Source organism: Yersinia sp. IP36721 (assembly GCF_003634395.1).
Taxonomy (GTDB): Bacteria; Pseudomonadota; Gammaproteobacteria; order Enterobacterales; family Enterobacteriaceae; genus Yersinia; species Yersinia entomophaga.
The window spans coordinates 1-106,037 of sequence record NZ_QCZL01000014.1 but is presented as its reverse complement, the minus strand read 5'-3'; the positions used below and the strand labels follow the sequence as shown (position 1 = coordinate 106,037).

The following is a 106,037-nucleotide window of genomic DNA, read 5'->3' as shown; positions in this document are numbered from 1 at the left end:
CGTAACGGTTTCGCCGGCAATCGCGCCGATAGCCGCCGTAGCGCTGAGAGCATGGGTAGGTAAGTTGCTGGGATTGGCTTCATTAACCGGCACCGCAGGTAAACATTGCAGTTGAGCCAGCAAGCCATCTAACAGGGTTGGATCTTCTGTAATATCGGTGAGTGTCAGTAGCTCCATCACGTTTAGGTAATGCGGCTGATCTGGATTGAGCTTGTTACGTAATGTCTGCGGATTCATCCCAACACGGTGCGCCAACTCGCTGAGGTTATGAGCCAAAGCAAATCGGCGCATGGCCACATCAAAGCAAGGATGTTTAGAAACCTGGTAATCAAACATAGTCAACCCGCCCAAAGTAACCATAATCAGTGAGAGAACTTAATTTCATGGCTAGAAATTGCATCAATGGTTAAGGCGGCTAGATTGATCAGAACTATTTCGCGCGTCCCGTCCTTTTTTAAACGATGGCGATAAGTAGACAATCGACCATCATCCAACATGCTTTCAATAACGCGAATGGATAGCCCGGTAAGTTCTGAATACCGTTCTTTAGTCACATGTGGGGTTGTTAGAGAGATTGTAATGTTGCTTGGCATAAGGCACGATCCCACGGTTAAGGGTTATGAATATCAGTTAGTACCAACAAAGAGCATTGACTCCCAAATTGAACCTTGGGCAACTTTAAGTTCAATGCTGTAATCATGTCAACATAATTTTGTTCTGGATTGGAATTTATGGACTTTGAGAAAGGCGGTCAAGAAGTCATTAAGCGGATGTTAGAAGCCTACGGATTTAGTACTAGGCAAGCACTCTGCAACCAGCTAGGTGTTTCAAAAAGCACCATGGCTACACGCTTTATGCGAGATATATTTCCTGCTGACTGGGTTATTCAATGTGTTATGGATACAGGAGTGAATATTGAATGGCTAGCCTCTGGCACAGGCGTAATGTTCAATAATGTAATCAACGATGTTGTTAAAGTTTCAAAAATCAAACTCATCAATGGCAATCAACAGCCAGCCAATCATTTATTTTTAGACAAAGTGATGATGAACAGTGCTCTAGCTAAGCCAGCCATAATAGATGATGGTGTTAACTCATACCTTGTTGATCTAGAAACGGAAATCTTATCTGACGGCATTTGGCTAATAGATATCGATGGGAAGTCAAGCATTAGAAAGATCCAACAATTACCCGGACATAAATTACGAGTGTCAAATGAAGAATTAACTTTCGATTGCAAGGTTGATGATGTGCGTTTTATTGCAAAAGTAGATACGATTTTTCAAAAAGTTTAATTAAATCAATTGTTTTTAATGTGATTTTATTTTTAGGAACTTGAACGTGTCAGTAAGAAAGCTAACAACAGGCAAGTGGTTATGCGAATGCTATCCGAGTGGTCGCGATAAACGCAGGATCCGTAAAAGTTTTCCCACAAAGGGCGAAGCTATGGCATATGAGCAATTCATTATGAATGAATCTGCAAATAAGCCTTGGATGGGTGATAAACCAGATACCCGATGCCTAAAAGAATTAACTGATCTATGGTTTGCTTTACATGGACGCTCACTTTCCTCTGGAGATAAGATTCACAGCAAACTGAGATTGGTTGCAGAAGCATTAGGTGATCCAATAGCTGCAAATTTCACGGCAAAGGACTTCGCCCATTACCGCAACAAAAGACTGACAGGCGAAATAAAACTAGATGAGCGCTTTGTAAAAGGCTCTAGCCCTGTGACCATAAATCTAGACCATTCATATCTCAGCGCTATGTTTGAAGAATTGATACGTTTGGAAGAATGGAAATTACCTAATCCGCTTGAAAAATTGCGTAAATTTACGATTAGTGAAAAAGAAATGGCGTGGCTTGACATTGAGCAGATTAATGAGCTTTTGGCGGCTACAAGTCATCATATTGATATGAATCGTGTTATCCGGGTTTGTCTATGTACCGGTGCTCGATGGAGTGAGTCACAGTTTTTAACAAAGAATCAATTAAGCCCAAACAAAATTACCTTTACTAAAACCAAGGGCAAAAAAAATAGAACGGTACCTATTTCTGCTGATTTTTATGAAGAGCTGAAAGAGATTAAAAGTGAGCGGTTATTTGGTGACTGTTACTACCCTTTCTTAACCATTTTGAATAACTCATCAATTGTTTTACCAAAAGGACAGTTAACACATGTTCTCAGACACTCATTTGCTGCTCATTTTATGATGAACGGCGGCAACATTTTGGTACTTCAAAAGATACTCGGACATCATGATATAAACATGACTATGCGTTATGCCCATTTCGCACCTGAGCACTTAGATACAGCAGTAACGTTTAACCCTCTCACCATGGTAAATAATGGCGGCAAAGTGGCGGCAAAAAATGGTACTCACTAGTATTCACTGATATTCACTGATACCACAAGTCATTGAATAAACTACAACCTTATGATTTATAAACCTTATTATGAAAATTGGTCTCTTTTACGGCTCCAGCACCTGTTACACCGAAATTGTGGCAGAAAAAATTCGCGATATTCTCGGTGAAGATTTGATCGATCTGCACAATCTGAAAGACGCAGATCCTGCGCTGATGGAACAGTATTCTGTGCTTATTCTAGGGATTCCTACCTGGGATTTCGGCGAACTACAGGAAGATTGGGAAGCGATCTGGCCACGGTTGAGTCAGTTGAATCTGCGGGGAAAAATTGTCGCCATGTACGGTATGGGCGATCAATTCGGCTATAGCGAATGGTTCCTCGATGCTTTAGGCATGTTGCACGATCATATTGCCCCACTGGGCGTGAAATTTATCGGTTTCTGGCCGACAGAAGGGTTCGAATTTACCAGCCCGAAACCATTAAGTGCTGATGGTAAACATTTCGTCGGCCTGGCTCTCGATGATGTCAATCAATATGAATTAACCGACCAACGCGTTGAACAGTGGTGTGAGCAAATTCTGATTGAAATGGAATCCTTGCTGTAATGCCAGCTGCGGGCACAATAACTGTGCCCGCAGCTTCGAACCTTCTCGCGGTTATTTCCACAGACGGAAATGTTCACTTCCGGCGCAGCCTGGCGGTGGAATTTCATGACGTTCGTCAGCAGGTTTTTTAGCAACCCGTCTCTGCGGATCGGCCAACTGATACCAATCCAGACGCCGAGTGAGCAACATCACTACCGCCAGCACGACAAACAGCAAGCCAGATCCTAATAACAACGCGTTATCCTCTGATTGCAGCAATCCGTAAAGTACCCCATACAGTAATAATAAACTGCCTGCAAACAGTCCGCCTCGCAGCCAACTACCCAGCACCGCGCCTAAATACACCACAATCAACAGACTACAACTTAGGCTGGCCACCAGATAAGCCAAGGCAAAACCGATATGCTCCGACAGTGCTAGTAACATCAGATAGAACAGAATTAACGCTATGCCAACCAGTAAATACTGGATTGGGTGCAAACGCAGTGACGTCAGGCTTTCAAACAGGAAGAAGCTGATAAACGTCAGGCCGATAAACAGAATCGCGTATTTAATGGCTCTTTGAGTTAACTGATAATGATTGACCGGCTCAATCAAGCTGGTGCTGAAAGCGGGTAACGCATCAAAATCAAACGGCACTTCATCTGTAGCAAAAATCACGTTCAGATTATTAGCAAACCAGGTGCTGCTCCAGTGAGCCTGAAAACCATTCGCGCCAACCCGTCGTTGATTCGGCAAGAAATCCCCGAGGAAATTAGGGTGCGGCCAGTTACTTTCCAGCGTGAGTTCACTACTGCGCCCCAAAGGTACCAAGGACAAGCTGCTGGTTCCCATTAGTGTCAGAGTAAAATCAACCGTAGTTTCCCCTTGCTGTAAACGATGCAAATCCAGCATGGCGTGAATCCCCTGACTCCCCGCGCCTAAGTAAGCACCGGGCTGGAAATCCATCGCATCGCCGTTGATTTTCAGCGGAGACAGTTTCTGAATCCCTCGCGCATCGCTCAAACGCACCACTAAAATAGGTTTTCCAAACGTGATTCCGGGTCTGTTGAGGTAATCCAGGTTTTCACTATCAAATTTGGCACTGAAGTGCAGCGGCCCCTGATAGACCTGAGTCCGATAAATGCCAAGTTGACGTACATCTACGTCCGGCGATCCCGTTACGGATAAGGTTTCCGGCAGTAGATAATGGAAACGGCTAACCTTTTCCTCGCGCTTTACGCCTTCTTTTTCAACGGTGACCATTTCGCTGTAAGGCACAACGATCAACGGACCAAGAATTTTTTGCGCGCCACTAGTGCTATCAGTGACTTTGCTAATCACGCTGTAACGGTAGTTGCTTCGTTCGCTAATCACGCTCATCAGCATTTCTTTGGGAATCATCATCAGTAAGATCAATCCCAGCAACGTGGTTATTTTCCAGAACAATACGGATTTAAACATAAGTGAGGCTCCTTAACGGTCATGAAGCCAGAATAAGACGCGGAAGTGAAAGCAGAATGAGCTTGTGTGAAGTGAGTGTGAAGTTATGGGTTTTCTTGCATCAGCGGCAACATCATTTCCACGCGAACACCCTGTAGCAGGCGATTAGCCAGCCGGATGGTGCCTTGATGAATAACGGCTACTTCGCGCACAAAATTCAGCCCCAGACCGGTGCTTTTCGGGCCATCAGGACGCGGAAGAGAATAAAAACGTTCGAAAACCTTTTCCTTAGCGTATTCGGGAATACCACAGCCGCTATCTTCAATAATGATATGGTAGTTATTTGCCCGCTGTTCGCCACACAAGGTAATTTCGCCACCTTTCGGGGTAAAATCCAGTGCATTATCAATCAGATTAGTGAGTGCCTGACTCAACATTAAACCGTCTCCCGCCAGCACGGCGCGATCGCAACGTTGTAAAATCAAAGCTACACCTCGGCTACCTGCCTGAGCTTCTTTACCAGCAATAACCTGTTTAAGTAGCGAATCAATGCTAAGCGGTTCCAACTGTAGGTCTACCCGACTTTCCAGACGTGCCTGTACCAGCATTTTATCCACTAGTTGCTGAATACGAGCGCTTTGCTGTTCGATATTCAATAGGAATCGCTGTGCCGTGGCCGCCGGAGGTGCTTCCCGCAATAACTCTGCTGCGCCGCAAATCGCAGCCAGCGGGCTTTTTAGTTCATGAGTCAACGTGTGAACGTATTGCTCAATATAGGCCTTGCCATCCAACTTTAGCCGCATACTTTCTAGCGCACGTGCCAAGCCGCCCAGCTCGCTGCTGCCCATTTTGGGCAACGGCACGGCTTCGCCCTCCGCAACCCGCTCCGCGTAATTAACCAATCGACCAATTGAGCGGTTGATCCACCATACAAAACCCAGGCCAATCAATAACGCGATACCCAACAGAACCGCACCAGCCAGAAGTATTCTTCGTTCACTGCGTTTAATAACCGGAGCCATAGAGAGGTTTGGTTTCCCCACGCTCAACACGCCAATGATTTGATTATCAACCATTACCGGAGCGGAAACGTACATCACTGAGCTTTGCTCATCGTTTGGATCGCTCAAGGTACTACGTGCGCCGTATTGACCGCGCAGCGTCAGCCAGACATCATTCCATTTAGAATAATCCTGCCCGAGAGCCTGCCCGGTGGAATCAAAAATGACCTTTCCGCGGGCATCAGTAAGATAAACCCGATATTCGTTACGATCTTTGCGAATACCGGCGATATTGGCACCAATCGGCTTCTTATTCAGCGTGGCGAACGCTTCCGCCAACTGCCCATTCGCGGCATTACCTCGCTGCATATCCTGCCGGGCAAACTGCGCTAGCAAAGTAGCAGTATCCACCAGCGTCCCTTCGGTCGCACGCCTCACGCCGGGTTTCACTTCCTGCACAAAAATACTGATCACAAAGTAGCCGGCGATCGCCACTATCAAAAAATACCCGAGCAACAGACGCAGGCCAATTTTCATGGGACATAGCTCAGACTGTAGCCCAGCCCACGGTGAGTACGAATCGGCGGTTCTTCATCCCGAACAGCGCGCAACTTAGCCCGTAACGTTTTCACATGGGTATCTACGGTGCGATCCTGACTTTCTTCGGCCTGAGTCCAGACGATATCCATCAACTGTTGACGGGAAAAAATGCGGTCCGGAGCTAATAACAGGGTTTTAAGCAGTAAATATTCGTAACGGGTTAACCAGAGAATTTGTTGCTGATAGGTAATACGCGCGGCGGCTTCATCCAACGTGAAAGCGCCAAACCGATGAATTAGCGGTACGGGTGCGCTGGACTGCGACTTCTGTAAACGGCGCAAAATGGTACGAACCCGTGCGCTAACCTCGCGCGGAGAAAAAGGTTTGGCTATGTAGTCATCAGCACCGATTTCTAACCCGACTATGCGATCCAGTTCTTCACTGCGCGCAGTAAGAAAGACCACGGGTAAATCCGGAGATAAGGCCAACAGACGGCGACAAAGATCAAAACCGTTAATATCCGGTAGCCCGACGTCGATAATCGCTAACGCTGGCAGGCCGTGATGTAACGCAGCAAGCGCTGGCTCGCCGCGATCAAACCACTTGAGGGTGAACCCTTCACTCTCTAGCGTATAGATCAGCGTGTCGGCAATACTCGGCTCATCTTCCACCAGCCAGATCAATGGTTTCATTACTTACTACCTGCTGCAGAATCAAAAGTGTGTTGAAATATCAGGCACAGCTCGCGCCATTCATCTTCAGACATGCTATCAGAGGCTAGCCAGACGCGCTTTCTACGCTGACTGCCGGCGCCTTGCAGCGATAATAGTACGCCATAACGGGTAATCCACGGCTGTCGAACCAACTTCCATTCCTGACGTTTCCATATCAGCAGATTTCCAGCTTTTAACCGGATTTCTCCCTGGCGGGAGGTAATGCTTTTCTGGCTACGAATACATTCGAAAACGACCAGCGTCAACAGTATCAACCATAAAGGTGTACAGCCATCTGGCCAAGGCGCGACCAGCGTTATCAACACCAAAACGCCATGAATCAATAAGGAAAAAAGTTGGGTGCGCCATGAAACCCGCAGGTCACATCGCCACTGGGCCACGGGCTTTATTTCGCATCTGAATCAGTTGAACCATCCGTTTCAGCTCGCTGTCCTGCGGCTCCCCATGATTCATCAGCCAGTTGAATAAATCAGGATCATCGCTCGTCAGCAAGCGGACAAACACGCGCTTATCGTCATCGCTCAGCGTGTCATATTCATACTCAAAGAACGGCATAATGGAGATATCCAGCTCACGCATACCGCGACGACATGCCCAGTGGATACGAGCTTTATTATCAATTTCCATGTCCTGATTGACCCCTTGCTTAAAATGTTATTTGAATCTGGCCGGATGGCCGCTCTGCCAAAGATTCAACTCGTGAATAGAGTAGCAATTTGCGACGCCTGACGGGAAGGTTATCGCCACTAAAACGCGGACTAAGGCGTGAAATGATAAAGCAATGTGGATTTTTTGACCGCATTAATCCGCGCTCGTTGTTATTTTTGCGCATTGTACCGCAGGATGTATTGTAACAATGGTGTATGCGGATAATTACTCTTTGCAAAGGCTCCCGCCTCTTTTACCATTGGGTCATCAGTCCACGGCACCTTTTGGTAGGATGTAATATGGCATATGCAACTCCGTTCCCTCCGCGTCAACCCTCCGCCTCTTCTGCGTTACCTTTGACTCTGATTTCATTGGATGACTGGGCATTAGTTACGGTAACCGGCGCCGAACGCGTTAAATATCTTCAAGGTCAGCTCACCGCAGACGTTGATGCGCTAGCGGTAGATCAACACGTTTTGACCGCGCACTGTGACGCAAAAGGTAAAATGTGGAGCAATATGCGGCTCTTCCATCGGGGCGAAGGATTGGCCTTTATTGAGCGCCGCAATGTGCTGGAAAACCAGTTGGCCGAGCTGAAGAAATATGCCGTATTCTCGAAAGTGACCTTTGCTATTCCATCTGACAGTGTTTTGCTGGGAATCGCCGGGGCGCAGGCCAGAGAAGCGCTGGCTCAGGTTTTCCCTGAATTACCGACGGCAGAAAAACCGGTAGTCCAATCCGGTGATGCTACATTGCTGCATTTTTCTACGCCCGCAGAACGTTTCCTGTTAGTGACCGATGCAGCTCAGGCCGCCAGTTTAGTAGAGAAATTGGGTGATAATGCCCAGTTAAATGACAGCCAGCAGTGGTTGGCGTTAGAAATAGAAGCTGGATTCCCAATTATTGACGGCCCGAATAGCGCCCAGTTTATTCCACAGGCAACAAACATTCAGGCTCTGGGTGGAATCAGCTTTACCAAAGGCTGCTACACGGGCCAGGAAATGGTTGCCCGAGCAAAATATCGCGGAGCAAATAAACGCGCCTTGTATTGGCTTGTGGGGCAAGGCAGCAGCACGCCTGAAGCCGGTGACAGCTTAGAATGGCAATTGGGTGAAAACTGGCGTCGTACTGGTACAGTGTTGGCCGCGATTCAACTTGAAGATGGCTCGCTTTGGGTTCAAGCAGTTCTAAATAACGATCTGGCCGCCGATAGCGTGTTACGCGTACGGGAAGATGCGGCAGGGACATTGCGTATCCAACCATTACCGTATTCTTTAGAAGAGAATAATTGATCCTCTGCCAAAACAATTTATAGCCCGTATCGTCTTGCCAGGAAAACATAGAGACAAGGCGAGATCAGACCATGCGAGATCTGGCAGTGCAAGATAAAGAGGCCGGTAATCCGGCCTCACAATCTACAGACGGTATCTGTCTTTAGCGAAACTATCGTGATATTCAGGGAAAACTCTGGATTTTCTGGGTAACGCAACAATCTAGTGTTCTGGAATAGATTTACATCTTAAACGTACAGATAAATTGCCATAAAGTGGCACAGGCTACCGCCAAGCACGAAACCGTGCCAAATAGCGTGGCCAAAGCGAATACGCTTCGAAGCGTAAAACACTACTCCCAGCGTATACAGCAAACCGCCAATCGCCAACAGTGCAATACCGCCTATATCTAACTTAATAGCCAACTGATAGATAACGATCAGGGATAGCCATCCCATCGTCAGATAAGTAATGAGCGAAAGCACCTCAAAACGATGAGCAAATGCCAGTTTGAAGATAACGCCAAACAGCGCTAGCCCCCAAATAACCGCCATTAATCCTCTCGCCAAAGTAGAATCCAGCCCAACCAATAAGAAAGGCGTATAAGTGCCAGCGATCAATAAATAGATAGCGCAGTGGTCAAATTTCTTCAGCCAATGCTTAGCCTTTTGATGTGGGATTGCGTGATACAACGTGGATGCAAGGTACAGCAGAATAATGCTGCCACCATATAAACTGTAGCTGGTGAGCGCGGTGGTACTTGCACCGCTGTCTACGGCCTGTACCAGTAATAAAACTAAGCCGATTATGCCTAATACCACGCCAATACCGTGGCTGACGCTGTTGGCTATTTCTTCTGCCCAAGGATAAGGCTGAGCTTCTGATAATGCCGGTTTGACTGATTCATTGTTCAATACTAATGTATCCTGTTGATTCTTATGGGTGCGGGTGATGGACATTCTGTCAGGTTTTGACCTGTTCATTATTATTGGAATCCTCGCAGGTTAATTGTGCAAAAATACCGCTTTAAGGTTATCTGAGAATCATTCCAGTGTACACGTGTAAGCTCAAAATAATCTGTCATTGTTTGTAAACCTTGGCCTGCCCGCCCGAGAAAATCGATAACTGACTAAAACCCCGCTCAGGTTAGCGAAATGCTGCACAGTCTGGCCTACACTCTATCCGCGCCATTGTTGGTATACGCCCTATTTTTCTCGAGGTTTACTATGTCTTTCGTTCGACCAGTTCTGGATTTCGGCCCTTTGACTGATTCAATTCAGTTTTTGATGGAAATTGATAAGCTAAAAAGCATTCAACGCAGAACCAAGCTTATTGCCTGCGAACGTCAGGAAAACTCGGCGGAGCACAGCTGGCATTTCGCCGTCGCCGCTATGACACTAGCACCTTATGCCAGCAAAGATGTGGATATCAATCGAGTGATTCAAATGGCGCTGTTGCACGATATCGTCGAGATCGATGCCGGTGACGTGATCGTCTACGATCTGGCGGCGCGCGCAGCTATCCATGATAAGGAAGTCGCCGCAGCCAAACGCCTGTTTGGAATGCTGCCGCCGGAACAAAATGCAAAATTTAGTGCGCTATGGCAAGAATATGAAGATGAAAAAACGCCTGATGCCCGTTTTGCCACGGTTCTGGATCGCATTTTACCCATGCTGATGAATTTGCATAACGGCGGGCAAAATTGGGTAGAAAACGGCATTCGCCTAGAGCAGGTTGTCGAGCGTAATCAGCTAGTGGCTGAAGATTATCCCGAGCTGTGGAGCTATTTATTTCGTCATTTACAGGATGCACAGGCTAAGGGCTGGTTGGCCTGAGACATGACGAAAATCTCAGCGATAGGTTCAAGAGTAATGCTTCATATTGAGCATTGAGCATTGAGCATTGAGCATTGAGCATTGAGCATTGAGCATTGAGCCCAGAGTTTGAATATCTGTACCTGAATAACTCATATTTAAATCACTAGCGCTGGAATGACGATCATCCTAATAATGAAACCTGCTGCCCGTATTTTGCTCGGGCAGCCTTCTCAATCAAAGTGTTACTTTCCACCTGCCAATTCTAGTGCGCTGCCGGTAACGTAAGAAGCGCTATCCGATAGCAGCCAAACAATGGCTTCAGCGACTTCATCGGGCTGACCACCACGTTTCATGGGTAGCTGGCTCGCCACTCTTTCAACTCTGCCCGGTTCACCGCCGCTGGCATGCATTTCGGTATAGATAAAACCTGGGCGCACGCCGTTGACACGAATACCTTCCCCCGCGACTTCGAGCGATAAGCCAGTGGTCAGAGTATCAATTGCACCTTTCGATGCGGCGTAGTCCAGATATTCGCCGGGAGCCCCTAACCGAGCGGCCGCAGAAGAAACGTTAACTATCGCTCCGCCGCGACCACCGTGTCTTTTTGCCATACGTTTTACCGCTTCTCGGCAACAGAGAAAATAGCCGGTCACGTTGGTACTAAGTACCCGATTAATTCGTTCCGCACTAATCCCTTCAATTCCCGATTGTTGAAACAAAGTACCGGCGTTATTGACCAGCGCAGTAATAGTGCCAAGCTGATTATCTAATTGATTAAACAACTCAATAACTTGTTGTTCGTCGGCGATATCCGCCTGCAAGGCCACCGCCCGGCCGCCCATCGCCACAATCTGATCCACAACCTGTAAAGCGGCTCGATGGTCGTTGACGTAATTGATGCCGACCTGATAACCCTGCTGTGCCAGTAATAATGCGGTGGCTCGCCCTATCCCTCTGCTGCCGCCGGTGACTAATGCAATTTTTTCCATAGCATCATCTCTGCTTTATTTTGTTGTACGGTCTGACGTCAGAAAATTTTCGCCCAAATCAGTACCCCTACCTGCCCGATATTATTCATCGGCATTGTCGGCGTACGTAGGATCAGTCGATCTTTTTCAAACTCATAGTAACGAACCATCTGGGTGCCAACCCAATTAGGAAATAGGCCACCTTCAACAATATGAGTAATACTCTGTTTTTCCTCATTAATCTGATAACGACCAAAGTAGCAAAGCGCGCTCTCGAAAGCCGATTTCATTTCCGCATCACTGCCTTCCAGCCAGTCCAGAGAGGCGAAATCACGGCGCTCAGTGGTATAAAGCTGAGCAGCCATAGTGCCATTTTTTTTGTAATGTATCCGGCCTGATACCTGCTCGCCCATTGGGAAAGAAACACTGCCGTCTTGCAAAATAAAATGCTGTGAAAATTAAGCCCAGCTCCCAAAAATTCTGTCACTAATCATTATAATTACGCTAATATTTGTTTATATGAAAAGTAATCGTAGTCATTGATAGGGTTATATTCCAATCAGGAAATAATGCGCAGAATTAGTAATAACTTTTGATAGTCTGGGCAGATTTTAGATAGAAAAAGGGCCGCTTTCGCGACCCTATAAGCAGGTTACTCTTTAGTGATTACTCGTAATCACCGATAGGAACGCAGGAACAGAATAAATTACGGTCGCCGTACACATCATCCAGACGTTTTACCGTCGGCCAGTATTTATTTTCCATCACGCCAGCAATTGGGAACACGGCCAACTCGCGGCTATACGGATGAGTCCACTCACCCACCAGTTCAGCCTGAATGTGCGGCGCGTTCACCAGCGGGTTATCTTCTAGCGGCCATTCGCCTTTCACCACTTTGTCGATCTCGGCGCGGATAGCCAACATGGCATCAATAAAGCGATCCAGTTCGACCTTGCTTTCTGATTCCGTTGGCTCAACCATCAGCGTCCCGGCTACCGGGAAGGACATGGTCGGCGCATGGAAACCGAAGTCGATCAGACGCTTAGCGATATCCATTTCGCTAATACCGGTTTCTTCTTTCAGTGGACGAATATCCAGAATACATTCGTGAGCTACGCGGCCATCGTGGCCGGTGTACAGCACTGGATAAGCATTTTTTAAACGAGTGGCAATGTAGTTAGCGTTCAAAATCGCCACCTGGCTAGCCTGTTTCAGCCCCTGAGCGCCCATCATGCGAATGTACATCCAACTGATTGGCAGAATAGATGCACTACCGAACGGTGCAGCAGAAACTGCGCCCTGCTGCGTCGTCATACCGTCGATTTGCACAACGCTGTGACCCGGAACGAAAGGTGCCAAATGCGCTTTCACGCCGATTGGCCCCATGCCTGGGCCGCCGCCGCCGTGAGGGATACAGAAGGTTTTGTGCAAATTGAGGTGAGAAACATCTGCCCCGATATAACCAGGAGTTGTGATTCCAACCTGAGCATTCATATTCGCGCCATCCAAATACACCTGACCACCGAACTGATGAACAATCTGGCAGACTTCGCGGATGGTTTCTTCGTACACGCCGTGGGTAGACGGGTAGGTGACCATGATGCAGGAAAGCTCATCACCGGCAACTTCTGCTTTCTGACGCAGATCGTGCAGGTCAATATTGCCTTGTTTATCACAGGCCACCACCACCACCGACATACCGGCCATTTGTGCCGACGCTGGGTTGGTTCCGTGAGCTGAGCTTGGAATCAGACACACATGACGCCCGGCTTCATTGCGGCTTTCATGGTAACGGCGAATAGCCAGCAAACCGGCATATTCACCCTGAGCACCGGAGTTCGGCTGCATGCACACAGCATCATAGCCGGTCAGTTGCACCAGCCATTGTGACAGCTGGCCAATCATTTGTTGATAACCGGCGGCCTGCTCTGGCGGGCAGAATGGATGCAACTCGGCAAATTCCGGCCAAGTGATTGGAATCATCTCGGCGGCAGCGTTCAGCTTCATCGTGCAAGAACCCAGCGGAATCATCGCCTGATTCAGCGCCAGATCTTTTTTCTCCAAACGATGCATATAACGCATCATTTCGGTTTCGCTGTGATAACTATTGAATACTGGATGCGTTAAAATCGGGTCTTTACGCACTAAAGCTTCAGGAATTGAGCGGCTTTCTTTGCTCACTTCCGCATCCAGCTTATCAATATCCAGACCGTGTTCATCACCTGCCAGCAGAGCAAACAGAGTTTGAATATCTTCGCGAGAGGTGGTTTCGTTCAGAGTGATACCCACCGCGCCATGAATATCGGTACGCAGATTGATACCAAAGCTTAGGGCGCGCGCCAATACCGCCGCTTTGTCTTTCACTTCAACGGTCAGGGTATCGAACCAGGTTTTGAAACGCAGAGTCAGACCGGCTTGTTGCAAGCCAGCGGCCAGAATGTCGGTCATGCGATGAATACGACCGGCTATGCGTTGCAGCCCCTGCGGGCCATGATAAACCGCATACAGGCCGGCGATGTTTGCCAGTAATACCTGTGAGGTACAAATGTTGGAGTTAGCTTTCTCGCGGCGAATATGCTGCTCACGAGTTTGCATCGCCATACGCAGCGCAGTGTTACCTGCCGCATCTCGGGAAACACCGATAATACGACCCGGCATTGAGCGTTTGAACTCATCGCGGCAAGCGAAGAAAGCGGCGTGCGGGCCGCCGTACCCCATTGGAACGCCAAAGCGTTGAGCTGAACCGAAGGCGACCTCTGCGCCCTGCTGGCCCGGAGCGGTCAGCAGTACCAGTGCCATCAAATCGGCGGCCATACAGGTAATTATTTTACGTTTTTTCAGCGCTGTCAGCAGTGTGCCGTAGTCGTGCAGCTCGCCGGTGGTGCCCACCTGTTGCAACAGCACGCCAAAGACGCCCTCTAGCTCCAGCACTTTTTCAGCGCGATCGACGATAACGTCAAAACCGAAGGTTTCGGCACGGGTACGAACCACGTCCAGAGTTTGTGGATGAACATCGTCTGCAACGAAGAAACGGTTGGCATCTTTCACTTTGCTGGCGCGTTTACACAGCGCCATAGATTCGGCCGCTGCGGTAGCTTCATCCAGCAAAGAAGCGGAAGCCAGATCCAGACCGGTCAAATCCAGAGTTAATTGCTGGAAGTTCAACAGCGCTTCCAGGCGCCCCTGCGAAACTTCTGGCTGATAAGGGGTATAAGCGGTGTACCAGCCCGGATTTTCCAGCATATTGCGCAGAATAACCGGCGGAGTCAGCACCGGGCTGTAGCCCATCCCGATATAGGATTTATAGCGTTGGTTTTGGCTGGCAATCGCTTTAAGTTCGGCCAGAGCCTGATGTTCAGTGGCTGCGTCACCTACCGGCGGCGGGCCCGGCAATTGAATATCTGCCGGAACAATCTGCTGGATCAATGCACTTAACGAACGGACACCTACAGTAGCCAGCATTTCTTGCTGCTGCTCGGCGTTAGAACCGATGTGGCGCTGGATAAACGCGTCGTTATGTTCAAGTTGGCTGAGAGTCTGAGTCATTTGCTACAAATTCCTGAATCAAGCATGGGACGGGATACGGTCGGTCGATACAAAAAAAAGCCCCGGCTCAGCAACTGAAACGGGGCGATACTCTTATTCGTCCAGCGTGGTGCGATAGGCGTCTGCGTCCAGCAGACTATCCAGCTCTGACTCGTCAGAAGCCTTGATGCTGAACAACCAGCCGTCGGTGTAAGGTGCGCTGTTCACCAGTTCCGGGGAGCTTTCCAGATCGGTGTTAACCGCAACGATTTCGCCGCTGATCGGCGCATAGATGTCTGATGCCGCTTTAACGGATTCAGCCACGGCGCAGTCGCTACCGGCAGAAACATCGCTGCCCACTTCTGGCAGATCAACAAATACCATATCACCCAGTAATTCTTGTGCGTGTTCGGTAATACCGACGCTATAAACACCGTCTCCATCGGCACGAACCCATTCGTGAGAGGATGCATACTTCAATTCTGTTGGCACATTGCTCATGGCTACCTTCTCCTTAGAAGATATTGGTGATTTATTATTAGACGAAAATTACAGCGCGATCGCTTTACCTGCTCGCACAAAACCCGGTTTGGTGACCTTAACCGGCATAGCGCGGTTGCGGATTTGCACCACCGCCTGCTCGCCAATACCCGCAGGTACTCGAGCCAAAGCGATACTAAAGCCTAGCGTAGGAGAGAATGAGCCGCTGGTAATCACACCGGTGTGTACGTTGCCCGCATCGTCGGTGAAATGCACTGGCAGTTCGTTACGCAATACGCCTTTTTCGGTCATGATCAGGCCAACCAGTTTGTCAGTGCCTTTGGCTCGCTGCTGTTCCAGCGCTTCACGGCCAATAAACTGGCGGTCTTCCGGTAGCCAGGCCACGGTCCATCCCATATTGGCTTCCAGAGGGGAAACTCCTTCATCCATTTCCTGACCATATAAATTCATTCCGGCTTCCAGACGCAGGGTATCCCGCGCGCCCAAACCGGCAGGCTTCACGCCAGCGGCTAACAGTTTCTGCCAGAAATCAACTACCTGCTCTTTTGGCAAGGCAATTTCATAGCCCGCTTCGCCGGTGTAGCCGGTCGTGGCAATAAACAGGTCGCCGGTTTGTACGCCAAAGAATGGCTTCATGTCGGCAATAGCCTGTTTTTGCTCTGCGCTGAATAAAGTCGCTACGCGCTCCTGAGCCTGCGGCCCTTGAACGGCAACCAGCGCCAAATCGTCACGCACGGTAATATCGATGCCGTAAGGTTCTGCGTGCTGAGTGATCCAGGCCAGATCTTTGTCGCGAGTCGCGGAGTTAACCACCAGACGGAAATAATCTTCACTGAGGAAGTAAACGATCAAATCATCGATAACGCCACCAGATGCATTCAGCATCCCGGTATAGAGGGCTTTGCCCGGCTGGGTGAGTTTGGCGACATCATTCGCCAACAGATAACGCAGGAATTCACGGGTACGCGCACCGTGCAAATCAACAATGGTCATATGGGAAACATCGAACATACCGGCATCTTGCCGAACGATGTGGTGCTCATCTAACTGGGAGCCATAATGCAGCGGCATCATCCAGCCATGGAAATCTACCATGCGCGCACCGCACGCCACATGCTGGTCGTACAGTGGAGTCTGCTTTGCCATCTTTTCCCTCTTTTCACTCAAACAGTGTTCCGGACACAAGAGAAATTCAGGGCACCAATACGCGATAAAGATAACTCAGACTCATAAATAGATTTATGGCCTTACCGCTGGCACCGGCTGACTTGCTCAACAGAACGTTGCGTCAGACCAAATCATCAGACTTCGGTGAACGGTCGTGAAATTGCGGCTAAACACCGAGACGCAAACGATACCTTTCACCTGACGTTATCACTGAATCGACAAAGGAACCATAAGCTAAATTACAAGGTGAACGGTTCAGCAACCACAAAAGGCAGGGGTATTGTGCAGAGTTTTCAACTGGCAAACTGCGTACAGAGACACAAAATTAACAAATAATTAGTAAAAATACCGATGTTATATAACTAAAATGCCGGATAGCCCTCAGTTTCAACTTTTAGGTATTCGGCACTTCATGAGAAAATGTAATGCGAAAATGGTGCTGGAATTAGATTTTTTCAATCGAGCAGCTAAGGTTGCAACCACTCGGGAATATCATTCAGTCCCATTGCCTGACGAACCAGTTTAGGTTTCACCCCGGGAAGAGAGTCTGCCAACGTTAAGCCAATGTCCCGTAACAGTTTTTGTGCCGGATTATTGCCAGAAAACAGTTCGCGGAAGCCCTGCATTCCCGCCAGCATCAGTGCGGCGCTGTGCTTACGGCGACGTTCATAGCGGCGTAAGTACAGGTGCTGACCGATATCTTTCCCCTGACGCTGTAAGCGACGTAGCTCCGAAACCAGCTCCGCGGCGTCCATAAAGCCCAGGTTCACGCCCTGTCCGGCCAGCGGATGTACCGTGTGAGCGGCATCACCGACCAATGCCAGACGGTGTGCGGCAAAGCTTCGGGCATAACGCCCCATCAGTGGAAATGTTTGTCTATCACTTTCAACCTGACACATGCCTAACTGCATATCAAAGGCAACACCCAGCTCACGGTTAAACTGCTCCGGCGGTAATTCGGCAAGTCGTGCCGCTTTTTCTGGCGCTAATGACCAAACGATCGAACTGAGATTTGGCTCGCTAAACGGAAGAAATGCCAGAATACCGTCACCGTGAAACACCTGTCTCGCCTTAGCCTGATGAGGTTCTTCGGTGCGAATAGTCGCCACCAGTGCATGGTGACCATAATCCCAGAAGGTCAGCGGAATATCCGCATGTTGGCGCAGCCACGAATTCGCGCCGTCGGCACCAACCACCAATCTCGCGCTGAGCAGGCGATCGTCGGTCAGAGTAATAAAAGCCTCGCTTTCCCCCCAGGCTACCTGCTTCAAACTTGCCGGAGCCAGCAGAGTGATATCAGGCAGTTGGCTGGCGCGCTGCCATAATGCTTGCTGAATCACTCGATTTTCAATGATATGGCCCAAATGGCTAAAACCGTACTCATCGGCGCGGAAAGCAATTTTACCGAAGCTGTCCTGATCCCAGACTTCCATTCCGTCATAAGGACTGGCACGCATCACCAGAATGCTGTCCCAGACGCCAATATGCTGAAGCAGCTTTTCACTGGCGGCGTTGATAGCAGAAACCCGCAGTTCCGGTGCGCCCGTCAGCGGAACGGGGAGTTCGTCTTCCGGCTGATGATGCTCCAAAATGGCAATACTTAAGCCACTTCCCTGTAAACCACAGGCCAGCGCCAGTCCTACCATACCGCCGCCGGCGATAACTACGTCAAATGATTGCATGCTACTTTATTTCCTGTCGTGAAAACGGCAAAGAACCTGCCCACCAGCGGCGGCAGGATCTAAATGGGGTGGATTAGCGCTCAACCCACCCCAGAGTGCGTCGTGCAAAAGCATCGCGCATCGTTGGCATCTGTTCCATCGCCATTAGCCCCAAATTACGCCCTGCGGCCAGCGGAGCGTAATTATTTGCGAACAAACGAATCAACCCATCGGTCACGCCAATGGTTGCCTGTTGGTCCTTGTAACGACGATTTTGATAGCGGCTTAATGCGGAGTAAGCGCCTAAATCAGTTCCAGCCTGCGTCGCTTCCGTCAAAGTTTCTGCCAATGACATAACGTCTCGCAGACCAAGGTTAAAGCCCTGACCAGCAATCGGATGCAAGGTTTGCGCCGCGTTGCCGACCAGCGCCAGACGATGGCTAATATGGCGGGAAGCGGTCAATAAACGCAGTGGATAGCTGTGGCGTTTACCGGCTTTCAGCATTTTTCCTAACCGCCAGCCGAAGGCGGTTTGCAGCTCAGCCAGAAATTCCACGTCGTCCCAGGCGTCAACTTTGGCCCTATCTTGCTGCGGATGACACCATACCAGAGAGCTACGCCCACCAGACATTGGCAATAATGCCAGCGGGCCGTGGCGGGTAAAGCGTTCAAACGCGCGGCCTGCGGGCATTTCCGACGTCGTAATATTGGCGATGACGGCAATCTGATGATAATCCTGCTGCTGCCACTGAATATTGCAGGCGGCGGCCAGTTTGGAATGAGAACCGTCGGCAGCAACCAATAGCTCAGCCGTCAGTCGCTCGCCGTTATCCAGTATCACGCTGGCGTGTTCTACCGTTCTCTGTACATCCACAACCTTAGCGGGGCAATGAAGGGTAACGCCCGGAGCCTTAGCCAGCAGCGAAAACAGACGCTCACCGGCGTCGTGCAACTCGATAACGTTACCTAAAGCGGGAACCCGATAGTCATCGGCACGCAGATTAACAAAACCGGCGTGGCCAGTATCGCTGACCTGCACGTGGGTTATCGCAGTGGCACAATCCGCTAGCGCGGGCCAAATGCCGGTTCGCTCCAACTGCTGACAAGTGCCTTGCGACAAAGCAATCGCCCGCCCATCAAAGCCCGGATGGGCGCGATCGCCAGGTGCAGTCGCTTCCACCAAAGCGACTTCGACCTGACCTTTGGTCAATGCCGAAATCGCCAGAGCCAGCGTCGCGCCGGCCATACCACCGCCAACAATAATGATACTCATCGCTTACTTTGCCGCCGCCATTAAAGCTTCAATATCTTCTGCTCGTTTCACTACGCTTGCCGTCAGGTTTTCATTGCCGGTTTCGGTAATTACAATATCGTCTTCGATACGCACGCCGATCCCTCGGTATTTCACAGGCACATCGGCATCTGGCGCGATATACAGACCCGGCTCGATGGTTAATACCATTCCCGGCTTTAGAATACGTCCGCGGTCGCTGGTTTCATAATCGCCCACATCATGCACATCCATCCCCAGCCAATGACTGAGACCATGCATAAAGAACGGACGATGAGCCTGCTCGGCAAACAGCTGCTCTACATCGCCTTTTAGAATACCCAAATCAACCAGTCCGCTGATCATGATTCGCACCACGCTATCGTTCACTTCGCGGATGCTGATGCCCGGTTTGAACAGTTCCAGCGCGGTTTCAATAGACTCTAGTACTATGTCATATATCGCGCGCTGTGGCGGAGAGAACTTGCCGTTGACCGGGAAAGTGCGAGTAATATCACCGGCATAGCCCTGATATTCACAGCCTGCATCAATCAGTACTAAATCCCCGTCCCGCAGCTCACATTCATTTTCGGTGTAGTGGAGAATGCAGGCATTCTCGCCGCCGCCAACAATGGTGTTATAGGCAGGGAAACGCGCGCCGTGGCGGGTGAACTCATGCAGAATTTCCCCTTCCAACTGGTATTCAAATATTCCCGGGCGGCATTTTTGCATCGCACGAGTATGTGCCAAGGCGCTGATTTCGCCGGCGCGTCGCATCACTTGAATTTCTTCCGGCGATTTGAACAAACGCATTTCATGTAGCCACGGGCGCCAATCGGTCAGCGTTGCCGGAGCGCGCAGATTTTTACGGAAACCATTACGCAACTGTTCCAATGCGGCAAAGACGATTTTGTCCGCATAGGCGTATTCGCCCTGAGCGTGATAAATCACATCCAACCCATTGAATAATAGGTGCAGTTGCTCATCAATTTCATCAAATGGCAAGGCGCGATCGACGCCGAGTTTTGCCAGTGCAGCATCCTGCCCCAAGCGACGACCAAACCAGATTTCCGCCGTTAAATCCCGCACCCGATTAAACAACACGCTGTGATTGTGGGTTTCATCGCTTTTCACCAAAATCAGCACCGCTTCAGGTTCGTTAAAACCGGTTAGGTAGCTGAAATCGCTATTCTGACGATAAGGATATTCGGAGTCTGCGCTGCGGGTGGCCTCCGGCGCGGAGAAAATAATTGCTGCACTGGCTGGCGCCATCTTCGCCAACAATGCCTGGCGGCGATTTTGATATTCTTGCTGAGTCATTACCTTCTCCTGAAATCTATTGTATCGAGTTTGAGAAACGATCAATTAATCTGGGAAAACCTCTCAGCCTGTCGCAATAACACACGCCAGGCAGCCCGCAGGGCGAATGGACTGTGCCACGCGCCGCAAATCCGCTGTTAGTGCAGAGTCGGTTTCGGCAACTCGACCGCCGTCGGCTTCTGCTGAGTGAATTCTATATGGCACAGCAATGCCGCAACTCGAACATATTCAGCGACTTCTTCTAAAGACTGAGCCAGTTCTTCCTGATCTTCATCTTCGTCGTAGCCAAGCTGGGCGATATTACGCAGGTCGTCAATGGCTTCGCCCACTTCGTCTTTCACCTGAGCCAGTTTAGGCTGAAGCATACCCAATCCCAGCAAGAAGTGATTAACCCAACCAGATAACGCATCGGCGCGATCGAATACGCTGATTTCATCGCCTTCCGGCAGCATCAACTGGAACATAAAGCCTTCGTTTTCAAGCGCTTCTTGCGTAGATTCATGCAATTGTTGCAGTGGCAGACTTAGCGCCTGCGGGAAAGCCACGCCTTCGTTGGTCAGCTCATGAACTAGCGCTTGCCAGCCATTATCTTGACTGCCGCCACACAGCATCCCGCTGATCAGGCCATGCATTTCGGCAGGAGTAAGGGCGATGGCCTGCTGGTTCAGCGCCTGAGCAAGAGATTGGTAAGTTGGTAATGTATTCTGTATGGACATGCGTATTCATCATCGTTGGCAGGATAAGTTCGTGTTATGCTACCACCAAGATCAGTCGCTATACCAGAAAACCCAACGCTATAAAGGGGTTGTATCTTGGTATCGAGGTATATATAGTGGCGCCCGCTTTGACCACTAAGGGCAATTTGCTTATGGTGTTACAGGGCTAGCGCGGAAATTAGTCAGGAAGGTGGCATGTCTGCACAACCGGTAGATATTCAAATTTTTGGTCGCTCGTTAAGAGTTAATTGTCCGCCAGAACAACAAGATGCGTTGAACATGGCGGCAGAAGATCTTAACCAACGGTTGCAAGATCTTAAAGTTCGCACTAGAGTCACCAATACTGAGCAGTTAGTTTTTATCGCGGCATTGAACGTATGTCACGAACTGGCTCAGGAAAGATTGAAAACGCGTGACTATGCATCCAATATGGAGCAACGTATTAGGATGTTACAACAGACCATTGAACAAGCGTTGCTTGAACAGGGTCGCATCTCTGAACGTCAGGATGCACAATTTGAATAAATCGTTGTTGAATGATAGATTCGACAGTGAGTAAAGAATTTCTCTGAGGTGTTCGCCAGCGGGCCAGTCCCCTGAGCCGATATTTAATACCAACAGAATGTTGTGATCCGTAACCGGTGAGCATGCTCGGTCCGCCGAGAAGCCTTAAGGTAGCGACACTGCGTTCACCTTGAACCAAGGGTTCAAGGGTTACAGCCTGCGGCGGCATCTCGGAGATCCCTTTATCAATCATGATGTTGTGAGATCATGGTTATTCGATAAGTTCGATTCAATACAGGCAGCCTATGCCTTTCGATCCCCAGCACGGTCCTTTACGGCAACAAATCAGAAACGACATCCGCCAACGGCGACGCTTGTTAACTCCGGAACAACAATACAATTCTGCCCGGCTCGCCAGCCAACAAATCCAGCGTCATCCCCGAATTCAGCAAGCTCGCAGCATTGCGCTATTTCTCTCTTTCGACGGTGAACTCAACACCCAACCTATTATTCAGTTGCTCTGGCAGCAGAAAAAACAGGTGTATCTTCCGGTTTTACACCCGTTCAGCCGCGGCAATTTATTGTTTTTACGCTACGCGCCGGAAACGCCGTTAGTACTGAATCGGCTAAAAATTCGTGAGCCACAGTTGGATGTTAGAGAGGTTTTGCCACTTTCTGAGTTGGATATCATCATTACGCCACTGGTGGCGTTTGATCGTCACGGACAACGTTTAGGAATGGGCGGCGGATTTTACGATAGAACTTTACAATACTGGCAACACAATGGCCCCTACCCTATCGGGCTAGCTCATGACTGCCAGTTAGTGGACGATTTACCCGTGGAACACTGGGATATTCCGCTGCCGGAAATTATTACGCCATCTCAGGTATGGCGCTGGTAGTGACTGAATTATTTAAAATTTATCGGCATCTGCTGATACCGATAAATTGAATAAACCGCCATTTCATCCAATAGACTTCGCCTCTACGACGCAAAAGATGAAGGGTATCGATGGTTAGTAGAGCAAACGGGCGCGAATAGTCCCCGGAATCGCCTTCATTAATTGCAGAGCCGTTTCAGCCCTATCGGTGCCCTGAGTTTCCACATCGATCACCACATAACCAATTTCCGAGCTGGTTTGCAGGTACTGCGCTGCAATGTTGATTCCCTGCTCGGCAAAAATCTGGTTAATGCTGGTCAGAATACCCGGACGGTTTTCATGAATATGTAGCAAACGGCTGGCATTGTCACCGTGAGCAGGCAGGGAAACCTCTGGGAAATTAACCGCCGAAAGCGTGGAGCCGTTATCGGAATACTTAGCCAGTTTCCCCGCCACTTCATCGCCGATATTCTCTTGCGCTTCTTGCGTTGAGCCGCCGATATGCGGAGTCAGCAGCACGTTATCAAATTCACACAGCGGTGAATTAAACGGATCGCTGTTGGTTGCAGGTTCGGTCGGGAATACATCTATTGCCGCACCGGCAATATGATTGCTAGCCAAGGCATCACACAGCGCTGGAATATCGACCACGGTGCCGCGAGAAGCGTTGATCAGCAGCGCGCCGGGCTTCATTAGCGCTAATTGCTCTGCGCCCATCATATTGCGGGTCGAGCGAGTTTCCGGCACGTGCAGGCTGACCACATCGCTCATGTTCAGCAAATCAGAAAGATGGCGAACCTGTTGAGCATTGCCCAGCGGCAGCTTGTTTTCGATATCATAGAAAAAGACTTTCATACCCAGGCTTTCGGCCAGAATACCAAGCTGGGTACCGATATGACCGTAACCAATGATACCCAGTTTTTTGCCACGCGCTTCATAGGAGCCAGCGGCCAGTTTGTGCCATTCGCCGCGGTGGGCTTTGGCGTTAGCCGCAGGAATGCCACGGAACATGAGCAACAGCTCGCCTAACACCATTTCAGCGACGGAGCGGGTGTTGGAGAACGGCGCATTGAATACCGGAATGCCGCGTTTGGTCGCCGCGTTTAAATCAACCTGATTAGTGCCGATACAGAAACAGCCAACCGCGACCAATTTCTCTGCCGCAGCAAAAACTTCTTCCGTCAGATGAGTACGCGATCTTAAACCGATAAAGTGAGCATCACGAATCGATTCTTTCAATGATTCTGTGTCTAAGGCACCTTTATGGTATTCGATATTGCTATATCCGGCCGCACGAAGATTATCAACCGTGCTTTGGTGAACCCCTTCTACTAACAGAAACTTAATTCTGTCTTTTTCCAGTGATACTTTTGCCATTTCCCCAACCCTATTTTCAGACTTCAGATGCGGCTGCCTTTGTCTATGAATCTGGCTAGCACCCAGTCAACATAACAAATATTACGGCGGCATCAATACAAACGATTGCCTGGGGTTCAACACAAATTTCACTCAGGCAGGAGTTTTGCGGAAGAAAACACTGTGTAACAGCAAGTTAACGGCAGGTTAATGGAATAGAGAACATCAATGTGACATATGTCACTAAATTTAACCTTTTAAAGAAAAGATGATTAATCGCAAAAAATACTCGGGATAACGCGAAAACGTCATCCCGATGACCTATTTTAACCAGTAAGGCTTATTGAGCAGTGATTGTTTTCACGCCATCTGCGGTACCGACCAAAGCCACGTCTGCACCACGGTTAGCAAACAGACCCACGGTGACCACGCCAGCAATACCGTTGATTTTATTTTCTAACGCAATGGCATCCAGAATATCCAGATTATGTACGTCCAAGATTACGTTGCCATTATCCGTCACAACATTCTGGCGATATTCCGGCAAACCGCCCAGTTTGACCAACTCGCGCGCCACGTAAGAACGAGCCATTGGAATCACTTCAACCGGTAAGGGGAATTTCCCCAACACATCAACCTGTTTAGACGCATCTACGATACAGATAAATTTACGCGCAATAGCTGCAATGATTTTTTCGCGGGTCAGCGCCGCGCCACCGCCTTTAATCATCTGCATATGGCCGTTGATTTCATCCGCACCGTCAACGTAGATGTCCAGGTCGTCAACTTCATTACTATCAAAAACGTGGATGCCCAGACTTTTCAGTTTTGCCGTTGAAGCGTCAGAACTGGAAACTGCACCTTTAATCTGATGTTTAATCGAGCCTAAGGCATCGATAAAATGTGCCGCAGTTGAGCCGGTGCCGACGCCAACGATGGTGTCTGGTTTGACATAATCCAATGCTGCCCAACCCACTGCTTTTTTAAGTTCGTCCTGAGTCATGGTCATTTCACTGCCTATTAATAATATGAAAACCTGTCGCTATTATAGAACATGCGGGAGGGAAATCTCGCCAATTAAGCCTGACTCAGATGGTATTAATCCACTCTGGATCACAGATATGTTCCCGCACAACCGCTGAATTTCCGTTGATTTTTGCCGCAGCAAAATAGATAAACTGTGGCATAGTGCCTTATTAAACTTATTCTGGAGAGATTACTCCGATGAAACGCCCAGACTACCGAACGCTGCAAGCGCTGGACGCGGTGATCCGTGAACGCGGCTTTGAGCGCGCGGCACAAAAACTTTGCATCACCCAATCGGCGGTATCTCAACGTATTAAACAGTTGGAAAACCTGTTCGGTCAGCCATTATTAGTACGTACCGTGCCTCCACGCCCAACGGAGCAGGGGCAGCGTCTGCTGGCGCTCTTGCATCAGGTTGAATTGCTGGAAGAAGAATGGCTGGGTAACGACAACACCGTGGATACGCCGCTGCTACTGTCTCTGGCGGTTAACGCCGACAGCTTGGCAACCTGGTTGCTTCCTGCGCTAAAACCGGTACTGGCGGATTCGCCTATTCGATTGAATTTACAGGTAGAAGATGAAACCCGAACGCAGGAACGTCTGCGTCGCGGCGAAGTCGTTGGCGCTGTGAGTATCCAACCGCAGCCTTTACCAAGCTGTCTGGTGGATCAATTGGGTGCGCTGGATTACCTGTTCGTTGCCTCAAAAAGCTTTGCCGAGCGTTACTTCCCCAACGGCGTGACTCGTCCGGCGTTACTCAAAGCACCAGCGGTCGCCTTTGACCATCTGGACGATATGCATCAGGCATTTTTACAGCAGAATTTTGATTTATCGCCGGGTAGCGTCCCTTGCCACATCGTTAATTCTTCGGAAGCCTTTGTACAACTGGCGCGCCAAGGCACCACCTGTTGTATGATTCCGCACTTGCAGATTGAGAAAGAGCTGGAGTCGGGAGAGCTTATCGATCTGACGCCGGGATTATTACAGCGCCGGATGCTGTACTGGCATCGCTTTGCGCCAGAAAGCCGGACAATGCGAAAAGTGACTGACGCCCTGTTATCACATGGGCGTCAGGTATTACGGCAGGATTAGTTTCGCGGTTTTATTTCGCCGGATTCAGTTGGAATACCACGTCGACCTGATCGTCAAAGTGAATGGTCTGCTGCTCATAAGTTTGGGCAGCATCGCTTGCCATGCCCGCTTCCGGACTTTTATACATGCGCGCTACCGGCATGGGCTGGTAGTTGGCCACGCGATAACGAATACTGTACACCGGCCCCAGAGTAGCTTTAAAGCCCTGAGCTAGAGAACCGGCCTGAGAAATCGCGTTATCGATGGCTTTCTTACGCGCCTGCTCACGGTAAGTCTCTGGATTCGCTACCCCTAATTCAACGGCGCGAATTTCATTCAAACCCGATTTGAGCGCGCCGTCCAGCAACTCGTTCAGTTTATCCAACTGACGTAGAGTAACCTGAACCTGGCGCACCGCCCGGTAACCTTTCAGTACTGCTTCGCCGGTTTTCTTGTAGTCGTATTCCGGCTGAGTACGCAAATTTGCCGCATTGATATCTTTCTTCTCAATACCATTTTTCTTCAGAAAATCAAAATATTGAGCCACACGAGTATCAACCTGTTTCTTCGCTTCTGCGGCGTCTTTGGCGGTTACGCTAACTTCAATCGCCAAATTGGCAATATCCGGCGTAGCGTCAACGCTGGCGGTTCCTGAAGTCACAACGTGCGGCCCTTCCGGCAGCTCAGCGGCCTGCGAAGCCAAAGGTAACGTTCCTAATCCCATCATTGCGGCCAAAGCCAAGGTCTTTAACTTCACGGTGCCTCCTAAAAATATGCCGATACGAAAAATCGCTGCGAAGCACGGTTTATCAGTCAATTACACCTAAGAGCAAGCTTCTTTGCAGTTAATTACTCTTACTGACGACCGGAATCATGCACAATTATTTTGTCGCTTAGTTAATTCAGTAACCTAACAAAGCTAGCACATCTTTTGCCATGAAGAATTCAGAATAGTGATAAAAAATCAAAAACTCAGGCCTTGTTTAGCCAACTGAAAGGCAATAAACCACATCACACCGCCGACTAACAAATTGATCCCTCTTTGCGCCGCTGGGCGATTGAGCCAGGGAGCCAGCCACGCGGCCAGCAACGCCAAGGCAAAAAACCAACTGATAGAGGCACTGACCGCTCCTAAAGCGAACCATGGTCTGACATCTGGCAATAACTGACCGCCCAGACTGCCCAGCACCACAAAGGTATCCAGATAAACATGCGGATTGAGCCAGGTTACGGCCAGCAGAGTAACGATGATTTTCCAGCGATTTTTCACACTGCTGCCTTCAATCGTATCCTGAATATCTCCACGCCATGCAGCGCACAGCGCTCCCCAGCCATACCACAACAGGAAAGCCACGCCGCCCCAAGTTACCAGTGCCAAAAGCAGCGGCGATTGGTTGAGTAAGGCACTACCACCGAAAATACCACCACAAATCAGGATGATATCGCTCAGCGCGCAGAGCGCAGCGCTCATAATGTGGTGCTGGCGCTTAATTCCCTGATTCATCACAAAAGCATTTTGCGGCCCCAGCGGTAAAATCATCGCGGCGCTTAAAGCAAAACCCTGAAGAAAAATGGCTAACATGTTGTTCCCTTTAGATAATATCCGCTAATGTGCGAACCGATTGCGAGCATATTACGGCGAGATAGTCATCAGAGGAAATGGATATTTCTTATCCATGATAAGGCGTACTAATAATCAACGCGGAAATAAATAAGATAATTGACGTTAAGAAGTTAAGAAGTTAAGAAGTTAAGAAGTTAAGAAGTTAAAAATAAGCCGCCCAATAAAAAACGGGCCATTCGGCCCGCTGAGAAGCATTTATTGCCAGAAACCGCACAATTACTCCGCCGCTTTTTTCTCTACCTGATGCAGATGCACATCCATTTGCGGGAAAGGAATACCGATATTATGGGCATCCAAAGCGCGTTTGAAGTTCTCCAGCAGATCCCAATAAACCTCCAATGCATCGCCATTGGTGGTCCAAACGCGAACGGTGAAATTCAGGGAAGAAGCGGCCATTTCGTTTAAACGAACGATCACGCCTTTATCATGCAGGATACGCTTATCCGCAGCGATAATATCGCCCAGCACTTTTTTAACTACGTCGATATCAGCGTCATAAGCCACGCCAACGGTAATATCGGTGCGGCGATTAGGTTCTCGGCTGGTATTAATGATGTTGTTGGCAATAATTTTACCATTCGGTACTACGATGATTTTGTCATCTACGGTACGCAGCGTGGTAGAAAAAATCTGAACCTGCACCACCGTACCGGCGACGCCGCCTAAATCAACGTATTCGCCAGCGCGGAACGGACGGAAGGCAACCAGCAGCACCCCGGCCGCAAAGTTGGACAGCGAGCCTTGCAGCGCCAAACCTACGGCTAAACCGGCGGCACCGATAACGGCAATCACTGAAGCGGTTTGAACGCCCAGACGTCCCAACACGGCAACGATAGTGAAGGCCAGAATACTGTAACGCACCATCGCCGCTAAAAAGTCAGCGACGGTAATATCAATACCACGCAGACGCATTACCCGGTTTACCGCGCCGGAAACCACTTTGGCGATGACCGAACCAACGATCAAAATCAATAATGCCGCAATCAGGTTTACCGCATATTGAATCAGCAAATCTTGATTGTTCGTCAACCAGGTGCTTGCATTATTAATGCCGTCAACGACGTTTAACTCTTCCATTTTTATCATCCTACGAAGTTCTCCCAACCTAGAGAAAATTGCACAAAAACTTCCGCCAGCCATCGACCGGCATCGCATTTAACCCGTTGAGGGTAACGAACTATGGGCGCGGTTGCCAACTTTGACAGAAAAACAACACCAACAGAATCAGACTTATTACCTAAAACTCACCGGATAAACCGCCATGATTACGGTATTTCTCCGTTGGATACGCTAGAAAAGAAAAAGGCTCCTACAGGAGCCTTTAAGCAAATACAAACGGAACGCTATTACAGTACGTCGACCGCGTTCAGTTCTTTGAATGCCAGTTCCAGACGAGTAATCATTGAAGTCTGGGCAGCACGGAGCCATACGCGTGGATCGTAGTATTTCTTGTTAGGTTTGTCTGCGCCTTCTGGGTTACCCAGCTGAGCTTGCAGATAGCCTTCGTTCTTTTTGTAATACTGCAGGATACCGTCCCATGTTGCCCACTGGGTATCGGTATCGATGTTCATTTTCACTACGCCGTAGCTGACCGCTTCTTTGATTTCTTCTGCAGTAGAACCTGAACCGCCGTGGAATACGAAGTCCAGGCTGTTGTGTGGCAGGCCATGTTTTTTAGAAACATAATCCTGAGAATCACGCAGAATAGTTGGGGTCAGTTTAACGTTGCCTGGCTTGTAAACACCGTGAACGTTGCCGAAAGAGGCAGCGATGGTGAAGCGTGGGCTGATTGCGTTCAGTTTTTCGTAAGCGTAATCAACGTCTTCTGGCTGAGTGTACAGAGCAGAAGCATCCATGTGACTGTTGTCCACACCGTCTTCTTCACCGCCGGTACAACCCAGTTCGATTTCCAGAGTCATACCGATTTTCGCCATGCGAGTCAGGTATTTGCTACAGATTTCGATGTTTTCTTCCAGAGACTCTTCAGACAGGTCGATCATATGAGAAGAGAACAGTGGTTTGCCGGTAGCCGCGAAGTGTTTCTCACCCGCGTCCAATAGGCCGTCTAACCATGGCAGCAATTTCTTGGCACAGTGGTCGGTATGCAGAATCACAGGAACGCCGTAATGCTCAGCCATCTGATGTACATGGTGTGCACCAGAGATTGCGCCCAGAATTGCAGCACCTTGTGGAACATCAGTTTTCACGCCTTTACCCGCGATGAACGCAGCGCCGCCGTTAGAGAACTGAACGATAACTGGTGCACGCACTTTCGCCGCTGTTTCCAGCACGGCGTTAATGGAGTCAGTACCCACGCAGTTTACTGCTGGCAGAGCAAAGTTGTTTTCTTTAGCTACTGCGAACACTTTCTGCACGTCATCACCTGTGATGACACCTGGTTTTACGAAATCAAAAATTTTAGACATGTTACGTTGTCCTGTTTCGTCGGCCGAAGATAAATGGAATCGGTTTCGCTGATTAACCTGTCGGCGGCTACCGACAGCAGCGAAATAGCGAAACGGGCGGCTTTCGCCCCCCGTCATCTAAATTACTGCTTAGCGCGCTCTTCCAGCATCACTACTGCTGGCAGTTTTTTGCCCTCCACGAATTCGAGGAATGCACCACCGCCGGTAGAGATGTAAGAGATTTGGTCAGCAATACCGAACAGATCGATTGCTGCCAGAGTGTCGCCACCGCCAGCGATAGAGAATGCTTCGCTCTCAGCGATGGCGCGAGCCACGATCTCGGTTCCTTTACGGAAGTTAGGGAACTCGAACACGCCAACCGGACCATTCCACAGAATGGTTTTGGCGTTTTTCAGAATCTCGGCCAGACGTTCAGCGGACACGTCGCCCAGATCCAGGATTTGTTCATCGTCTTTGATTTCAGTTGCTGGTTTCAGCGTCGCGGTCGCAGTTTCAGAGAACTCGGTCGCTACGCGTACATCGGTAGGAACCGGGATATTGCAGGTTTCCAACAGACGTTTGGCTTCTGGGATCAAATCAGCTTCGTACAGGGATTTACCTACGTTGTTGCCTTGAGCAGCCACGAAGGTGTTCGCGATACCGCCACCCACAATCAGCTGGTCAGCAATTTTAGACAGCGCGCCCAATACAGTCAGTTTGGTAGAAACTTTAGAACCGCCAACGATAGCCACCATCGGACGAGCTGGGTTACCCAGCGCTTTACCCAGTGCTTCCAGTTCAGCTGACAGCAGCGGACCGGCACAGGCGATAGGCGCAAATTTACCAACGCCGTGAGTAGAAGCCTGTGCACGGTGAGCGGTGCCGAAGGCATCCATCACGTAAACGTCACACAGGGCGGCGTATTTTTTAGACAGGGTTTCGTCGTCTTTCTTCTCGCCTTTGTTAAAGCGAACGTTTTCCAGAACCACCAGCTCACCGGCAGCCACTTCAACGCCATCCAGGTAATCTTTAGCCAAACGTACCGGAGAAGACAATTTGTCTTTCAGGTAGTTAACTACCGGCAACAGAGAGAACTCTTCGTTGTACTCGCCTTCGGTCGGACGACCCAGGTGAGAGGTAACCATTACTTTAGCGCCTTGCTTCAGCGCCGCTTCGATAGTCGGCAGGGATGCACGGATACGCGCATCGGAAGTCACTTTGCCATCTTTTACCGGAACATTGAGATCCGCACGGATCAGCACGCGTTTGCCAGCTAGATCCAGATCGGTCATCTTAATTACAGACATGGTGAATCCTCTCGTTGATTCTCTTTAAAGTTGCTTATCAGTAGGTCAACTCAGGGTAATCCCTTGAATTAACCCGCCGTATTAGAAACCGCTGTCGGCCATTGCCAATGTCGTATCCAACATTCTATTGGCAAAGCCCCATTCGTTATCGCACCACACCAGAGTCTTAATCAGGTGCTGCCCACTGACCCGTGTTTGGGTGCCATCAACGATAGCACTGTGCGGATCGTGGTTAAAATCGGTCGACACCAATGGTAATTCCGTATAGTCAACTATACCACGAAATGAACCCATTGCCGCCTTTTGCAAAAGCTGGTTGACCTCAGTCACCTTCACCGAACTGCTCACACTGACGCTCAGATCGATCGCCGTTACGTTGATCGTCGGCACTCGCACCGATATCGCTTCAAACCTGTCGCAGAACTTCGGAAAAATACGGGTAATGCCCGCAGCCAGCTTGGTATCAACCGGAATAATCGATTGACTGGCGGCTCGGGTGCGCCGTAAATCCTGATGATAGGCATCAATAACCGGCTGATCGTTCATCGAAGAATGGATGGTAGTGACAGTGCCGGATTCGATGCCGTAAGCCTCGTCCAACAGTTTAATAACGGGAATGATACAGTTGGTAGTGCAAGACGCGTTGGAAACAATCCGATGCTCTGCGCGCAGATCCTGATGGTTTACACCATAGACCACGGTGGCATCCAAATCATGGCTACCCGGATGAGCAAACAGTACCTTTTTGGCACCAGAGGCCAAATGCGCCTCGCCATCTTCTCGGGAACCGTACACGCCGCTGCAATCCAAAACTACATCGACTCCCAGCTCATGCCAAGGTAACTGCGCTATTTCTGGCTGATGTACCAGCCGGATAACATCGTCCCCAACGTAGAGCTTGTCACATTCCTGACGAACATCCCAAGCGAAACGGCCATGGCTGGAATCATATTTAAGCAGATGAGCCATGCCTTCCGCGTTTGCCAGTTCATTAATGGCAACCACTGAAATTTCTGCCCGACGGCCCGACTCATACAGCGCACGCAATACACTACGACCAATACGCCCAAAGCCATTTATCGCTATGCGGATTGTCATGTTACTCCCTGTTTTATGGTTATCTTCATGCAACCCCATAGAGTACTGTAGCACGTGGCCTGATATTCATCGTTTTATCACATTTCAGATAATCATGCTGTCGGCATTATGCAAATTATTCCCGACAGGCCTTGATAATGAATCACAACTGAAACGCTTCAGCCAGAATAAACCAAACGAGGTACAAAGGGAATATCTTGCTGATAAAGGGCACATATCCCCCCTTTTCTGGCGAAAAACAGGCAAAAAAAAGGCCGCAGAAGCGACCTTTTAACATCGATATTACCGAGGGATACCTTCCCTTTTACACCTTGAGAACAGCGTCTGTTATTTCAACAGCGCCTGAGCTTTCGCTACTACGTTCTCAACGGTGAAGCCGAACTCTTTAAACAGCAGATCTGCTGGAGCAGATTCCCCGAAGCTGGTCATACCAACGACAGCGCCGTTCAGGCCGACGTATTTGTACCAGTAATCCGCAATACCGGCTTCTACCGCAACGCGAGCGCTAACCGCCGCTGGCAGGACAGATTCACGGTAAGCCGCGTCTTGCTTATCAAACGCATCGGTAGATGGCATAGAAACAACGCGAACTTTACGGCCTGCGGCAGTCAGTTGATCCGCTGCGGCAACCGCCAGTTCAACTTCAGAACCGGTCGCGATGAAGATAAGTTCAGGCTGACCAGCGCAGTCTTTCAGGATATAACCACCTTTGGCGATGTTAGCCAACTGTGCTGCATCACGCGGCTGCTGAGCCAGGTTTTGACGGGAGAAGATCAGTGCGCTTGGGCCGTCTTTACGCTCCAGAGCGTACTGCCAGGCTACCGCTGACTCGACCTGATCGCATGGACGCCATGTGCTCATGTTTGGCGTTACGCGCAGGCTTGCCATTTGCTCAACCGGCTGATGGGTCGGGCCGTCTTCACCCAGACCGATAGAGTCATGGGTATAAACGAAGATGCTGCGGATTTTCATCAGAGCAGCCATGCGCACTGCGTTACGTGCGTATTCCACGAACATCAGGAAAGTTGCGCCGTAAGGGATAAAGCCGCCGTGCAGAGCAATACCGTTCATGATGGCGGACATACCGAATTCGCGCACACCGTAATGGATGTAGTTACCGGCGATATCATCGTTCAGAGCCTTAGAGCCAGACCACATGGTCAAGTTACTTGGTGCCAGGTCAGCAGAGCCGCCCAGGAACTCAGGTAACACTTTACCGAAAGCTTCAAGCGCATTTTGTGATGCTTTACGGCTAGCGATATTGGCTGGATTTGCCTGCAATTGCTCGATGAATTTCTTGGATTCAGTTTCCCAGTTAGCTGGCAGCTCACCGCTTACGCGACGTTTGAACTCGGCAGCCAGTTCTGGGTAGGCTTTCTCATAGGCCGCAAACTTCTCGTTCCAGGCAGCCTCTTTCGCTTTGCCCGCCTCTTTAGCATCCCAGGCCGCGTAGATATCTTGTGGAATTTCAAAGGCAGGGTATTTCCAGCCCAGCGCGTCACGAGTTGCAGCCACTTCCGCAGCGCCCAAAGGCGCGCCGTGGGAATCATGGGTGCCCGCTTTGTTTGGTGAACCGAAACCGATAACGGTTTTGCACATCAACAATGAAGGCTTATCGGTAACTTTACGTGCTTCTTCGATTGCCGCTTTGATGGAGTCAGGGTTATGACCGTCTACATGACGAACCACATGCCAGCCGTAAGCTTCGAAACGCGCTGCGGTATCATCGGTGAACCAGCCTTCAACATGACCATCAATGGAGATGCCGTTGTCATCGTAGAATGCAGTCAGTTTGCCCAATTTCATGGTGCCGGCCAGAGAGCACACTTCGTGAGAAATGCCTTCCATCATGCAGCCGTCACCCATAAAGGCGTAGGTGTGGTGGTCAACAATATCGTGACCTGGGCGGTTGAACTGCGCGCCTAGAGTACGTTCGGCAATGGCAAAACCAACGGCGTTAGCAATACCCTGACCCAGAGGGCCGGTCGTGGTTTCTACACCTTCGGTGTAGCCATATTCCGGGTGGCCCGGAGTTTTAGAATGTAACTGACGGAAGTTTTTCAGCTCTTCCATCGGCAAGTCGTAACCGGTGAGGTGCAACAAGCTGTAGATCAACATGGAGCCGTGGCCGTTAGACAGCACAAAGCGGTCGCGGTCAGCCCAGTGTGGGTTAGTTGGATTATGGTTCAGGTAATCACGCCACAGGACTTCGGCAATATCTGCCATACCCATAGGGGCTCCGGGGTGGCCGGAATTCGCTTTCTGCACGGCGTCCATGCTAAGGGCGCGGATCGCGTTGGCAAGCTCTTTACGAGAGGTCATGTTTTACTCCAGGTCGGATTTAAAAAGCGTTCAAGTCTATCATTTTCTCAGACTAGACATTGAAACGGCAATCACTAAAAACAAATGAAGGCAACTTCCATGACGGCACAGCCGAATTTGCTGGATTTTCAGAATAAAGCTATAGCTCTATCGCTGATTGCACGTTACCTTCGCTACCTTCAGGTAGCTATATCAAGCGTCAGTATTGCGAGCTAGGGTAGTGGAAGCCGCACTGATGCAACAGCTATTAATGCAATTGCTGTAATGTAGCAATGAACCCAGATTAATTGAACTGTCTAACTATATTGATTGAAACGTAAAACTATATTGATTGAAACTGAATTGATTAGAACGGATTAAACCTTAAAAATTATTGAACGGCAAAACCATGCTGAACAGCATAATAATGCATAACTACAGGAAATAAGGCGTTATGAACATTCGTACTTCGTTGATGGCTTTGAGTATCACCGCGCTGCTAAGTGGGTGTCAGAATATGAACACCGAAGGCCTGATGCAATCTGGCGCACAGGCGTTTCAGGCTGCAACGCTAAGTGATACCGATGTCAGAACGCTCAGCGATAAATCCTGTGCGGAAATGGATCAAAAGGCGCAAATCGCGCCAGCGGACAGCGAATACAGCAAGCGTCTGGCAAAAATTTCCGCAGCCCTCGGCGACAATATCAATGGAACACCAGCCAACTATAAGGTTTATGTGACCAAAGACGTCAATGCCTGGGCGATGGCGAACGGTTGTATTCGCGTATACAGCGGCCTGATGGATATGATGACTGACAACGAAGTGGAAGGGGTTTTGGGCCACGAAATGGGTCACGTCGCTTTAGGGCATACCCGTAAAGCCATGCAGGTTGCTTATGGCACCACCGCCCTGCGTACCGCAGCGTCTTCCGCTGGCGGTATTGCCACTTCCCTGTCTCAGTCCCAACTTGCGGATATTGGAGAAAAACTGGTTAACGCCCAGTTCTCGCAGAAACAAGAAAGTGAAGCCGATGATTATTCCTTTGAACTGCTGAAAAAACGCGGTATCGATCCGAACGGTTTGGTCACCAGTTTCGAAAAACTGGCAAAAATGGAAGGTGGGCGAGGCAGCAGCCTGTTTGACGATCACCCGGCTTCTCAGGCACGCGCCGATCATATTCGTGAGCGTATTACCAGCGGCCAGTAAGCTAATTGGTATCAATCATTTCTACTACGCCCGTAAATCGCGGGCGTTTTTTCTTCTTTCAATTTTCATCGACTGGTTTATATCAACTAACTTTTATCGATTAATTTTCATCGATTTCCACCTGAATCTGCCCACCGTCAATCCGCACCGGATAAGTTTGTAGATCGCGATCTCCCGGCTCACGTAGACATTTCCCGCTTCTCACGTCAAACACCGCCCCGTGTAACAGGCACTCAATAGTGCCCTCATCAAAAAATCCCGGACTGAGTAACGCATTTGCGTGAGGGCAAATATCATCCATCGCAAAATATTCGCCATCAATAATATAAATCCCAATTCGTTTATCCCCCACGCTGGCGGAGAACGGCGAATCTGGTTTGACGTAAGACACTTTGCACACATTCAGCCAGCTCATGTTATCGCTCCATTTATTCTCAGGAAGCCCATTTCAAGGGGTACAGTTCGGCCTATCGATCTTAGTGTGGTCGATTTTGCGCATAACGGAGGAAAATGGTTGTTCGCAGCAGAGAATAGATATGGAGGGGAAACAATAAGGGCAGACCGAAGTCTGCCCTTAAGATAATGCCTGACAAGCCAGTTAACTGGGACTCACCTTCAAGAATTACTCGTCTTCGAGATAAGTGTAGCCATACAGACCGGATTCAAACTCTTCCAGGAACTGGGCTTGCAGTTCTGGGGCCAAATCGGTTTCTTTGACCTGATCGCGGAAGTGATTCAGCAGTTTTTCCGGGTCTAGCTGCACGTAAGCCAGCATATCTGCCACGGTGTCGCCTTCGTCGGTTTGTTCCACGTTCACGGTGCCATCAGGATAAACATAGACATCAACTGCGGCCGTATCACCGAACAGGTTGTGCATGTTGCCCAGAATTTCCTGATAAGCGCCCACCATAAAGAAGCCCAGTGCTGGCGGGTTTTCCGGATCGTACGGAGGCATTGGCAACGTGGTAGCCACACCGTCGCCGTCCACGTAATGATCGATAGTACCGTCTGAATCACAGGTGATATCCAGCAACACCGCACGACGCTCCGGTGGCTTATCCAAACCTTCCAGCGGCAGAACCGGGAACAGTTGATCAATACCCCAGGCGTCTGGCATCGACTGGAACAGCGAGAAGTTGACGTACAGTTTGTCCGCCATACGTTCTTGCAGCTCGTCGATAATCGGACGGTGTGCGCGATTGCTCGGATCCAACTGTTCCTGAATCATATTGCAGATAGTCAGGTACTGTTGTTCAGCCCAGGCGCGCTGCGTCAGATCCAGCATGCCGTGCGCGTATTGGGTATGCACATCGTGCAAATCCATCTGGCTATCGTGCAGCCATTCACGCAGAGAACGACGGCTTTCTGGTTTCTGCATTTCCTGCCAAGTATCCCACAGGCTTTCCAGTGCGCGTGGCGCATCTTCGGCCGGTGCCTGAGGTTCACTGAATTCATTGCGTTCCACGCCGATAACGTTGGAAACCAGCACGGTATGATGCGCGGTAACCGCACGACCAGACTCAGTAATCACCGTTGGATGCGGCAAACCGTGTTCATTACAGGCATCGCCGATACCCCAAATCACGTTGTTGGCGTATTCGTTCAAACCGTAGTTCACAGAGCAATCGGACTGAGAACGCGTTCCTTCGTAATCCACGCCCAAACCGCCGCCCACATCGAAGCACTGGATGTTTACGCCCAGCTTATGCAGTTCGACGTAGAAGCGAGCAGATTCACGCACGCCGGTTGAGATATCGCGGATATTGGAAAGCTGCGACCCCAAATGGAAGTGCAACAGTTGCAGGCTATCCAGACTGTTGGCTTCACGCAGCATTTCTACCAGTTGCAGAACCTGAGTTGCGGATAAACCGAATTTGGATTTCTCACCGCCGCTGGCCTGCCATTTACCTGACCCCTGAGACGCCAGACGAGCGCGAACACCTAGGCGCGGCACCACGTCCAGACGTGCTGCTTCTTCCAGTACCATTTTGATTTCTGACATCTTTTCGATGACCAGATACACTTTATGGCCCAGTTTTTCGCCGGTCAGTGCCAGACGGATATATTCACGGTCTTTGTAACCATTACAGACAATCACGGAGCGAGTCATGCCCGCGTGAGCCAGTACCGCCATCATTTCTGCTTTGGAGCCGGCTTCCAGACCCAAAGGTTCACCGGAATTCACCAGCGATTCTATCACCCGGCGGTGCTGGTTAACCTTAATCGGGTAAACCAGGAAGTAGTTGCCTTGATAGCCAAATTCGTTACGCGCACGCTCAAACGCTGCGTTAATGGAACGCAGGCGGTGCTGTAAAATCTGTGGGAAACAGAACAAAGCCGGTAAACGCTGCCCGCGCTGTTCTTGCATATCCTTGACCAGTTGCGCCAGATCGACACGTGCCTGGGGGACGTCCGGATCAGGGCAAACGCTGATATGGCCTAATTCATTGACGTCAAAGTAGTTCCCGCCCCAGTAGGCGACGTTATAAGTGCGCAGCATCTTGCTGGCATTACGATCATTCATGGCAACCTCCTGCATGGAGCGTAAAGAAACATGTGCGCCCGCAGTAGACGGACGGCCAATCAAGTTATCATCAGACATAATTCGCCTCTATTGCGATACTGACGATAAAGTCAGTCACTATCGCAGCTACAACCTGCAAGGACAACCCGTGTGCGCACCCTTTAGGAGGAATAATACGCTAATAAAGCGCCGCACGACCGCGAGTTATCACTCAGATAATTGTAAAACACGTTTAAATGTAAAATACGTTTAACGACACATACGTATTGAGATTTCGTGAATCGGATGCAGCCCAAATCTGAAAAACAGACGGCTGGCGAACCGGATTCAGTACTTCAGGCGACCGTTAACCTGCCCGCGAATCCTGAGTGGCACCCATATGGGTGTAACATCGGGTTGATGGTATACAAGAAAGGAAGGTTGCAAGGGGGGATTGAACGTCAGAACGACGCAGCTGTTGATGTGCAGCAACCAGTAGACAACGGATCATTAATCCAACCACCTCCACGCATGTCGTTCACGATTGAACGAACAAGACTTATTAATAAACAAGATAAAGTAACAGTTTGATGACGCCGCTGATAATGCCAATGTCGCTGACAGGATTTTCACCGCCAACTCTCGCCATTAAACAATGAGCCAATGCCATTCTATGCCATCTTCATCATTGCGTATCAAATAAGCTGCGCGCGCAGTTTATACCTAGAACAGAGAGAAAATGCAAAATGAAAATGGCCGAACAACTGTTTCAATAGGTAAAAAATTTGCCGCCAAAGCTCACTAAGCGTTATCTGATGTTAAAAAGGGCTGGTAATGAAGCTGAAAGGTGACCTAAAATAGACGTCCAGATGTTAATCCGTCCATACTACAAATATGGAATAGGATTATAGGCCGCTACAGGCTCTGTTTTTTTAATGACTGCTTGAGGCTTTGCCTAAGGGGGGCGTTACAGGACGCCAGAGTCAGGAAGCGAGCGTATTGATATGCACCACCGACTCGCCCCTCAATGCTATGCAGTGATTTTTCATCCGAATACCAAGGTAAAGAATAAAATGGCTAAACACCTTTTCACATCAGAATCCGTCTCCGAAGGACATCCTGATAAAATTGCCGACCAGATTTCCGACGCCGTACTTGACGCAATTCTGGAGCAAGATCCTAAGGCGCGAGTCGCCTGTGAGACCTATGTCAAAACCGGCATGGTCATGGTTGGCGGTGAAATCACCACCAGCGCATGGGTAGATATTGAAGAAATTACGCGTAATACCATCCGTGAGATTGGTTACGTTAATTCCGAAATGGGTTTTGATGCGAACTCTTGTGCCGTTCTGAGCGCTATCGGTAAGCAATCCCCTGATATCAATCAGGGCGTTGACCGTGCCGATCCGTTGGAGCAAGGCGCTGGCGATCAGGGCCTGATGTTTGGCTACGCCAGTAACGAAACCGATGTACTGATGCCAGCACCTATTACTTACGCGCACCGTTTGGTTCAGCGTCAGTCTGAAGTGCGTAAAAACGGTACGCTGCCTTGGCTGCGTCCAGATGCAAAAAGCCAGGTGACTTTCCAATACGAAGACAACAAAATTGTCGGAATTGATGCGGTTGTCCTGTCTACTCAGCATTCTGAAGACATCGCGCAAAAAGACCTGCAAGAAGCGGTTATGGAAGAAATCATCAAGCCGGTTCTCCCTGCTGAATGGCTTTCTGCGAATACCAAATTCTTCATCAACCCAACCGGCCGTTTTGTCATCGGTGGCCCAATGGGCGACTGCGGTCTGACCGGTCGTAAAATTATCGTTGATACTTACGGCGGCATGGCTCGTCACGGTGGCGGTGCATTCTCTGGTAAAGATCCGTCCAAAGTTGACCGTTCAGCGGCATACGCTGCGCGTTATGTAGCGAAAAACATCGTTGCTGCCGGCCTGGCCGATCGCTGCGAAATTCAGGTTTCTTACGCTATCGGCGTAGCAGAACCGACTTCCATCATGGTGGAAACCTTTGGTACAGAGAAAGTGGCTCCAGAGCAACTGATTCTGCTGGTTCGCGAGTTCTTCGACCTGCGTCCATACGGCCTGATTAAGATGCTGGATCTGCTGAAACCAATCTACCGTGAAACCGCATCCTATGGTCACTTTGGCCGTGAGCACTTCCCTTGGGAAGCGACCGACAAAGCCGAACTGCTGCGTGATGCGGCTGGCCTGAAATAAGTTTCAGACCTTTCGCGCATCAAGTTAAAACCCCGGTTTCCGGGGTTTTTTATGCCTGACGATGGGCTCTGACTCGTTCAGTCAGGCTAAAAATCATCATTCCCACCACCATCGCCAATGCGAAGATCATGCCCTTTCCCACACCGGCACCGACTAATACCAGCGCAGGGCCAGGGCAAATACCCGCTAATCCCCAACCAACCCCAAATAGCAGGCTGCCACCAATCAAGCGCCGATCGATTTGCGTTGCCGTCGGCAACTGCATCGGGAGCCCCAACAGACTTACAGAGCGCTTACGAGTCAGGAAAAAGGCTAATGTGCCTACCAGAATGGCTCCGGCCATCACCAGCCCTAAAGACGGATCCCACAGGCCGCTAATATCGAGAAAACCAAGCACTTTAGCCGGATTTGCCATACCTGCGACAATCAGTCCCAGCCCAAAAATCAGTCCGGCCAATAGAGAAAAGAACTGTTTCATTTTCCTGCCTTATCTATACCAATACGTGGCGAATTAGCCACACCGTGAAAAAACCGCCCAGCATGAAACTCAAGGTCGCCGCCAGCGAACGCAGGGAAAAACGCGATAAGCCACAGACGCCATGGCCGCTGGTGCAGCCCGAACCATAGCGGGTGCCGATACCAACCAATAACCCCGCGGCTACCAGTGTTCCGATATCGGCATCAATCCGAATCGCTGGCAAAGGTAAAAACAAGGCATAAACTAACGGGGAAGCAATCAGGCCAATCAGGAACGCCAATCGCCAACTGATATCCCCCTTTTTCCCTGCTAATAAGCCGCCAAAAATACCACTGATCCCCGTAATTTTTCCGTTGAATACCCAAAATAACGCCACGGAGCAGCCTAATATTATTCCTCCCGCCGCAGCCGAATACGGTGTAAAATTCATCCAATCAATGTTCATGAATCCCCTCTCCTTCTTTTGGACAGTAAAGCTCATATAGCGTGTGTAAAATCGCCAGAATCCGTCGATCTGCGATGGAGTAATAAATACGTTTCCCTTCCCTTCGCGTCGTCACCAGCCCTTCGTTTCTCAAAGCCCCAAGCTGCTGGGAAAGGGTCGGTTGATGAATATTCAGCAAGGTTTCCAGCTCACCGACGGATTTTTCCCCCTGACTGATTTGGCACAGCAATAACAAACGGTCTTCATTTGCCAGCATACGCAAGGTACCGCAGGCTTCAGCCGCTCCCATGCTCATCAGATTCAGACTCAATGTGTCTTTGCTACTCATGTTACGCCCTGCAATTTCGCCATTCATTATATAAAAACATATAATATAATTATATAATGTGTAATTCGTGCGCTCAAGGCTGAACGGGTCGCTTGCATCTGCGTTTCCGTCACACTATTCTTCCGCTCTATGAGCTCACAAAGAATTCCTATCGCCCTGCAACAAGGGGTTATGCAGTGTCTACGCCAGAAGCTGCAACTTGCCAACCAGCATCTGGGAACCCAACATCCAGAGCCAAAAATCAACTATTACCAACGCGGTACTAGCGCCGGTAGCGCTTACCTACAATCCTGGGAAATTCGCCTGAATCCGGTATTACTGTTGGAAAACAAACAGACATTTATCGACGAAGTGGTGCCTCATGAACTGGCTCACTTACTGGTATTTCGTCGGTTTGGCCGCGTTGCGCCACACGGTAAAGAGTGGCGCTGGATGATGGAAAGCGTGCTGCAAGTCCCCGCCAGCCGCACGCATAAGTTTGAAATCGCCTCGGTGCAGAGCAAAACCTTCCCCTATCGCTGTGCCTGCCAACTGCACCAACTGACGGTGCGCCGCCACAATCGGGTGCTACGCGGAGAGAGTGAATATCGCTGCCGTCACTGCGGTGAAAAACTGCAATATACGACTACAGAAACATCTTAGTTATTGGATTAACTGTATAAAAAACCAGATCTTTGTTTGCCTGAGCCGATAACTTTCTATAACCTGCGTTCTTTTCCATATTTAGGTCGTTTTGGAACATGTTACGCAAAATTCTATTGGTTCTGGTTTGCTCTTCCCCGCTATTCTCATCCGTCAGTTATAGCCAAAATATCAACAACTTCTCGCATGCCAAAGCCGCAGCTGCCAAGATCCATCAAGACGCTCCCGGTAGTTTTTACTGTGGCTGCCAGATTCAGTGGCAAGGCAAAAAAGGGCTTCCCGATCTAAACAGCTGCGGCTATCAGGTACGAAAAAACGCACAACGGGCCGAGCGTATCGAGTGGGAACATGTGGTTCCGGCCTGGCAATTTGGGCACCAGCGTCAATGCTGGCAAAATGGCGGCCGTAAAAACTGCAATAAAGATGCAGTCTATCGTCAAATTGAAACCGACCTGCACAATTTGCAGCCAGCCATTGGCGAAGTGAATGGAGACCGGAATAACTTCATGTACAGTCAATGGAAAGGCGGCGAAGGTCAATATGGTCAATGTGCGATGAAGGTTGATTTCAAGAATAAGCAGGCAGAACCACCGGCGCGTGCGCGCGGTGCTATTGCCCGTACCTACTTCTATATGCGCGATCAATATCAGCTTCGCCTGTCCAGCCAGCAGACCAGGCTGTTTGAGGTTTGGGATCGCCAATATCCGGTTGATAATTGGGAATGCCTGCGTGACGAGCGTATTGCAAAAGTACAGGGCAATCATAACCCTTATGTACAACAAGCTTGCCAGCGGCAAAAAAGCTAACCTACTATATTGGCTGATATCCCCATTGGCCGATATCCCCGCCACTCTGTTATTCTGCGGGCAGCCTTTTATTTCGCGTCGTTAACCAACGAACGGCGCGGTGAAATTTTCGTTACGGAAACAAGAGCAAATCCATGCGTATACCTCGCATTTATCATCAGCAGCCGCTGTCGGCTCATTCTGAACTGGCTCTCAGCGATGACGCCGCCAATCACGTAGGCCGCGTGTTACGCATGAGCGAAGGGCAAAACCTGCAGCTTTTCGACGGTAGCAATCAGATATTCAGCGCGGAAATCATTCGCGTGGATAAAAAAAGCGTTCAGGTTCGCCTCGGCGACGCCGTGGTTGAAGATCGGGAATCCCCCCTGAATTTGCATCTCGGGCAGGTTATTTCTCGCGGCGAAAAGATGGAGTTTACTATCCAGAAATCCATCGAATTGGGTGTGAACGTCATTACGCCTCTGTTTTCAGAGCGTTGCGGAGTCAAGCTGGACGGCGAGCGTTTGGCTAAGAAAATTCAACAATGGCAAAAAATCGCAATCGCCGCCTGCGAACAGTGCGGTCGCAACACTCTGCCGGAAATCCGTGAAGCTATGCAGTTAGAGGCCTGGTGCGCCGAACAGGATGATAGCCTGAAGCTAAATCTGCACCCGCGAGCCAGCAATAGCATTAATACGCTGCCGCTGCCGGTGGATAAAGTCCGCCTGTTAATCGGCCCGGAAGGTGGTTTAACCGCCGCCGAAATTGAGATGACCTCACACCACGGATTTACTGATATCCTGCTGGGGCCACGCGTTTTGCGTACAGAAACGACAGCGCTCACCGCAATCACTGCCTTACAAGTGCGTTTCGGCGATCTGGGTTAAAGGAGAAAATAATGATCAAGCTCGGCATCGTGATGGACCCTATCTCATCCATCAATATCAAAAAAGACACCAGTTTTGCCATGCTGATGGAAGCACAGCGCCGCGGTTACGAATTGCATTATATGGAGATGAACGACCTTTATCTCCACGCTGGTGAAGGCCGCGCCCGCACTCGCTTGCTGAACGTAAAAGAAGATAAAAACCAGTGGTTCAGCTTCGGCAGCGAGCAAGATCTGACGTTGCACGATCTCGACGTTATCCTGATGCGTAAAGATCCGCCGTTTGATACCGAATATATTTACGCCACTTATATTCTGGAACGCGCTGAGATCAAAGGCACGCTGGTCGTCAATAAACCGCAAAGCCTGCGTGACTGTAACGAAAAACTGTTTACCGCCTGGTTCCCGGAGTTAACCCCGGATACGCTGGTTAGCCGGAGCAAAGAGCATATCCGCACATTCCACCAGAAGCACGGTGACATTATTTTGAAACCGCTGGATGGCATGGGCGGCGCGTCTATCTTCCGCGTGAAACAGGACGATCCTAACCTGTCGGTGATTATCGAAACCCTGACCGAGCACGGCAGTCGTTTCTGCATGGCACAAAACTTCCTGCCAGCTATTACCGAAGGCGACAAACGCATTTTGGTCGTGGACGGCGAACCGGTGCCTTACTGTCTGGCGCGCATTCCGGCACAGGGTGAAACCCGTGGCAATCTGGCCGCCGGTGGCCGAGGTGAAGCCCGCCCACTGAGCGAAAGCGACTGGAAAATTGCTCGTGCGGTTGCTCCTACGTTGAAAGAAAAGGGGCTGATCTTTGTTGGTCTGGACATCATTGGCGATCGTTTGACTGAAATTAACGTCACCAGCCCAACCTGCGCTCGCGAGATCGAAGCCGCGTTCCCTCAAGTATCCGTTACCGGTATGTTGATGGATGCCATCGAAAAACGCCTGGCTGATAAAAAAGCCTGATTCTACTTGGGGTTGCGGCTTCAACGGCAGCACCCCATCATTTTATTACTTTCATCCGCAAATTGCGGCTGTTTATCTTTTACTTCAGCTAGTTACCTATAAAACATAATGAATTTACAGCATCACTTCCTTATTGCTATGCCTTCACTACAGGACCCTCAGTTTAAGCGCTCGGTGGTATATATTTGCGAGCACAATGAAGAAGGTGCCATGGGTTTGGTTATCAATAAACCTGTGGAAAAATTCACTGTGGAATCCGTGCTGAATAAACTAAAAATCACCCCTTCTCCGCGCGATCCTGCCATACGGTTGGATAAGCCGGTGCTTGCCGGCGGCCCTTTAGCTGACGATCGCGGTTTTATCCTGCATTCACCGCAGCCAGGCTTTGGCTCCAGCGTGCGCATTTCGCCGGAAACCATGATCACCACATCAAAAGACGTGCTGGCGACATTAGGTACGCCGGAACAGCCGAAAAATGTGCTGGTGGCTCTGGGTTATGCCGGTTGGCAAAAAGGCCAGTTGGAGCAGGAACTGCTGGATAATTCCTGGTTAACCATCGAGGCCGATCTCGATATCATTTTCCATACGCCTATTGCCGAACGATGGCAGCAAGCGGCCAATAAACTGGGCATCAATATTTTCAATATCGCCCCTCAAGCAGGACACGCCTGATGGCTAACCGCACCATTCTCGCCTTTGATTTTGGCACCAAAAGTATCGGCGTTGCTATCGGTCAGGAAATTACCGGTACGGCTCGCGCACTGACCTCTTTCAAAGCGCAGGACGGCACGCCAGACTGGCAGAAAGTCGAGAAATTGTTGAAAGAATGGCAGCCAGATCTGGTGGTGGTAGGGCTGCCTTTAAATATGGATGGCACCGAGCAGCCTTTGACCGCCAGAGCGCGCAAATTTGCCAATCGGCTGCATGGCCGTTTTGGTGTACCTATTGCTTTACACGACGAACGACTGAGCACAGTAGAAGCCAGAGCCTATCTGTTCGACAGCGGCGGCTATCGTGCTTTAGACAAAGGCAGCGTAGACGCGGCCTCGGCGGTGATTATTCTGGAGAGCTGGTTCGAGCAACAGCCCGAGTAATATCTTGGCAAGATCATATCATATATGCCCTGAGCCAAGGCTTGGGGTCGCCAGCCCATACTTTCCCCGCAAAACAGATAGCACATTGATTTAAAATCACTTTACCATGATAAATACCGCTATCTGCGGCAGAATGCTGCCAATTTACCCCTATTAAGCTAAGCACGCGGTACAATAGGGCTTGGCGAATAGTTTTAGCTGACATAGTATGCTGCCCCGCGATGATATCGGCGGATGAAATTGGGCAACGGCGGCCTTGATTACTATGCTTAGCCTCTATTGTCTCGATGCCGGAACCGCCAAGTTGCGCAACGGCCAACGCCGCCGTCTCTATAGAGATTTATTTAACTCTGACAGATTGATGGCGCAGAATATCGCTCATCCTTAGAGGGTGTTTTTTACATTTATTGAGGTTTTCTCATGACAAAAGTGACTGTTGCTGCAACACAAATGGCCTGTTCTTGGGACCTGCCGAAGAACATCGAAAATGCCGAGAAACTGGTGCGACAAGCTCACGCCAAAGGCGCGCAGATCATCCTGATTCAGGAGCTTTTCGCTGCACCTTATTTCTGTATTGATCAAAGCCCTGAGCACTATGCGCTGGCCCAAGAGCTGGACAATAGCCCGCTAATTCAACATTTCTCCAAGCTGGCCGCCGAGCTGGAAGTGGTATTGCCACTGAGCTTCTTCGAACGCGCCAACAACGCTTACTATAACTCTCTGGTGATGATCGATGCCGATGGCTCGGTGCTGGATGTTTATCGTAAAACCCATATTCCAAACGGCCCGGCCTATCAGGAAAAACAATTCTTTATTCCCGGCGACACCGGTTTTAAAGTCTGGCAAACCCGTTATGCCAAAGTCGGCGTAGGTATTTGCTGGGATCAATGGTTCCCGGAAACCGCTCGCAGCCTCGCTCTGCAAGGCGCAGAAGTGATCTTCTATCCAACCGCGATTGGTTCAGAACCGGCTTTCCCAGAAATCGACAGCCAGCCACACTGGACTCGCGTACAGCAAGGCCACGCCGCAGCCAACCTGGTTCCGGTTATCGCTTCCAACCGCATCGGTACCGAAGCCAGTCAATATATCGATGGTCTGGAAATGACTTTCTACGGTTCTTCTTTCATCGCCGACCAAACCGGCGCTTTAGTGGCTCAGGCTAACAAAACCGACGAAACCGTATTAGTACATGAATTTGATTTGCAGGAAATCGCTGCACAACGCGCTTCATGGGGCCTGTTCCGCGACCGTCGTCCTGAAATGTATCAGGCACTGGCGACTTCTGACGGCAAAACCCGGAGATAATCATGGCGTTGCAAACAACTCCTCGGCAGGACGGTTTCTATATGCCTGCCGAATGGGCACCTCAAGACGCAGTCTGGATGCTATGGCCTTACCGTCAGGATAACTGGCGCGGTAAAGGTATTCCTGCCCAACAAACTTTTGCCAAGGTTGCTGAAGCTATTGCTCGCGCCACGCCGGTATACATGGGCGTACCGGCCAAATTTATGGAGCAGGCGAAAGCCACTATGCCAGCCAATATCACATTGGTTGAAATGGAGTGTGACGACGCCTGGATGCGCGATACCGGCCCAACTATGGTTATCAATGGTAAAGGCGAACGTCGTGGCGTTGACTGGAAATTCAACGCCTGGGGCGGATTACTGGGCGGTCTGTACGCCGATTGGCGACAGGACGAAAAAGTCGCCGAACAGGTGAACCAGTTTCATAAAAACCTCAGCTATGCCGCTCCGTTGATTCTGGAAGGCGGTTCAATTCATACCGATGGCGAAGGCACACTGCTAACCACCGCGGAATGTTTATTGAATCCAAACCGCAACCCAGACCTGAACCAAGAACAAATCGAAGCATTACTGCGGGAATATCTGGGTGTAACCCACTTTATCTGGCTGCAAGACGGCGTATATAACGATGAAACCGACGGTCACATCGACAATATGTGCTGCTTTGTACGCCCCGGCGAAGTGGCGTTGCACTGGACCGACGACCAGCAGGATCCGCAGTACGCCCGATCCGTGGCCGCTTACGAAGTACTATCGCAAGCGGTGGATGCCAAAGGCCGTAAGCTGAAAGTCTGGAAGCTTCCTGCGCCCGGCCCGCTGTACAACACCGAAGAAGAGACTGCCGACGTGCTGTCAACCGATGCGGTACCTCGTACTGCCGGTGAACGTCTGGCAGGTTCTTACGTCAACTATCTGATCAGCAACCAGCAAATCATTTTCCCAATGCTGGATAGCCGTACCGATGATTTGGCCAAAGATCTGTTGCAACAAATGTATCCTGACTACGCCATTATTGGCGTTCCAGCCAGAGAGATTTTGTTGGGCGGCGGCAATATCCACTGCATTACCCAGCAGATTCCTAAGCCTTAATCTGTACGTCATCAGCCCGGAACTTATATCCGGGCTGATATTCCCCGCATACCCCCGTTGATTCTCCTGACAAATTCCCCGCTCCCAAGAGTCTCCATTGCTGGACGTCCCTCTTCGTTGCTTATGTTTTCTCTTTCCCTCTGTCTTTTCTTTTGCCTTTTGCCTTTTGCCTTTTGCCTTTTGCCTTTTGCCTTTTGCCTTTTGCCTTTTGCCTTTTGCCTTTTAATGCTGCGTCCAACGTTGTTCTTCGGCCAGAGCCAATACGCCCTGATTTTGACGCTGTACTAAACCTTGCTCAAAAGTTTGCATTCCCATCGCTCCACCGGTTTGCATCAAACTGGTTAGCTGATGAGTTTTTCCTTCCCGGATCAGATGGCTGACTGCACCGGTTTGTACCATGGTTTCAAATATAGCCACTCGCCCTCCACCTCGTTTTGGCAACAGCTTTTGCGCAATTACGGCCATCAGGCTCCCCGCCAGCTGACTGCGTACACTGCCCTTGTCTTCCGCCGGAAATGCGTCAACCAGTCGATCAACAGCCTGCGCCGCCGTGCGGGTATGTAAGGTTCCTAACACTAAGTGTCCGGTTTCTGCTGCGGTCAGCGCCAGCGTAATGCTTTCTCTGTCCCTCAATTCCCCCAGCAAAATGATATCCGGATCCTGCCTTAGCGCTGCCTTAAGCCCCGCACTAAAAGACGGCATGTGCTCGCCTAGTTCTCGCTGCTGAATCAAGCATCCCTGACTGTGATGAATAAATTCGATAGGATCTTCCAGCGTAATGATGTGTCGCCCTCCCATACGGTTAATCCCGTCGAGCATTCCTGCCAGCGTGGTGGATTTCCCACTGCCAGTCGCTCCGGTTATCAATATCAAACCGCTTTCACAGGGTAATAAATGATGCACGACCTCCGGTGCATCCAACTCGGCCAAAGTGGGACATTGGGCGGAAATCAAACGGAAAGCGGCGGAAAGCCCACGTTGCTGTTGAAAGAAATGCCCACGCAGCCGCGTTCCACAAGATAATGAAAATGAAAAATCAATCTGCCCATGCCGTTGTAATTTCTCATAATGCACCTCATCTAACAGTTGTCGGCTTAAATTCTGTATCCATGTCGATGTAACCTGCGCGACCTGCCTGAATATATGCAAGTCACCGCAAATTCGTAACGCGGGATGATAGCCAGTACACAGGTGCAGATCGGAGGCATTATGCTTTACACTAGCCGCCACCCATTCATTGAAATCCATATCAAACTCCCGGGGTCATATGAGCACTATCCAACAGAACCTACAGGATGTCAGGAACCGGATCGCCGCTGCTGCAAGGAATTGCGAACGCTCCCCAGAAGAAATTACGCTGCTTGCAGTCAGTAAAACCAAACCTGTGGCCGCGATCGAAGAAGCCATTGCCGCCGGGCAACACGCCTTTGGTGAAAACTACGTTCAGGAAGGGGTGGATAAAATCCACTATTTCGCCGGGAATCCCGAGTTGGAATGGCACTTTATTGGCCCGCTGCAATCCAATAAAAGCCGTCTGGTAGCGGAAAATTTTGCCTGGTGCCATACCGTTGACAGGCTCAAAATTGCCAAGCGCCTGAGTGAACAACGCCCGGCGGACATGCCTGCACTGAATGTTCTGATTCAGGTCAATATCAGCGATGAGCAAAGCAAATCCGGCATTCAGCTCGCCGAACTCCCTGAGTTGGCCGCCAGTATTTATGGTTTACCAAACTTGAAATTACGGGGTTTGATGGCAATTCCAGCGCCAGAAAGCGATTTTGAACGTCAGCTTGCCGTTTTTCAGCAGATGAATCAGGCTTTCTTAACCTTAAAACAGCGCTACCCTGAAATAGATACGCTTTCTATGGGTATGACCGACGATATGGCTGCCGCCATCAGCGCTGGTAGCAACTTGGTGCGCATCGGCACTGCCATTTTTGGCGCTCGCGACTATGGTTCCGCCGCGCCAGCGCAGGCTTAATCGAGGATATTTATGCAACATCGCAAAATTACATTTATCGGCGCGGGCAATATGGCGCGCGCAATTATCGCGGGTCTGGTTGCAGGCGGGTATCCGGCTAAATTAATCAGCGTCTGCGCTCCTTCAGCCACCCATCGTGATGCTCTGGCGCAGGAATTTGGCGTAATCAGTAGCAGTGATAACGTGGCTCAGACTCGTGAAGCCGAAGTAGTGGTACTTTCGGTGAAACCGCAAATGATGGCCGATGTCTGCAAGCCATTGAGTGAGCAGGTAGATTTCGGTAAGAAACTGGTATTATCCATCGCGGCCGGCATCAGCGTTTCGCGTTTTTACGCTTTGCTGGGAGACAAGCTGAATCTGGTGCGAATTATGCCTAATACGCCCTCTCTGGTAGGAAAAGGCATGAGCGGGCTTTATGCGCCGGAGCAGGTTAACCAGGCCGATCGCGATTTTACCGCTCAATTAATGGGTTCAGTCGGTAAAGTGTGTTGGGTCAACGATGAAAGCGGCATTAATCAGGTTATTGCCGCCGCAGGCAGTGCGCCAGCCTATTTCTTCTTGTTTATGGAAGCAATGCAGCAAGAAGCGGAACGTTTAGGGTTTGATAGCGAAACCGCACGCCTGCTGGTACAGCAAGCGGCCTCTGGCGCTACAGCGCTAGTCGAGGCCAACCCGCAGCTACCGCTATCGACTTTGCGCGAGCAGGTCACTTCGAAAGGTGGCACCACGGCGGAAGCGCTGCGCGTATTTAATGAGCAACATTTGTCGGATATTGTTTCCCATGCCATGCAGGCCGCAATCAGCCGCGCCCAGGAGATGGAGAAACTGTTTTAATCCATCCAATGGCTGATAAGACTGATTTACAAAACAATACGCTCCCCCTAAGCCTTTATCATTAAGATAGAGGTACTTTACAGACACTTGAATATGATTAAGGACTAAAGGCAACCATGCTAACGCTGACTTTTTTGGCTAAAACCGTCATTGACCTTTACGTCATGGTGCTGCTATTACGCATCTGGATGCAAATGGTACACAGTGACTTTTACAACCCGTTTTCGCAGTTCGTGGTGAAAATCACTCAGCCGATCGTTGGCCCGCTGCGACGAATTATTCCGTCATTAGGCCCGATAGATAGCGCTTCTCTGCTGTTGGCCTTCCTGTTGATGACCATCAAATACCCGCTATTACTGCTGATTCAGGGCGGCGGCATGTCCCTCAGCCCTTATAACCTGCTGTTTGGCGTAATTTCACTGGTTAAGGCCGCCGGTTATCTGATCTTCTGGGTGATGATTATCCGTGCATTGATGAGTTGGGTTAGCCAGGGCCGAAGCCCGATGGACTATCTGCTATATCAACTGACCGAGCCGCTGATGGCACCGATCCGCCGTATTCTGCCAGCAATGGGCGGGATCGATTTTTCCGGCATGGTAGTTATCCTGATCCTGTATCTGATCAATTATTTAGGTATGGATCTGTTAGGCGAGCTCTGGTTCGTACTGTGAGTGCAGTCACTCCCCTGCTGGACGGGCTGGCGATCAGGCTATATATTCAGCCGAAAGCCAGCCGCGATCAGATTATCGGTTTACATGGCGATGAGTTAAAAGTCGCCATTACCGCCCCGCCGGTTGATGGGCAGGCCAACGCCCATTTGATCAAATTTATAGCCAAACAGTTTCGAGTGGCCAAAAGCCACGTCATCATCGAAAAAGGTGAGCTGGGGCGGCATAAACAGATCAAAATTATTCATCCGCAGCAGATTCCACCTCAGGTTGCAGCACTGCTCGAATAGTCGGATAACTCCGCTGCTCCATTTTGAATGGCACGAAATAAATTCAATCAATGGCACAAAACCATCAGGTTTATCTCACGATGGAAAGCAGGTTACCGGCGTAACAATCAATCAGGATTTACCATGCAAAAAGTCGTTTTAGCTACCGGTAACGCCGGTAAAGTACGTGAGTTAGCCAGCCTGCTGGCGGATTTCGGTCTGGACGTGGTTGCGCAAACCGAGATGGGCGTTGAGTCTGCGGAAGAAACCGGTTTAACCTTTATCGAAAATGCCATTCTGAAAGCTCGTCATGCGGCGCAGGTCACAGGATTGCCCGCCATTGCCGATGATTCTGGTCTGGCCGTCGATGCGCTGAGCGGCGCTCCGGGCATTTATTCGGCGCGCTATGCTGGTGTTGATGCCAGCGATAGGGAAAACCTGGAGAAACTGTTGGTAAGCCTACAGAATGTGCCTGAAGGACAACGCGGTGCGCAGTTCCATTGTGTTCTGGTGTATATGCGTCACGCGGAAGATCCTACGCCTCTGGTGTTCCACGGCAGTTGGCCTGGCGTGATTGCACGGGCAGCATCCGGCGCAGGTGGCTTTGGCTACGATCCTATTTTTTACGTACCGGAATTAGGCAAAACAGCCGCAGAACTGAGCCGCGAAGAAAAACAGGCAGTATCGCATCGCGGTAAGGCCTTGAAATTAATGCTGGATGCCCTGCGAAATGCTTAAGTTGCCACCGCTTAGTCTTTATATCCATATTCCGTGGTGCGTACAGAAATGTCCTTATTGCGATTTTAACTCCCATGCGTTGAAAGGAGATGTTCCTCATCAGGAATATGTCGATCACTTGCTGGCCGATTTGGACGCCGATCTGCCGCTGACCAGCGGACGAGAAATCGGCACCATTTTTATCGGCGGCGGTACGCCCAGTTTACTGAGTGCAGAAGCGATGCAAAGTCTGCTGGACGGCGTTAGAGCACGCCTGCCGGTTGCAGCAGATGCCGAAATCACCATGGAAGCCAATCCCGGCACCGTTGAGGCCGATCGCTTCAGCGGCTACCAGCGGGCCGGTGTCAATCGCATCTCTATCGGCGTGCAGAGCTTTAACGAGCAGAAATTAGTGCGTCTGGGGCGGATACACGGCCCAGAAGAGGCTAAACGCGCTGCGGCGCTGGCAACCTCTTTGGGTTTACGTAGCTTTAATCTGGATTTGATGCATGGATTGCCGGATCAAATGCTGGAAGAGGCGCTGGACGATTTACGTCAGGCCATCGCACTAAACCCCCCTCATTTATCCTGGTACCAGCTAACTATCGAACCCAATACCGGTTTCAGCTCGCGTCCGCCCAAGTTGCCGGATGATGATGCGCTGTGGGATATTTTCGAGCAAGGTCACCAGTTGCTTAGCGCTGCGGGTTATCAGCAGTATGAAACCTCGGCCTACGCAAAGCCCGGTTACCAGTGCCAGCACAACCTTAATTATTGGCGCTTTGGCGACTATCTGGGCATTGGCTGCGGCGCTCACGGAAAAGTGACTTTTAGCGATGGTCGCATTCTTCGCACGGTGAAAACCAAGCATCCACGCGGTTTCATGCAAGGCAAATATATGGACAGGCAACATGAGGTTGAAATAGCCGACCGGCCGTTTGAATTCTTCATGAACCGTTTCCGTCTATTGGAAGCCGCGCCGCGCGGTGATTTCTATAATTTTACCGGTCTGGAAGAAAGCACCATTCGCTCGCAGCTGGATCAGGCTATCGCCAAAGGCTATATGCTGGAAACCGATGAACACTGGCAGATTACCGAAAAAGGAAAGCTATTCCTGAATTCATTGCTGGAACTGTTTTTATAGTTGTCAGAGCGCATCGTAAAAAAACGGGCATTCGCCCGTTTTTTATTTTATCGGATGGAACTCAATTTAAGGCTTTGAGCAGCTCAATACGCTGTTGCTCTAGCGTGGTCACCCGACCGCAAACTTCATGGCCGAAGTTCTGGAAATCTTGTTCCTGATTGTTCCATTCAGTCTGAATCGCTTGCTGCAACCCCCCCAGATTGCCCATTATCGCCTGCAATGGATTATTGGAAGAACCGCTCGTCGCCTGCTTAACGCCCATTTCATTCAGGCTATCCTGCAAAACGCCCCCCAGACTCTGTTGCACGATGGCGCGACCGTCCTTCTCTACTTGGGCAATGGCCTGATGGTGGAAAGTCAGACCGTCGCTGCGTTTCTCAATGATGCGGCTCATTTGCTGTTTCAGCTGATCGTTCAACGTCGTCAGCCGGTTACGCACATTACTGCTGCTCCCCAACTGTTGCACAATGACGTTATCCAAAGAAACCCGGGCTTTTTCCAGATGCTGTTGCGCGCCTTTATCAATCCACGGCAAATCTTTACGCAATGCGCTCTGATAGCTGAACGCTTTCTGCCGCTGAGCCTCTGTGAGAGTCAATGTTTTGCCGTTGCGAATCACATCACCATCCGGTGAGATTTGCAGATTTCCGCTGGCTCCCACAACCTGTACGCTCTGCGGACTGATAATCACATCATCCTGAGGTTTTACGTTGCACTGATATTCTGCGTGAACCTGTCCCGCAGCCAATAACAAAAGCGCCAGTCCTGCTTTTCGTAACATAGATTCTCCTGAGAAACCGTTTATCTACCGCTAATTATGACCCTGCCTGAGTTTTATCGCCGCCAGTAGTGGACTGATCCTAAAAGATTGAGCGACCAATCCGCTGGGCAAGTAACTCTAAGGCAGCGGTTCCGGCCAATGAGTTCCCTGAGACATCCAGTTCCGGTGACCATACCGCAATGCACATCTCATCAGGCACCACGGCAATAATTCCGCCGCCGACACCGGATTTCCCCGGCATACCTACGCGGAATGCAAACTCGCCGGCACCGTCATACATACCGCTGGTTATCATTAACGCATTGATTTGTCTGGCTTGAATCGGTGAAATAATCTGTTCGGCATGATTGATTGGCCGCCCCTGATTTGCCAGATAAACAAAACAGCGAGCCAGCTCGATGCAGCTCATACGCATGGCGCAATAATGGAAGTAAGTTTGCAGCACGGTCAAAACATCGTTGTCAAAATTGCCAAAAGATTTCATCAGATAAGCGATGGCCGCATTGCGATCCGAATGTTCAAATTCAGAACGTGCCACCCGGCTGTCATAGCCGATAGAGACATCATCGACCAACTGGCGCACCACTTCCAGCATCCGCTGCTTAGGCGCACTCAGGCGACTTTGAAGCATGTCGCAAATCACCAGCGCCCCCGGATTAATAAAGGGATTACGTGGCTTCCCTTGCTCCAACTCCAGCTGTACCAATGAGTTAAACGGCTGGCCCGATGGCTCTTTTCCCACTCGCCGCCACACTTCATCCTCGCCGTAGCGCCCTAAAGCCAGAGTCAGGCTGAGCACTTTAGAAATCGACTGGATTGAGAAACGCTCTTCCGCATCACCCGCCTGAAAAATCTGACCATCGACGCCGCAAACCGCAATACCCAGCTTATCTGCGGAAACTTCCGCCAGGGCTGGAATATAGTTAGCGACTTTCCCTTGCCCAATCATCGGTCTAACCTGATCGAGGATATCTTCCAACAGCGTATTCGATAACGTCTTTACCACGGAAATACTCCAGTACTTTCCCCAATAAAAATAAAGGCGCCTATAGCGGCGCCCTTATTATCAAACAGTGGTCAGATCGTTAGGATCAATCCCACCAGATATCAAACAGCTCGCTGGTTTCTACGTTTTTCATTTTACGAGCTTCCAGCCATTTGCTGACCAATGCACGGTGCTCATCGGTGCAATGACCGATTTCCTGCAGGCAGATTAGGCCTTCCCACTGCATGTAGCCACTACCGTCGAAAGCCAAACCGTTTGGTTCAATAACTTCGTCGATAAATGCGTCTACGGTGGAATCGATCACATCAACGCCAGTGCCTTCAGGGAAGGTCCACTGAACGGAGAAACCTAATTCCTGAAACTCATCGATGTGCATTTTCTTGCGTAAACGACGACTGCGATTGTTAGCCATTATTCTTTCCTCTCAAACATCAGATCCCAAACGCCATGTCCCAGACGCTGGCCACGTAATTCAAATTTCGTCAACGGACGTGAATCCGGACGAGGAACATAGTCATTGGTTTCGGAAAGATTACGGTATCCGGAGACGGCCGACATCACTTCCAACATATGTTCCGCATAAGGTTGCCAATCGGTGGCCATATGGAATACGCCGCCGACTTTTAATTTACTTTTTACCAGTTCCACAAACGGAGTCTGGACAATACGACGCTTATTGTGGCGCGCCTTATGCCATGGGTCGGGGAAGAATAGCTGAACCATATCCAGCGAGCCTTCCGGGATCATGTTTTCCAGTACTTCAACCGCATCGTGACACATCACGCGCAAATTGTTCAGTTCCGCTTCATGAGCGCTGCCCAAACAGGCGCCAACGCCCGGCGAGTGAACTTCGATACCTAAAAAGTTCTGCTGCGGATTATTGGCTGCCATGGTGACCAAAGAGGTACCCATACCGAAACCAATTTCCAATACTGTCGGCGCTTCACGGCCAAACAGCGTGCTCAGCTCAACCGGGGTCGTTTGATATTCTACGCCCATCACCGGCCAGTAGTTATCCAGCGCAAACTGTTGGCCCTTGGTTAAGCGCCCTTGGCGGCGGACAAAACTACGAATACGGCGCAGTGCGCGACCGTTTTCATCAAACTCCGGAGATATGACGTCATTTATCATGGTGCTTTCTGTCTGTTGAGTTGCGCAAAATAAGAACGCGCATTATGCAAAGATACGCTAGTTTATCAACTATGAACGCGAGAAGTACAAATTTAACCACGAAATGATTCATTATTACCGACGAAACTTCGCCAACCCCTCGGAAAGTTCCGGTTTACAGCCTTCAGACTCTATGCTGCAATCCCAGCCCTAAATTATTTCTCTGCCGGATATCGATACTTACCTATGATGCAAGCGCAACAGTTCGCGCAAGTGGTGCTTGACTGGTACCAAAGCTACGGTCGCAAAACCCTACCGTGGCAACGGGACAAGACACCTTACCAAGTATGGCTATCGGAAGTGATGTTGCAACAAACTCAGGTTGCCACCGTCATTCCTTACTTCCAACGCTTTATGGCGCGTTTCCCCGATGTGCGGGCGCTGGCTGCTGCGCCATTGGATGAAGTATTGCACCTGTGGACAGGTTTGGGTTACTACGCTCGCGCTCGTAATCTGCACAAGGCGGCGCAGACCATTGTGGCCAAACATCAGGGTGAATTCCCTACCACTTTTGAAGAAATTGCCGATTTGCCCGGAATTGGCCGCTCTACCGCAGGCGCTATTTTGTCGCTGGCGCTGGGGCAGCATTTCCCGATCCTCGACGGTAACGTGAAACGGGTTCTGGCTCGCTGCTATGCGGTAGATGGCTGGCCGGGGAAAAAAGACGTGGAAAAACGGCTATGGCAAATCAGCGAAGACGTCACGCCAGCTAAGGGCGTGGGCCAGTTTAACCAGGCGATGATGGACCTTGGGGCGATGGTTTGTACTCGTTCCAAGCCGAAGTGCGAACTTTGTCCGCTAAACGCTGGCTGTATTGCATACGCCAACCATAGCTGGCCACAATATCCGGGGAAAAAACCGAAACAAACCATACCGGAAAAAACCGCGTATTTCTTATTGATTCAAAATCATACGCAGGTTTGGCTCGAGCAGCGCCCTCCCGTTGGGCTGTGGGGCGGATTATTCTGCTTCCCGCAGTTTAGTGAAAGAGAAGATCTCAGTCACTGGTTGCAGCAAAAAGGGCTACCAGAGCAAGGTTTGCAGCAGCTAACCGCTTTTCGTCACACCTTTAGCCACTTCCATTTGGATATCGTGCCGATATGGATGAATGCGGTAACCCTGAGTGGATGCATGGATGAAGGAGCGGGTCTCTGGTATAACTTAGCACAGCCACCGTCGGTAGGGCTTGCTGCGCCCGTTGAGCGCCTGTTGCAGCAGTTGGCCAAGCAGCCTCCTACCCAAGCAGCTTTATTTGGCGATAGTGCCACAAATGAGGATTTAGCATGAGCAGAACGATTTTTTGCACATTTTTACAAAAGGATGCTGAAGGGCAGGATTTCCAGCTCTATCCGGGTGAAGTTGGCAAACGCATTTATAACGAAATCTCAAAAGAAGCCTGGTCACAGTGGATCACTAAACAAACCATGCTGATTAATGAGAAAAAACTCAGCATGATGAATGTGGAAGACCGCAAATTACTGGAACAGGAAATGATTAACTTCCTGTTCGAAGGGCAGGATGTTCACATCGAAGGGTATACCCCGCCGAGTAAGTAACGCCAAAGGGCCAGTCATGGCCCTGATGTTATTCCTCATCACGATATGGCTTGTAAGATGAAGAAAATTTTAGCTTTGCTAGTGATTGCCCCATTATTAGTTTCCTGCTCGGGCAATAAAGATCAGGCCAATAATGAAGCCTTTATCAAAGACACCAATGGGTTCGAAATCTTAATGGGCCAATTTGCCCACAATATCGAAAACATTTGGGGTTTGAGTGAAGTTTTGATCGCCGGTCCGAAAGACTACGTAAAATATACCGATCAATACCAAACCCGTAGCCACATCAACTTTGATGCCGGTACCATTACGGTAGAAACCATCGCAACAACCGATCCTGCCGCTCACCTGCGTCAGGCGATTATCACGACTTTATTAATGGGTGATGATCCCGGTTCGATCGACCTTTATTCCGATGTTAACGACATCCAGATCAGTAAAGAGCCGTTCCTTTACGGTCAGGTGTTGGATAACAATGGTCAGCCAATTCGTTGGGAATGGCGGGCCGCGCATTTTGCAGATTACCTGTTACAAACCAGAATGAAAAAACGGACTTCCGGTCTGCATGTCATCTGGTCGGTTACGCTGCAACTAGTGCCAAACCACTTAGACAAACGAGCCCACAAATATCTGCCGCTGGTTCGACGTTCGGCGGAAAAATATGGCGTGGAAGAATCGCTTATATTGGCGATTATGCAAACGGAATCTAGCTTCAACCCTTATGCGGTCAGCGGTTCTGATGCTCTGGGTCTGATGCAGGTAGTACAGCACACCGCCGGTAAAGACGTATTCAGATTGAAAGGGAAAAGCGGGCAGCCAAGCCGTAGCTATTTATTCGATCCTGAAAACAACATCGATGCAGGTACGGCTTATCTGTCTATTCTGCAAAATAGCTATCTCGGCGGCATCCAGAATGCCACCGCCCGTCGTTATGCGGTAATTACCGCCTATAACGGTGGCGCAGGTAGCGTATTACGCGTATTCCATAGCGATAAGAATCGGGCGTTCTCCATTATCAACAGCATGGCACCGGGTGATGTATTCCAAACGCTAACCACCAAACACCCGGCAGCGGAATCTCGCCGTTATCTGGTAAAAGTAAACAGCGCTCAGAAGAGCTATCGCCGATATTAATTTAGCTTTATTCCTAAATAACCGGTAAAAATGGCACAGTTTTCTGTGCCATTTTTTTTATTCTCAGAAAGCACCAATACCACTCTTTGCCAGACAGAAATTGTGTTCATTATCACAGTGCACGCAAGAACAATGGGAAATAAACCACGGCAGCCTATAGTAAAAGCTCCTCCCTTCTTATTACTCAGACTGAACAAATGGATCTTGGATTTACGCTATTCGAATTAGCAGCCATATTTGCCACTATGGTTGTCGCCTACATTATCTTTGGCCTGACCGGGTTCGGCTCCGCACTTATTGCTAGCCCGGTTTTAGCACTTTTTATCCCAGTCGCAAAAATTGTCCCTCTATTGGCAATAGTAGATATGTTCGCTGCCGTTACTAACGTCGCCAGACACAGTAGGAATGCCGATCTTGGTGAGCTTAAGCGACTGATACCCATGATGATTATCGGCAGCTTAATCGGCGCTACAATTTTACTCAAAACCCGTCCGGACATTCTTTTATTAGCCTTAGGGATATTTGTCATTCTTTACGCGCTCTATTCTTTGAGTCGACGTAAACCTCTGGGGAAATTCAAAACGGCGGCAGCCGTGCCTTTTGGCTTAGTCGGCGGCGTGTTTAGTGCGCTATTTGGCAGCGGCGGGTTTATCTATGCCATTTATTTATCTGGTCGAATAGAAAGCAAAGATAACCTGCGCATCACCCAAACAACATTGATAGGTTTGAGCACCTTCACCCGCGTTATTTTATTTACGCTGGCCGGTGTTTATATGGATTTATCGATCTTATTGATGGTGTTGCTGTTAGCCCCAGGTATGCTGGCAGGCTTAACCCTCGCTAATAGGATCAGTTTAGGTATCAACCGCGAGCAGCTAATAAAACTAATAAATATCCTGTTACTGTTCTCTGGTCTGGTTCTGTTAGGTCGCTATTTCAGCCAATAATATGCATCTCCAGATACCACCGGCTAACCCGGTGGTATCAGAAAAAAATCAGTCTGCGATGACGTACCCCAAAATACGTCGCCACTCAACGTCACCCTTTTCGATATATACGCCCTGTAATTCCGGTGAGAATCCCGGTAATAGGTTAATTCCCTCTTCCAGTGCGAGGAAATAGCGCTGAGCGGCACCACCCCATACTTCACCGGGAACGACGCAAAGTACGCCCGGAGGATAAGGCAAAGCGCCTTCTGCGGCGATTCGCCCTTCAGCTTCCGCTATCGGAATTAGCTCAATATTATCTCGGATAAACTGAATATTGGCATCCTGCGAATTCATGACTACCTGCGGCAAGCTGGCTTTGCGGAACATCTCTTTTTGCAGCTGTTTTACGTCATGACTCACGTATAAATTGTGCATTTCCTGACATAAACGGCGCAGAGTATATCCGCGATAACGCTGCTCATTCTTCCGATATACCGTCGGCAATACGTCACACAGCAATGAATCTTGCCCAACGTGTCGCTCAAACTGCGCCAACATTTCTACCAGATGAGCCATTTTAGCGCTATTTTCAGCCGGCGTGAGCAAGAACAAAATTGAATTAAGATCGCACTTCTCTGGCACAATGCCATTTTCCCGCAGGAAGTGAGCCAAAATAGTCGCGGGAATACCAAACTCGCTATATTGGCCGCTGGCCACATCAATACCAGGCGTCGTCAGTAATAATTTGCAGGGATCGACCAGATATTGATCGTCGGTATAACCATCAAAGCCGTGCCATTTCTCTCTAGGTACAAAATCAAAGAAACGGGCATCATTCGCAATTGTCTCAGTGGCATAGTCCTGCCAGTTCTTGCCATTTATCTGTAGCGGGATAAAGGGTTTTAGCAATGAGCAACGTTCCAATATTAATTTTCGCGCCTCGATACCCAATCTGACACAATCCATCCACATATTGCGACCACTGGCACCAGAATGAATTTTGGCATTAACATCCAACGCGGCAAACAGCGGATAAAATGGGCTGGTAGAAGCATGCAGCATAAAAGCGTTATTAAACCGTTTATGATTACAGTGTCGTTTCTGCCCTTTAATGTGATTATCTTTTTTGTGCACCTGTGAGGTTTGGGAGAAACCAGCCTGCTGTTTATGGACTGACTGGGTCACAATAATCCCTGGGTCATCTTCATTTAATTCCAGCAACAGCGGAGAGCAATCTTTCAGCATCGGAATAAACTGCTCATATCCTACCCACGCCGAATCAAACAAAATGTAATCACACAGATGACCAATGCTGTCCACAACCTGACGAGCGTTATAGATCGTACCGTCGTAGGTTCCTAATTGAATGATTGCTAATCGAAATGGCCGAGCTTCATCGGCACGCTCAGGAGCGACTTCCCGCAACTGCTGACGTAAATAACGTTCATTGAAGCAATGTGCATCAATTCCGCCAATAAAACCAAAAGGATTACGAGCGGTTTCTAAATATATTGGCGTGGCTCCGGCCTGAATCAACGCACCGTGATGGTTTGATTTATGATTATTACGATCGAACAGCACCAAATCTCCGCGAGTTAATAGTGCATTAGCCACCACTTTATTAGCTGCAGATGTTCCGTTTAGCACAAAATAGGTTTTGTTAGCGTTAAACACTTTTGCCGCGTGCTTCTGCGCATCTTTGGCCGCGCCTTCATGGATCAACAAATCGCCCAATTTGACATCAGCATTGCACATATCAGAGCGGAAAAGCGTTTCACCGTAAAATTCGTAAAATTGCCGACCGGCCGGATGTTTACGGAAAAACTCCCCCCCCTGATGACCGGGGCAGGCAAAAGTCGAGTTTTTCATTTCGACGTATTTTTTCAGCGTTGAGAAAAACGGCGGTAACAGGTTTTTTTCATATTCAGCAGCAGAGGCTTCAAGTTGAGCGAGATAAAAAGCTTTATTATTTTCGCCCAAAGCCATTACACCTTTAATCAGTGGCAGGTAATCAACGGACACTTGTTGATCGCCTTGCGCAGCAATAAAAGTGGGTATCCCGAAGCCCTGATTATGCAATTCCGCCAGAATACCGCTATTGACGTCTTCCAGAGAAACCAGAATCACCGCGACGTCGGTAAAGTCAGTTTCATAAAGACATACTACCTCGCGTGGGGTAGCCAGATAGGAAACCAAATTTGCGCTTGCTGCTATTTTCAACTGTGTCATGTTACCGAATCTCAAACTGTCAGGGATGAGTCGTGCCACCCAGGCACAAAGATGAAATCTTATGAGATAAATACACCTAATAATATTCCGTAAGTTGCTATTGAATTAGCTGAATGACTGATGAACCGATGTGGAGAAAAACACGAGCGGAGCATGATCTATCTCATTTCAGCTGTAACCAATAGACATCAGTAAAATCAGAGAATGAACTCTAGTTTTAATCATGCCTAACAGTGAGCAGAGGTAGCCTTACCGCATAGGAGAAACAGCAGAGGAATCATAGAAGGGCAAGAAATAGTGATAGGAATAAATCATTGGCTGACGGGGGAGATTTTGCGTCAAAAAAGATACAACACTTGTCATGGACGCCCCTCTTTAGCCTGATTTAGCGTAATAGGATATGAGTTTCGCGCAATAATTGCATTTTTATTAGTGTGACTCAAGTGGTAAATATTCACTAATTGTGAATATTTAATCCATTGTTATGCAATCAACTAGAAATTAAGGGGTTATGGTTCGCAGGCGCTAAACCACACTGTCACTGATTCCCTCCTCCTCATCGGGCTGTATTTCACCTTACCTGACCGAAAAGGCAGCAAACGATCGACTTTATGACAGAAACTCATTGACGATTTAGTGCCAATACGGTTTAATGCGCCCCGTTGCCCGGATAGCTCAGTCGGTAGAGCAGGGGATTGAAAATCCCCGTGTCCTTGGTTCGATTCCGAGTCCGGGCACCATATTTAGAGAAACCAGCCTACGGCTGGTTTTTTGCTTTCTGGCATCTGGACTCTTCATCGAACACGTTCGATTATTCGAGCCAAAGGCTCTCACCCCTTCGGGGCCGTCGCAAGCGACGTTCAAAGCCGCCTAGCGGCGTTGTCCGAGTCCGGGCACCATATTTAGAGAAACCAGCCTACGGCTGGTTTTTTGCTTTCTGGCATCTGGACTCTTCATCGAACACGTTCGATTATTCGAGCCAAAGGCTCTCACCCCTTCGGGGCCGTCGCAAGCGACGTTCAAAGCCGCCTAGCGGCGTTGTCCGAGTCCGGGCACCATATTTAGAGAAACCAGCCTACGGCTGGTTTTTTGCTTTCTGGCATCTGGACTCTTCATCGAACACGTTCGATTATTCGAGCCAAAGGCTCTCACCCCTGCGGGGCCGTCGCAAGCGACGTTCAAAGCCGCTGAAACGAAATGTCTCGCAAACTCAGATGTCGTGCAAAACCTTTATTACATCTGGGTATCGTTTCACTGCTTATTCTCTTAACCACTTCCCCACGGCATAGTCTAATAAAAAGAATCGCAGATAAACCATCGCCGATGCTGTCTGACTCCAAAATGAACTGCACTCGATAAAAAGACTATCGGGCTAATGAACATATTGAGGGAGAGTAGCGGAATGACTCAAATAGGAAAAATTTATGCTGGCAGGTTAAATTTATTCGTTACTTAGATATTGATAATAACTCTCTTTCAAGATCTTTTACGTCAATAAAAAATCAATATAACTAATACAGGATGCTTATCATTTATTTCTCAATCAAATTTATAACCCAATGAAAAACAGTACTAATTACATTATAAAAGCAGAGATTGAATGTATAAAAAACATAAGCCTATACTTCACAATAAATACAATAAGGGTGACATGCGTTTATTATCATACAAAATAAAAAAGCACCAGCAATACAACAAATTGTCAGAAAAACCTCAGCCATAAAAATCTGTAGGAATTTTCCCACATAAATTGGTTCGCTTATCCTATGTCCAGCCAGATATGTTTTCTATATCATTCTCTCATCAAGTAATAGACGCAGATAAATAATGACTGCCAAATTACTTTTAATAAAAGGCACGTGGAAACCTGACGAGTATAACCGAATAACATTCGCGAACATAGTCACTAGCCCACTTCACATATATAAAGTTAAACACTCATTCTTATCTAAATACGAATGAATGCTAACCGCACATTTAATTATTGTATTGGAGTTTTAAATGAATAAGATTACTTTGGCTATCGCGTTATTCTCTGCATCCACAACCGTAGCAATGGCGGCGAGCAATAATACAATTACATTCCAAGGGGAAGTCACAGCGCAAACCTGTTCAGTGACAGTCAACGGGCTTGACGCAAACCCAATGGTTTTGCTGCCAACGGTATCAAGTACAGATTTAGATGCTTCTGGTAAAACAGCAGGTAAGACAACCTTTACTCTGGGTGTTGCCGGCTGTGCTCCAGGGGTTGATGATATTGACATCAAAACTGTGTTTGTAGGTAGCCAGGTTACTACCGCCGGTAACCTAAAAAATACAGGCACCGCAACCAACGTTGAACTTCAATTACTGAAAGACTCAACCACAACAACCGGTATCGATCTGAATAGCGGTGTAGCACAAGATGGTATCGTGTTAAAAGCGGGTGATACATCAGCAGAACATGATTTTGCCGTTCAATACTATGCAACTGGGAAAACCACCCCAGGTTCAGTCATTGCCTCTGTCCAATATGCGGTTTCTTACCTGTAAAAAAATAAGCGTGGCCGTATAGGATATACTTTAATTAACTGGTGCGGCAGGTACGCTGCAAGTAAGTAAAATCACCCGAGGAACTTAGTAATAAGTTGCTCGGGTGAATGTATGCAGCATATCTCTGACCACACTCGGCAACCAGGGATATAGTTATTTCGCCCGCATTTAGAGGATATCCTCATGGCAATTAATATACTTGGTTACCGTTACCTGTTTATCACTCTTTTACTTTTCATAGGCATGTCTTTCGCTCAGGCTAGTGTAGTCATGAACGGTAGCCGGATTATTTATTCCGCAGGGGAAAAAGAGCACAGCGTACAATTAACCAATAATGATAGCTTTCCTAATGCCATTCAGGTTTGGCTAGACAGCGGCGATGCCCAGTCAACACCAGACACAGGCAAGGCTCCTTTTATCGTTACCCCACCGTTCTTTCGCATTGAAGCTAATGCAGGACAAACATTGCGCTTGAAATATACCGGCAGTGGTCTGCCGACGGACAGAGAGTCAGTGTTCTACCTGAATTTTTTACAGGTGCCCCCCGTCAATAAAGCAGAAAAAAATAACAAAATGTTAGTGCTGATGCGTAATCGCATTAAAGTATTTTATCGGCCAGAAAATATTGCAGGCCGCGTAGATCAGGTACCCAGCGCACTCACTTTTAGCCTTCACCAACGAGGCAAGGATGTCGTTGTCACAGGAAAGAACCCCACTGGTTTCTATGCCACTATTGCCAGCGCGGAAGTCGTTGGAAGTGGTAAAAAACTTAATATGAAATCAGAAATGATTGCGCCTATGTCTCAAGCTGAGTGGGTTATTCCGAATTCATCGGCCCCCTCAAATGCTACCGTAAAGTTCCTACTCGTGAATGATTTCGGTGGGCAAGATACCGGCAGTTATAAAATTCAGTAGCATCTTTCCGGCGAAGGAATATTTATGGGGTTTGTACGTGTCAGTCTAAAAAAGAAGTTCTCCGGCCGTAAAAAAGCATTAACTTTGTGTATTACTTTAATCTTATATGTTGATGCGCCTTTAGCTCAGGAAGAACCGCAAGACCTCGAATTTGATGAATCTCTTTTTCTAGGAACAAAATTCGCCTCAGGTTTGAATCAACTGAATAAAGAGAATGCCGTAACCGCCGGAAATTACGATGCCGTAGATGTTCTGATTAATAACAGGCTATTTAAACGTACCACTGTTAAATTTATTAAAAATGCTGATTCGTCAGAGGCCTACCCTTGCCTGAATGATGAATTCTTAACAGCCGCTGGCGTTGAACTCACGGCTAAAGGCGATTCCCTATCCCGACAACCCAACACACCTGAAATAGAGTCACGCCCTTCAGATTCTGCGATTCCGCTGATAGAACAATGTGTTCCACTGGCCGAGCGGGTCAAAGGCGCGTCTTTTCACTTTGATCAGGCAAAACTGCGATTAGAGCTATCAATTCCACAAGCCTTATTAAAAAAACGGCCTCGGGGATATATAGAGCGGAGCGAATGGGAAGAAGGTGAAAATCTCTTATTCGTTAATTACAGCTCCAACTTTTATCGCAGTGAGACAAAATCCCAACAGCAAAATAGCACCTCTGATTATGCTTTTATGGGATTAAAAAGCGGGCTTAATTTAGGATTATGGCAAATACGCCAGCAATCCAACCTGCGCTATTCCAATAACAGCAACGGTAGCGATAGCCAATGGAATAATATTCGTACTTATTTACAACGCCCTATCCCCCAATTAGATAGCCAATTAACGCTGGGCGAAACTTTCACCGACAGTACGTTATTTGGCACCCTGTCATTTCGTGGAGCAAAAATAGCCACCGATCAACGTATGTGGCCGGAATCAATGCGCGGCTTTGCTCCAGAAGTCCGTGGAGTTGCCAGTACCAATGCGCGAGTCATTATTCGCCAGAATGGCCGTGAAATTTATGAAACCAACGTCGCCCCCGGCCCGTTTGTTATTAATGACTTATATAGCACCACCAGCCAGGGTGATCTCAACGTTGAGATCATAGAAGCGAACGGTAGCCGTTCAACATTTACTGTGCCATTCAGCGCCGTACCTGATTCAATGCGCCCTGGCGTGAGCCGTTATAGCGCCGTTGCCGGGGCATCACGCGACTTTACCAACATTGATAACTATTTCACTGATTTTACCTATGAACGCGGCCTGACCAATCAGCTAACGGGTAACTCCGGTTTACGATTAGCGAAAGACTACACCGCGCTGCTGGCCGGAGGAGTCATTGGCACTTCAGTCGGCGCTTTCGGCCTCAATACCACTTTCTCTCACGCTAAGGTCGAAAATGACCAAACCCAGAATGGCTGGCGTATGCAGGCAACGTATAGCCAAACATTCAGCGAAACCGGAACGACCTTTTCGTTGGCGGGATATCGCTATTCAACCAAAGGTTATCGCGATTTAAACGATGTATTTGGCGTTCGTTCCGTGCAAAAGAACGGCGGAATATGGGATTCATCAACCTATAAACAACGCAGCCAATTTACCACCACAATCAATCAGAATCTGGGGAGTTTCGGCCAGCTTTATGCCTCTGCCTCAACCAGCGATTATTATAATGATACGCAGAGGGATACACAGTTACAGCTGGGTTATTCAAATAACTATAGGGATATCAGTTATAACCTGGCGATTAGCCGGCAGCGTAGCGTTTATACCTCGACGCTGTATGGTTGGGAAACCGAAGATAGTAATAATACGACGACGACACGCTATGGTAATACCGAAAACATCGCGACATTAACGCTGTCAATTCCGCTAAATATCGGCAGCAAAAGCCAATATCTGTCGATGTCTGCCAACCGTAATCCGAAAAGCGGCAATAGCTACCAGACATCGTTATCAGGCACTGCCGGTGAGCGGAATTCCTTTAACTATTCGGTTAATGCTGGCTATGACGATAATAAAATCGGCAATAACTCAAATAGTTGGGGAGCCAATGTGCAACAACAATTCCCTAATGCGACCGTCAACGGTAGTTATTCGCGCGGCAATAATTACACCCAATATGGTGCCGGTGCGCGCGGTGCCGCAGTTATTCACGGCAAAGGCGTAACATTTGGGCCTTATTTGGGTGAAACATTCGGTTTAATTGAAGCGGATGGCGCCCAAGGGGCAAGCGTTCGCAACGCACAGGGGGCCCGGATCGATAATAACGGCTTCGCTCTGGTGCCAGCCTTAACGCCTTATAATTACAATACGATAGGTTTAGATACCAAAGGCATTAATCGTAATACCGAACTGAAAGAAAATCAGGGCCGCGTGGTTCCTTACGCCGGTGCTGCAGTGAAAGTTAAATTCGAGACACTGACCGGCTATGCGATGTTAATTCAGACTCAAACCGCCGACGGTGAAGGGTTACCGCTGGGTGCCGACGTGTATAACAGTCAAGATGACATTGTCGGTATGGTGGGTCAGGGAAACCAGATCTATGTCCGTGTGAAAGACAAAAAAGGTTCGCTGCATGTCCGCTGGGGCGAAAACAGCGGTGATCAATGTGAGCTACCTTATACTTTCAATGATCAGGATACCGAGCAAGATATTATTCATATAACAGGCAGTTGCCACCGTTAACAATTATGAGAAAAATAATGTTAAGACCAACAAAGCAGTTAATACCTTGCGAAGTCTCACGGCCAACGTCCACTGCCTGTTATCGCCGCCCGCGTATTCTGGCTGGTTTAATAATACTGATCGGGCTAAGCAGTGGTTCTGCCTGGTCAGCCTGCTCTAAAATTACCGCGCAAAGTCAGCTAGGTGCCGGTGATGGAACGGCGGGTTCCTGGGCGGGTTCTCTGGATAACAATAATGGCTCGCTGGGTTTACCAGGCATTATCGACCTCAGTACCAATGCAAATTTCCAGCCGGATGGCACATTATTAGCAGCGGCGACATCAAACTTTACCACTTTTGCCCTGAATACTGGCTATGATCCCGAACGAGTGCTGTTCCGCTGTGATGCAGCCGACGTAGATCAGATCTTCGAAATGTATGCCACAAACGGTGATAATAATTATGCGGGTAAAAATGAGGACGGCACCATTGCTGGCAACGTTCCCTCTGGCTTCGCCACCTATGTACGTAACGTTGTTATCCGTATTACTAATTTATCAACTGGTGAGTATTACTCTAGATTATGGAAAGGCCGTCGCCTGACCGATCTTGATAAGGACAGCACCGGCCGTATTCTGGTTAAAGCGAAGAACTTCAGCAATATCTATACCGAACTGTTTCGCATTGATTATGCCCGAAGTGGTACCAATAACGCGGCTTCTTATACCTATGCCTACACTCAGCCCAACGCCTATATTGCCTTTAAAGGGCCGGGTATCAATGGGCCGATTGAAGGCACTGATGCGGTATCAAACTGGCCCGGCTGGTATGCAACCTGGCCTGCGTCAATCGGCCTGTACAATTATGTTACCTTCCGCCGGACGACGATTTGCGCCGTGACCAATTTTACACCAACGGTGATATTACCCAGAATTTCTGTAGCAGAGCTGAATAGCGGCAACACCAGTTCGGCGGAATTTCACGTGGATTTTCAATGCCAAACTGGCATCACATCTGGAGTGACTTCTGGCGCAGTTGCGATGGGCTTTTTGGTTCCCGCAGCAAACGCAGCAAAAGCTCAATCATTGGGATTAATGAATGGCAGTGGCGGTATCAGCCATTTGATATCAGATAATTATGGTGCATCCGGAACGGCCAGCGGTGTCGGTATCCGTATTTATCGCAACAATAACCCAATTAATCTGCTATCAAAAAACGTGACATTAACCGGTAATAGCGGTGGCTGGTATGGCATCTTCGACGGCGCGCAGCAAACCACCGGCAGTGTAACCGGCGGAAATAGCTACACTGAAAACTTTCGGGCTGAGTTAGGCAAGATCAGCGGGCAAACTGTTACGCCAGGAGCGGTGAATGCACATGCGCAAGTGGTTATCCGTGTTCAATAATATGCCATTCAAACGCCTGACTAGCGGCATCACCCGCTTACTTTTGCTACTAATAGTGGCTCATAGCACACCCGCCGTGGCCAGCGTGATAGCGGAAAGAACGCGCGTGATCTTTAGTGAAGGCCATACCGAAGAGTCACTGCAATTGGTTAACAGCAATAGCTATCCAGTGGCGGTGCAGGTCTGGGTAGATGATGGCGATTTAATGGCAACGCCGGAGAAAGCAATTTCTCCTGTATTAGTGCTTCCGCCGCTGTTTCGTCTACAACCTCAGGCGCAGCGCAGCCTGCGACTCATTTTATCCGGCGTCAGTAAGTTGCCGACAGATAGAGAGTCCGCATTTTGGCTCAATGTCTACGAAATTCCGCCAAAGACCGTCACTCAAGTCGATAACGAGTCTTTCGTGACATTGGCACTACGTATGCAATACAAAGTATTTTATCGCCCTAAGAATATAGCTGCGCCGGGAGACACGCTGAGTAAAGCATTAACCTTCACGTTAGAGCGCAACGGCGATACCGCAGTGGTCAAAGTTGATAATCCGACGCCTTATTATGCGTCGGTCGCCTCCCTGACATTAGACTCAGCGGAAAGTCTGCCGGATATGGTTTCCCCGTATTCAACGCTCAACTTTCCTCTCAACCGCTCTCCGGCAGCTGGCAGCACTAGCCTTACTTTTGCTTTGATTGATGATTCAGGAAACAGTAAGGGTTTTAGCGCCAATCTAAAATAAAGCGTGTTTCTGTAGCAAGCGCGCGGTCGGATGCTTTCCCTCCGCGATTTGCATCACTCCCCTCGCCGTAATGCCACACGGACTCATTCCGTAAAAACCCTGTAGATCAGAGCGACCTAATTGTTCTATTTATAGAACGTAATGAGCTATTTTCGCGTCTACTCCGCTTGTTGTTGTGAATATATAGTAATTAAGTGAAACAGCTTTGCTGAAACCTAACCGATTCGGTCGCACCTAAGTACAACAAAGGAGAATACGATGTCTATCCCAGCTAATTTCAATGGTCAACGCCCAGTTATTGATGTCAACGATTCCGTGATGCTGCTGATTGATCACCAAAGCGGCCTCTTCCAAACCGTGGCCGATATGCCAATGCCGGAGCTACGCGCTCGGGCTGCTGCGCTGGCAAAAATGGCGACCCTGTGCAACATGCCGGTAATCACCACGGCTTCCGTTCCACAAGGTCCGAATGGCCCGTTGATTCCAGAAATTCATGCAAATGCTCCGCACGCCCAATACGTTGCACGTAAAGGAGAAATCAACGCCTGGGACAACGAGGATTTCGTTAAAGCGGTAAAAGCAACCGGACGCAAAACCCTGATTATCGCAGGCACTATTACCAGCGTTTGTATGGCTTTCCCGTCCATTAGCGCCGTCGCCGAGGGATATAAAGTGTTCGCGGTCATCGATGCATCAGGCACTTACAGCAAGATGGCGCAGGAAATTACGCTTGCCCGCATCGTTCAGGCAGGGGTAGTACCAATGGATACCGCCGCCGTGGCCGCAGAACTTCAGAGCACCTGGAATCGCGCGGACGCCGAAGCATGGGCGGAGGTTTACACTCAGATATTTCCAGCCTATCAATTGCTGATTGAAAGCTATAGCAAAGCTCAGGAAGTATTGAAAAGTAACGAAAAACTGGATTCTCAGCGTTAATCCGCAGGTAATCCATAGTTAGACAAGCCTCGGTTGAACCTGTTTCGTACCAACGGACAACCGAGGCTTGAATCGAATAGACCAGTGCCCTATCGCCCTTCTTTTATCGTTCCGAATCGTTCAGCCAGAAAATCAATCAAGGCGCGAATAGATGGAAGCTGCCCTCGCCGAGAAGGGAATACCGCATGAATAATTTCCCGACATGTCGCCCAGTCAGGTAGCAGACGAACCAAACGGCCATGTTCAAGCTGAGATCGCACCATCATCGCCGGAAGCTGAACCACACCAACTCCGGCAATTGCCGCCTTGCATAAGGTTTCCATATCGGTAGAGACAAATTTAGGCACATGGTGCTGGGTGGTTTGCATCCCATCGGCTCCCATCAGCGTCCAACAATGTTTTTCCATAGAAGACCCGTAACCAAGCGTTGGCCACGACGCCAAATCAACCGGCGTCAACGGCATACCATATTTTTCCAGTAAAATCGGGCTAGCGACAAGGTACTGAGCGGCATAGCCCAACCCTCGCATAACTAAATCAGCCCCATCCACAGGCAAAGGCTTTACCCTGATGGCCAGATCTACACCTTCAGTCAGAATATCTACGGGGCGATTCATACCTAAGAGCTGAATACTGACATCGGGGTATTGTAAGGAGAAATCTACCAACATATCTCCCACATAGGCATGCAATATAGTTATCGGGCAAGCCAGTCGGACGGTTCCGCAAGGCACGGACTGTGCTGATTCGATAATGGCCTGCGCGGCTTCAGCCTCAACTAGCATAGATCGACACTGGGTGTAGTAAGCCTGCCCCAATTCAGTGACGGTAAAAATACGGGTTGAACGTAGGATAAGCCGCACTCCCAAACGTTCCTCCAGCATACCAATGCGCCTGCTAAGTTTTGATTTGGGCATATCCAGCGCGCGAGCAGCCTGAGAAAATCCACCGTGCTCCACTACCTGGACGTAGTAATACAGGTCATTAAGATCTTGACGCATAGAAAATTTGCTTAAAATACAGTGTATTATAGAAAAAATAACGTATAGCACACATACTGATATTTGATTTACCGATACTGCTAAAGAATGCTGCACACCTGTTTTTCTACACTCCGACTTCCTATACCTCTATTCCTTATTTATTAAGAAAAGAATATAGGTGGAGCACAGCATTCTACTTAGATCATCAGGAAGATTGGGATTCCGATTTATCCTCTACTTCACCCGTATGCTTGCCTTCATCGGTTCCTTTCCAACCATGACGCTGAATGAGGGAAAGATGAGCGCGTTCTTCGGCAAGGCTTTCCGTCAGCATTTCGCTGGTTCGCTTATATGCCGCAGCGCGAGACTGGGTATCGCTCTCCCCTTCCGCCATTTCCTGTACCATCTGGAGATTAAATCTGCGGAACAGATCGGCGCGCTCCCGCGCTTCATAGCGGCCCAGACCGAGTTTCTCCAACGCCAGACGCCCGATTTTCAACGCCCCTTCAAAGGTTTCACGCTCCGGTTGAGCAACGCCCGCGTGTTTAAGCTGAATGTAATGCTCGACATCCCGCGCTCTAGCAATGATTTGCAGGTTTGGGAAATGCTCTTTCGCCATTTCCGTAAGCTGCATACTGGTTGCCGGATCGTCTATGGCATTGATCAACACTTCCGCCTTGACTGCCCCTGCGGATTCCAGCAAATCCATACGTGTCGCATCACCATAAAACACTTTCATTCCGAATTTCCGCAGGGTTTCGATATGCTCAGGATCGTGATCGAGTACCACTACCTTCACGCCGCTGGAAAGCAGCAAGCGGCCTGCTATCTGCCCGAAACGACCAAATCCGGCAATAATGACTCGCGTCTGTTCTTCATCAATTTCATCGGCTTCGCGCTCCGGTCCGTGGTCGGATTTCTCCATTCGCGCCAACAACACCAGTAAAATCGGCGTCATCGCCATTGAAAGCGCCACGGCCAAAGTCAAGGATTTCACCCAGTCTGGCTCTAACACATTCGCCATTTGCGCCGCGCCAAAAACAACAAAGGCGAATTCACTCCCCTGTCCCAAAAATACGGCAAACCAATAGCGCTGCTTGCGAGGAACATTAAGCGGACGCGCAATTAACCACAGGACTGTCGTTTTGATGATAAGGAAGCCCGCCAGCAAAACGATAATACGCAGCGGATTATCGATCAGCGTGCCAAAGTCGATCGACATCCCGACACCGATAAAAAATAACCCCAATAACAAACCCTTAAAGGGTTCAATATCACTCTCAAGCGCGTGTCGGTACTCAGAGCTCGCCAGCAACACCCCGGCGAGAAAAGCCCCCATCGCCATAGATAATCCGACTTCTTCCAGTAATAGACCAAAGCCAAATACCAGAAATAGCGCTACGGCACTGAAAACCTCGCGTAAACCAGAGCGAGCAACAAAACGCAGAGCCGGACGGGTGACATAACGCCCCAACAAAATGACCAACGTAAGCGTTCCGGCAACTTTCAGAGCTGAAAACGCAAAAGCAGCCAGAGTGGTGGATGATTCGCTGGCAGCTAAAAGTGGAATCATCGCAACCAGAGGAATCGCCGCTATATCCTGAAATAACAATACGGAAAAAGCGCTGCGCCCCATCTGCGAAGCCATTAAATTTCGTTCATTCATCGCCTGTATAGCAATTGCCGTTGAGGAGAGCGCCAATGTTAGCCCAATTAAACAGGCAATTTGCCAGCGCAGACCCAGCAACATACAGAACAACCCGATAAGTGCGCCGCAGGCCACCATCTGTAATGCTCCACCGCCAAAGACGGAGACGCGCAAATTCCACAGTCGCTGCGGATCGAGCTCAAGACCAATAATAAACAGCATCAATACCACGCCGATTTCGGCAAAATGGAGAATACTGTCAACATCGGTAACCAGCCGTAATCCCCACGGCCCAATAATACATCCGGCGATCAGATAGCCTAATACCGAACCTAATCCCAAACGCACCGCAATTGGTACGATCAACGCCGCTGCACCAAGATAAATCAGTGCCTGTATGAGCATATGGCTATCCATAAAACGCCTCCTTCCATTCCATCAGACGGTGTTTGTAATGACGAGCCTGGGCCTGAAGCGTTTCATCATCACAAATAAAAGTATTGTGCATGGAAAAAGGCGGTAACCATTTCAGACCGCAATAAAGTGCCGTGGCCTGAAACGGCTGAGCAAGCACCTCAAAGCCGGGATGACTCCCCATGCCAAAATGATTTTCGCCACCGCCGGTGGTGACCGCCCACATCAGATTTTTTCCACGTAACGCCGTACCACCGTGACCATAAGCCCAACCATGAGCCAAAACTTTGTCCATCCACAGCTTAAGCAGCGGCGGCATGCTGTACCACTGCATCGGATGCTGCCAGATAACGAGATCGGCACGAGACAACGCTGCCTGCTCAGCGGCGACATCAATATTGAAATCGGGATAAAGTTGGTAAAGAGAGCGAATTTCTACACCTTCGAGAGTCTCCGCCTGCTCTATCATGCGTTTGTTCGCATGAGAATGCTGCGGATAAGGATGAGCATATATAATTAGAATCATGTCTTTTCCAAAAAGTATTAACGCACTTAATTATTACTATTAAGATAACCTGTTTTACCAAAACGCTTTATTCGATATTAATATCTATTTATATCAATCAATTACATTATTGAGTTTACCCTTTATCAACAATGGCATAACTGCGAGACGCTTAGATTAAAAGCGCTCACATAATCAATTATAGGTATGCCTCACCCTGATTCTCTTCTTCCTGGCAATTGAATCTCTGCGATATGGCATTCTTTAGCGATATATCCTTAGTCTGTTGCACTTTTCCGGCGTTTTCTCAGGAGGCCAAAACTCCTTTCGTTTAGCGAGGCTAATCAGTTAATCTCCGCTCAACAGACCCAGTGCATTAATATGAAGCAGGAATGTTAATTACCCTATTTATTAACAGATAAATTAAAACAATACTAAACAGTAAAGCTAATTCTTACTCATAACAATCACAATAAAATTGAAAAAATGAGAAAAATCCGAGAAAAACAAATAGGGATGTCCAACGAAAATGCAAAGCTGGATTGGGTAACCAACTAATTTAATGATGAAAATCAATTTTGAAAAAAAGAAAAATATAATACCCAAGACTACAATAACAAAAGATCAAAAAGTACTACCAGTCACACGTTTTGTTACTTCGTTCAAAAAATAAAACTCAAGTATAATTTAGCGTGTTAATTAATCACCTCATGAATTATCATTCTTATCTAATAAATGACTCACTCATATGGAGAATGATAATGAAGGTCTTGTTTATCGATGGAGCACAAAAGTCATTGCATTATGATAATAAGAAGATCGTGCTGACAGAAAAGGAATTTTTGATGCTACAGTTCCTGCTCAATCGCAGGAAAAATAATAGTATTCCTATAAACGAAATCGTCACTCACGTTTGGAAAGGTAGAGAGAGCATTATCGGTAAAGGTAACGTTTCGCAGCTGGCTTATCGTTTAAGGAGTAAATTATCAACCATAGGTGATGTCATTCAGATATCCATCTCAATGAACAACGGCGGAAATTGCAAAGTCCAGCGGAACATCATAACAATTATTGCAAGCAATAATGGGATCATGTGTTTTCTGGTCAAGTTCTTACTGAACATTAAGGAAAATAATTCATTATAATCAGGATTAACCTCAATATAAGTAGATCTGAAACTCTGACAGTATAACCAACAGGTATATAACCAAAGATAATCCAGCGTCTCAAACTGGATAAACTAAAAGAATCGTAAATAACTTGAATAGAACAGAAGCAATAATTTATTATTTATAAATAATCAAACCATTGAGTATCGAACGACAATGAGAAATAGCATTTAACTTATCCAAACGAATCGGGCAAAAACGGAAATTAATTACCACACCTCTCTGTTGACTTAATTCTCATTTAGTTCATACGAGAGATGAAATTAACTACCATAGTTGCGAGTTAAAATGATTGATTACACTGATTTTCATGATAACACAGAGCGGATAGGTATTATCAGTTAGCCATTAACAGTGGCAAATAAATGGAGATAACCGCATGTCACTAAAGTCCCCGGCAGAAACACAGATTATTACATGGATAATTATCGGCATTTTTTCTGCTTGGGGAGGTTTAGTACGATACCTGATGGACAGACAAGGCACTCGCAGTAAATGGAGTTGGATGGGTGTGCTCAGCCAAATAACGATATCAAGCTTCACCGGTTTATTAGGTGGATTATTAAGTTTTGAGAGCGGCGCCAGCCATTACATGACATTCCTATTTTCTGGATTATTCGGCACAATGGGCAGCACAGCGTTGAGCTACTTATGGCACCGTTTATCTAATTCGTCAGGGAAGTAACATGGCTTATTTTATACAAAACCATGCCAACAGACAGAACTAACCAATAGTTAGTCCCCAATGGGTCCAAGTTGTTCACTCAGTATTTTAACTTTCACAAAGAGCTACTCATGACATTTTTACTCCCAACTATCTACAGCACCGGAATATTATTGTTCGCCTTGCTTCTTATCGTACTTTTGGTTCGTCATCAGCAGCGAACGTCTAACCAAGCTCAACGGGATAATCAACGGCTAAAAGCGCAGAATGACTTATTGAATGCCCGGTTATTACAGCTGAAAAGACAGGCTGAAGATTTAGCCTCGGCTATAACCAAACAAGCGCAGCATACAAAACAGCTGGAGAAGAAAAATGCATTGTTACGGGAACAACCGCATGTCATCCAGGCCGAAAAGGCCTAAGCTGCTCGAATTACCCCAACACAGCTATCCGACAAAATGCACTCCCACAGAGTCCAAATAACTCTCCGATAAAACTTATCCCACATAATCTTTGAGAGTTAGTCCACCCGTATGAGATTGAACGCAGCAAGATTATCCAGACTAAAATAGGCCTAATATTTACCCCCCCTATACTCCCCATTAATGAATAAGAAAACCTTTCAGAAATACGCCTCTCTCACTAACTTTATTCAACGTCACTGACCGCTTCTCTCCCGTCCTCAAGTTTTCCCTACCACAGCCTGAAAAGAGGCGCAAAAGAATGCAATAAATTTAGCGCATCAGATCAAGCCATTATTATTTAATCAATTAAATACGTTATAACTTATAATTTAATAAAAAAAACAAAATAAGTTTTGCATTAAAATATAAATATCGCTGTCATCACTCAACAAATCAAACACGAATAGCTTAGTTAAGATAAAAATAGAGCATTAACGATATCATCAATTATAACCCGATATTGATTTCTTAATCAGTGATTTATTGAATAGTCTTTTCGTACCAACAAATTGGTTGGTATAAAAAAGGATAAAGATATGAACAAGGTAACCATCACGATTAATACAGAATCAAATACAGTTGAAGTGGAAAAACCAACTGAAATTTATAAAGCTCAAGCAGCGGCTTTAATCTCCGCCCCCCTCAGAGCAAGAGTCGCAGCCGAAGTAGCGCCAAACTCCAGCACCGAGGTCTTCTATCAAAGCACTCCCATTATTCCAGAAAGCCGCCGAAACATAATGATCACTAATGATGGCGCGGCAAACCTCATTACTGCCGAGTATTATTGGTCGCACAGTTTCACTAGCCAATGGTTCCTTTATACGTCCATTGAGGTGAGTGTCGGTGAATCTAAGTTACTGCAGTCACCATCGAACTCTCTATATTACAGCAAAGTGGTATTGGTAAATAAAACCAGCCGAAAAGCGTACGTAACAGCAGAGGAGAAATAAAAGTAGCGATTAATTAACGGATTGTAAATCTTCTATCAGAGGAAAATAGAAACAGCCTGAAAAATCTTATCTTCATGCCAGTGAAGAGCCAGGACTTTACATAAAATTCTGAATTTCGGCTCAAGCCGGATTGAGACTTTTTATGGCCAAAAAAAAGTTTTAAATATTCAATCTGATTTGAATAAATCATGAAAATAAAAGGTAAGTTAAATGAATAAAATTACAGAGTATGACAATATCGCCAGTCTGACTCCTTACCCTGTCTATGCTAGCTCGGCTTACGAGTTTGACTGGAATTCTTCCGCTATCCTTAAGCAAGCGATAATTAAAGGTATATCCTTTATTCCTTACGTTGGAGATTATCTGTCCTCAATTATCGATTTCTTCTGGAAAGATCAAGAACGCGATATTTGGCAGGAAATGATGGGACAGCTGCACCAGCTTATTGAGGAAAGTGTCCTTAAAGCGATTCAGGGTATCTTATTAGGCGATATCGCCGAACTTAAAGGCAAGATTGCATCCGTAGTTTCCGCGCTACAGGATCATCCCGGTACGCCAGAAGCCAAAAGCTTATATATGAGTGTCTCCGTAAATTTAGACAGCGTACAGCGCAAGTTCACTACCTTTGATCACAAAACCAATTACCATATTCTTTCCATGTATTCGACGACTGCTCTGATGCAAATCATGTACTGGACTATGGGTATTGAGCGTAAAGATGAAATTGGATTAAACAACAATGAGGTTGGGCAACTTCAGCGGAACATTGATCAACTGGTAAAGCATGTCGAAGATTATACACAGGGTATTTACGATACAGAGCTAGATATTCAGTACAACGAATCTTCACCCAATACAGTGGCAAATAATGTCATGTACGCCCACGGTTATTGCCGGGTACATGGTATGGAATATACAGAGATCATTCAAAACGTTCAAAAAAATGGCAGTAATACGAAAGGTCTGTATTTAAAAACGTTGTGTTATTTCACCTTCTTTGGCTGGCCAACCAGCCAGGCTCGGATTTTAGCGTTAAAAGATGAAATTAATATGCCTGAGCCATTCAAACCCAGTCTGGTTAATGGTCGCATCAACCAGATTAAATCGATTAAAGGCTATATCCAGCGTATTGGCGGAGCTTTGCGAGTAGGCGGGTTCGAAATTATCTTTGCAAACGGCAACAGATACCAACAGGGTACGGTTACCGGTGAATCCCGCTCAATAGAACTTAATGGAAGCCTGATTAATACGCTCGAAACCTGGGGAAATGGAGCTATCGATGAGGTTAAATTTACCTTAAGCGATGGCCGAACCTTGAGTGTCGGTCAGCGCTATTCAACTAACTATCGGAAATTCGCTCTCGAGGGTCACTATATTTCTGGCATTTTTGTTTCCAGCGATCGAAAAGAGCTGGCCGGTCAGGCCGCGAATATTTGTGTTTCTTACCACCAAAAACAATAGCTTTATTAATATAGAGATTATTTTCAATTCTATTTAAAACTAAAAACAAACAGGAAATAAAAAATGAATAAGATGCCTATGGCTTTATTGTTATCTATTTTTTGCATTTCATCTTATGCAGCTAATGATGTGAGTTCAATTTCAGAGACTAGTGTTCCACCTGAAAAGAACATGCAAAAATCACTCAATAAGAGTGAAACCTATACCTATATAAAGTGTGCTTACCGGAAAAACAAAGATAAATCGTTTGACGCTACGTCATCCTGGGAATGGGGCCGCGCAGGCAATTCAGCCAATGATTATGCCACCGTTAATGGCCATTGGTATTCCAGCGCTATTTTAGCCAATATGTTTTATACGAAATCAACTCATCAGGAAATCAAAGACGTTTGTATTAATACATTAAATAAGAAAAATATTAGTTTTACCGACCTTATCCCTTATGCGTCAGATTACACGTTGTCTTACTACTATTCGTTCTGGAATGAAGGAGACAAAATACCGACAATTGATATTGGTAAAACTAAACTGGACCGAATGGTTGTCTTTGGTGACAGTCTATCAGATACGATCAATGTCTATAATGGTTCCTACGGAACTGTGCCTAACAGTAATACCTGGTATTTAGGGCACTTCTCAAATGGATTGGTTTGGCATGAGTATCTGAGCCAAAAACACATTAAAGTGCCTAGCTACACTTGGGCAACAGGTAACGCGGAGAGCGGCAGCGGCCTTATCTTCTCCGGCTTTGGGCAGCAGCTGGACTCCTTTGAGTCCTATATAAAAAAATCTGATGGGTATTCTATCGGTAAAACTCTTTTTCTGGCTTTATTTGGTGGCAATGATTTCATTACGGGCAGCAAGTCACCTGATGACATCATTAATAACTATAAAAATGATTTAGTCCGACTAAAGAATCTAGGCGCGAAGCAGATTGCGGTATTTAGTCTACCCAACTTTTCTACTGTTCCTGCTGTTAAAGGTTGGAGTCAATCTGATAAAGACAAGTTAAAAAATAAATCTATCGAGTTTAACACTAAGCTAATCTCATTAATCAATTCACTGAAATCGACATATCCTGATGTTAAATGGATTATGCCAAATCTAAATACGGCGTTTGAGGATATCATCAAAAACCCTGAGAAATTTGGCTATGTTAACTCCAAAGACACCTGTTTGAATTTGCGAGATTCAAGTCTCGATTATATTACCGGTGCGTCACCACGAGACGAATGTAAGAATAGTAATGGCGCTTTTGTTTTCTGGGATAATATGCATCCAACCACGAAAACACACGAAAATATCAGTGACATTTTGGCGAATGAAATCAAATTGGCACTGTAATACCTTACGTTGTATCCGATAATCGTCATGCAAAGTGCGCGTATATCTACGGCTGTGGATATACGCTTTTTACGGCCATTAGTTCTCACCGCCGTTCTTTATCAACGTTACGGTTTCTCACTGCTATTTTTTTCTCTACTATTTTTCTCTGCTACTTTTTAACCGTCATTTGTTTTTATTAGTCTTGTTAACAATTCGTTCTCTCAGAGCAAAGACGCAGCCTAATCCGCCTTGTATTTTACTCAATCAGCAATCTATTAGATGAAAAGCGGGGCGTCATTTCACAATGCACATCGGTCGGCCAGAAATCGGTTCGCGATGAATTTGCGCGTCAATCTGAAAAGTTTCCGCCAAGAGCTCCGGCGTCATCACCTCCTCCGGCGTACCCTGAACAATAACTTTGCCCTGCCTCATCATCACCAAATTGTCGCAATAACGGCTAGCCTGATTCAGGTCGTGCAATACTGCGACCAGAGTTTTTCCCTGTTGATTTTGCCGACGGAGCAACGCCATTAGTTCAACCTGATGATTAATATCGAGATAAGTTGTTGGTTCATCGAGCAATAACAGCGGCGTCTGCTGCGCCAATACCATCGCCAGAAATGCTCGCTGACGCTGCCCTCCGGAAAGCTCGCTGACCAATTTATCTGCCAGATCCGCGATCTGAGTATCGCGCATCGCCTGCTCAACTTTGCGTTTGTCATCGGCGCTTAACCGCCCCCACAGATTTAACCACGGGCTGCGGCCATAGCCGACCAGTTCGCATACCCGAATACCTTCTGGTGCAACGTGCTGTTGCGGTAACAATGCGAGTTGACGAGCCAGTTCGCGGCTAGATAATGCGGAAATAGGATAGTTATCAAGCCATATGCTGCCAGATGATGGCGTCAGCAAACGCGAAAAACACTTCAACAAAGTTGATTTCCCACATCCATTCGGGCCAAGCAATGCGGTAATTTTGCCCGCTGGCAGAGTCAGCGATAAGTCGCTAAGAATGGTATTTTTACCGTAGCCAGCGCGCAGGTTCTCAATTGAGAGTTGCATCAGCGGTTTCTCATCAAAAGCCAGAAAAAATAAGGAGCGCCAATCACCGCGGTTAATACGCCGGCTGGCAGTTCAAGGGGAGGATGTAGCGTTCTGGCCAGTAGATCGGCCCATAGGAGGATAAGCGCCCCCACCAACATTGCCGCGGGAATCAGCAGCAAATGACGCCCACCGACTAGTTTTCGGGTCAAATGAGGGGCGACCAACCCGATAAATCCAATCGGGCCGCATACAGCCACGCTGATAGCCGCCAGCGCTACTGCCAATATTAATACCAGCGATTGTACGCGCCGTACCGAAATGCCCAGCGTTGACGCACTATTCTCTCCCAGCGCCATCACGTCCAGATCGCGACAAAACCACAGGCTAAGCGGCAACAGGATGACCAGCCAGGGAGCAATAACCAGAACAAATGACCAGCCTCTCCCCCACAAACTGCCGGTCAGCCATAACAGCGCGTTATTGATTTCCAGCGGATGTGACAGCATCAGATAATCGGTCAGACTGGCGTAAAAAGCGGTCAGAGCCACGCCAGTTAGCGCCAGTTTTAACGCGGCGGATTGACCCGCGCAGACGCGAAGTAGCATAAACGCCAATACGCCGCCCATGAAAGCAATCGGCGGCAACCACAGTACCGATAGAGCGGGAAATAGCATCAAGGCGCTAACCGACGCCAGCCCTGCGGCATGATTCACCCCTAAAATATCCGGTGACGCCAATGGATTGCGAATCACCCCCTGAACTAATACACCGGACAATGCCAGCGCCGCGCCAACCATCATTGCCAGCAGCGCACGAGGCAAACGGTATTCGACGAGCGGAAAATAGTTGTCGTCTGCCGGAAGAAAAGCCATGCGCATCTGGCTGAAACTCAAAGTGTGGGTGCCATAACGCAGTGACAGCAACAATGTCAGCAATACCAACGCCGGCAGCAGTATCAACGTGATGAATGGGCGCTTCATGTTCGGCTCCTGACCAACCAGATAAAGACCGGCGCACCAATCAAAGCCAACACTGCACCGGCGGGGATTTCGCCCGGCCACGCCAGCACTCGCGCCAGTAAATCCGCCAGTAACATCAGCGTAGCCCCCATGATCATGCTGACAGGCAGCATACGGCGTAGGTCATAACCGATCCAACCTCGCGCCATATGGGGTATCAACAAGCCAATAAAGGCCAGCGGCCCAGCTACGCTCACGCAGGCGCCCACCAGCAGCAATACCATCAGATTAATTAATAATCGCAAACGAGGAAGGTTCACTCCAAGTGAGTGAGCGCTTTCATCGCTGACCTGCAATACATTCAAGCGGCTAGCAAGCAGCAACGCCAGTGGAGCCACGATCAGCGTGAAGGGGAATAAATGCCAAAACTCCGGCCAGCGCGCATGAGCAACGCCACCGGCTAGCCAGTTGAGTATGCTGTAGGCCTGATCTTCAGACAAAATCAGCGTTGCTTTGGCCAGAGCAGCACATAGTGCCGATACCGCAACGCCCGCCAGAACCAGCCGGCTACGGTCACCTGCCTGCTGCCAGCCGCCGCCAAGTAGCATAACAACGCCCCAGCTGATACCTCCACCTAAGGCGGCAGCCAAAGCAATGCTAAAGCCAGAAAACAGCTGCGGGCTAAGAGCGCTAACCACTACCATCGCCAGCGAGGCTCCGGCATTAATCCCCAATAATGAGGGGGAAGCCAGCGGGTTGCGGGTCAGCGTTTGCAGCAGACTACCCGCCAGAGCCAGACTGGCACCCAACAGCATGGCGACCAGACTGCGCGGCAAGCGGAGATTCAGCACCAAAGCCTGCGCCAAGGTTGCCGGCGCACCCGGAAACAAAGCGCGCAGCGCCTCTAACGGCGCAATCGGCACGGCCGAGCGGCAAAACAACGTGAGCCAGAAACCAAGCGCTAATACCAACAGTGGCAATGCCCAGCGCCACCCGATAAAAAGGCGTTTTATTAGCATAATAACATTGCGATCATGGCGTTTCGTTTCTTGACCGATGATGCAAAATGGCCACGGCGTCACTGGCGATATGCTCTGCGGCAAAAACCCCGCGCATACGCGCCCAGGTATTGCTATCTACCGCAGCAACATGATTTTGCTGTGCCGCTTTCATCACCTGCCACAGCGGATCTTTCTGCCACTGTCTTACAATACTTTCCTGACGATAATGCGCGACGATCAGCCATTCTGGATCGATCGCTAATAGCTGTTCGAGACTAATATTGGCGAGCGCCTGCTTATTCACGGGTTCAGGCACGATCAGGCCCAAAGCGGTCAAAACGCTGCCAGTGTAAGATTCACGGCTGTGCAGATTGAACTGCTGTTCGCGGGAAGTACCGAATACCACTTTTTCACCTTCCGGCAACTGGCCGGCAAAAGCCTGCATACGTTGATGATGTTCGGCCAAGCGCGGCTGCATTAAGGCATTTTTCCCCAACACTTCACCGATTATCGCCGCTGATTCCAGATTTTCACTGTAGGTTTCATTGCGAGACTTAAGCATCAGCGTCGGCGCAATGCCTTTTAACGCAGCATAAATACCACCGTGGCGGCTGCTGTCCGCGATGATTAAATCCGGTTTTAAAGCCGCAATAGCTTCCAGACTCGGCTGTGAACGTGTTCCAACCGACTGCCACGGCTGAATGCGCTGGCGTACCTCCGGCAATATTCTTTCGGGATCGTTATCGTCCGCTACGCCTACCGGGCTAACTTCAACTAAGGCTAAAGCGTCCACAAATGACAATTCCAAAACCACAACCCGGGAAGCCATGCCATTGAAAGTAAAAGCGCCCTGCTGATCCTGCACCGTCACAGCTCCGGCGTTGCCTAGACATAAACACATCAGACACACGGGAATGGCCAATCGTGAGATAAAAGACATAGAACCTCTGGCAGAAAAAGTAAAAATTACCGGGCATCCTATAGAGACACCCGGCATAGCAGCGATGCTGAAATATTAGAATTTCACCGAACCTTGCAGATAAAGGGTACGCGGCTGGCCGACATACATTCCTTTGTTGTTATCGTCATAGGCGCGGGTGAAGTAATGGTGATCGAAGATATTCTTCACGCCCACCGCCAGATTCAGGTTGGCCATTTGCGGGCCAAAGTTGTAATTGGCGCGAGCGCCCCACAGCATGAATCCAGGAATTCGCCCGTTACTGCCGTCCACGCTTTCTTTCACAGTATTGGCATTGTCCGCAAACTGGCTGGACTGGAACTCGCTATTTAGGTTAAACGTCCAACTACCCGGTGAATAATCCAGCCCCAGCGTGCCTTTGTTTTTAGGTGAGAACGGCACCTGATTACCGCGGTTAGCACCTTCTTCACGGATTATCGCATTCACATAGGCATAGCTGGCGTAGGCCGAAAGGTTATCCAATGCGGGAGATAAATCCGCCAGATCGTAGCGCACCTGACTTTCCAAACCGCTGTGGCGGGTTTTACCGCGAGCGGTCACGCTATCAGTCACCTGATTGGAATCATACTGATTATCAAAGTTAATCAGGAACAGTCCGACTTCCGCTTTCACGATGTCGTTATCGAAGCGCGTCCCCAATTCCCATGTGCGCGCTTTTTCCGGCTCAATTTTGCCGCTATCCACGGCTTTTCCGATTTGGCTGTACTGCACCGTACCGAAGGAACCTTCGGTATTAGCATAGATATTCCAGGCATCATTCAGGTGATAAACCACATTCAGAGCGGGCAGCGGCGCGTTGTAGCTGATGTCCTGCTTAGTATTCTTAATGTAGTTATTCTGATAAGACTGAATACGCTCATAGCGTATCCCCGGCGTAATCGTCCAATCACCAATATCAATACGGTCATCGATATACCAGGCGTGAGCCTGAGTTCCGGACTGAGTATCCCGGTCAAACGGGCTGCTGGTAGTCGGTAATTTTCCACTGCTGGCTAAACTGGTGTAGCGCAATTCATGGGTTGATTCGCTAACGAAACGATAGCCGATACCCACTTCATGGGCGGACGAGCCCAATGTGAAGCTTTGGCTATAACGCGGTTCAATACCGCGAACCCAATATTCGCGCGGTGACAGGGTGATATTTTTGCCCTGATTGAGATAGCCACTGCGTAAGGTGTAGGTATAGAAGCTCTGGATATTAAACTTATGCTGTTGATCCGGTTGATATTGGTAACCCAGACTCGCGAGCTGGCGACGGCCCCAGAATTCGTCGTAAGGACGCGTTGACTGGAAAGGGTCGGCGTTATAAGCCGCACGTGACAAACCGCCCGGCATTTCAGCCCGACCTTCATAATATTGCAGTAAGCTATTGAAAGTATGTACATCGTTTGGCGCATAGCGCGTTTTCAACATCACATCGTCGATTTTGGTGGAACTGTGTTCTCGCCAGTCGCTACCGCGAGTGCCAGAATACAGCAGCGCCGCTCCCAGACCGTTATCCGCCGTGCCGCCAATCATCAGATTTCCGGTGCCTTTGGGATCATTCTGGCTCGATGTCGGGCTCAGTGCGCCTTCCATGCCCGCTGAGAGGCCAAAATCCTGCGGAATAGCGCGAGTCACGAAGTTAACCACGCCGCCAACGCTTTGCGGCCCGTAACGCACGGCACCGCCGCCGCGCACCACATCGACCGCATCCAGATTACCCAGCGAAACCGGTGCAAGGGAAAGCTGAGGCTGGCCGTAAGGGGCAAAAGGAACGGGAATACCGTCCATCAGCACGGTAGAACGACTGGCTAAACGCGGATTAAGGCCACGAATACCGAAGTTCATCGCCATATCATGGCTGCCAGTGCCATTGTTTTCCGGCGCATTCACGCCCGGCATACGGTTTAAAACCTCACGAACGGTAGTCGCACCCGTTTTAGCAAACTCTGCGCGGCGCACGACATCACGCGCCCCGGCGTGTTCAAAAATGTCATTTTCACGCGCATCCCCTAACCAATCACCGACTACGGTCAGAGTATCTGCGTTAGCTGAGACCTCAGGCTCCAGCGTGAAAGCATTGCCGCCCAGCGCTTTACTCCGTAAACCACTACCCGATAACAAAGCGTGTAAACCGCTATTCACCGAATAATTGCCGTTTAGGCCTTCGCTACGTTTGCCGCGAGTCAGTGAGGAATCCACTGACAAAGTGATCTCAGACTGACTGGCAAACAGATTCAATGCGGTATCGAGATCACCCGGTGCAATGTGATAGCTCGCGGTGGCAGAAGCCGCCGTCGCCATTACCGGTGCCAGCATCGCCGCTGGAATTAACGTGCAATGAATGGCGATTGCCAATGGTGTTGCCTTGCTAAAAATGCCAAAAACGCCTGCGCGTGAAGAAATGGACATACCCTCTCCAGAATTTATGTTTTTTTACTGTGCTATGTAGGAGTCGAATGAAATCGCAAAAGGTATAATCGCGAATGCGACTTTTTATCATTTTTATTTAGAAATAAGCATTCAGGCAGGCACCACTTTCACCCAATATCGGGTAAGTGATTGAACTTTAACAGGAAGAGTTTGAGTCAGTATTTTTAGCAAACGATCGGTATCCTTGAGAGGAAAAGTGCCGCTAATACGCAGCTCGGCAACCGTCGGATCGCAGCTTAGGCGGCCATGTCGATAACGCGCAATGTCTTCAATGACATCACCCAGCCGCCCGTCACTGACGCTTAATCGCCCCTGAGTCCAACTTCCGGCACCGGCGATTAACGGAGTCAAGGCAGAGAAATCCCGATCGCTGAAACTCACCGACTGACCTTCATTCACGGTGATAATTTGATTTGGAGCGGCGCGTAGCTTCACTTCGACGGCGTGTTTAAGCACCGATAACTGCGTGATATCTCCGGTTTGTCGCACGATAAATTGTGTACCCAACGCCCGCATCCAGCCCTGCGATGTTTCCACAATAAAAGGTCGAGCCTGCAGATCTTTTGCAGTGGTAATGCCGATCTCTCCCTGATGTAACCAGATCAGCCGCCGATCCGTCGTATAACGAATGTCTGCCGCACTGGCGGTATTGAGGAAAAGTTGGGAACCATCGCTCAAAGGCAGAGATTTAATTTCACCGGTCGAGGTGCGCGCATCTGCCCACAGCCCTTGCCCGGTAGGCGACTGCCAGGCTTTCCAGGAACCACCGACTCCCAGAAAAACCACCAATCCTTTCAATACCCGACGCCGAGTGATTTCCGCCTGCTGTCGTGCCTGATTGAGGGTTTGATAGCTGAATGTACCGGGCATGCTGTGAAACTGCCCCTGTAATGCCTCGACCCGCTGCCACGCCCAGCGATGATCCTCATGCTGCCGATACCAAAGTTGCCACTTTTGCTTTTGCTGCGACGTGACGTTTTCGTCACAAAGGGTAGCAAACCACTGCGCAGCCATTTTCAAGGCCCGTTGCTGAGATTCAGATAATGAGGAACTCATGGCGTTTAAGGATGTTCCAGCGCAAACAGCAGGCAATGTTCGGTCGCTTTTGCCATATATTTTTTGACTGAAATAACCGATATCTGTAAACGTTCGGCTATCACCGGATAAGTGAGCCCTTCCAACTGCGACATCAGAAATGCCTGGCGCACCTTATGCCCAAGCCCATCAAGCATGGTGTCGATCTGTTGCAGCGTTTCCAACAGGCACTGGCGCTGTTCAGGTGAGGTGACAGAAACTTCCGGCATTTGCGCCAGCATTTCAAGATAGGCACGTTCCAGCGCGTTACGGCGGAAATAGTCGATCATGACCCGGCGAGCAACGGTGCATAAGAAGGATTTGGGTTCACGAATTTCATGAGCTTTATTGCCGACGAGAATCCCCATAAAGGTATCCTGCGCCAGATCGTCTGCATCATATGTCGATCCCAGCTTCGATCGCAGCCAATTTCTTAACCAGTGATGGTGCGAGCTGTAGAGAGCTTCAAAGCTAGCAGAAGGTGACGCACCAGCGAGAGTGGACATAGACGGTTACAAAACCCTACCGAGAATTTATTCACGGATAATAATTGATAATAGTTATCATTACAATCGAGAATCAAATGCTATTTTATTTCCTCCTTTTTAATCAATTTGTTAGCGTTATACTCGCAGGTTCTGGCTAGAGATAAATTTAAACGCTTTATTGGCGTGAGTTTACATGAATATGATCAGCGTCAATCAGAGAATTCCGCGTCGGTATCGGGGCGTTCTTTAAAAGAGATCCGATATAACTCATGCCATTACATTAAATATAAGGATAAGGATAAGGATAAGGATAAGGATAAGGATAAGGATAAGGATAAGGATAAGGATAAAGATAAAGATAAAGATAAAGATAAAGATAAAGATAAAGATAAAGATAAAGATAAAGATACAGATACAGATACAGATACAGATACAGATACAGATAAAGATACAGATACAGATACAGATACAGATACAGATACAGATACAGATACAGATACAGAATTAAAGTTTTCGTCAGTCTATTTAAGAAAACCAGCCTTGCGGCTGGCTATTTTATCTCTGGAATGTATTTATCCCGCGACTTTAGCTTCTCTAGCTTGATGTTTAAGAATATCCCGTGCTGAATCAGCCATAATCATAATCGCACCTGCCAGCATCAAAGTATCCTTTAATATCAATCGTCCTGCCCCTGATAAATAAGGGAAACCGTGGTGCATGTCTCCCAAATTCGGAACCCAGGCTTCTGGCGTTGTGATTAAAAATGAAAGGGTAACAAAAGGCGTCAGGAACGCTAGCAGGCCGCCAATCAGGCCTAGCCAACGGCTAAACGGATTGGCTAAGACCAAAAGAGCAATCAGCACTTCCACAACGCCCAGTCCATTAGAAAAATCGTAGGTGTTATTCATTTCTTGCCACTGTCTGGCAACAAGGTTTAACTCACCTTCGTGCGTCATATACTGTTTATATTCGGTGGGATTCTCATAGAAGAATGACATCAACGGGCTATTGGCGACAAAAGGGGTAATACTATCGGCTTCGTAAGGTACAAATTTCAACAAACCGATCCAGATAAAAACAATCGCAATGCTTAATCGGATCAGGGTAAGACCGACCTTATCACCCCGACTCAGTAACTCTAAATACTTGTTCATCGATAAACTCCTTTTTATTTATCTGACACAGCAGTAGAAAACCGGGTTAATTAGATAAGTACCCGTCTTTCCATTGATGAGATAATAGGTTTATCTGAGTGAGTTGCATTTTTCACAGACTCTGAATTTTTTGTCGTATCGTCTGAAATAGCGTGACTACCCATAATCGATAAAACAACTCTCCGTCCGAAATAGAGCGTTGTAATAAAGCAGAATACTTTTATTGAACCAGACTGAATAAATCGTTTAAAGATTCACTCATCGAAGGATGAGTAAAAATCTGATCGCGTAGTATGGTATAAGGCAGCCCCGCATCCATTACCATTTTTACGGTATTGATCATTTCGTGAGAATCAGGGCAAAGCAACGATACACCGAGAATCTGCTGTGTCTTATTATCAATAATCGCTTTTAGCACGCCTCTCGTATCATTTAACACTCGAGCTTTCGGAATAGCAGCGACCGGCAGGGTAACAACCTGAATATCGGCACCGCTATTGCGCGCTTGCGTTTCGGTTAGCCCAACCCGAGACAGCGGCGGATTCATGAATACCGAATAAGGTACATGTTTACGATCGCCGGTATGGCGTTTACCACTCCCCAATAGCTGATCCCGAACAATGCGGAAATCATCCAGCGAAATATAGGTAAACTGCGGCCCACCTTTTACATCCCCCATCGCCCAGATATGACTCGCCGTGGTACGTAAATAAGGATCGACCATCACAGCACCGCGATCGTTAACCTCAACTCCCGCCTGATGCAATTGTAAATCTTGAGTATTCGGCGCTCGCCCGGACGCAACCAGTAAGGCATTTACGTTATAGTCACCTTGATCGGTATGCAGCTGAACTGCGCCATTATATTCAGATACGCAATCGACCTTGGCATTGAGCACCAGTTCAACGCCCTGATCTTTCAAAATACCCAGAATCGCCCCTGCTACATCCTGATCTTCATGAGGTAAAAAGCGCGATGCCGTTTCGAAAATAGTCACTTTACTACCAAACTGAGCAAAGATTGAGGCAAACTCCACGCCAATATACCCGCCGCCAAGAATGCCCAAATGAACGGGCAAAGTTTCCAGATTCAGCAGGCCGGTACTGTCATAAACCCCCGGCGTTGATGCTAAACCTTCCACCGGTGGCATTACCGACTTCGCTCCGGTATTGATAAAGATCTTTTCACCGGTGAGCGTTAATTCCCCTTCCGGCGTTGTGACTCGTAGCGTATGGCTATCAATAAATTCCGCACGCCCATCAATAACATCAACATTCTCCAAATCCGCCAGATTGTGATAATTCTTATCCCGCAGGAAATTAACCAGATCGGATTTACGACGCATAGCCTGAGAAAAGTCATAATGGAGTTGCGCATCATGAACCAAAGCTTTAGTTGGGATACAGCCAATATTAATGCAGGTACCGCCATACATTTTCTTTGACTGCTCAATAATGGCAACTTGCCAGCCGGCTTTAGCCAGGGTTACAGCCAGAGTTTTCCCGCCTTTCCCAAACCCGACTATGACAGCTTGATAATGATTCATGATTCATCCTCGCCAAGAATTTCTAATCCAAACCTGAGAAAAATAACGCCCCTAAAAATCCCAGAACGATTTCGATAGGTCATAGTGTAGCTATAACGACTGTGCTAACGTATTTCCATCACGCTTGATAAATTGTTCTGGAGTCTAATTTGGATACCCTTAGCAGGCTGATCGCTCTTAATCCCCCGCGGGGCCGCCTTGACCGTAATTGTATTCTGGATGGTGACTGGCAATTACCTCACGCCGCAGGTGACTTATCCGTCATTCGCTGGCATGTGGTCATTACCGGTTCGGCTTGGCTTGATTTATCTTCCGGCGAGTCCCGCCTGCTGGAAAATACCACCATGCTGCTGTTACCCCAAAGCTCCGCCCATCGCCTGCGACAGCATACAAAAGAAAATACCCAGATTTTATGCGGTAGTATGAATATGCCCATTAGCGCTCGCCATTTTCTGACCGCGCTGCCAGAGGTATTGGTGCTGTCCCCTGAGAATGCCTCAGTAAGTCGGGAGTGGTTCCACTACGCTATCAAACTGATGCAGGAAGAGGTGAATCGCGGCCAGCCCGGTGCCGAAGCGATTTGCAGCCAAATGTGCGGGATGTTTTTAACCTTTGCGATACGTGGTTGGCTACAACATTCTCCACTGGATAAAGGGCTACTGCAGGCTTTGCTACATACCCGATTAGGTGAAGCGGTGGCTCAAATGCTGGAAGCTCCTCATTATCACTGGACGGTGGAAAGCCTGGCGCAAATCGCCCATATGTCTCGGGCTAGTTTTGCCGAAGTGTTTCGTCAGGTCTCAGGGACAACTCCGCTTTCATTGTTGACGACTCTGAGAATGCAGCTTGCCGCACAGCGTCTGGCTCGCGAAGCCGCGCCTTTGGTAGCTATCGCAGAACTGGTGGGCTATGCCAACGAATCATCTTTCCACAAAGCTTTTGTGCGCCATTTTGGCTGTACGCCGGGGCAATACCGTAACAAAGCTAAAGAATTGGCGACACATAGCGGAGACTAGAGGGTTGGCCATAAACTGCCTGTTTTAAACAGAAACGCAACTCATCGTTTATTCGCTGTGCGTTTATTGACGACGAACTGAGTAACCATTCGTTTATTCACCGCCAGTGTGGTGGCAACGCTCCGATCGCCAGCACATTATCATTCCCTTTTATCCTATTGCACCCGGCTTAATGGGTAACCCTCAATTTTAATCCCAATGTTATTTTTTTGAATAAGATTCATATAAACTGAATGCCTTTCTCTATCAGTCGAACTGAAATGTGATTATCAAGCTGCAAAGACTTACAAAAACGCGTCGAATTATCGAAGCGAATGTACATTCTCTTTTTGATAAATGCCATGTGTTCTATCTTCTATCTTCTATCTTCTATCTTCTATCTTCTATCTTCTATCTTCTATCTTCTATCTTATTATCGTCGACATTATATATCTTAGCTAATTCCTTATTGGTGCAGCGTTGTAGCATAAGAAAAAAATAATATACCTGCACGTTTAACAAGTCATTTTATACCTCGCTAAGGCACCATCAGGGAAACCTCATTTACGTTAGAAAGCGCCTTTGGAAGAGCAAGATTAATTGCCATAGGGGAGCTAATAATACAAGTAGATATACCGACAGCCAGAACTTACTACTCTTAACCGGTTTTTACTTTCCAGTTGATTATTTATCGCCCGATTTAATCAGAACGACTAAATATAACCGCGCACCTGCTGATAATAAAATGCCTAAATCAGGAAATAAAAAAGTCAGCCACTATATAGGCTGACTTTTTAACAGACTTTTATGATTAATTTATATCGGGATGCTGGGCGATAAGATTCTTTCTTTTTTTCTCCAGCTCAGCAATTTCCTGATCGATATCCTCAATACTTTGCTCAATATTATCATGGTGTTCTTGCAGGATTTCCTTAGCTTCTGCCCGGTCGGAAGCTGCCGGCGTAGCGCCTTTCAGCGGTTTATTCGCCGTTTCCTTCATAAATATCCCTGTAACCAAACCTATAACCGCAACCACCATCAAATAATAGGCTGGCATGAAGAGATTCTGAGTGGATTCAACCAGCCATGCGGCAATGGTTGGAGTCAACCCGGCAATCATTACCGATATATTAAAAGCGATGGCCAATGCACTGTAACGAATATGCGTAGGGAACATGGCAGGTAAAGTTGAAGCCATTACGCCGATAAAGCAGTTCAACAATACGGCCAGAATCAACAATCCACAGAATATCAGGCCAATCACGCCGCTGTTAATCAGGATGAAGCATGGAATGGCCAAAACAAAAAGGCCAATACTTCCGCATACGATAAAAGGTTTGCGGCCAAATCTGTCGCTCATCAATCCCATAATTGGCTGGACAAACAACATACCCAACATGATGGCGATGATGATTAGTACACCGTGATCTTCCGAATAATGCAGGCTATGAGACAAGTAGCTCGGCATATAGGTCAACAGCATGTAGTAAGTGACGTTAGTAGCAATAACCATACCAACGCATATGATCAGATTTTTCCATTGCTTCGTTAGAATTTCGCGGAAAGAAACCTTTGGCGGTTGAGTAATATTATTGCGCGCATCGCTATCCATTTGCTCAACATGCTGTTGGAAGGTTGGAGTTTCTTCCAAAGCGTGGCGCAGATAAATACCAATCAATCCTAGCGGAGCTGCAATAAAGAAAGGAATACGCCATCCCCATTCAAGGAAATTAGCTTCACCGACAATGCTGGAAATCAGAACAACCACTCCGGCGCCTAAAATAAAACCGGCAATGGAACCAAAATCTAACCAACTCGCGAGGAAACCGCGCTTTCTATCCGGAGAATATTCAGCAACAAAAATAGCCGCTCCGGTATATTCACCACCGACGGAAAAGCCTTGGGCCAATTTAGCCAATAACAGTAGTATCGGTGCCCAAATCCCGATTGATGCATAGGACGGAATTAAGCCAATACAGAAGGTACTGACAGACATAATAATAATGGTGACGGACAAAACTTTTTGCCGTCCAAACTTATCGCCGAGGGCACCAAAGAATATGCCGCCAAGTGGGCGAACCAAAAAAGGTACGGAAAAGGTCGCCAATGCGGCGATCATTTGAATTCCGGGATCGGCCCCAGGGAAAAATACTTGCCCCAGTGCGAAGGCGACAAAACCGTAAACACCAAAATCAAACCATTCCATAGCATTGCCTAATGCAGCCGCGGTAATTGCTTTTTTCAGTTTGGTGTCATCAATGATAGTGATATCATTGATTTGCATAGGTTTTACCTTTCTTTTGCGTAATCCCATTATTTACTCCCTTGTATTCATCTTCATTCCACTGTGTAAAGCCAGAAAGAGTTAATTGCTTTAGCAGCCATCAAAAAAATTTATGTAACTATATAAGTAATAACCTATGTAATTACGTGATGCAATGAAGAATCAGGTGGAAATACGGGCTGAATGGCTATTTTTACTGACAAAAACTGACGAAATTATTATGAAAAAAAACCTTATTTTTCTCGATGTTACTGATATTTTTTCCTTTATAACTTACAGGGTTAGCGAAAATTGACAAAAAATGACGAAGACTTAAAGCTCACGAAGAAAAGGACGAAATCATCGACGCGTTCAAAAAAAATAATAAATTTCCTTTGACAGAGCAAATGACTGTTCTTGCGGATTAAATAACCTAACGAATTATTTTGATACATTCTCGTTAGCCGAAGCAACCATAGATAAATAGTGGCTAATAATTATCTGATTAGCCATAAATAAGGCAATGACGCTTTAGTAGAATGGCGAGGCCCTTTATTTATTGTTTCCCTTCCTTTTTTAGCAGCGCTCTCTTGCGCTCAACACCCCAACGATAGCCAGACAACCCGCCATCCTGACGAACGACCCGATGGCAAGGAATCGCCACAGCCAGCATATTGGCGGCACAGGCTCCGGCAACGGCGCGCATCGCCTTTGGTAAACCAATTTTATCGGCAATTTCGCTATAACTCACCGTGGCACCTAGCGGGATTTCTCGCAAAGCTTGCCAGACCCGCTGCTGAAAAGCTGTTCCGCGAATATCCAATGGTAAATCCAGGCCAATTTCTGGCGTTTCAATACACCCCACCACCTGAGCCACCAGGATGTCAAAAGTTTCATCCCCGCCGATTAAAACCGCCTGAGGAAACTTATCTTGCAGCTCTTGCACTAGCTGTTGCGCACTCTCTCCCATCCAAATCGCGCAAACCCCCCGTTCACTTTTCGCCACTAGAATATCGCCCAATGAACACTGGCCAACGGCAAAATAAATAGTTGTTCCGGTTCCACCGCGATGGAATGCCTTAGGCGTCATGCCTAACATGGCATTAGATTTATGGTAGAAACGTGCATTCGATTGATAGCCCGCTTCGAAAATAGCGTCGGTAACAAAACCCGTTTGCGCCAATTGCTGACGTATCCGCTGAGTACGCAAAGCTTCAGCGTAGCCTTTTGGCGTCAGGCCAATCGCCGCTTTAAATCGTCGGTGAAAATGATATGCGCTCTGGCCCACATAATCAGCCAGTTCATTTAGCGTTGGAATATGATCGGACTTTTCAATATAGCGGCAGGCTTTGGAAATTATTTCGTACTGCTGATCTCCCTGAACACCGCCGCAACGTTTACACGGGCGAAATCCTGCTACTTCAGCCGCTAACCTATTCGCGAAAAACACCACGTTTTCCTGCCGGGGCTGACGGGATGGGCAAGACGGTAAGCAATAAATACCGGTGGTTTTTACCCCATATATAAAAGCGCCATCGGCGTCTTTATTTCGCTGGACGATAGCCAGCCAACGCGCCCGATCGCTCTTGAAATTCTGTCTAGCATTCATAATCGTTAACCCTCGACGAATGGAATCGTTAAGGCGTTGCCGTTTAAAATTTCGGTCCCGCCAGTGCTAGCCAGATTAATTCAGAGAAAACGGTCAAACACTCCGCTTCTTGCTTTTTCATTCGAGCTTCGGGTGAAAAGACTTTAATATTTCCCCCCCGCGAGCGGAATTATTTTTCACTCATCTTTGGATAAAGCCCAAAGATACAAAGAAGCGGTGGTGCCATAGGGTGAATAACGTGTTCTATAACGTTTAAAGCGCTCTTTAGTCAGTTCTTTATGACGATATAAATTCATCATACCGCGCCGAATAGCCAAATCCCCCCAACTCACAACATCTGGACGCGCCAGCGAAGAAATTAGCAGCATTTCTGCGGTCCATACGCCAATACCATTTAATCTGGAAAGAGTGCGAATGATTTCGTCATCGCTTTGGCTATGAATATTTGTCAAATCCAGCTCTCCGACCCGCACCGACTCTGCTGCCCCTTTAATATATTGGGCTTTTTTCATTGTCATACCACAGCGCTGTATTTCTTCATCAGGCAATAACAGAATGCGTTCAGGCGTAATATTTCCGACTAATATCTGCAAGCGCGTATTAACGGTTTGCGCCGCTTTTACCGATATTTGTTGTTCAACAATATATTGCACTAACCCGGCAAACAGATCGGGATTGGTTGGACGTTGTAACATGCCAAAGCGTTCAATGGCCGCAGCCATCTTTTTATCGCGTTTTTTGAGATGCTGAATCTCAGTTTCGCCATAAACAAAAAACATGCCCGCCCCTCAGTGAATTGCCTTCGCTACGAATATCCTTCATTGATACTGTATTTTTATCATGATGAATAGAGCCAATCTGGAAAATATTGACGCTAAACGAGATAGGATTTTATTTATCGGCCCAATGAGGTTCACGCCAGAGTAGTTTTCGCTGCCAGTCTCGGCAAACGCTTTTCATCCAGCTTACCATTTGGCGTGAGCGGCATTTCACTGAGCAAATGTAGCTGACTGGGAATCAGATATTCCGGCAGCCTGTGCGCCAAATCACAGAGAATACGACAAGGCTCCGGCGCGCAGGCCGGATAACACTGACATAGGGTCGCAAATGCCAACAGTTTTTCCTCAGCACCCAATCGTTGAACGACCACTTTGACCTGCTTTAATAACGGGCACACGCGGATCAACTGCGATTCCACTTCGGCAATATCGATCAGATAACCGCCGATTCGTACCTCTTCCTCTATACGCCCTAGAAATTGATAATGCCCGCAAGGCAGTTTTCTGAACTTATCGCCGGTACGGTATAAGCGTAACCTTTGGCCCGGTATTGGCTGCCACTCGATAAATCGCTGGGCAGTAAGCTGCGGTTGGTTGAGATACCCTCGCGCCAGCCCGAGGCCAGAGAGATAAAGCTCTCCGGCTTCCCCCGGCAGGCATTCGGCACCGTCACGGTCCAAAATCCAAGCCTGAATCCCAGTAACCGGTTGACCAACATGAACGCGCTGGCCGAGGAAAATCCGCCCATAAAGAGCGGTTACCGTACATTCCGCCGGGCCGTACAGATTATAAAGCGCTACGCGATCTGCCCAGCGATCCGCCAGATTTTGTGGGCAATCTTCGCCCCCGATGGCAATCAGCGACGGTAACCCTGCGGCCTGGATATCAAGACGAGCTAACAATGCGGTAGGTAGAAATAAGTGGCTGCTGCGGCTGTGGACAATAGCCGCTGTTTCCCCGCAGCCAAGAGCCAATTCTCCTCCGCAGATTAACGGCAACAAAGCGGCCATATTACCCGCGTCAAATGCCAGAGATAAGGCGTTATACACCCGGCTGTTGGCGGTGATTCCTAGCCCTTTAGCATGATCTTTCAATAAATTAGCCAAAGCGCCATGTTCGATCATTACCCCTTTCGGCACGCCTGTGGAACCGGAGGTATAGATAATTAAAGCCAACTGCTGGGGACGACGAACGACCTGCGGCGGTTGGCTGCCCGACCAACGTTGAATACCGCGAAGAAATCCGGAAGAGGTTATATCGAAATAGCGGGCGCAGGACCAAAGCGCCATTGAATCACCGCTGCCAACGCCAAGAATCACGCTCAGCCCAGCGTCGGCGACCATATGGCTAAGTCGTCCAAGCGGGTAATCCATATCCAGCGGCACGTAGCAGGCTCCTGCTTTCCACACCGCCAGCAGTGCCACCAGAAAATAGGGATCGCTACCGGTAAGTACGCCGATCCTTGAGTGCTCACCTATTCCCTGTTGATTCAGCCAGTTGGCAATACGATTAGCATCTCTTTCCAGCTGAAAATAGCTGATGATCCCCTGTTGCGCATTCCTTGCCGCAATGCGATCTGGCGTTAACCGACTCCAGACCTCGATCAGGTCAGTGACCGTTTCTTCCATCGGATAATCCATCAGGCCGCCAGAGTTGCGCCACCATCCACGACAATATCCTGCAACGTAATATGGCTAGCTAAATCTGAAGCCAAGAACGCGACCGTTTGAGCAATTTCCGCAGGCGTAGCGATTTTCCCCAGCGGGATTCCGAGCTTGTACTGCTGAGGAAAACCGGCGATGGTGCGTTGCTCGGCGTCTGGCGTTTGCCACATTCCGCGTTGCATTGGGGTATCGGTCGATCCCGGCGAAACCAGATTGCAGCGCACGCCATAGGGAGCTAACTCCAGCCCAACGCAATGGCTGAAACTGGTTAATGCGGCTTTAGAGGCACAGTAAGCGGCCATTTGCATACGCGGTACATGAGCCGCATTTGAGCCAATGCTGACTATCGCGCCGGACCGCTGCTGCTTGAACACCGGAATAAGCTGTTTTAACAGATAAAAAGCACCAGAAACGTTGACGTCAAAACACTGCTGCCAGTCATCCAAACTCAAGTTTTGGGCTTCTCCCATACGCAAAATACCCGCTGCGTTCACCAACACATCGATGCCGGACGCAACCTCAAGCAGTTGCTCGCAAACGTCCGCCACCTGCGCAGGCTGCCTAATATCCAGCACTGCCGTAGTGAAAGGATATTTTTCATTGGGAAAGTTTTTATCCAGGCCAAAGACTTCCGCGCCCAGCGCCGTGAATAATTTAGCCGTTTCAAAACCGATACCCTGACCCGCACCGGTCACCCACACACGCTTACCGGTGAAATCCATTTGTACCATTGTGCCAGCCATTATTTCGCCCCAGCCGCCAGTTGTTTCTCAAACAGTGCCCACCAGCCATTTAAGCTTGGGGATTTCGCCAGATCGACAAAACTCAGCTCAATACCTTGCTGACGCCATTCGGTCACCAGCGCCATGATATGAACGGAATTCAGGCCGTAATCGATCAGATTTTCATCTTCATCAAAGTCTTCGTCACTTTCGTCAATCAGCGCCAGGAGCTGTGCTTTCAAGCTTTCTTTGCTGAATCTGTTATCACTTTGGTTTGCTTCACCCAGCAGTGCCTCAGTGAAAATCACACTTCCGCTACGCGTCGCCACATATTTCAGCGCCATCAGATGCTCTTCCAGCGAGAAATCAGCCACCGCGTCCGCCACCATAAACGGCTTAATATCTTTCATGAAAGCGTCCGTTGCAGTAATCATGCAGCCAATGTGGCCGTAGATACCGCAAATCACCAACTGGTCACGCCCCATTTCCTTCATCATTTGTTCTAACGGCGAGCGATGGAATGCGCTATAGCGCCATTTCACCAAAATCTCGTCGTCTTCTTCCGGCGTTAACGCACTCACTACCCGCTGCTTGGCCGGATGATCGTTTAAACCTGCGCCCCACATGTCATTCAGCAGCGCCCGATCTTCCGGGCTTTGATTATTAGGTTGAGCGGTATAAATCACCGGCACACCCTGACTTTTACAGTAGCGGCGAATGGCGGCAATATTGTCGATCACCCGATTAATCATTGGGTTATTGTCACCGTAGAAGCTGACAAAGTAGTCCTGCATATCGTGAATCAGCAGCACGGCTTTGGTCGGATCGAACTGCCAGCCCACTTTATTTGCCGGAACATGTTCTGCCTGCGGCAGTTGATAAGCAGAAAGAGTTGGAATCGCCATGAAAAAATCCTTATTCACTGATGCTGATTTGGGTCTGAATGGTTTGTCGCAGTAGTCGCTTGTCTATCTTCCCGACCGGCGTAACCGGTAGGCTATCGACCATTTCAAATCGATCCGGCAGCTTGAATTCCGCCACCCCGATACCACGCAGATATTTGCGTAAGTGGAGCGGTTTGAGACTGGCATCGCGAGTTACCACAAAGGCACAGCTTTTTTCACCCAGCATTTCATCAGGCATCGACACCAGCGCCGCGTGAATGATGCTTTCGTGGGTTAACAGCAGATTTTCTACCTCTTCGGCGGCAATTTTTTCGCCCCCGCGATTGATTTGATCCTTCTCACGCCCAACAACGCACAGGTAGCCGTCTTCGGTCATCTGTACTACATCGCCAGAGTGGTAAAATCCTTCATCATCAAAAGCTTTCGCATTATGTTCTGGGCTACGGTAATAGCCGCGGAAAGTATAAGGCCCGCGCGTGACTAACTCTCCCGCTTCTCCCGGCGCAACCGGCTGACCGGCACTGTCCAGCACCCTAACTTCATCATCGGCGCTGATAGGGCAACCCTGCGTGGTGAAAATACGCTCGTCGCTATCGTCCAAACGGGTGTAATTCACCAAGCCTTCGGCCATTCCCAGCACTTGTTGCAACTGACAGCCCAGCATCTGCGGAATGCGCCGTGCCAGCGATTCACTCAGTTTGGAGCCGCCGACCTGCAACAGTTTCAAGCTAGCGAGATCCTCTGTGCCAAAATGCTCGGCGGCCTGCAGCCACAGAGATACAGCTGGCGGAACCAATGAGGTCATGGTGATTTGATGACGTTTAATCAGTGGGAAACAGCTCATAGCGCTAGGCTCAGGAGCCAAAACTACGCAGCCACCGCCATAGAAAATACCCAATGCGCCGGGCGAGCTGAGCGGATAGTTATGAGCCGCAGGCAGCGCGCACAGATAGCGGGTATTTTCATCATTTTGACAAATATCTACGCTGCCTCTGACGCTGTAGTAATAATCATTGTGAGTTCGCGGAATCAGTTTCGGCGTCCCGGTACTGCCACCGGAAAGCTGGAAAAAGGCGACTTCGTCCGCCGCAGTCGGCGAAAAATCAGGCAACTCGCCGTCTAATTCCTCATACAGCATGGTCTGTAACAATGGCGCATAATCATTCTCACCATCAATAATCACAAATTCAAGAGAAGGCACTGACTGCTGCAACTGCTGCGTAAAGGCCGCGTCACTAAACAAAGCGTGGCTGGCGGAGGCAATCAACAGGCGCGGCTGAATTTGTTTAGCGTAAGCATTCAGCTCCAACCGATTGTGGCTAAATAAGGCATTTACCGGTACCACGCCAATTTTCAACAGCGCGAAATACACTAAATAAAACTCGGCGACATTGGGTAATTGCACCAAAGCCGTATCGCCATGTCCCAGTCCCTGACCGGTTAATCTGGCGGCCAGTCGATCCGAAGCGCGATTCATTTCGGCATAGCTGAACTGGCGTTCGCCGCAAATCACCGCCGTTGCCTGTGGACGCAGTTGGCACTGTCTGGACAGCACGTCCGTCAGCGGTAAATCAATCCAATAACCTTTTTCGCGATATTGACGTGCAAACTCCGCAGGCCAACGGGTAAATTCAATACTCATGGCAAACGTCCCTGTGATTGAATTCCCAACGCATTCAACATGGTGCCTAGCTTGGCTTCGGTTTCGGCCCACTCAAGTGCAGGCTGCGATGCCATCACGATTCCGGCCCCAGCAAACAGGCGCGCCTGAGTGTCATGCAGCGTTGCGCAGCGAATCGCTACCGCCCACTCCCCGTTGCCGTCTTCATCACACCAGCCGACGATACCGCTGAATAAGCCTCGTTCGAAAGGCTCTAACTGATTGATTAACCGACGAGCTGATTCCGTTGGGAACCCGCAGAGCGCTGGCGTTGGATGTAATAGGCAAGCCAGTTCCAGCACCGAGGTTTGGGCACTTTCCAGCTCGCCGCTAATAGCTGTAGAAAGATGCCACAGTGCAGCGGTGCTAATCAGTGAAGGCTGCGTCGGGATATTTAACGAGCGGCAATACGGCGTCAGTAAGCGGCGAATTTCGTCGATAACCAAACGATGCTCATACTGATCCTTTCCAGAATTCATTAAGGCTTGAGAAACCACATGATCGCCTTCTACCGTTGCCTGACGTTTTGCCGAACCGGCTAAGGGGTTGGTATAAACTCGATCTCCGTCCTTACGTACCAGAAGTTCCGGGCTGGCTCCCAACAAAACGCCGCCTTCACTCAGAGGAATATGGAAATGAAACGCGCCTGGATTTTGGCGTAATAAGTGATTGATAACCCGGTTAGGATTGATCGGTGTCTCGGTTTCAATCTCTAAAATTCGCGACAATACCACCTTATGCATTGCGCCCCGACGGAAGGTTTCAACCGCCTGAGCAACCGCCTGTTTAAAGTCGTCTTCATTAGGCAGGCTGCGCCACTGAGCGACAGAAACCGGGTCTTCTGATGTATCTGATGCAGCAGAAACCAATTCCTGACGGTCGAGAAATTGATAGGATTGAGGAATGAATAGCTGGGTAGGCTGGCTAATATCAAAGGGAATGGCTCCGACAACGATAGGACGTTGCAGGCCATCGGCGCGCGCTTTGATAAATGCCTTCTGGATCGATTCTTGCAGCGTACCGGGGTATTCCGCACCGCCTTGTGCTCGTTGAGTAATTCGTTCCGCCACCCCCTGTGTTTTTATACTCCGATGTGCTGAAGTGAATAAAAACGCTGAGGAAGTCGCTGAAAAAAGTGAGTTATCCAAACGCCCTGCAGTGCCACTGTGTGCCACAAAAACCTCCACCACGATGTAAATAGTAATGTTAATAATAATTACTATCATTCCACTTAAGCATGGTAAATTACGACGAAGCATTGACATTGTCAATGTATGTAAATATTCCATTAATCATTTTTGCTTATGTGGATAAGCCAGAAAAATAGGAGATTCAACTAAGCCATGTCCCTTTTTTTTCGTAGCATTACGCAGAAAACCCGCCGCGTAGCCTTTCCGGCCTTTTTATGCCTGCTGGCTCTTTTGGGCTTGAGTGGATGTAAACCGGCGGATGAAACGCCCCGGATTTCCCCTACGCCCCCAGCCAGCGAAACCAATGGTCAATGGCCCCGCACGGTTCATACCGCCAGAGGCGATGTGCAGCTTGAGAAAGCACCGCGACGCATTGTTTCTACAAGCATTACGATTACTGGTACTTTGCTGGCAATCAAAGCGCCGGTGATTGGTACTGGCGCAACCGTTCCTAACACCACGGTTGCTGACGATCTCGGCTTCTTTACGCAATGGTCAAAAGAGGCCAAAGCGCGCAATCTGGTACCTATGTACCAAACAGAGCCGAATGCAGAAGCGGTGGCCGGTATGAATCCGGATTTGATTATCATTTCAGCTACCGGCGGCGATTCGGCCTTGAAGTTGTACGAGCAGCTTTCAGCCATTGCTCCAACTCTGGTAATGAATTACGACGATAAAAGCTGGCAGGAACTGGCGCTAACGCTGGGTCAGGCAACCGGCCACGAAGCCGATGCAGAGCGAGTAATTAGCGACTTTGCCAAACGTCTGGATCAGGTAAAAAACAGTATTACGCTACCGCCGCAACCGGTTTCAGCCTTTGTGTATCAGGCTGGAGGGCAGACCGCCAACCTGTGGACGGCAAACTCGGCGCAGGGAAAATTATTATTGGAGCTGGGCTTTACGCTAGCCACTGTCCCTGAATCCGTACTGGGTAATACCAGTATGGGACATCGTAAAGATATCATTCAGTTAGGCGGAGAAAAGCTAGCGGAAGGGCTGACCGGCAACACCTTCCTGCTATTTTCTGGCGACAGGCCTGCGATTGAGGCGTTGGAAGCGAATAAGTTTCTCTCCCACCTAGCGCCACTCCAGCAGAACCGCGTTTATGCGATGGGCAACGATACTTTCCGCCTGGATTATTACAGCGCCAGCAATATGTTGCAGCGAATTGAGGGGCTGTTTAAGAAGGATTAGGTTTGATTTTGATCTTAAGAGCGTATTTAAGCTACTGAAGGTTGGAATTGGGTTCAGTTTCGTAAGCCCAGCAGTTCACTGTCTCCTCACTTGCCGTGGAGGCTTCCGAGCAGGGTTGGCGCGAAAGTGGGGT

Annotated in this window: 100 protein-coding genes, 1 tRNA gene and 1 other RNA gene; 45 read left to right on the top strand and 57 right to left on the bottom strand. The window is 48.6% G+C overall.

Going from position 1 to position 106,037, the window contains the following annotated elements; all coding sequences use genetic code 11:
- Both DBA33_RS13025 and DBA33_RS13020 read right to left on the bottom strand, forming a co-directional pair.
- Positions 1-336: phage regulatory CII family protein (locus DBA33_RS13025; RefSeq protein ID WP_120806608.1), on the bottom strand; the 336-nt coding region annotated here is incomplete at its 3' end.
- A 26-nt stretch (positions 337-362) separates the two neighbouring features.
- The gene (locus DBA33_RS13020; RefSeq protein ID WP_072099624.1) at positions 363-593 is read right to left on the bottom strand and encodes a hypothetical protein; all 231 of its coding nucleotides are present in this window, start codon (positions 591-593) and stop codon (positions 363-365) included.
- A 138-nt stretch (positions 594-731) separates the two neighbouring features.
- Here DBA33_RS13020 and DBA33_RS13015 point away from each other — a divergent pair, with 138 nt between their 5' ends.
- The 3 genes from DBA33_RS13015 (at position 732) to fldB (ending at position 2,977) form a co-directional block, all read left to right on the top strand.
- A complete protein-coding gene (locus DBA33_RS13015; RefSeq protein ID WP_050877334.1) occupies positions 732-1,295 on the top strand; it encodes a phage repressor protein CI in 564 nt (187 codons plus the stop codon).
- 46 nt (positions 1,296-1,341) lie between these two features.
- Positions 1,342-2,388 (top strand): tyrosine-type recombinase/integrase, encoded by a 1,047-nt coding sequence (locus DBA33_RS13010; RefSeq protein WP_050877333.1) that lies wholly within the window; start codon positions 1,342-1,344, stop codon positions 2,386-2,388.
- 70 nt (positions 2,389-2,458) lie between these two features.
- Positions 2,459-2,977, top strand: coding sequence for a flavodoxin FldB (gene fldB, locus DBA33_RS13005; protein ID WP_120806603.1), 519 nt, complete (start codon positions 2,459-2,461; stop codon positions 2,975-2,977).
- A gap of 51 nt (positions 2,978-3,028) precedes the next feature.
- On the opposite strand, the gene creD is transcribed toward fldB, so the two are convergent.
- The 5 genes from creD to sdhE all read right to left on the bottom strand — a co-directional run bounded on the left by creD (position 3,029) and on the right by sdhE (position 7,301).
- The gene (gene creD, locus DBA33_RS13000; protein WP_064514898.1) at positions 3,029-4,420 is read right to left on the bottom strand and encodes a cell envelope integrity protein CreD; all 1,392 of its coding nucleotides are present in this window, start codon (positions 4,418-4,420) and stop codon (positions 3,029-3,031) included.
- Between the two features lie 83 nt (positions 4,421-4,503).
- Complete coding sequence (creC, locus tag DBA33_RS12995) at positions 4,504-5,937, bottom strand: two-component system sensor histidine kinase CreC (protein WP_120806602.1); 1,434 nt, start codon at positions 5,935-5,937, stop codon at positions 4,504-4,506.
- Entirely contained in the window at positions 5,934-6,632 is a 699-nt protein-coding gene (gene creB, locus DBA33_RS12990; protein WP_064514901.1) for a two-component system response regulator CreB, read from the bottom strand. Before creB ends, creC begins: the two co-directional genes overlap by 4 nt.
- Positions 6,632-7,054 (bottom strand): protein YgfX, encoded by a 423-nt coding sequence (locus tag DBA33_RS12985; RefSeq protein ID WP_064514903.1) that lies wholly within the window; start codon positions 7,052-7,054, stop codon positions 6,632-6,634. The genes creB and DBA33_RS12985 overlap by 1 nt, the downstream gene beginning before the upstream one ends.
- The gene (sdhE, locus tag DBA33_RS12980; protein ID WP_049599738.1) at positions 7,035-7,301 is read right to left on the bottom strand and encodes an FAD assembly factor SdhE; all 267 of its coding nucleotides are present in this window, start codon (positions 7,299-7,301) and stop codon (positions 7,035-7,037) included. Before sdhE ends, DBA33_RS12985 begins: the two co-directional genes overlap by 20 nt.
- A 320-nt stretch (positions 7,302-7,621) precedes the next feature.
- Here sdhE and ygfZ point away from each other — a divergent pair, with 320 nt between their 5' ends.
- A complete protein-coding gene (ygfZ, locus tag DBA33_RS12975; RefSeq protein WP_120806601.1) occupies positions 7,622-8,614 on the top strand; it encodes a tRNA-modifying protein YgfZ in 993 nt (330 codons plus the stop codon).
- A 227-nt stretch (positions 8,615-8,841) separates the two neighbouring features.
- Here the strand turns inward: ygfZ and DBA33_RS12970 are convergent, their stop codons facing one another.
- On the bottom strand, positions 8,842-9,507 hold the full coding sequence (locus DBA33_RS12970; protein ID WP_064518349.1) for a hemolysin III family protein: 666 nt from the start codon (positions 9,505-9,507) through the stop codon (positions 8,842-8,844).
- Between the two features lie 312 nt (positions 9,508-9,819).
- Between DBA33_RS12970 and DBA33_RS12965 the strand changes: the two genes are divergently transcribed.
- Positions 9,820-10,428 carry an HD domain-containing protein gene (locus DBA33_RS12965; RefSeq protein WP_064514907.1) on the top strand — a complete coding sequence of 203 codons (609 nt, stop codon included), beginning with the start codon at positions 9,820-9,822 and terminating at the stop codon, positions 10,426-10,428.
- Positions 10,429-10,652: 224 nt separating this feature from the next.
- On the opposite strand, the gene DBA33_RS12960 is transcribed toward DBA33_RS12965, so the two are convergent.
- The 9 genes from DBA33_RS12960 to DBA33_RS12920 all read right to left on the bottom strand — a co-directional run bounded on the left by DBA33_RS12960 (position 10,653) and on the right by DBA33_RS12920 (position 21,538).
- On the bottom strand, positions 10,653-11,399 hold the full coding sequence (locus tag DBA33_RS12960; protein WP_120806600.1) for an SDR family oxidoreductase: 747 nt from the start codon (positions 11,397-11,399) through the stop codon (positions 10,653-10,655).
- 38 nt (positions 11,400-11,437) lie between these two features.
- Positions 11,438-11,821, bottom strand: a complete 384-nt coding sequence (locus DBA33_RS12955; RefSeq protein ID WP_346341324.1) for a lipocalin-like domain-containing protein — start codon at positions 11,819-11,821, stop codon at positions 11,438-11,440.
- Positions 11,822-12,044: 223 nt separating this feature from the next.
- Positions 12,045-14,924 (bottom strand): aminomethyl-transferring glycine dehydrogenase, encoded by a 2,880-nt coding sequence (gcvP, locus tag DBA33_RS12950; protein WP_120806599.1) that lies wholly within the window; start codon positions 14,922-14,924, stop codon positions 12,045-12,047.
- Positions 14,925-15,017: 93 nt separating this feature from the next.
- Positions 15,018-15,404 (bottom strand): glycine cleavage system protein GcvH, encoded by a 387-nt coding sequence (gene gcvH, locus DBA33_RS12945; RefSeq protein ID WP_064514913.1) that lies wholly within the window; start codon positions 15,402-15,404, stop codon positions 15,018-15,020.
- 48 nt (positions 15,405-15,452) lie between these two features.
- The gene (gene gcvT, locus DBA33_RS12940; RefSeq protein WP_120806598.1) at positions 15,453-16,550 is read right to left on the bottom strand and encodes a glycine cleavage system aminomethyltransferase GcvT; all 1,098 of its coding nucleotides are present in this window, start codon (positions 16,548-16,550) and stop codon (positions 15,453-15,455) included.
- Between the two features lie 488 nt (positions 16,551-17,038).
- Complete coding sequence (gene ubiI, locus DBA33_RS12935; protein ID WP_120806597.1) at positions 17,039-18,253, bottom strand: FAD-dependent 2-octaprenylphenol hydroxylase; 1,215 nt, start codon at positions 18,251-18,253, stop codon at positions 17,039-17,041.
- A gap of 73 nt (positions 18,254-18,326) precedes the next feature.
- Positions 18,327-19,505 carry a 2-octaprenyl-6-methoxyphenyl hydroxylase gene (ubiH, locus tag DBA33_RS12930; protein ID WP_120806596.1) on the bottom strand — a complete coding sequence of 393 codons (1,179 nt, stop codon included), beginning with the start codon at positions 19,503-19,505 and terminating at the stop codon, positions 18,327-18,329.
- A gap of 3 nt (positions 19,506-19,508) precedes the next feature.
- Positions 19,509-20,822 carry a Xaa-Pro aminopeptidase gene (gene pepP, locus DBA33_RS12925; protein WP_064514921.1) on the bottom strand — a complete coding sequence of 438 codons (1,314 nt, stop codon included), beginning with the start codon at positions 20,820-20,822 and terminating at the stop codon, positions 19,509-19,511.
- A gap of 137 nt (positions 20,823-20,959) precedes the next feature.
- Positions 20,960-21,538 carry a YecA family protein gene (locus DBA33_RS12920; protein ID WP_064514923.1) on the bottom strand — a complete coding sequence of 193 codons (579 nt, stop codon included), beginning with the start codon at positions 21,536-21,538 and terminating at the stop codon, positions 20,960-20,962.
- Positions 21,539-21,733: 195 nt separating this feature from the next.
- Here DBA33_RS12920 and zapA point away from each other — a divergent pair, with 195 nt between their 5' ends.
- From zapA to DBA33_RS12905, 3 genes are all read left to right on the top strand, one after another.
- Entirely contained in the window at positions 21,734-22,063 is a 330-nt protein-coding gene (gene zapA, locus DBA33_RS12915; RefSeq protein ID WP_004706812.1) for a cell division protein ZapA, read from the top strand.
- A gap of 37 nt (positions 22,064-22,100) precedes the next feature.
- A non-coding RNA gene (gene ssrS / locus DBA33_RS12910) (6S RNA) lies at positions 22,101-22,283 on the top strand.
- A 64-nt stretch (positions 22,284-22,347) separates the two neighbouring features.
- Positions 22,348-22,944: a 5-formyltetrahydrofolate cyclo-ligase gene (locus DBA33_RS12905; protein WP_120806595.1), complete on the top strand. Its 597-nt coding sequence runs from the start codon at positions 22,348-22,350 to the stop codon at positions 22,942-22,944.
- Between the two features lie 114 nt (positions 22,945-23,058).
- Here DBA33_RS12905 and serA read toward each other — a convergent pair whose 3' ends face one another.
- On the bottom strand, positions 23,059-24,300 hold the full coding sequence (gene serA, locus DBA33_RS12900) for a phosphoglycerate dehydrogenase (protein WP_064514927.1): 1,242 nt from the start codon (positions 24,298-24,300) through the stop codon (positions 23,059-23,061).
- A gap of 319 nt (positions 24,301-24,619) precedes the next feature.
- On the bottom strand, positions 24,620-25,282 hold the full coding sequence (gene rpiA / locus DBA33_RS12895) for a ribose-5-phosphate isomerase RpiA (RefSeq protein ID WP_064518351.1): 663 nt from the start codon (positions 25,280-25,282) through the stop codon (positions 24,620-24,622).
- Between the two features lie 221 nt (positions 25,283-25,503).
- Here rpiA and DBA33_RS12890 point away from each other — a divergent pair, with 221 nt between their 5' ends.
- The gene (locus DBA33_RS12890) at positions 25,504-26,397 is read left to right on the top strand and encodes a LysR family transcriptional regulator ArgP (RefSeq protein ID WP_064514929.1); all 894 of its coding nucleotides are present in this window, start codon (positions 25,504-25,506) and stop codon (positions 26,395-26,397) included.
- A gap of 10 nt (positions 26,398-26,407) precedes the next feature.
- Here DBA33_RS12890 and DBA33_RS12885 read toward each other — a convergent pair whose 3' ends face one another.
- The 7 genes from DBA33_RS12885 to tkt form a co-directional block, all read right to left on the bottom strand.
- Positions 26,408-27,133 (bottom strand): oxidative stress defense protein, encoded by a 726-nt coding sequence (locus tag DBA33_RS12885; protein WP_120806594.1) that lies wholly within the window; start codon positions 27,131-27,133, stop codon positions 26,408-26,410.
- Between the two features lie 207 nt (positions 27,134-27,340).
- Positions 27,341-27,958: an arginine exporter ArgO gene (argO, locus tag DBA33_RS12880; RefSeq protein ID WP_064514931.1), complete on the bottom strand. Its 618-nt coding sequence runs from the start codon at positions 27,956-27,958 to the stop codon at positions 27,341-27,343.
- Between the two features lie 258 nt (positions 27,959-28,216).
- Complete coding sequence (gene mscS / locus DBA33_RS12875; protein ID WP_120806593.1) at positions 28,217-29,077, bottom strand: small-conductance mechanosensitive channel MscS; 861 nt, start codon at positions 29,075-29,077, stop codon at positions 28,217-28,219.
- A 269-nt stretch (positions 29,078-29,346) separates the two neighbouring features.
- Complete coding sequence (fbaA, locus tag DBA33_RS12870) at positions 29,347-30,426, bottom strand: class II fructose-bisphosphate aldolase (protein ID WP_064518361.1); 1,080 nt, start codon at positions 30,424-30,426, stop codon at positions 29,347-29,349.
- Positions 30,427-30,548: 122 nt separating this feature from the next.
- Positions 30,549-31,712 (bottom strand): phosphoglycerate kinase, encoded by a 1,164-nt coding sequence (gene pgk, locus DBA33_RS12865; RefSeq protein WP_049599683.1) that lies wholly within the window; start codon positions 31,710-31,712, stop codon positions 30,549-30,551.
- Positions 31,713-31,793: 81 nt separating this feature from the next.
- On the bottom strand, positions 31,794-32,810 hold the full coding sequence (gene epd / locus DBA33_RS12860; RefSeq protein ID WP_064514999.1) for an erythrose-4-phosphate dehydrogenase: 1,017 nt from the start codon (positions 32,808-32,810) through the stop codon (positions 31,794-31,796).
- Between the two features lie 327 nt (positions 32,811-33,137).
- On the bottom strand, positions 33,138-35,132 hold the full coding sequence (gene tkt, locus DBA33_RS12850; RefSeq protein WP_064515003.1) for a transketolase: 1,995 nt from the start codon (positions 35,130-35,132) through the stop codon (positions 33,138-33,140).
- Between the two features lie 433 nt (positions 35,133-35,565).
- Here tkt and DBA33_RS12845 point away from each other — a divergent pair, with 433 nt between their 5' ends.
- Positions 35,566-36,318 carry a M48 family metallopeptidase gene (locus DBA33_RS12845; RefSeq protein ID WP_120806592.1) on the top strand — a complete coding sequence of 251 codons (753 nt, stop codon included), beginning with the start codon at positions 35,566-35,568 and terminating at the stop codon, positions 36,316-36,318.
- A 100-nt stretch (positions 36,319-36,418) separates the two neighbouring features.
- Here the strand turns inward: DBA33_RS12845 and DBA33_RS12840 are convergent, their stop codons facing one another.
- The gene (locus DBA33_RS12840; RefSeq protein WP_064515007.1) at positions 36,419-36,733 is read right to left on the bottom strand and encodes a non-heme iron oxygenase ferredoxin subunit; all 315 of its coding nucleotides are present in this window, start codon (positions 36,731-36,733) and stop codon (positions 36,419-36,421) included.
- A gap of 207 nt (positions 36,734-36,940) precedes the next feature.
- Positions 36,941-38,920, bottom strand: a complete 1,980-nt coding sequence (speA, locus tag DBA33_RS12835; RefSeq protein ID WP_064515009.1) for a biosynthetic arginine decarboxylase — start codon at positions 38,918-38,920, stop codon at positions 36,941-36,943.
- Positions 38,921-39,894: 974 nt separating this feature from the next.
- On the opposite strand from speA, the gene metK reads away from it, so the two are divergent.
- Positions 39,895-41,049 carry a methionine adenosyltransferase gene (gene metK, locus DBA33_RS12825; protein WP_120806591.1) on the top strand — a complete coding sequence of 385 codons (1,155 nt, stop codon included), beginning with the start codon at positions 39,895-39,897 and terminating at the stop codon, positions 41,047-41,049.
- A gap of 49 nt (positions 41,050-41,098) precedes the next feature.
- Here the strand turns inward: metK and DBA33_RS12820 are convergent, their stop codons facing one another.
- From DBA33_RS12820 to DBA33_RS12810, 3 genes are read right to left on the bottom strand one after another with little or no spacing between them, the layout of a single operon-like run.
- A complete protein-coding gene (locus DBA33_RS12820; protein WP_064515015.1) occupies positions 41,099-41,527 on the bottom strand; it encodes a DUF6691 family protein in 429 nt (142 codons plus the stop codon).
- A gap of 13 nt (positions 41,528-41,540) precedes the next feature.
- Positions 41,541-41,972 (bottom strand): YeeE/YedE thiosulfate transporter family protein, encoded by a 432-nt coding sequence (locus DBA33_RS12815; protein WP_064515017.1) that lies wholly within the window; start codon positions 41,970-41,972, stop codon positions 41,541-41,543.
- Complete coding sequence (locus DBA33_RS12810) at positions 41,962-42,300, bottom strand: metalloregulator ArsR/SmtB family transcription factor (RefSeq protein ID WP_064518363.1); 339 nt, start codon at positions 42,298-42,300, stop codon at positions 41,962-41,964. Before DBA33_RS12810 ends, DBA33_RS12815 begins: the two co-directional genes overlap by 11 nt.
- A 129-nt stretch (positions 42,301-42,429) precedes the next feature.
- Here DBA33_RS12810 and DBA33_RS12805 point away from each other — a divergent pair, with 129 nt between their 5' ends.
- From DBA33_RS12805 to aguA, 8 genes are all read left to right on the top strand, one after another.
- Positions 42,430-42,942 (top strand): SprT family zinc-dependent metalloprotease, encoded by a 513-nt coding sequence (locus tag DBA33_RS12805; RefSeq protein WP_064515019.1) that lies wholly within the window; start codon positions 42,430-42,432, stop codon positions 42,940-42,942.
- 98 nt (positions 42,943-43,040) lie between these two features.
- Positions 43,041-43,748, top strand: coding sequence for a deoxyribonuclease I (endA, locus tag DBA33_RS12800; RefSeq protein ID WP_064515021.1), 708 nt, complete (start codon positions 43,041-43,043; stop codon positions 43,746-43,748).
- Between the two features lie 134 nt (positions 43,749-43,882).
- Positions 43,883-44,614, top strand: a complete 732-nt coding sequence (rsmE, locus tag DBA33_RS12795) for a 16S rRNA (uracil(1498)-N(3))-methyltransferase (RefSeq protein ID WP_064515023.1) — start codon at positions 43,883-43,885, stop codon at positions 44,612-44,614.
- An 11-nt stretch (positions 44,615-44,625) separates the two neighbouring features.
- The gene (gene gshB / locus DBA33_RS12790) at positions 44,626-45,585 is read left to right on the top strand and encodes a glutathione synthase (protein WP_064515024.1); all 960 of its coding nucleotides are present in this window, start codon (positions 44,626-44,628) and stop codon (positions 45,583-45,585) included.
- A 108-nt stretch (positions 45,586-45,693) separates the two neighbouring features.
- A complete protein-coding gene (locus DBA33_RS12785) occupies positions 45,694-46,257 on the top strand; it encodes a YqgE/AlgH family protein (protein ID WP_064515026.1) in 564 nt (187 codons plus the stop codon).
- Positions 46,257-46,679: a Holliday junction resolvase RuvX gene (gene ruvX, locus DBA33_RS12780; protein ID WP_064515028.1), complete on the top strand. Its 423-nt coding sequence runs from the start codon at positions 46,257-46,259 to the stop codon at positions 46,677-46,679. The genes DBA33_RS12785 and ruvX overlap by 1 nt, the downstream gene beginning before the upstream one ends.
- A 420-nt stretch (positions 46,680-47,099) precedes the next feature.
- Positions 47,100-47,984 (top strand): N-carbamoylputrescine amidase, encoded by an 885-nt coding sequence (aguB, locus tag DBA33_RS12770; protein WP_064515030.1) that lies wholly within the window; start codon positions 47,100-47,102, stop codon positions 47,982-47,984.
- Positions 47,985-47,986: 2 nt separating this feature from the next.
- Positions 47,987-49,072 (top strand): agmatine deiminase, encoded by a 1,086-nt coding sequence (aguA, locus tag DBA33_RS12765; protein ID WP_120806588.1) that lies wholly within the window; start codon positions 47,987-47,989, stop codon positions 49,070-49,072.
- Between the two features lie 222 nt (positions 49,073-49,294).
- Here the strand turns inward: aguA and DBA33_RS12760 are convergent, their stop codons facing one another.
- Positions 49,295-50,320, bottom strand: a complete 1,026-nt coding sequence (locus DBA33_RS12760; protein ID WP_064515034.1) for a type IV pilus twitching motility protein PilT — start codon at positions 50,318-50,320, stop codon at positions 49,295-49,297.
- 19 nt (positions 50,321-50,339) lie between these two features.
- On the opposite strand from DBA33_RS12760, the gene DBA33_RS12755 reads away from it, so the two are divergent.
- The 6 genes from DBA33_RS12755 (at position 50,340) to hemW (ending at position 54,685) form a co-directional block, all read left to right on the top strand.
- Entirely contained in the window at positions 50,340-51,053 is a 714-nt protein-coding gene (locus tag DBA33_RS12755; protein ID WP_120806587.1) for a YggS family pyridoxal phosphate-dependent enzyme, read from the top strand.
- Positions 51,054-51,065: 12 nt separating this feature from the next.
- Positions 51,066-51,887: a pyrroline-5-carboxylate reductase gene (gene proC, locus DBA33_RS12750; RefSeq protein WP_120806586.1), complete on the top strand. Its 822-nt coding sequence runs from the start codon at positions 51,066-51,068 to the stop codon at positions 51,885-51,887.
- A gap of 116 nt (positions 51,888-52,003) precedes the next feature.
- A complete protein-coding gene (locus DBA33_RS12745) occupies positions 52,004-52,558 on the top strand; it encodes a YggT family protein (protein WP_049599617.1) in 555 nt (184 codons plus the stop codon).
- The gene (gene yggU, locus DBA33_RS12740; protein ID WP_049599614.1) at positions 52,555-52,845 is read left to right on the top strand and encodes a DUF167 family protein YggU; all 291 of its coding nucleotides are present in this window, start codon (positions 52,555-52,557) and stop codon (positions 52,843-52,845) included. The genes DBA33_RS12745 and yggU overlap by 4 nt, the downstream gene beginning before the upstream one ends.
- Before the next feature lie 123 nt (positions 52,846-52,968).
- Complete coding sequence (locus DBA33_RS12735) at positions 52,969-53,562, top strand: XTP/dITP diphosphatase (RefSeq protein ID WP_064515040.1); 594 nt, start codon at positions 52,969-52,971, stop codon at positions 53,560-53,562.
- Positions 53,555-54,685 (top strand): radical SAM family heme chaperone HemW, encoded by a 1,131-nt coding sequence (hemW, locus tag DBA33_RS12730; RefSeq protein ID WP_064515042.1) that lies wholly within the window; start codon positions 53,555-53,557, stop codon positions 54,683-54,685. The genes DBA33_RS12735 and hemW overlap by 8 nt, the downstream gene beginning before the upstream one ends.
- Positions 54,686-54,746: 61 nt before the next feature.
- Here hemW and DBA33_RS12725 read toward each other — a convergent pair whose 3' ends face one another.
- The 4 genes from DBA33_RS12725 to trmB form a co-directional block, all read right to left on the bottom strand.
- Positions 54,747-55,466: a DUF2884 domain-containing protein gene (locus DBA33_RS12725; protein WP_049599607.1), complete on the bottom strand. Its 720-nt coding sequence runs from the start codon at positions 55,464-55,466 to the stop codon at positions 54,747-54,749.
- Between the two features lie 79 nt (positions 55,467-55,545).
- Complete coding sequence (gene glsB, locus DBA33_RS12720) at positions 55,546-56,472, bottom strand: glutaminase B (protein WP_064515043.1); 927 nt, start codon at positions 56,470-56,472, stop codon at positions 55,546-55,548.
- Positions 56,473-56,557: 85 nt separating this feature from the next.
- On the bottom strand, positions 56,558-56,884 hold the full coding sequence (locus tag DBA33_RS12715) for a YggL family protein (protein ID WP_064515045.1): 327 nt from the start codon (positions 56,882-56,884) through the stop codon (positions 56,558-56,560).
- Complete coding sequence (gene trmB / locus DBA33_RS12710) at positions 56,884-57,603, bottom strand: tRNA (guanosine(46)-N7)-methyltransferase TrmB (protein WP_064515047.1); 720 nt, start codon at positions 57,601-57,603, stop codon at positions 56,884-56,886. The genes DBA33_RS12715 and trmB overlap by 1 nt, the downstream gene beginning before the upstream one ends.
- Before the next feature lie 225 nt (positions 57,604-57,828).
- On the opposite strand from trmB, the gene mutY reads away from it, so the two are divergent.
- From mutY to DBA33_RS12690, 4 genes are all read left to right on the top strand, one after another.
- A complete protein-coding gene (gene mutY / locus DBA33_RS12705) occupies positions 57,829-58,929 on the top strand; it encodes an A/G-specific adenine glycosylase (protein WP_120806585.1) in 1,101 nt (366 codons plus the stop codon).
- The gene (locus DBA33_RS12700; RefSeq protein ID WP_064515051.1) at positions 58,926-59,198 is read left to right on the top strand and encodes an oxidative damage protection protein; all 273 of its coding nucleotides are present in this window, start codon (positions 58,926-58,928) and stop codon (positions 59,196-59,198) included. The genes mutY and DBA33_RS12700 overlap by 4 nt, the downstream gene beginning before the upstream one ends.
- A gap of 57 nt (positions 59,199-59,255) precedes the next feature.
- On the top strand, positions 59,256-60,332 hold the full coding sequence (mltC, locus tag DBA33_RS12695; protein WP_064515053.1) for a membrane-bound lytic murein transglycosylase MltC: 1,077 nt from the start codon (positions 59,256-59,258) through the stop codon (positions 60,330-60,332).
- Between the two features lie 197 nt (positions 60,333-60,529).
- Positions 60,530-61,279, top strand: a complete 750-nt coding sequence (locus tag DBA33_RS12690; protein ID WP_120806584.1) for a sulfite exporter TauE/SafE family protein — start codon at positions 60,530-60,532, stop codon at positions 61,277-61,279.
- 48 nt (positions 61,280-61,327) lie between these two features.
- Here DBA33_RS12690 and speF read toward each other — a convergent pair whose 3' ends face one another.
- Positions 61,328-63,490 (bottom strand): ornithine decarboxylase SpeF, encoded by a 2,163-nt coding sequence (gene speF, locus DBA33_RS12685; protein WP_064515057.1) that lies wholly within the window; start codon positions 63,488-63,490, stop codon positions 61,328-61,330.
- 664 nt (positions 63,491-64,154) lie between these two features.
- On the opposite strand from speF, the gene DBA33_RS12680 reads away from it, so the two are divergent.
- The 7 genes from DBA33_RS12680 (at position 64,155) to DBA33_RS12650 (ending at position 72,679) form a co-directional block, all read left to right on the top strand.
- Positions 64,155-64,230, top strand: a tRNA-Phe gene (locus DBA33_RS12680).
- Positions 64,231-65,491: 1,261 nt separating this feature from the next.
- Positions 65,492-66,022, top strand: coding sequence for a fimbrial protein (locus tag DBA33_RS12675; protein ID WP_064515059.1), 531 nt, complete (start codon positions 65,492-65,494; stop codon positions 66,020-66,022).
- Positions 66,023-66,205: 183 nt separating this feature from the next.
- Positions 66,206-66,937 (top strand): molecular chaperone, encoded by a 732-nt coding sequence (locus tag DBA33_RS12670; protein WP_064515061.1) that lies wholly within the window; start codon positions 66,206-66,208, stop codon positions 66,935-66,937.
- Positions 66,938-66,961: 24 nt separating this feature from the next.
- Positions 66,962-69,625, top strand: coding sequence for a fimbria/pilus outer membrane usher protein (locus tag DBA33_RS12665; RefSeq protein ID WP_064515063.1), 2,664 nt, complete (start codon positions 66,962-66,964; stop codon positions 69,623-69,625).
- Between the two features lie 17 nt (positions 69,626-69,642).
- Positions 69,643-71,010: a fimbrial usher protein StbD gene (gene stbD, locus DBA33_RS12660; RefSeq protein ID WP_120806583.1), complete on the top strand. Its 1,368-nt coding sequence runs from the start codon at positions 69,643-69,645 to the stop codon at positions 71,008-71,010.
- Positions 70,976-71,743, top strand: coding sequence for a molecular chaperone (locus DBA33_RS12655; RefSeq protein WP_120806582.1), 768 nt, complete (start codon positions 70,976-70,978; stop codon positions 71,741-71,743). Before stbD ends, DBA33_RS12655 begins: the two co-directional genes overlap by 35 nt.
- 258 nt (positions 71,744-72,001) lie before the next feature.
- A complete protein-coding gene (locus tag DBA33_RS12650) occupies positions 72,002-72,679 on the top strand; it encodes an isochorismatase family protein (RefSeq protein WP_064515067.1) in 678 nt (225 codons plus the stop codon).
- 89 nt (positions 72,680-72,768) lie between these two features.
- Here the strand turns inward: DBA33_RS12650 and DBA33_RS12645 are convergent, their stop codons facing one another.
- From DBA33_RS12645 to kefF, 3 genes are all read right to left on the bottom strand, one after another.
- Positions 72,769-73,680 carry a LysR family transcriptional regulator gene (locus DBA33_RS12645; protein WP_120806581.1) on the bottom strand — a complete coding sequence of 304 codons (912 nt, stop codon included), beginning with the start codon at positions 73,678-73,680 and terminating at the stop codon, positions 72,769-72,771.
- A 187-nt stretch (positions 73,681-73,867) separates the two neighbouring features.
- Positions 73,868-75,727, bottom strand: a complete 1,860-nt coding sequence (gene kefC / locus DBA33_RS12640; RefSeq protein ID WP_064515070.1) for a glutathione-regulated potassium-efflux system protein KefC — start codon at positions 75,725-75,727, stop codon at positions 73,868-73,870.
- A complete protein-coding gene (kefF, locus tag DBA33_RS12635; protein WP_064515071.1) occupies positions 75,720-76,250 on the bottom strand; it encodes a glutathione-regulated potassium-efflux system oxidoreductase KefF in 531 nt (176 codons plus the stop codon). The genes kefC and kefF overlap by 8 nt, the downstream gene beginning before the upstream one ends.
- A gap of 740 nt (positions 76,251-76,990) precedes the next feature.
- Here kefF and DBA33_RS12630 point away from each other — a divergent pair.
- The 6 genes from DBA33_RS12630 (at position 76,991) to DBA33_RS12605 (ending at position 82,281) form a co-directional block, all read left to right on the top strand.
- Positions 76,991-77,374 carry a helix-turn-helix domain-containing protein gene (locus DBA33_RS12630; RefSeq protein ID WP_064515072.1) on the top strand — a complete coding sequence of 128 codons (384 nt, stop codon included), beginning with the start codon at positions 76,991-76,993 and terminating at the stop codon, positions 77,372-77,374.
- Between the two features lie 403 nt (positions 77,375-77,777).
- Entirely contained in the window at positions 77,778-78,083 is a 306-nt protein-coding gene (locus DBA33_RS12625; protein WP_071925577.1) for a phage holin family protein, read from the top strand.
- A 110-nt stretch (positions 78,084-78,193) separates the two neighbouring features.
- Entirely contained in the window at positions 78,194-78,484 is a 291-nt protein-coding gene (locus DBA33_RS12620) for a hypothetical protein (RefSeq protein WP_064515074.1), read from the top strand.
- 578 nt (positions 78,485-79,062) lie between these two features.
- The gene (locus tag DBA33_RS12615; protein ID WP_064515076.1) at positions 79,063-79,476 is read left to right on the top strand and encodes a hypothetical protein; all 414 of its coding nucleotides are present in this window, start codon (positions 79,063-79,065) and stop codon (positions 79,474-79,476) included.
- A 210-nt stretch (positions 79,477-79,686) separates the two neighbouring features.
- On the top strand, positions 79,687-80,937 hold the full coding sequence (locus DBA33_RS12610) for an insecticidal delta-endotoxin Cry8Ea1 family protein (RefSeq protein ID WP_064515078.1): 1,251 nt from the start codon (positions 79,687-79,689) through the stop codon (positions 80,935-80,937).
- A gap of 63 nt (positions 80,938-81,000) precedes the next feature.
- On the top strand, positions 81,001-82,281 hold the full coding sequence (locus tag DBA33_RS12605; RefSeq protein WP_064515080.1) for an SGNH/GDSL hydrolase family protein: 1,281 nt from the start codon (positions 81,001-81,003) through the stop codon (positions 82,279-82,281).
- Between the two features lie 276 nt (positions 82,282-82,557).
- Here DBA33_RS12605 and fecE read toward each other — a convergent pair whose 3' ends face one another.
- The 7 genes from fecE to fecI all read right to left on the bottom strand — a co-directional run bounded on the left by fecE (position 82,558) and on the right by fecI (position 90,241).
- Positions 82,558-83,325: a Fe(3+) dicitrate ABC transporter ATP-binding protein FecE gene (fecE, locus tag DBA33_RS12600; protein WP_120806580.1), complete on the bottom strand. Its 768-nt coding sequence runs from the start codon at positions 83,323-83,325 to the stop codon at positions 82,558-82,560.
- On the bottom strand, positions 83,325-84,287 hold the full coding sequence (gene fecD / locus DBA33_RS12595) for a Fe(3+) dicitrate ABC transporter permease subunit FecD (protein WP_064515084.1): 963 nt from the start codon (positions 84,285-84,287) through the stop codon (positions 83,325-83,327). The genes fecE and fecD overlap by 1 nt, the downstream gene beginning before the upstream one ends.
- Positions 84,284-85,285 carry an iron-dicitrate ABC transporter permease FecC gene (gene fecC / locus DBA33_RS12590; protein WP_064515086.1) on the bottom strand — a complete coding sequence of 334 codons (1,002 nt, stop codon included), beginning with the start codon at positions 85,283-85,285 and terminating at the stop codon, positions 84,284-84,286. Before fecC ends, fecD begins: the two co-directional genes overlap by 4 nt.
- Positions 85,286-85,298: 13 nt before the next feature.
- Positions 85,299-86,207 (bottom strand): Fe(3+) dicitrate ABC transporter substrate-binding protein FecB, encoded by a 909-nt coding sequence (locus DBA33_RS12585; protein ID WP_064515088.1) that lies wholly within the window; start codon positions 86,205-86,207, stop codon positions 85,299-85,301.
- A gap of 75 nt (positions 86,208-86,282) precedes the next feature.
- The gene (fecA, locus tag DBA33_RS12580; RefSeq protein ID WP_120806579.1) at positions 86,283-88,640 is read right to left on the bottom strand and encodes a TonB-dependent Fe(3+) dicitrate receptor FecA; all 2,358 of its coding nucleotides are present in this window, start codon (positions 88,638-88,640) and stop codon (positions 86,283-86,285) included.
- Between the two features lie 111 nt (positions 88,641-88,751).
- Complete coding sequence (fecR, locus tag DBA33_RS12575) at positions 88,752-89,717, bottom strand: ferric citrate uptake sigma factor regulator FecR (protein WP_120806578.1); 966 nt, start codon at positions 89,715-89,717, stop codon at positions 88,752-88,754.
- A 5-nt stretch (positions 89,718-89,722) separates the two neighbouring features.
- On the bottom strand, positions 89,723-90,241 hold the full coding sequence (gene fecI, locus DBA33_RS12570) for a ferric citrate uptake sigma factor FecI (RefSeq protein WP_120806577.1): 519 nt from the start codon (positions 90,239-90,241) through the stop codon (positions 89,723-89,725).
- Positions 90,242-90,406: 165 nt separating this feature from the next.
- On the opposite strand from fecI, the gene DBA33_RS20800 reads away from it, so the two are divergent.
- The gene (locus DBA33_RS20800; RefSeq protein ID WP_205582776.1) at positions 90,407-90,826 is read left to right on the top strand and encodes a hypothetical protein; all 420 of its coding nucleotides are present in this window, start codon (positions 90,407-90,409) and stop codon (positions 90,824-90,826) included.
- Here the strand turns inward: DBA33_RS20800 and rclC are convergent.
- Together rclC and rclA are read right to left on the bottom strand one after the other, a co-directional pair.
- Entirely contained in the window at positions 90,796-91,377 is a 582-nt protein-coding gene (rclC, locus tag DBA33_RS12560; RefSeq protein WP_120806576.1) for a reactive chlorine resistance membrane protein RclC, read from the bottom strand. The two genes, DBA33_RS20800 and rclC, sit on opposite strands and share 31 nt — an antisense overlap.
- 220 nt (positions 91,378-91,597) lie before the next feature.
- Positions 91,598-92,923, bottom strand: coding sequence for a reactive chlorine resistance oxidoreductase RclA (rclA, locus tag DBA33_RS12555; RefSeq protein WP_064515097.1), 1,326 nt, complete (start codon positions 92,921-92,923; stop codon positions 91,598-91,600).
- A 149-nt stretch (positions 92,924-93,072) separates the two neighbouring features.
- Here rclA and rclR point away from each other — a divergent pair, with 149 nt between their 5' ends.
- Positions 93,073-93,939, top strand: a complete 867-nt coding sequence (gene rclR, locus DBA33_RS12550) for a reactive chlorine-specific transcriptional regulator RclR (RefSeq protein WP_064515098.1) — start codon at positions 93,073-93,075, stop codon at positions 93,937-93,939.
- Positions 93,940-94,729: 790 nt separating this feature from the next.
- Here the strand turns inward: rclR and proP are convergent.
- The 8 genes from proP to DBA33_RS12510 all read right to left on the bottom strand — a co-directional run bounded on the left by proP (position 94,730) and on the right by DBA33_RS12510 (position 104,695).
- On the bottom strand, positions 94,730-96,232 hold the full coding sequence (gene proP / locus DBA33_RS12545) for a glycine betaine/L-proline transporter ProP (protein WP_049597746.1): 1,503 nt from the start codon (positions 96,230-96,232) through the stop codon (positions 94,730-94,732).
- Positions 96,233-96,737: 505 nt separating this feature from the next.
- Positions 96,738-97,790, bottom strand: a complete 1,053-nt coding sequence (gene ada, locus DBA33_RS12540; RefSeq protein ID WP_120806575.1) for a bifunctional DNA-binding transcriptional regulator/O6-methylguanine-DNA methyltransferase Ada — start codon at positions 97,788-97,790, stop codon at positions 96,738-96,740.
- A 176-nt stretch (positions 97,791-97,966) separates the two neighbouring features.
- Positions 97,967-98,569 carry a DNA-3-methyladenine glycosylase gene (locus tag DBA33_RS12535; protein ID WP_064515101.1) on the bottom strand — a complete coding sequence of 201 codons (603 nt, stop codon included), beginning with the start codon at positions 98,567-98,569 and terminating at the stop codon, positions 97,967-97,969.
- A 134-nt stretch (positions 98,570-98,703) separates the two neighbouring features.
- Positions 98,704-100,209 carry an amino acid adenylation domain-containing protein gene (locus DBA33_RS12530; RefSeq protein WP_064515103.1) on the bottom strand — a complete coding sequence of 502 codons (1,506 nt, stop codon included), beginning with the start codon at positions 100,207-100,209 and terminating at the stop codon, positions 98,704-98,706.
- The gene (gene dhbA, locus DBA33_RS12525) at positions 100,209-100,976 is read right to left on the bottom strand and encodes a 2,3-dihydro-2,3-dihydroxybenzoate dehydrogenase (RefSeq protein WP_276148119.1); all 768 of its coding nucleotides are present in this window, start codon (positions 100,974-100,976) and stop codon (positions 100,209-100,211) included. The genes DBA33_RS12530 and dhbA overlap by 1 nt, the downstream gene beginning before the upstream one ends.
- The gene (locus DBA33_RS12520) at positions 100,976-101,860 is read right to left on the bottom strand and encodes an isochorismatase (protein WP_120806574.1); all 885 of its coding nucleotides are present in this window, start codon (positions 101,858-101,860) and stop codon (positions 100,976-100,978) included. Before DBA33_RS12520 ends, dhbA begins: the two co-directional genes overlap by 1 nt.
- A 10-nt stretch (positions 101,861-101,870) precedes the next feature.
- Positions 101,871-103,502 (bottom strand): (2,3-dihydroxybenzoyl)adenylate synthase, encoded by a 1,632-nt coding sequence (locus DBA33_RS12515; RefSeq protein ID WP_064515106.1) that lies wholly within the window; start codon positions 103,500-103,502, stop codon positions 101,871-101,873.
- The gene (locus DBA33_RS12510; protein ID WP_064518369.1) at positions 103,499-104,695 is read right to left on the bottom strand and encodes an isochorismate synthase; all 1,197 of its coding nucleotides are present in this window, start codon (positions 104,693-104,695) and stop codon (positions 103,499-103,501) included. The genes DBA33_RS12515 and DBA33_RS12510 overlap by 4 nt, the downstream gene beginning before the upstream one ends.
- A 168-nt stretch (positions 104,696-104,863) precedes the next feature.
- Here DBA33_RS12510 and fepB point away from each other — a divergent pair, with 168 nt between their 5' ends.
- On the top strand, positions 104,864-105,904 hold the full coding sequence (fepB, locus tag DBA33_RS12505; protein ID WP_162975202.1) for a Fe2+-enterobactin ABC transporter substrate-binding protein: 1,041 nt from the start codon (positions 104,864-104,866) through the stop codon (positions 105,902-105,904).
- Positions 105,905-106,037 lie beyond the last annotated feature (133 nt).

What these genes read in the sequence shown, in the direction of transcription:
- epd (WP_064514999.1), bottom strand. Translation starts at nt 32,810, where the DNA reads ATGACAATCCGCATAGCGATAAATGGCTTTGGGCGTATTGGTCGTAGT.
- aguB (WP_064515030.1), top strand. Translation starts at nt 47,100, where the DNA reads ATGACAAAAGTGACTGTTGCTGCAACACAAATGGCCTGTTCTTGGGAC.
- fecE (WP_120806580.1), bottom strand. Translation starts at nt 83,325, where the DNA reads ATGCAACTCTCAATTGAGAACCTGCGCGCTGGCTACGGTAAAAATACC.
- proC (WP_120806586.1), top strand. Translation starts at nt 51,066, where the DNA reads ATGCAACATCGCAAAATTACATTTATCGGCGCGGGCAATATGGCGCGC.
- hemW (WP_064515042.1), top strand. Translation starts at nt 53,555, where the DNA reads ATGCTTAAGTTGCCACCGCTTAGTCTTTATATCCATATTCCGTGGTGC.
- DBA33_RS12625 (WP_071925577.1), top strand. Translation starts at nt 77,778, where the DNA reads ATGTCACTAAAGTCCCCGGCAGAAACACAGATTATTACATGGATAATT.
- ubiH (WP_120806596.1), bottom strand. Translation starts at nt 19,505, where the DNA reads ATGAGTATCATTATTGTTGGCGGTGGTATGGCCGGCGCGACGCTGGCT.
- speF (WP_064515057.1), bottom strand. Translation starts at nt 63,490, where the DNA reads ATGACACAGTTGAAAATAGCAGCAAGCGCAAATTTGGTTTCCTATCTG.
- serA (WP_064514927.1), bottom strand. Translation starts at nt 24,300, where the DNA reads ATGGCAAAAGTATCACTGGAAAAAGACAGAATTAAGTTTCTGTTAGTA.
- DBA33_RS13015 (WP_050877334.1), top strand. Translation starts at nt 732, where the DNA reads ATGGACTTTGAGAAAGGCGGTCAAGAAGTCATTAAGCGGATGTTAGAA.
- DBA33_RS12650 (WP_064515067.1), top strand. Translation starts at nt 72,002, where the DNA reads ATGTCTATCCCAGCTAATTTCAATGGTCAACGCCCAGTTATTGATGTC.
- fecA (WP_120806579.1), bottom strand. Translation starts at nt 88,640, where the DNA reads ATGTCCATTTCTTCACGCGCAGGCGTTTTTGGCATTTTTAGCAAGGCA.
- ubiI (WP_120806597.1), bottom strand. Translation starts at nt 18,253, where the DNA reads ATGCAATCATTTGACGTAGTTATCGCCGGCGGCGGTATGGTAGGACTG.
- DBA33_RS12670 (WP_064515061.1), top strand. Translation starts at nt 66,206, where the DNA reads ATGGCAATTAATATACTTGGTTACCGTTACCTGTTTATCACTCTTTTA.
- stbD (WP_120806583.1), top strand. Translation starts at nt 69,643, where the DNA reads ATGTTAAGACCAACAAAGCAGTTAATACCTTGCGAAGTCTCACGGCCA.
- DBA33_RS12515 (WP_064515106.1), bottom strand. Translation starts at nt 103,502, where the DNA reads ATGAGTATTGAATTTACCCGTTGGCCTGCGGAGTTTGCACGTCAATAT.
- DBA33_RS12690 (WP_120806584.1), top strand. Translation starts at nt 60,530, where the DNA reads ATGGATCTTGGATTTACGCTATTCGAATTAGCAGCCATATTTGCCACT.
- fldB (WP_120806603.1), top strand. Translation starts at nt 2,459, where the DNA reads ATGAAAATTGGTCTCTTTTACGGCTCCAGCACCTGTTACACCGAAATT.
- DBA33_RS12745 (WP_049599617.1), top strand. Translation starts at nt 52,004, where the DNA reads ATGCTAACGCTGACTTTTTTGGCTAAAACCGTCATTGACCTTTACGTC.
- DBA33_RS12920 (WP_064514923.1), bottom strand. Translation starts at nt 21,538, where the DNA reads ATGTCCATACAGAATACATTACCAACTTACCAATCTCTTGCTCAGGCG.
- ada (WP_120806575.1), bottom strand. Translation starts at nt 97,790, where the DNA reads ATGAATGCTAGACAGAATTTCAAGAGCGATCGGGCGCGTTGGCTGGCT.
- creB (WP_064514901.1), bottom strand. Translation starts at nt 6,632, where the DNA reads ATGAAACCATTGATCTGGCTGGTGGAAGATGAGCCGAGTATTGCCGAC.
- endA (WP_064515021.1), top strand. Translation starts at nt 43,041, where the DNA reads ATGTTACGCAAAATTCTATTGGTTCTGGTTTGCTCTTCCCCGCTATTC.
- gcvH (WP_064514913.1), bottom strand. Translation starts at nt 15,404, where the DNA reads ATGAGCAATGTGCCAACAGAATTGAAGTATGCATCCTCTCACGAATGG.
- DBA33_RS12610 (WP_064515078.1), top strand. Translation starts at nt 79,687, where the DNA reads ATGAATAAAATTACAGAGTATGACAATATCGCCAGTCTGACTCCTTAC.
- DBA33_RS12805 (WP_064515019.1), top strand. Translation starts at nt 42,430, where the DNA reads ATGAGCTCACAAAGAATTCCTATCGCCCTGCAACAAGGGGTTATGCAG.
- DBA33_RS12665 (WP_064515063.1), top strand. Translation starts at nt 66,962, where the DNA reads ATGGGGTTTGTACGTGTCAGTCTAAAAAAGAAGTTCTCCGGCCGTAAA.
- rpiA (WP_064518351.1), bottom strand. Translation starts at nt 25,282, where the DNA reads ATGACTCAGGACGAACTTAAAAAAGCAGTGGGTTGGGCAGCATTGGAT.
- aguA (WP_120806588.1), top strand. Translation starts at nt 47,987, where the DNA reads ATGGCGTTGCAAACAACTCCTCGGCAGGACGGTTTCTATATGCCTGCC.
- DBA33_RS12645 (WP_120806581.1), bottom strand. Translation starts at nt 73,680, where the DNA reads ATGCGTCAAGATCTTAATGACCTGTATTACTACGTCCAGGTAGTGGAG.
- DBA33_RS12700 (WP_064515051.1), top strand. Translation starts at nt 58,926, where the DNA reads ATGAGCAGAACGATTTTTTGCACATTTTTACAAAAGGATGCTGAAGGG.
- DBA33_RS12815 (WP_064515017.1), bottom strand. Translation starts at nt 41,972, where the DNA reads ATGAACATTGATTGGATGAATTTTACACCGTATTCGGCTGCGGCGGGA.
- trmB (WP_064515047.1), bottom strand. Translation starts at nt 57,603, where the DNA reads ATGATAAATGACGTCATATCTCCGGAGTTTGATGAAAACGGTCGCGCA.
- DBA33_RS12785 (WP_064515026.1), top strand. Translation starts at nt 45,694, where the DNA reads ATGAATTTACAGCATCACTTCCTTATTGCTATGCCTTCACTACAGGAC.
- DBA33_RS12755 (WP_120806587.1), top strand. Translation starts at nt 50,340, where the DNA reads ATGAGCACTATCCAACAGAACCTACAGGATGTCAGGAACCGGATCGCC.
- zapA (WP_004706812.1), top strand. Translation starts at nt 21,734, where the DNA reads ATGTCTGCACAACCGGTAGATATTCAAATTTTTGGTCGCTCGTTAAGA.
- DBA33_RS12675 (WP_064515059.1), top strand. Translation starts at nt 65,492, where the DNA reads ATGAATAAGATTACTTTGGCTATCGCGTTATTCTCTGCATCCACAACC.
- DBA33_RS12605 (WP_064515080.1), top strand. Translation starts at nt 81,001, where the DNA reads ATGAATAAGATGCCTATGGCTTTATTGTTATCTATTTTTTGCATTTCA.
- mltC (WP_064515053.1), top strand. Translation starts at nt 59,256, where the DNA reads ATGAAGAAAATTTTAGCTTTGCTAGTGATTGCCCCATTATTAGTTTCC.
- mutY (WP_120806585.1), top strand. Translation starts at nt 57,829, where the DNA reads ATGATGCAAGCGCAACAGTTCGCGCAAGTGGTGCTTGACTGGTACCAA.
- DBA33_RS13020 (WP_072099624.1), bottom strand. Translation starts at nt 593, where the DNA reads ATGCCAAGCAACATTACAATCTCTCTAACAACCCCACATGTGACTAAA.
- DBA33_RS12520 (WP_120806574.1), bottom strand. Translation starts at nt 101,860, where the DNA reads ATGGCGATTCCAACTCTTTCTGCTTATCAACTGCCGCAGGCAGAACAT.
- speA (WP_064515009.1), bottom strand. Translation starts at nt 38,920, where the DNA reads ATGTCTGATGATAACTTGATTGGCCGTCCGTCTACTGCGGGCGCACAT.
- metK (WP_120806591.1), top strand. Translation starts at nt 39,895, where the DNA reads ATGGCTAAACACCTTTTCACATCAGAATCCGTCTCCGAAGGACATCCT.
- fecR (WP_120806578.1), bottom strand. Translation starts at nt 89,717, where the DNA reads ATGAGTTCCTCATTATCTGAATCTCAGCAACGGGCCTTGAAAATGGCT.
- DBA33_RS12905 (WP_120806595.1), top strand. Translation starts at nt 22,348, where the DNA reads ATGCCTTTCGATCCCCAGCACGGTCCTTTACGGCAACAAATCAGAAAC.
- rsmE (WP_064515023.1), top strand. Translation starts at nt 43,883, where the DNA reads ATGCGTATACCTCGCATTTATCATCAGCAGCCGCTGTCGGCTCATTCT.
- DBA33_RS12725 (WP_049599607.1), bottom strand. Translation starts at nt 55,466, where the DNA reads ATGTTACGAAAAGCAGGACTGGCGCTTTTGTTATTGGCTGCGGGACAG.
- DBA33_RS12810 (WP_064518363.1), bottom strand. Translation starts at nt 42,300, where the DNA reads ATGAGTAGCAAAGACACATTGAGTCTGAATCTGATGAGCATGGGAGCG.
- DBA33_RS12960 (WP_120806600.1), bottom strand. Translation starts at nt 11,399, where the DNA reads ATGGAAAAAATTGCATTAGTCACCGGCGGCAGCAGAGGGATAGGGCGA.
- proP (WP_049597746.1), bottom strand. Translation starts at nt 96,232, where the DNA reads ATGGGATTACGCAAAAGAAAGGTAAAACCTATGCAAATCAATGATATC.
- argO (WP_064514931.1), bottom strand. Translation starts at nt 27,958, where the DNA reads ATGTTAGCCATTTTTCTTCAGGGTTTTGCTTTAAGCGCCGCGATGATT.
- kefC (WP_064515070.1), bottom strand. Translation starts at nt 75,727, where the DNA reads ATGGATAGCCATATGCTCATACAGGCACTGATTTATCTTGGTGCAGCG.
- DBA33_RS12760 (WP_064515034.1), bottom strand. Translation starts at nt 50,320, where the DNA reads ATGGATTTCAATGAATGGGTGGCGGCTAGTGTAAAGCATAATGCCTCC.
- DBA33_RS12845 (WP_120806592.1), top strand. Translation starts at nt 35,566, where the DNA reads ATGAACATTCGTACTTCGTTGATGGCTTTGAGTATCACCGCGCTGCTA.
- DBA33_RS12585 (WP_064515088.1), bottom strand. Translation starts at nt 86,207, where the DNA reads ATGTCTTTTATCTCACGATTGGCCATTCCCGTGTGTCTGATGTGTTTA.
- DBA33_RS12615 (WP_064515076.1), top strand. Translation starts at nt 79,063, where the DNA reads ATGAACAAGGTAACCATCACGATTAATACAGAATCAAATACAGTTGAA.
- DBA33_RS12620 (WP_064515074.1), top strand. Translation starts at nt 78,194, where the DNA reads ATGACATTTTTACTCCCAACTATCTACAGCACCGGAATATTATTGTTC.
- DBA33_RS12820 (WP_064515015.1), bottom strand. Translation starts at nt 41,527, where the DNA reads ATGAAACAGTTCTTTTCTCTATTGGCCGGACTGATTTTTGGGCTGGGA.
- pgk (WP_049599683.1), bottom strand. Translation starts at nt 31,712, where the DNA reads ATGTCTGTAATTAAGATGACCGATCTGGATCTAGCTGGCAAACGCGTG.
- fepB (WP_162975202.1), top strand. Translation starts at nt 104,864, where the DNA reads ATGTCCCTTTTTTTTCGTAGCATTACGCAGAAAACCCGCCGCGTAGCC.
- dhbA (WP_276148119.1), bottom strand. Translation starts at nt 100,976, where the DNA reads ATGGCTGGCACAATGGTACAAATGGATTTCACCGGTAAGCGTGTGTGG.
- DBA33_RS12715 (WP_064515045.1), bottom strand. Translation starts at nt 56,884, where the DNA reads ATGGCTAACAATCGCAGTCGTCGTTTACGCAAGAAAATGCACATCGAT.
- creC (WP_120806602.1), bottom strand. Translation starts at nt 5,937, where the DNA reads ATGAAAATTGGCCTGCGTCTGTTGCTCGGGTATTTTTTGATAGTGGCG.
- DBA33_RS12965 (WP_064514907.1), top strand. Translation starts at nt 9,820, where the DNA reads ATGTCTTTCGTTCGACCAGTTCTGGATTTCGGCCCTTTGACTGATTCA.
- DBA33_RS12890 (WP_064514929.1), top strand. Translation starts at nt 25,504, where the DNA reads ATGAAACGCCCAGACTACCGAACGCTGCAAGCGCTGGACGCGGTGATC.
- fecI (WP_120806577.1), bottom strand. Translation starts at nt 90,241, where the DNA reads ATGTCCACTCTCGCTGGTGCGTCACCTTCTGCTAGCTTTGAAGCTCTC.
- DBA33_RS12655 (WP_120806582.1), top strand. Translation starts at nt 70,976, where the DNA reads ATGCACATGCGCAAGTGGTTATCCGTGTTCAATAATATGCCATTCAAA.
- gcvT (WP_120806598.1), bottom strand. Translation starts at nt 16,550, where the DNA reads ATGGCAAAGCAGACTCCACTGTACGACCAGCATGTGGCGTGCGGTGCG.
- fbaA (WP_064518361.1), bottom strand. Translation starts at nt 30,426, where the DNA reads ATGTCTAAAATTTTTGATTTCGTAAAACCAGGTGTCATCACAGGTGAT.
- kefF (WP_064515071.1), bottom strand. Translation starts at nt 76,250, where the DNA reads ATGATTCTAATTATATATGCTCATCCTTATCCGCAGCATTCTCATGCG.
- mscS (WP_120806593.1), bottom strand. Translation starts at nt 29,077, where the DNA reads ATGGAAGAGTTAAACGTCGTTGACGGCATTAATAATGCAAGCACCTGG.
- sdhE (WP_049599738.1), bottom strand. Translation starts at nt 7,301, where the DNA reads ATGGAAATTGATAATAAAGCTCGTATCCACTGGGCATGTCGTCGCGGT.
- DBA33_RS12535 (WP_064515101.1), bottom strand. Translation starts at nt 98,569, where the DNA reads ATGTTTTTTGTTTATGGCGAAACTGAGATTCAGCATCTCAAAAAACGC.
- DBA33_RS12840 (WP_064515007.1), bottom strand. Translation starts at nt 36,733, where the DNA reads ATGAGCTGGCTGAATGTGTGCAAAGTGTCTTACGTCAAACCAGATTCG.
- DBA33_RS12530 (WP_064515103.1), bottom strand. Translation starts at nt 100,209, where the DNA reads ATGGATTATCCGATGGAAGAAACGGTCACTGACCTGATCGAGGTCTGG.
- creD (WP_064514898.1), bottom strand. Translation starts at nt 4,420, where the DNA reads ATGTTTAAATCCGTATTGTTCTGGAAAATAACCACGTTGCTGGGATTG.
- DBA33_RS12735 (WP_064515040.1), top strand. Translation starts at nt 52,969, where the DNA reads ATGCAAAAAGTCGTTTTAGCTACCGGTAACGCCGGTAAAGTACGTGAG.
- gcvP (WP_120806599.1), bottom strand. Translation starts at nt 14,924, where the DNA reads ATGACTCAGACTCTCAGCCAACTTGAACATAACGACGCGTTTATCCAG.
- rclC (WP_120806576.1), bottom strand. Translation starts at nt 91,377, where the DNA reads ATGAACAAGTATTTAGAGTTACTGAGTCGGGGTGATAAGGTCGGTCTT.
- ygfZ (WP_120806601.1), top strand. Translation starts at nt 7,622, where the DNA reads ATGGCATATGCAACTCCGTTCCCTCCGCGTCAACCCTCCGCCTCTTCT.
- DBA33_RS12630 (WP_064515072.1), top strand. Translation starts at nt 76,991, where the DNA reads ATGAAGGTCTTGTTTATCGATGGAGCACAAAAGTCATTGCATTATGAT.
- tkt (WP_064515003.1), bottom strand. Translation starts at nt 35,132, where the DNA reads ATGACCTCTCGTAAAGAGCTTGCCAACGCGATCCGCGCCCTTAGCATG.
- rclA (WP_064515097.1), bottom strand. Translation starts at nt 92,923, where the DNA reads ATGAATCATTATCAAGCTGTCATAGTCGGGTTTGGGAAAGGCGGGAAA.
- ruvX (WP_064515028.1), top strand. Translation starts at nt 46,257, where the DNA reads ATGGCTAACCGCACCATTCTCGCCTTTGATTTTGGCACCAAAAGTATC.
- gshB (WP_064515024.1), top strand. Translation starts at nt 44,626, where the DNA reads ATGATCAAGCTCGGCATCGTGATGGACCCTATCTCATCCATCAATATC.
- fecD (WP_064515084.1), bottom strand. Translation starts at nt 84,287, where the DNA reads ATGAAGCGCCCATTCATCACGTTGATACTGCTGCCGGCGTTGGTATTG.
- fecC (WP_064515086.1), bottom strand. Translation starts at nt 85,285, where the DNA reads ATGCTAATAAAACGCCTTTTTATCGGGTGGCGCTGGGCATTGCCACTG.
- pepP (WP_064514921.1), bottom strand. Translation starts at nt 20,822, where the DNA reads ATGACTCAGCAAGAATATCAAAATCGCCGCCAGGCATTGTTGGCGAAG.